The 82601-nt window shown below is 72.2% G+C and carries 71 protein-coding genes; 17 read left to right on the forward strand and 54 right to left on the reverse strand.

Annotated elements, in window-relative coordinates; translation table 11 throughout:
• Positions 1-590, reverse strand: a 590-nt coding sequence (lspA, locus tag CUC05_RS21300) for a signal peptidase II (protein WP_157965860.1), incomplete at its 3' end; no start/stop codon positions are given.
• Positions 591-650: 60 nt separating this feature from the next.
• Positions 651-1556 carry an alpha/beta fold hydrolase gene (locus CUC05_RS21305; protein WP_108668162.1) on the reverse strand — a complete coding sequence of 302 codons (906 nt, stop codon included), beginning with the start codon at positions 1554-1556 and terminating at the stop codon, positions 651-653.
• Positions 1557-1799: 243 nt separating this feature from the next.
• Here CUC05_RS21305 and ileS point away from each other — a divergent pair, with 243 nt between their 5' ends.
• The 3 genes from ileS (at position 1800) to CUC05_RS21320 (ending at position 7791) form a co-directional block, all read left to right on the forward strand.
• Complete coding sequence (gene ileS, locus CUC05_RS21310; RefSeq protein ID WP_108668163.1) at positions 1800-4967, forward strand: isoleucine--tRNA ligase; 3168 nt, start codon at positions 1800-1802, stop codon at positions 4965-4967.
• On the forward strand, positions 4964-5620 hold the full coding sequence (locus tag CUC05_RS21315) for a hypothetical protein (RefSeq protein ID WP_108668164.1): 657 nt from the start codon (positions 4964-4966) through the stop codon (positions 5618-5620). Before ileS ends, CUC05_RS21315 begins: the two co-directional genes overlap by 4 nt.
• 92 nt (positions 5621-5712) lie before the next feature.
• Positions 5713-7791: a cell wall-binding repeat-containing protein gene (locus tag CUC05_RS21320; protein WP_157965861.1), complete on the forward strand. Its 2079-nt coding sequence runs from the start codon at positions 5713-5715 to the stop codon at positions 7789-7791.
• 42 nt (positions 7792-7833) lie between these two features.
• Here the strand turns inward: CUC05_RS21320 and CUC05_RS25455 are convergent, their stop codons facing one another.
• The 7 genes from CUC05_RS25455 to ftsZ form a co-directional block, all read right to left on the reverse strand.
• Positions 7834-8373 carry a hypothetical protein gene (locus tag CUC05_RS25455; protein ID WP_108668166.1) on the reverse strand — a complete coding sequence of 180 codons (540 nt, stop codon included), beginning with the start codon at positions 8371-8373 and terminating at the stop codon, positions 7834-7836.
• Between the two features lie 108 nt (positions 8374-8481).
• A complete protein-coding gene (locus CUC05_RS21330) occupies positions 8482-10065 on the reverse strand; it encodes a DivIVA domain-containing protein (protein ID WP_108668167.1) in 1584 nt (527 codons plus the stop codon).
• Positions 10066-10111: 46 nt separating this feature from the next.
• The gene (locus CUC05_RS21335; protein ID WP_108668168.1) at positions 10112-10360 is read right to left on the reverse strand and encodes a YggT family protein; all 249 of its coding nucleotides are present in this window, start codon (positions 10358-10360) and stop codon (positions 10112-10114) included.
• 19 nt (positions 10361-10379) lie between these two features.
• Positions 10380-11009, reverse strand: a complete 630-nt coding sequence (locus CUC05_RS21340; RefSeq protein ID WP_108668169.1) for a cell division protein SepF — start codon at positions 11007-11009, stop codon at positions 10380-10382.
• Positions 11010-11115: 106 nt separating this feature from the next.
• A complete protein-coding gene (locus CUC05_RS21345) occupies positions 11116-11805 on the reverse strand; it encodes a YggS family pyridoxal phosphate-dependent enzyme (RefSeq protein WP_108668170.1) in 690 nt (229 codons plus the stop codon).
• Complete coding sequence (locus CUC05_RS21350) at positions 11802-12590, reverse strand: purine nucleoside phosphorylase YfiH/LACC1 family protein (RefSeq protein ID WP_108668171.1); 789 nt, start codon at positions 12588-12590, stop codon at positions 11802-11804. Before CUC05_RS21350 ends, CUC05_RS21345 begins: the two co-directional genes overlap by 4 nt.
• Before the next feature lie 12 nt (positions 12591-12602).
• Entirely contained in the window at positions 12603-13805 is a 1203-nt protein-coding gene (ftsZ, locus tag CUC05_RS21355; protein WP_108668172.1) for a cell division protein FtsZ, read from the reverse strand.
• Between the two features lie 346 nt (positions 13806-14151).
• Here ftsZ and CUC05_RS21360 point away from each other — a divergent pair, with 346 nt between their 5' ends.
• Positions 14152-14682, forward strand: a complete 531-nt coding sequence (locus CUC05_RS21360; protein WP_108668173.1) for a hypothetical protein — start codon at positions 14152-14154, stop codon at positions 14680-14682.
• A gap of 448 nt (positions 14683-15130) precedes the next feature.
• On the opposite strand, the gene CUC05_RS21365 is transcribed toward CUC05_RS21360, so the two are convergent.
• The 22 genes from CUC05_RS21365 to CUC05_RS21465 form a co-directional block, all read right to left on the reverse strand.
• Complete coding sequence (locus CUC05_RS21365; RefSeq protein WP_108668174.1) at positions 15131-15937, reverse strand: cell division protein FtsQ/DivIB; 807 nt, start codon at positions 15935-15937, stop codon at positions 15131-15133.
• A 461-nt stretch (positions 15938-16398) separates the two neighbouring features.
• The gene (gene murB / locus CUC05_RS21370) at positions 16399-17388 is read right to left on the reverse strand and encodes a UDP-N-acetylmuramate dehydrogenase (RefSeq protein WP_108668175.1); all 990 of its coding nucleotides are present in this window, start codon (positions 17386-17388) and stop codon (positions 16399-16401) included.
• A complete protein-coding gene (gene murC, locus CUC05_RS21375; protein ID WP_108668176.1) occupies positions 17385-18809 on the reverse strand; it encodes a UDP-N-acetylmuramate--L-alanine ligase in 1425 nt (474 codons plus the stop codon). Before murC ends, murB begins: the two co-directional genes overlap by 4 nt.
• On the reverse strand, positions 18806-19945 hold the full coding sequence (murG, locus tag CUC05_RS21380) for an undecaprenyldiphospho-muramoylpentapeptide beta-N-acetylglucosaminyltransferase (protein WP_157965863.1): 1140 nt from the start codon (positions 19943-19945) through the stop codon (positions 18806-18808). The genes murC and murG overlap by 4 nt, the downstream gene beginning before the upstream one ends.
• A complete protein-coding gene (gene ftsW, locus CUC05_RS21385; protein ID WP_108668178.1) occupies positions 19938-21242 on the reverse strand; it encodes a putative lipid II flippase FtsW in 1305 nt (434 codons plus the stop codon). Before ftsW ends, murG begins: the two co-directional genes overlap by 8 nt.
• On the reverse strand, positions 21239-22513 hold the full coding sequence (gene murD / locus CUC05_RS21390) for a UDP-N-acetylmuramoyl-L-alanine--D-glutamate ligase (RefSeq protein WP_108668179.1): 1275 nt from the start codon (positions 22511-22513) through the stop codon (positions 21239-21241). Before murD ends, ftsW begins: the two co-directional genes overlap by 4 nt.
• Positions 22510-23550, reverse strand: coding sequence for a phospho-N-acetylmuramoyl-pentapeptide-transferase (gene mraY, locus CUC05_RS21395; protein WP_108668180.1), 1041 nt, complete (start codon positions 23548-23550; stop codon positions 22510-22512). The genes murD and mraY overlap by 4 nt, the downstream gene beginning before the upstream one ends.
• Positions 23547-24926 (reverse strand): UDP-N-acetylmuramoyl-tripeptide--D-alanyl-D-alanine ligase, encoded by a 1380-nt coding sequence (locus tag CUC05_RS21400; protein WP_108668181.1) that lies wholly within the window; start codon positions 24924-24926, stop codon positions 23547-23549. The genes mraY and CUC05_RS21400 overlap by 4 nt, the downstream gene beginning before the upstream one ends.
• Positions 24927-26408 carry a UDP-N-acetylmuramoyl-L-alanyl-D-glutamate--2,6-diaminopimelate ligase gene (locus tag CUC05_RS21405; RefSeq protein ID WP_205712477.1) on the reverse strand — a complete coding sequence of 494 codons (1482 nt, stop codon included), beginning with the start codon at positions 26406-26408 and terminating at the stop codon, positions 24927-24929.
• Positions 26409-26544: 136 nt separating this feature from the next.
• Positions 26545-28620: a peptidoglycan D,D-transpeptidase FtsI family protein gene (locus CUC05_RS21410; RefSeq protein WP_108668182.1), complete on the reverse strand. Its 2076-nt coding sequence runs from the start codon at positions 28618-28620 to the stop codon at positions 26545-26547.
• A 4-nt stretch (positions 28621-28624) separates the two neighbouring features.
• Positions 28625-29152 (reverse strand): hypothetical protein, encoded by a 528-nt coding sequence (locus tag CUC05_RS21415; RefSeq protein ID WP_108668183.1) that lies wholly within the window; start codon positions 29150-29152, stop codon positions 28625-28627.
• Positions 29153-29158: 6 nt separating this feature from the next.
• Positions 29159-30223: a 16S rRNA (cytosine(1402)-N(4))-methyltransferase RsmH gene (rsmH, locus tag CUC05_RS21420; protein ID WP_108668184.1), complete on the reverse strand. Its 1065-nt coding sequence runs from the start codon at positions 30221-30223 to the stop codon at positions 29159-29161.
• Positions 30224-30282: 59 nt separating this feature from the next.
• Complete coding sequence (locus CUC05_RS24960; protein ID WP_157965864.1) at positions 30283-30420, reverse strand: hypothetical protein; 138 nt, start codon at positions 30418-30420, stop codon at positions 30283-30285.
• An 8-nt stretch (positions 30421-30428) separates the two neighbouring features.
• On the reverse strand, positions 30429-30884 hold the full coding sequence (mraZ, locus tag CUC05_RS21425; protein WP_108668185.1) for a division/cell wall cluster transcriptional repressor MraZ: 456 nt from the start codon (positions 30882-30884) through the stop codon (positions 30429-30431).
• Positions 30885-31627: 743 nt separating this feature from the next.
• Positions 31628-33061, reverse strand: coding sequence for a M14 family zinc carboxypeptidase (locus CUC05_RS21430; protein ID WP_108668186.1), 1434 nt, complete (start codon positions 33059-33061; stop codon positions 31628-31630).
• A gap of 88 nt (positions 33062-33149) precedes the next feature.
• Positions 33150-34265: a phosphoserine transaminase gene (serC, locus tag CUC05_RS21435; RefSeq protein ID WP_108668187.1), complete on the reverse strand. Its 1116-nt coding sequence runs from the start codon at positions 34263-34265 to the stop codon at positions 33150-33152.
• 112 nt (positions 34266-34377) lie between these two features.
• Positions 34378-35094 (reverse strand): lysophospholipid acyltransferase family protein, encoded by a 717-nt coding sequence (locus CUC05_RS21440; protein ID WP_108668188.1) that lies wholly within the window; start codon positions 35092-35094, stop codon positions 34378-34380.
• Positions 35091-35828 carry a 3-oxoacyl-ACP reductase FabG gene (fabG, locus tag CUC05_RS21445; protein WP_108668189.1) on the reverse strand — a complete coding sequence of 246 codons (738 nt, stop codon included), beginning with the start codon at positions 35826-35828 and terminating at the stop codon, positions 35091-35093. Before fabG ends, CUC05_RS21440 begins: the two co-directional genes overlap by 4 nt.
• Positions 35829-35832: 4 nt before the next feature.
• The gene (locus CUC05_RS21450) at positions 35833-36726 is read right to left on the reverse strand and encodes an ACP S-malonyltransferase (RefSeq protein WP_108668190.1); all 894 of its coding nucleotides are present in this window, start codon (positions 36724-36726) and stop codon (positions 35833-35835) included.
• Positions 36723-36980: an acyl carrier protein gene (locus tag CUC05_RS21455; protein WP_108668191.1), complete on the reverse strand. Its 258-nt coding sequence runs from the start codon at positions 36978-36980 to the stop codon at positions 36723-36725. Before CUC05_RS21455 ends, CUC05_RS21450 begins: the two co-directional genes overlap by 4 nt.
• A gap of 14 nt (positions 36981-36994) precedes the next feature.
• Positions 36995-38551 carry a class I adenylate-forming enzyme family protein gene (locus CUC05_RS21460; RefSeq protein ID WP_108668192.1) on the reverse strand — a complete coding sequence of 519 codons (1557 nt, stop codon included), beginning with the start codon at positions 38549-38551 and terminating at the stop codon, positions 36995-36997.
• Complete coding sequence (locus tag CUC05_RS21465) at positions 38552-39838, reverse strand: beta-ketoacyl-[acyl-carrier-protein] synthase family protein (RefSeq protein ID WP_108668193.1); 1287 nt, start codon at positions 39836-39838, stop codon at positions 38552-38554.
• Positions 39839-39895: 57 nt separating this feature from the next.
• On the opposite strand from CUC05_RS21465, the gene CUC05_RS21470 reads away from it, so the two are divergent.
• Positions 39896-40918 (forward strand): ABC transporter ATP-binding protein, encoded by a 1023-nt coding sequence (locus tag CUC05_RS21470; protein ID WP_108668194.1) that lies wholly within the window; start codon positions 39896-39898, stop codon positions 40916-40918.
• Positions 40915-41652, forward strand: a complete 738-nt coding sequence (locus tag CUC05_RS21475; protein WP_108668195.1) for an ABC transporter permease — start codon at positions 40915-40917, stop codon at positions 41650-41652. Before CUC05_RS21470 ends, CUC05_RS21475 begins: the two co-directional genes overlap by 4 nt.
• Before the next feature lie 566 nt (positions 41653-42218).
• Here CUC05_RS21475 and CUC05_RS21480 read toward each other — a convergent pair.
• Positions 42219-43142, reverse strand: coding sequence for a heme o synthase (locus CUC05_RS21480; RefSeq protein ID WP_108668196.1), 924 nt, complete (start codon positions 43140-43142; stop codon positions 42219-42221).
• Positions 43139-44137 carry a COX15/CtaA family protein gene (locus CUC05_RS21485; RefSeq protein WP_157965865.1) on the reverse strand — a complete coding sequence of 333 codons (999 nt, stop codon included), beginning with the start codon at positions 44135-44137 and terminating at the stop codon, positions 43139-43141. The genes CUC05_RS21480 and CUC05_RS21485 overlap by 4 nt, the downstream gene beginning before the upstream one ends.
• 199 nt (positions 44138-44336) lie before the next feature.
• On the opposite strand from CUC05_RS21485, the gene tkt reads away from it, so the two are divergent.
• Both tkt and tal read left to right on the forward strand, forming a co-directional pair.
• Entirely contained in the window at positions 44337-46328 is a 1992-nt protein-coding gene (gene tkt, locus CUC05_RS21490; protein ID WP_240606306.1) for a transketolase, read from the forward strand.
• The gene (tal, locus tag CUC05_RS21495; RefSeq protein WP_108668199.1) at positions 46325-47416 is read left to right on the forward strand and encodes a transaldolase; all 1092 of its coding nucleotides are present in this window, start codon (positions 46325-46327) and stop codon (positions 47414-47416) included. Before tkt ends, tal begins: the two co-directional genes overlap by 4 nt.
• Positions 47417-47441: 25 nt before the next feature.
• Here the strand turns inward: tal and CUC05_RS21500 are convergent, their stop codons facing one another.
• From CUC05_RS21500 to CUC05_RS21570, 15 genes are all read right to left on the reverse strand, one after another.
• Positions 47442-48620 (reverse strand): hypothetical protein, encoded by a 1179-nt coding sequence (locus CUC05_RS21500; RefSeq protein ID WP_108668200.1) that lies wholly within the window; start codon positions 48618-48620, stop codon positions 47442-47444.
• A 65-nt stretch (positions 48621-48685) separates the two neighbouring features.
• Positions 48686-49234, reverse strand: a complete 549-nt coding sequence (locus CUC05_RS21505) for a hypothetical protein (protein WP_157965866.1) — start codon at positions 49232-49234, stop codon at positions 48686-48688.
• A 95-nt stretch (positions 49235-49329) separates the two neighbouring features.
• On the reverse strand, positions 49330-50616 hold the full coding sequence (locus CUC05_RS21510) for a hypothetical protein (protein WP_108668202.1): 1287 nt from the start codon (positions 50614-50616) through the stop codon (positions 49330-49332).
• 101 nt (positions 50617-50717) lie between these two features.
• On the reverse strand, positions 50718-51242 hold the full coding sequence (locus tag CUC05_RS21515) for a hypothetical protein (RefSeq protein ID WP_108668203.1): 525 nt from the start codon (positions 51240-51242) through the stop codon (positions 50718-50720).
• A 104-nt stretch (positions 51243-51346) separates the two neighbouring features.
• Positions 51347-51928, reverse strand: a complete 582-nt coding sequence (locus CUC05_RS21520; protein WP_108668204.1) for a nitroreductase family protein — start codon at positions 51926-51928, stop codon at positions 51347-51349.
• Between the two features lie 27 nt (positions 51929-51955).
• Positions 51956-55591: a DNA gyrase subunit A gene (locus CUC05_RS21525; protein WP_205712479.1), complete on the reverse strand. Its 3636-nt coding sequence runs from the start codon at positions 55589-55591 to the stop codon at positions 51956-51958.
• A 110-nt stretch (positions 55592-55701) separates the two neighbouring features.
• Complete coding sequence (locus tag CUC05_RS21530; RefSeq protein WP_108668206.1) at positions 55702-56286, reverse strand: Maf family protein; 585 nt, start codon at positions 56284-56286, stop codon at positions 55702-55704.
• The gene (locus CUC05_RS21535) at positions 56283-57515 is read right to left on the reverse strand and encodes a tRNA dihydrouridine synthase (RefSeq protein WP_240606307.1); all 1233 of its coding nucleotides are present in this window, start codon (positions 57513-57515) and stop codon (positions 56283-56285) included. The genes CUC05_RS21530 and CUC05_RS21535 overlap by 4 nt, the downstream gene beginning before the upstream one ends.
• Before the next feature lie 79 nt (positions 57516-57594).
• Positions 57595-58008, reverse strand: coding sequence for an ACT domain-containing protein (locus tag CUC05_RS21540; protein ID WP_108668207.1), 414 nt, complete (start codon positions 58006-58008; stop codon positions 57595-57597).
• Positions 58009-58075: 67 nt separating this feature from the next.
• Positions 58076-60040 (reverse strand): DNA gyrase/topoisomerase IV subunit B, encoded by a 1965-nt coding sequence (locus tag CUC05_RS21545; protein ID WP_108668208.1) that lies wholly within the window; start codon positions 60038-60040, stop codon positions 58076-58078.
• A 78-nt stretch (positions 60041-60118) separates the two neighbouring features.
• Positions 60119-61231 (reverse strand): succinyl-diaminopimelate desuccinylase, encoded by a 1113-nt coding sequence (gene dapE / locus CUC05_RS21550; protein WP_108668209.1) that lies wholly within the window; start codon positions 61229-61231, stop codon positions 60119-60121.
• Positions 61232-61262: 31 nt separating this feature from the next.
• The gene (locus tag CUC05_RS21555; protein ID WP_108668210.1) at positions 61263-61769 is read right to left on the reverse strand and encodes a hypothetical protein; all 507 of its coding nucleotides are present in this window, start codon (positions 61767-61769) and stop codon (positions 61263-61265) included.
• Between the two features lie 3 nt (positions 61770-61772).
• On the reverse strand, positions 61773-62894 hold the full coding sequence (locus tag CUC05_RS21560) for a DapH/DapD/GlmU-related protein (RefSeq protein WP_108668211.1): 1122 nt from the start codon (positions 62892-62894) through the stop codon (positions 61773-61775).
• A gap of 59 nt (positions 62895-62953) precedes the next feature.
• A complete protein-coding gene (gene dapC, locus CUC05_RS21565) occupies positions 62954-64126 on the reverse strand; it encodes a succinyldiaminopimelate transaminase (RefSeq protein ID WP_108668212.1) in 1173 nt (390 codons plus the stop codon).
• Between the two features lie 52 nt (positions 64127-64178).
• The gene (locus CUC05_RS21570; RefSeq protein ID WP_108668213.1) at positions 64179-64988 is read right to left on the reverse strand and encodes an alpha/beta fold hydrolase; all 810 of its coding nucleotides are present in this window, start codon (positions 64986-64988) and stop codon (positions 64179-64181) included.
• 187 nt (positions 64989-65175) lie between these two features.
• Here CUC05_RS21570 and CUC05_RS21575 point away from each other — a divergent pair, with 187 nt between their 5' ends.
• The 3 genes from CUC05_RS21575 to CUC05_RS21585 all read left to right on the forward strand — a co-directional run bounded on the left by CUC05_RS21575 (position 65176) and on the right by CUC05_RS21585 (position 68349).
• Positions 65176-66126: a helix-turn-helix domain-containing protein gene (locus tag CUC05_RS21575; RefSeq protein WP_108668214.1), complete on the forward strand. Its 951-nt coding sequence runs from the start codon at positions 65176-65178 to the stop codon at positions 66124-66126.
• A gap of 255 nt (positions 66127-66381) precedes the next feature.
• A complete protein-coding gene (locus CUC05_RS21580) occupies positions 66382-67296 on the forward strand; it encodes a sigma-70 family RNA polymerase sigma factor (RefSeq protein WP_170128082.1) in 915 nt (304 codons plus the stop codon).
• A gap of 114 nt (positions 67297-67410) precedes the next feature.
• The gene (locus CUC05_RS21585) at positions 67411-68349 is read left to right on the forward strand and encodes a DNA-3-methyladenine glycosylase family protein (protein WP_108668216.1); all 939 of its coding nucleotides are present in this window, start codon (positions 67411-67413) and stop codon (positions 68347-68349) included.
• Here the strand turns inward: CUC05_RS21585 and CUC05_RS21590 are convergent.
• Positions 68252-69835 (reverse strand): SDR family oxidoreductase, encoded by a 1584-nt coding sequence (locus tag CUC05_RS21590; RefSeq protein ID WP_108668217.1) that lies wholly within the window; start codon positions 69833-69835, stop codon positions 68252-68254. The genes CUC05_RS21585 and CUC05_RS21590 overlap by 98 nt on opposite strands.
• Positions 69836-69875: 40 nt before the next feature.
• On the opposite strand from CUC05_RS21590, the gene CUC05_RS21595 reads away from it, so the two are divergent.
• A complete protein-coding gene (locus CUC05_RS21595) occupies positions 69876-70337 on the forward strand; it encodes a J domain-containing protein (RefSeq protein ID WP_157965867.1) in 462 nt (153 codons plus the stop codon).
• A gap of 37 nt (positions 70338-70374) precedes the next feature.
• On the opposite strand, the gene CUC05_RS21600 is transcribed toward CUC05_RS21595, so the two are convergent.
• Genes CUC05_RS21600 through CUC05_RS21610 form a run of 3 tightly spaced genes read right to left on the reverse strand, consistent with a single transcriptional unit; the run spans position 70375 to position 72250 of the window.
• Positions 70375-70842, reverse strand: coding sequence for a hypothetical protein (locus CUC05_RS21600; RefSeq protein WP_108668219.1), 468 nt, complete (start codon positions 70840-70842; stop codon positions 70375-70377).
• The gene (locus tag CUC05_RS21605) at positions 70839-71396 is read right to left on the reverse strand and encodes a hypothetical protein (RefSeq protein ID WP_108668220.1); all 558 of its coding nucleotides are present in this window, start codon (positions 71394-71396) and stop codon (positions 70839-70841) included. Before CUC05_RS21605 ends, CUC05_RS21600 begins: the two co-directional genes overlap by 4 nt.
• Positions 71393-72250 (reverse strand): 5'-3' exonuclease, encoded by an 858-nt coding sequence (locus CUC05_RS21610; protein ID WP_108668221.1) that lies wholly within the window; start codon positions 72248-72250, stop codon positions 71393-71395. The genes CUC05_RS21605 and CUC05_RS21610 overlap by 4 nt, the downstream gene beginning before the upstream one ends.
• A 66-nt stretch (positions 72251-72316) precedes the next feature.
• Between CUC05_RS21610 and CUC05_RS21615 the strand changes: the two genes are divergently transcribed.
• Genes CUC05_RS21615 through CUC05_RS21625 form a run of 3 tightly spaced genes read left to right on the forward strand, consistent with a single transcriptional unit; the run spans position 72317 to position 75371 of the window.
• On the forward strand, positions 72317-73066 hold the full coding sequence (locus CUC05_RS21615) for an SDR family NAD(P)-dependent oxidoreductase (RefSeq protein WP_108668222.1): 750 nt from the start codon (positions 72317-72319) through the stop codon (positions 73064-73066).
• Positions 73063-73851: an alpha/beta fold hydrolase gene (locus CUC05_RS21620; RefSeq protein WP_157965868.1), complete on the forward strand. Its 789-nt coding sequence runs from the start codon at positions 73063-73065 to the stop codon at positions 73849-73851. Before CUC05_RS21615 ends, CUC05_RS21620 begins: the two co-directional genes overlap by 4 nt.
• Complete coding sequence (locus tag CUC05_RS21625) at positions 73848-75371, forward strand: adenylate/guanylate cyclase domain-containing protein (RefSeq protein ID WP_108668224.1); 1524 nt, start codon at positions 73848-73850, stop codon at positions 75369-75371. The genes CUC05_RS21620 and CUC05_RS21625 overlap by 4 nt, the downstream gene beginning before the upstream one ends.
• Positions 75372-75434: 63 nt before the next feature.
• Here CUC05_RS21625 and CUC05_RS21630 read toward each other — a convergent pair whose 3' ends face one another.
• Both CUC05_RS21630 and CUC05_RS21635 read right to left on the reverse strand, forming a co-directional pair.
• Positions 75435-77519 carry a PQQ-dependent sugar dehydrogenase gene (locus CUC05_RS21630; protein ID WP_108668225.1) on the reverse strand — a complete coding sequence of 695 codons (2085 nt, stop codon included), beginning with the start codon at positions 77517-77519 and terminating at the stop codon, positions 75435-75437.
• Entirely contained in the window at positions 77516-78847 is a 1332-nt protein-coding gene (locus tag CUC05_RS21635; protein ID WP_108668226.1) for a PQQ-dependent sugar dehydrogenase, read from the reverse strand. The genes CUC05_RS21630 and CUC05_RS21635 overlap by 4 nt, the downstream gene beginning before the upstream one ends.
• 262 nt (positions 78848-79109) lie before the next feature.
• Here CUC05_RS21635 and thrS point away from each other — a divergent pair, with 262 nt between their 5' ends.
• Positions 79110-80393: a threonine--tRNA ligase gene (thrS, locus tag CUC05_RS21640; RefSeq protein WP_205712480.1), complete on the forward strand. Its 1284-nt coding sequence runs from the start codon at positions 79110-79112 to the stop codon at positions 80391-80393.
• 450 nt (positions 80394-80843) lie between these two features.
• On the forward strand, positions 80844-82319 hold the full coding sequence (locus CUC05_RS21645) for an HNH endonuclease signature motif containing protein (protein ID WP_108668227.1): 1476 nt from the start codon (positions 80844-80846) through the stop codon (positions 82317-82319).
• Positions 82320-82601 lie beyond the last annotated feature (282 nt).

Below are 82601 nucleotides of genomic sequence, written 5' to 3' on the forward strand. Positions count from 1 at the left end.
TCGGTGCGGGCCTGCTCGGTGCGGGCCTGCTCGGTGGCGTCCGGCTCGGGGTCCGCGTGCACGGCGCCGTCGCCCCGATCCAGGGGTTCGAGCACCGCGGGTTCCTCCCTGGCCAGTCGTCGGTCCTCCAGCACCATCAGCACCGCGACGAGCAGGGCCCCGACCGTGATGCCGATGTCGGCGACGTTGAACACCGGGAAGTTCTGCAGCGGCGCGAAGTCGAGGTCGAGCATGTCGACCACGGCCCCGTCCCGGAAGATGCGGTCGGCACCGTTGCCGATGGCCCCGCCGACGACCAGCCCGTAGGCGGTCGCCAGGCCCAGCGACCTGGTCTGGGGCAGCGCCCTGATGACCAGCACGGTGACCACGACGGCGACCAGGACGAAGACCCACGGCAGGCGCAGCGGCAGCGAGAAGGCGCCGCCGGTGTTGCGGATCACCCGCAGCACGAGCGGGCCGAGGTCGTTGGGCACCTGCCCCTCGAGGCTGCGGACCGCAGCGATCTTGGTGGCCTGGTCGAGGACGATCCAGACGACGGCCACCACGAGGGTGGTGGCGTACACGAGCTTCGAGCGATCTTGTTCAGGCATGGGTGACTGCCGAGTGTGCCATGTTGGTGGGTCGCGGCTCGGGTGGCCCGCGCGTACCCGTCAGGTGGCGGCCCGATCGCCCGCCGAATCGTCGAACCAGTCACGGATGGCCCGGCACGCCGCGTCCGGTGCGTCGTCCTGCCAGTAGTGGTTGGCCCCCTCCAGCAGGACGGTGCGGTGGTCGGCGAAGGTCGCCTCCATCCGGCGCAGCACCGGCGTGCCGAACGCGGGATCCCTGGTGGCCCACAGCAGCAGGGCCGGCAGGTCGGTCAGGCCGGTGGCCATCGTGTCGTAGCGCGTCTGGGCGAGGAACGGCCGCGCCCCGGTGATCCGCTCCGGGAAGACGTGGGTGGGCTCTCGTGATGCCGGAGTGGGGTAGGGACCCCGCCACATGGCCATCTCGGCCTCCCCGGGACGACGGAGGCTGTGCGCCCGGGGGATGACCTGCTCCACGAAGGCGTTCAGGCGCTTGTGGGCGAACGTGCCGATCGGCCCGCCCATCAGCCACGAGAAGGCGGAGAACTGCACGTCGTCGACCGGCCAGCACCACGTGTTGCCGATCACGAACCGGCTGTAGCGGTCGGGATCGGCGGCCGCGGCCGCCAGGCCGATCGGGCCTCCCCAGTCCTGCAGGACCATGGTCACGTCGGTGAGGTCGAGGCCGCGGACGAGGCCGGCGACGATCCGGGCGTGCTCCTCGGGCCCGAAGGCGTATCCCCGGCGAGCGCTCGACAACCCCATGCCCGGGTAGTCGGGGGCGACGCACCGGTAGTCGCTGGACAGGTCGGCGATCATGTCGCGGTACAGGAACGACCAGGTCGGGTTGCCGTGCAGCATCAGCAGCGTCGGCCCCTCGCCCTCGTCGAGGTAGTGCACCGAGCAGTCGTCGACGTCGAGGAAGTGGCTCTCGAAGGGGTACAGCGTGTCGTCGACCCAGCTGGGCCGCTCACCGGGGGTCGGGTTCATCGGCGCATCGTCCCACGCCACCGGCCCGTCCGGCCACCCCTCCCGGGCCCACGCGTGTCGGGCGATCACGACCGGCGGCCCGATACCCGACACGCGCCCGAGCGGTGACGGGCGGCGGTTCGGGGGACGGGTGATCACGGCCGGCGGCCCGGTCGGGTGCGTCGGCCGGTCACCTCGTCGGACGGTCCATCGCGGCTACGCTCTGCTCCCGCACGACGCACGTCCCCGCGAGAAAGCCGAGCAGTGTTCTCCCCCGTCGACCAGCAGCCCGACTTCCCGGGCATGGAAACCGCAGTCCTGCAGCGGTGGAAGGACCACCGGACGTTCCGGGCGTCGCTCGACGCACGCGCCGACGGTCCGCTGTTCTCCTTCAACGAGGGTCCGCCGACCGCCAACGGTCGGCCGGGGGTCCACCACGTCGAGGCACGGGTCTTCAAGGACATCTTCCCCCGCTACCGCACGATGAAGGGGTACCGGGTCCCGCGGAAGGCCGGCTGGGACTGCCACGGGATCCCGGTGGAGCTCGAGGTCGAGAAGACGCTCGGCTTCACCCACAAGCAGGAGATCGAGGACTACGGCGTCGAGGCGTTCAACCGCCTGTGCCGCGAGTCGGTGGAGACCTACGTCGACGAATGGACGCGCCTGACCGAGCGCATCGCGTTCTGGGTCGACACCGACGACGCCTACTGGACGATGGACGCCTCCTACGTGGAGAGCGTCTGGTGGAGCCTCAAGCAGCTGTGGGACGCCGGGCTGCTGTACGAGGGGCACAAGGTCCTCCCCTACTGCGGCCGCTGCGGGACGTCGCTGTCGGACCACGAGGTCGCCCAGGGCTACGACCAGGCCGAGGATCCCTCGGTGTACGTCCGTTTCCCGCTCACCGAGGGTCCGCTGGCCGAGGCCGGTGCATCGCTGGCCGTGTGGACGACCACCCCATGGACGCTGATCTCCAACACCCTCGTCGCCGTCGGCGAGGACCTGCAGTACGTGCTGGCCCAGGCCAACGACGACGCCTTCCCCGTGGTCGTCGCCCGCGACCTGGTCCAGGCGGTCCTGGGCGAGGGAGCAACCGTCCACCGTGACGTCGCCGTGGAGGAGCTCCTCGGGCAGCCGTACCGGGCGCCGTTCGACTTCGTCGTCCCCGAGGGCCGCGCCCACTACGTGACGACCGCCGACTTCGTCACCACCAGCGACGGCACCGGGCTGGTGCACATGGCCCCGGCGTTCGGCGCCGACGACTACGCCATCGGCCAGCGCGAAGGGGTCGAGGTCGTCAACCCCGTCGACCTCGAGGGCCGCTTCACCGACCGGGTCACGCCCTGGGCGGGCCTGTTCGTCAAGGACGCCGACGCGGGGATCATCGAGGCGCTCGGCGAGGCCGGGCTGCTGATCAGGGCCGAGACCTACACCCACACCTATCCGTTCTGCTGGCGGTGCAAGAACCCGCTGCTGTACTACGCCAAGCCGTCCTGGTACGTGGCCACGTCGCAGTACAAGGACAAGCTGCTGGCCGTCAACGCCGAGGTCGACTGGCACCCCGAGCACATCCGCGACGGCCGCTACGGCGACTGGCTGTCCAACAACATCGACTGGGCGCTGTCCCGATCCCGCTACTGGGGCACGCCGCTGCCGGTGTGGCGCTGCGACGGGTGCGACGACGCGGTGTGCGTGGGATCGCGTGCCGAGCTCGGGGACCTGACCGGCAACGACCTGTCCGGCCTCGACCCGCACCGTCCCTACATCGACGACATCACCTTCGAGTGCCGACGCGACACCGACCACGGCCCCTGCGGCGGAACCATGATCCGCGTGCCCGACGTCATCGACGCGTGGTACGACTCCGGCGCCATGCCGTTCGCCCAGTTCGGCTACCCCTGGGTCGAGGGGTCGGAGCAGACGTTCAGCGAACGGTTCCCCGCCGACTACATCTGCGAGGCCATCGACCAGACGCGCGGATGGTTCTACTCGCTGATGGCCGAGTCCACCCTGCTGTTCGAGCAGAACAGCTACCGGACGGTCCTGTGCCTGGGACACATCGTCGACGCCGACGGCAAGAAGATGTCCAAGTCGTTGGGCAACATCATCTCGCCGTGGGAGATCGTGGATCGGCACGGCGCGGATCCGCTGCGGTGGCTGCTGCTGACCGACGGATCGCCGTGGGTCAACCGCCGCGTCGGCCACGGACCCGTCGAGGACGTCGTCCGTCGGTTCTTCCTGACGCTGTGGAACAGCTACTACTTCTTCGTGACCTACGCCCGCATCGACGGGTGGACCCCGGACGTCCGACCGGCCCCGCCGGTCGCCGACCGGCCGGTGATGGACCGCTGGATCCTGTCGGAGCTGGCGCAGCTGATCACCACCGTCGACGAGGGGCTGGAGGCGTTCGACGCCACCACCGCCGGTCGTGCGCTGGAGGACTTCGTCGACGGGCTGTCCAACTGGTACATCCGCCGGACCCGATCCCGGTTCTGGGCCGAGGGCACCTCGGCGGACAAGGACGCGGCCTTCGCCACCCTGCACGAGTGCCTGGTCACGCTGTCGGCACTGCTGGCCCCGTTCACGCCCTTCGTGGCCGAGTCGCTGTACGACAACCTCGTCTGCACCGTCGACGCCGAGGCGCCCGACAGCGTGCACCTGCTGGACTTCCCCGTGCCCGACGCGGCTGCCGACGACGCTGGCCTCCGGCGCGCGATGGCCGCTGCGCGCGAGGTCGTCACCCTCGGCCTGCGCGCCCGCAACGAGGCACAGATCGGCGTGCGCCAGCCGTTGCCACGCGCGCTGGTCACGCTGCCCGACACCGACGGCTGGGACCGCGTGGCCGGGGTCGTCGCCGACGAGCTGAACCTGAAGGCCATCGAGCTGAGCGAGGGCGGCGACACCGTCAGCTACCAGCTGAAGGCCAGCTTCCGCGACCTCGGCCGGGTGTTCGGCAAGCAGACCCCCGACGTCGCCGCGGCGATCACGTCCGCCGACCCCGATCCGATCGTGGCGGCCGTGCGTGCCGAGCAGTCCGTGGACCTCGTGCTGTCCGACGGCACGTCGGTCACCGTCGACCCCACGATGGTCCAGGTCGTCGAGGAGTCCCGGGAGGGCTGGACCGTTGCCTCCGAGGGGGGCGTGTCGGTTGCGCTGGACCTGACCGTCGACGACGTGCTGCGGCGCGAGGGCCTGGCCCGCGAGCTGATCCGCACCATCAACGACCAGCGCAAGCAGCTGGACCTGCAGCTGTCCGACCGTATCCGCCTGGAGCTGGCCATCGACGGCCAGCTGAAGGAGGCGGTGGCCGACCACCGCGAGGCCATCAGCCGCGAGACGCTCGCAACCGACATCACCGACGGGGCAGCCTCCGGCGGTGCGTTCGTGGAAGTCGGCGGACACGCCGCCCGTATCCGTATCGAGGTCAACCGATGACTGCCCGCAGCCTGCTCCGCCGAGCGCTCCTCCTCGCCGGCCTCGTCGGCCTCGTCGCCGGGGTCGTGTGGAGCCGCAAGGAGCTCAACGAACCCACCGACCGGACCGGCTCGGCGATCCCGCTGCCGCGGGTACCCCGCGGGACCGACCGGATCGCCGACGCGCGCCTCGTCGCACGCCCCGGCGAGCCCGAATGGATCGTGGACCTGGCCGGCTGGGTACCGAAGCCCATCACGAGCCGCCCGCTGCAGCTCCTGGCGATCGTGTGGGCCCTCCCCTCGACGGTGGTCGGCCTGCTCCTCGGCCTGCTGAGCGGCGCGACGCCGACGCTGCGCGACGGCGTGATCGTCTTCTCCCCCGTTCGCGGACCGGTCTGCTTCGCCCTCCACCGGGGTGGATTCGCCGCCACGACCCTGGGACACGTGGTCCTTGCCCGGCACGAGCCGTCGGCAGCCCTGATGGCCCACGAGCTCGTGCACACCCGGCAGGCGGAGCGGCTCGGCCCGCTCATGGGCCCCACCTACTGGTACCTGCTGGCCCGCTACGGCTACGCACGCCACCCCATGGAGCGTGCCGCGCGCATCGCCGGCCGCGAGGCGAAGCACGTGGGCGGTGGGCACACCCGTCCCACCAAACCTCCCGTCCACACCTAGGCTCCGCCTCGATGGGCCCGCGGCACAGTCACCGATCGGGTCGCCTCGCCTCGGGCGGGGCGATCGCCGTGCGTCCGCGTGCCCGTTCCGTGGTGCCAGGAGTGCTGCTGGGCTGCATGCTGCTGGCCGGCATCGGCGTGCCCGCGGTCGTCCTGCCGGTCGTCGCACCCACGAGTCCCCTCCTGTCGTCGGCGGTGGCGGACCCGATGCCGGCCGCGACCGACGACGACGCCGCAGCGCTGGCCGGGGGCTGGCTGGCCCGGCAGGTCACCGCCAGCGGATCGCCACGGGGAACCAGCACCGCGGAGGACCTGCGACCGGCCGGCTGGGCAGTGCTCGGCATGCTGGCGAGCGGTGTCGGCGAGACGGCAGCAGCCCGCGCGAGCGCGGCGATCGCCTCCGCGGTCGTCGACCGTCCCACCGACGAGCTCGCGACCGGCGAGCTGGGGATGGCCATCCTCGTCCGCGTCGCCCGGACGTCCACTCTCGTGCTCGGGCCGGACGACCTCGACCTCGTCGCGGAGCTGCAGTCCCGGACGCAGTCCAACGGGGTGGACGCCGGGCTGATCGGGTCGTCGTCGCTGCTGCAGGAGCCCGTGACGACCCACAGCCTCGGGCTCCTGGCCCTGGTGGCCGCCGGTGTGCAGCCGAGCGACGCCCAGCTGCGCTGGCTGGCCCAGCAGCAGTGCCCGTCGGGCGGGTGGCCGCTGTACCGCGACGCTGCGGCCCGGTCGACGGGGACGTGCGAGCTGCTCGTGCCCGACATGGCCATCACCGCCGTGGCCGCGCAGGCCTCGGCGGCCGCCGGCATCGAGGTGCCCTTCGACGTCGAACGGTTCCTCCGCGCGTCGCTCAACCCAACCGGCGGATTCGCGCCGGCGCCGGGCCTGTCCCCAACCCCGGCGGCGACGGCCCATGGGATACAGACCCACCGCGCGCTGCTCGGGGGCGACCCCGACGAGACGTGGTCGGGGACGGCCGGGACACCCCAGCAGGTCCTGCTGGCCGAGCAGCTCGGGTGCGGCTGGCACGGCGAGGACCGGGGCGCGGTCCCCGAACGGATGCTCGACACCACGCCGGACGTCGCACAACCCTCCGCTGAGGGGCCGGGGGTGGCCGCCGCCGTCGAGGACGTCGCTGCGGCGACGCTGGTGTGGGCCGACGTGCAGCTCCCGATCGTCACGAGCGTCCCCAGAGTGGGCGACCCGTTCCCCGACTGTCCGGTGACGACGTCACGAGCAGCCGGCGCCGATCGGGTCGCCACGGCCGTCGCGCTGTCCGGCGAGGCGTTCCCCGACGGCGCCCCCGCAGCGGTCCTGGCAACCGCGTCCGGCTACGCCGACGCGTTGGCCGCCACGGCCTTGGCGGGTCGCCTCGAGGGGCCGGTGCTGCTGACCCCGCCGGCGGACCTGCCCGACATCGTCCTCGACGAGCTGGCCAGGCTCGGCGTGGAGGAGGTCGTGCTGATGGGTGGTCCCGCGGCCCTGAGCCGACGCGCCGAGTCGACCGCGGCGTCGGTGGACACCGTGGAGACGGTGCGACGCATCGCCGGTGACACACGGTTCGAGACCGCCGCCGCAGCGGCGGAGGAGGTCGGCGGCAACCGTGCGTTCCTCGCCAGGGGCGCCGGGCCGACCGATCAGGCACCGTGGGCCGACGCCCTGGCCGTGGGCGCATGGGCCGCGACGCAGGGCATCCCGGTGCTGCTGACGGAGGCCGATGTCCTGCCGGAGGAGACGGCCGCTGCGCTTGACGGGCGAGCCGAGGTCATCGTCGTGGGTGGGACGGCCGCGGTCTCCGAGGACGTCGCGCAGGCGGTGACGGCGCACGCCGATGCCGTCAGGCGGATCGGCGGCGGCAGTCGCCTGGCCACCTCCGCGTTGGCCTTCGCTGCCGCCCGCGCCGACGGGATCGACGTGGCCCGGGTCGCGCTGGCCACGAGCGCCGACTACCCCGACGCGCTGGCGGCGGGACCGGCGATCGCCGCGCTCGGCGGCAGCCTGCTGCTGGTCGATCCGTCCGCTGGGGTGGCCAACCCCGACAGCGGCAACGCCCTCCTCGACGTCGACTACGTCGTGGACCACCTGATGGCCGTCGGCGGCGTCGCCGGCCTGCCCGCACAGGTGCTGGCGGACGCCGCGGCCCTCGTCCGCGAGGGCGTCGACGGCTGACGGGCCGTCATCGGCTCCGGTCGACGTCGACCGGACCGGACGTCAGGCCGGGGGTGGCGGAGGCGGCGGCGGGGTCGCCGCTGGACGGCTGGTCCCCGACGAGGACGCCGGCCGAGGGCTGGCGCCCGGAGGGGCCCAGCCGCCACCGCTCGGGGGGGCCGGCGCGCCCTTGGGCGGCGGTGCCGGTGCGGGCGGCGGTGCCGGAGCCGGCGGCGGCGTGGCGACGGGTGCCGCTGGTGGCGTGGGCGGGGCGTCCTGCACCGCGGGCGGGTCCTCCGTGGTTGCGTTCAGGTCCGTGGTCACGTCCTCGTCACGGGACAGGGCGTCCTGGCCGTTCCCGCTCCAGCCCGCGCCCTTCCACGTGGCCGCAGGGGCCGCGTCACCGGACGTGGTCGTCGGGGCGGCTGCCCGAACGGGCTTGGGTCGCCGGTTGCCGCGGAGCACGCCGACCAGCAGGAACACCCCCGCGGCAAGCGCGGCCGCGATGGAGACGTAGATGAGGTCGAGCTCCTCGGAGAACAGACCGCCGATCAGCAGGCTGACGGCTGAGACGAGGACGAGGATGAGGCTGATGAGGATCACGCGTTGGCCTTCGGCCGCGAACGAACGGATGCGGAACGAGCCCGAGCGTACTGCCTCGATCGCCGACGCCCGGACAGGTACGGGGTCCGGTCGTCCGAGGACTCGGGCTCAGTCCCGGTGGGGTGCATGCAGCAGGTGGACCAGGTCGATCTGGCTGCTCGAGGCCGAGCTGCCGCGTCGGCTGCCGGTGCTGCCCATGTCGTCGCCGACGACACGCAGGCGGGGGTGGTCGTCGGCGGCCGTCGAGCGGTCGTCCGACCCGTCGTCCAGCCCGTCGAGCGCGAGGAGGGGCTCCGCGGGGGGTGGACCGGATCGGTCCGCTTCCTCGGACTCCTCGGCCTCCGGCGTGTCGGCCTCGGGCGTGTCGGCCTCGCGCGTGTCGGCCTCGGACTCCTCGCGCTCCGACCGGGGCTCGTCGGCCTCCGAGGCCGCCGCGTCGTGCTCGGCGGGCTCGGCCCCGGACGGCTCGCCGTCCTGCTGCGCCGTATCCTCCGGCGAGCGGTCCTTCGCTGAGCGCTCCTCCGGCGAGGTGTCCTCCGGCGACGTGTCCTCCCCGTCGGACCCGTCGGACGCGTCGGTCGCGGGGGCCACGGCCGCGGTGACGTCCTGCTCGCCGGACGAGCCGGGGTCCTCGACCGCGGCGGTGTCCACGGTGTCGGTCGTCCGCAGCCGGTCGATGGTCGCCTGCATCTCCGCCGGGACGGCGGGCAGGGCACCGAGCCGTTCGATCTCCGCCATCTGGCTCGACATCGCCTCGGTGATGACTCGGGCGTAGGCGGTGCGCTGCTCGGCCAGGCGTGCGGCCGTGCGGAGGGCGTCGTCGAGGACCGCCGTCGCCTCGTCGCGCGCCTCGCCCACCCGACGCGAGGCGTCGGCCAGGAGCTCGGAGGCTCGGGCCTCGGTACGGGCGGTCATCGCGGCGGCGGAGGACTCGGCGTCGGAGATCGTGGCACGCGCCCGGGCATCGGCCTCGGCGATCAGCCGATCGGCCTCGGTCCGGGCGTCGGCCCGGGTGCGCTCGGCCTCGGCGCGGGCGTCGGCGACGGCCTGCTCGGCCACCCCTCGGGCTTCCTCGGTGGTCTGGTTGGCCTCGGCCCGTGCGGTCTCGACCAGGCGCTGGGCCTCGGCCTCGGCCTCGCTGCGCACGCGGTCCGCCTCGCGGTTGGCCTCGGCACGCTCGGCCGCCGCGGCCGCTCGCGCATCGTGCAGCAGGCGCTCGGCCTCCTCGCGGGTGCGGGTGCGCAGGCCCTCGGCCTCGCTGCGGGCCGCGGCCAGCGTCGCGGCTGCTTCTTCCTTCGCGGCGCCAACCGTGCGTTCGGCCTGTGCCTGAGCCTCGTGGACCGTCGCATCGGCGGTGCGCTGGGCGGTGATGAGCGTCCGCTTGAGCATCTTCTCGGCTTCCAGCGCGTCGCTGGCTGCGGACTCGACCTGGGCCACCCGGGCGTTCGCGGCGGACTCGGCCTGCTGCACCCGTTCCGCGGCGGCGGCGACACGTTCGTCGGCCTGCGCACGGGCGTCGGCGGCGTGGCGCTCGGCGTCGTTCAGGCGCGCCAGCAGCCCCTCGCGTTCGCGGCGCAGCTCCTCGAGGGTGTCGGCCACCCGGTCCAGGAAGGTGTCGACGTCCTCGCGGTCGTAGCCGCGGAACTCGGTGGCGAATACCTGACGTTCGATGTCGTCGGGTGACAAGCTCATGGCAGCTCCGTTGGCGTCCTCGCGATCACTCGCGCCCCAGGGCCGGTCAGCAGAGGATGGCCTGGAGGATGTTCACCCCAAAGAAAAGCACGAGGATGCTCAGATCCAGCGCAACCGCTCCCATCCGCATGGGCGGGATGGCGTTGCGAAGGGGGGCTACAGCCCAGTCCGTTGCCCTGACCGCCACGTCGTTGACGACCAGGAGCGGGTCCGGAGGACGGGGGATCCACGAGAAGATCACCCGGACGATGAGCAGGACCCAGAACGCGGTGAGCGCCCAGCAGATGATCAGCATGACTCCACCGTAGGTGGCGTCACGACGTCAGGCCACGATCCTGCAACCGCGACAGCTCGCCGGCGGAGATCTCCACGTCGGCCGGGGTCAGCAGGAAGATGCGATCGCCCTTGCGCTCGATGCGGCCGTCCAGCCCGTAGATCAGGCCGGAGGCGAAGTCCAGCAACCGCTTGGCGACGGTCTCGCTGGCCCCCTGCAGGTTCATCAGCACCGGGACCCGGTCGCGGAAGTTCTCCCCGACCTCCTCGACGTCGTTGAACGTCGTCGGGCTGGTGATGTGCACGTGGTCGGCCACACGGGGGCCGCTCGGCGCCGGCGGGTCCTCCGTCCGGGGGCCTCCGAGGACGTTGACCGTGCCGGTCGGTGCCACCGGTGCCGGTGACGAGGCCGGGCCCGAACCCGACGAGCCCATTCCCGACGAACCCATGCCCGACGAACCCATGCCCGCGGGGGCCATGTCGTCGTCCATGGACCCGGCGGTGGGGATCCTGCGCACGTTCGACGGCTCCGACCGCGGCGCCGCCGGCGGTTCGGCGCTCAGTGGCGGCGCACCCATCGGCTCGGCCGTGGGCATGTCGTTGTAGTCGTCGTCGTACTCCTCGACCAGGCCGAGGAAGTGCATCGCACGCTTCCATCCGTTGGACGCCATCTGTTGCTCCCTTCCATGCCCCCCGGGGGGCGGTCGTGGCCGGTTGGTGGCCACGGTAGTTCGGTTGTGCTCGTGGACCGGCGAGGTGTCCCGCCCGTCCGGGCGGTCAGCCGTCGCGCGGACCGAAGATCGCGGTGCCGAGGCGGACGAGGGTTGCCCCCTCCTCCACCGCCAGCTCGTAGTCCCCGCTCATGCCCATGGACAGGTGCACGATTTCGGGGAAGGACTCGCGCAGCTCGTCGCGCAGGGTGCGCAGCCGCACGAACGCCGGACGGGGATCGACCCCGAGCGCGGGGATCGTCATGACCCCCTGGACGGAGATGCCGGGGATCTCCCGGATCCGGGCGATCGCCGTGGGGGCATCGTCGATGGAGAAGCCCGCCTTGTCGGGGTCCTCCCCGGCGTTGACCTGCACCAGGACGCGCTGCACGCGCTGGTGGTCCCGAGCCTCCGCGGCGATGGCCTCGGCCAGCCGCATGGAGTCCACCGAGTGGATCAGCGTCGCGGCTCCCACGACCAGGCCGACCTTGTTGCGCTGCAGCCGGCCGACGAAGTGCCAGCGGACACCCAGCGGAGGGTCGGCCTCGTGGCGAGCCGCGAGCGCCTTGGCCCGGCTCTCGCCGAAGTCGACCTGCCCGGCATCGCGCGCCGCACGGACCGCGTCGTCGTCGAAGGTCTTGGAGACCGCGACGACGGTGATCCCGCTGGTGGACCGGCCCGCACGCCCAGCGGCCTCGGCGATCGTGCGCCGGACGTCGTCGAGGCGCTCGCCGATGCTCGTCGCCATGTCGGTCATGGTTCCTCCCGCACGATCACGCCGATCTGTCGTCCCGGTGGGAACGCGTCGGCGTCGGCAGTCGATGCCCGGTGGCTGAACCACACCTCGGCGTCACAGCGCGTGCAGCCGCCGACCCGATGGGTCCGGGTGACGCCACGGGCCGCCAGCTGGAGGGCGACGGCACCGGGAAGGTCGAGGGAGTCGGTCCCCCACGACGTCCGAGCCCGCGCCCCGGGAAGTCCGGTCGTCGACACGACCTCCTCGGCCATCTCGGTGGGGACCTCGTAGCAGCACGGCCCGATCGCGGGGCCGATGACGGCCGTGGCCGACTCGGCCGGGACGCCGCTGCTGGCCAGCAGCGCATCGACGGCCTCGCCGACGATGTCGAGCGCCACCCCTCCCCTGCCGGCATGCACCGCGCCGATGGCGTCGCCTGCCGACAGCAGGACGGGCACGCAGTCGGCGACGAAGACGCCGAGCGGCGTGTCGGGTCGCGTGGTGAGCAACCCGTCCGCCTCGGGTGGTGGGCCCCCATCGACCCCCTCGACGGTCGCGACGGCACGTCCGTGGACCTGGCGCATCAGCGCGACCGGTGCATCCGGCTGCCCCATCTCGGCCAGGAGGGCGCGCCGCGCCGCCATCGCGTCACCATCACCGACGGTGTCGGAGGCGGTGCCGTGCGCCCGGGTCGAGAACCCGTAGCGCACGTCGGACCGCCCGGGCACGAGCCCGGTTCGGGGGACGGTGGGCGGCGCCACGGCGCTCGCCGGGACCGCGCCCGTCGCGGTTCGAGGGGCGTTCACGTCGTCGTCGGGTCAGCGGCGCAGGAACGACGGGATGTCGAGGTCGTCGTCACCGTCGTCGTCGGCCACACGGTCCGACGCCGCTGGCGAGCGGAACACGTCCTCGTCGTCATCGTCGTCCTCGAGGATCGAGGGCAGCGGCGGCGGGCTGTCCACCCGCACGGTCCGACCGAAGTCGGGGCGGGAGGGCTCGCGCGTCGGGCGCAGCGGGGTGACGTTGGCGGCCTGGGCCGACATCTGCGTCGGCGCCTTCTCCTGCGCGGAGGTCGGCGAGTCGTTGAACCCGGCTGCGATGACGGTGACCTTGACCTCGTCGCCGAGGGAGTCGTCGATCACCGTACCGAAGATGATGTTGCCCTCGGGGTCGGCGTGGTCCTGGACGGCCGCAGCGGCCTCGTTGACCTCGTGCAGGCCCAGGTCGGAGCCACCGGCGATGGTCAGCAGCACGCCGCGCGCACCGTCCATGGAGGCCTCGAGCAGCGGCGAGGAGATCGCCATCTCGGCGGCCTGCCGTGCACGACCCTCACCGCGCGCCTTGCCCACGCCCATGGTGGCCGACCCGGCGTCGCGCATGACGGTGGAGACGTCGGCGAAGTCGGTGTTGATCAGGCCGGGTGTGGTGATCAGGTCGGTGATGCCCTGCACGCCGTGCAACAGCACGTCGTCGGCGAGGCGGAAGGCCTCCAGCATGGAGGTCTCGGTGTCGGAGATCTCCAGCAGCCGGTCGTTGGGGATGACGATGAGGGTGTCGACCGCAGCGGCCAGACGGTCCACACCGTGCTCGGCCTGCATCGCACGCCGGCGGCCCTCGAAGGCGAACGGCCGGGTGACCACACCGATGGTGAGGGCGCCGAGCGACTTGGCGATGTCGGCGACGATCGGGGCGCCACCGGTACCGGTGCCACCACCCTCGCCGGCGGTCACGAAGACCATGTCGGCCCCCTTGAGGACCTCCTCGATCTCGTCGCGGTGCTCCTCGGCGGCCTTCTCGCCCACCTCGGGGTCCGAGCCTGCGCCGAGTCCACGGGTCAGCTCACGACCGACGTCGAGCTTGACGTCGGCGTCCGACATCAGCAGGGCCTGGGCGTCGGTGTTCACCGCGATGAACTCCACGCCCTTCAGGCCGGCTTCGATCATGCGGTTGACGGCGTTGACTCCGCCACCTCCGATCCCGACCACCTTGATGACGGCCAGGTAGTTCTGTGGTGCGGCCACGAACGTGTCTCCTTGTCATTTCCCTGCGCTCTGCCGGCGCAGCTGTTCACTTCAACATGGGGGAAGACCCCTCACGAGCCGCTCCCCGAGGGGGTGATCCGTGGTGGGCATGGTGGGCGTGACCGTGTCGATCGAACCCTAACCCTCAAGTAGAGGGTTATACTTATGTAAACCTCTTGACTGGTCAGACCTTACGCACTGCCTTCGCATGCGTCAACCTGACCACCCTGCCGGTGCCCCGGAGCAGTCCTCGTGAAACGGTGACGGCGGGTGGACGGTGGGGTCGGCGCGGCGGACAATCGCCCGTGTCCGCGCCGTGCACGAGGGTTGCACGGCGGTCCGTTCGATGAGGGGAACCACCACCATGCAGGTCAACGCGCAGTCAGCCAGGTCCGTCGTCCGTTCCTCGATGCGCGCCGCGCTGCTGGCGCTGATGCTGCTGGCCACGGGCTGCAGCGCCCAGGACGTCGCGGAGAACATCGCCAACCAGGCGCTGGAGGAGGAGGGCATCTCCATCGACCTCGACGGCGACCAGATCACCGTGGACGGCCCCGACGGGCAGGTCAGCGTGGGACAGGGCCTGCCCGCCGACTTCCCGGCGGACTTCCCCCTCCCCCCGGGGGCCGAGGCACAGGGTGGTGCGGCGGGGGCGGGCCGTGACGTCGTGGCCGCCTTCCAGGCCGACGGGTCGGTGCAGGAGGTGTCGGACTTCTTCGCCAGCGAGCTGCCGGCCGCGGGCTACGAGATCACCCAGACGGCCGGTGACGGCTCCACCGGACAGGTCTACAGCGTCTCCGGCAACGGCTGGACGGGCGAGGTCGCCGTCGGACAGGGCGTCGGCACCAGCTTCACCGTCACCCTCGACCGCCTGGAGTAGGTCGCCGACGTCGGCCCTGCGACGGCCGGCGCTGGCGTCCGGGTCCGGTGCTCGACCCGCCGCCGAACCCGAGATCGGTACCGGGCGACGATTGTCGGCAGGGGTGCATCGGTGCACCCGTCACCACAATCGTCGCCGGTTGCCGATCTCACGAAATCGGTATCGGGCGCCAATTGTCGACATGGGTGCACCGGTGCACCCGTCACCACAATCGTGGCCGAACGCCAATCGGCGCCTCAGCCGGTGTGGGAAGGCAGCCTCGTGCCAGCACGATCCCTCCCAGGGGGCTCCGCCCCCTTCGACCCCCGGTGCTGGCGTTGCGGTCCAGTACTGCTTCGGTGTGGAAATCCAGCCTCACGCCAGCACGATTCGTCCCAGGGGGCTCCGCCCCTTCGACCCCCGGTGCTGGCGTTGCGGTCCAGTACTGCTCTGGTGTGGAAATCCAGCCTCACGCCAGCACGATGGGCCGGTCGGGGATGCGGACGTCCAGCGCGCGGGGGTTCATGCCGTTGCCGACCGTCTCCTCCACCAGCGAGGCGATCGTGGCGGCCTTGACGTCGACCTGGACGGGACGGCCGAGGTGGGCCACCAACTCCACCGGGCCGGACTCGGTCGGCACACGCAGCAGCGCGTCGACCTCGTCGTCACCAGCGGTGCTGTAGGACACCAGCCAGCGCTCCATGCCGGGGGGCATGCGGGCGGCGATCTCGGCTGCGGCCAGCACCGACGGCGACGTGACGACCGCACCGACGGGTGGCGCTGCGGTCAGGGCCATGGTCGTCACGCCCTCGGGGGCCTCGTCGACGGCCTCGATGACCAGCCCCTCGGCGTCCACCAGGTAGGTGTTGTCCCCGAACGTGCCTGCCAGCACCGGGGTGCGGGCCGACACACGGATCTCGATGGTGGAGGGCAGCCGACGGCGCACGGTGGCGCGCTCGACCCAGGGCAGCTCGGTGACCTGGGCCTCGACGGCCTCGAGGTCCACGTCGAGCACGTTCTGGCCAGCATGGACCGACGCGACGTCCAGGACCTCCGTCGACACCTCACCGGGCACGCCGACGACGCGGACGTCCTCCACGGCAAGCAGGGGTGAACGGAGGGTTCCCCAGCCGAGCAGCACGGTGGCCAGCAACGCCAGCAGGGAGGCCGTGACGACACGCTCGCGCCGGCGTCGGCGCTGCACCCCCTCGAGGATGCGCTCGCGCATGCGTGGGTGACCGGTGACGTGGATCGGCCGCTCGGCGAGTCCGAGCACGACGAGCGGCGTCAGCCGTCGGCGGGGCCGTTGGGCCTCCGCTGCCCGGCGGGTCCGTGACCGCTTCCCCTGACGGGCCGGCGCCGGTCGGGACGGGGCCGTTCGGGCCTGTGCCTGCCGGGACGACGCCGCCTGCCGGGGTGATCCCGTCTGCCGCGTCCCGGAACGACGGCGGCGGCTTGTCGCGCGAGCCGAACGTGGCACCGACGGTCGCGTCGCGGTCGACCGGCCCGTCGTGCGGACGTCGGTGGCCACGGCGCCGTGACGTGACCCTTCACGCGACGCGCTACCCCCTCCCCCGCCACCGAACACCAGTTCGGCGTCGACGACCGCACGTCGTGAGCCGTCCGACGAGGACTGGGTGGCCGCGCGGACACGGACGTGGGACGGCGCGGGCCGGGGCTGCGGCGGCCGGGGTGCCGCGGCCAGGCCGAGGTAGCGGAGGGCGGGACGCAGCGCGCTCACGCGGCCTCCCCTCCCCCGCTGCCGAGCGGGTCCGCGAATCCCTCGATGACGACCTCTGGCTGCAGCACGACCCCGTGGACGCGCTCGACCTCGGCGCGCACGTGGCGGATGACCTCGTGGACGTCGCGGGCGGTCGCGCCGGGGCTGACGGTGATGAAGTTGGCGTGCTTCGGGCTGACGCGCGCCCCACCGACGGCGTGGTCCTTCAACCCGGCGGCGTCGATCAGCCGACCCGCGGAGTCACCCGGGGGGTTGCGGAACACGCTGCCGCACGACGGCTGGTTGATCGGCTGGTGATCACGCCGCCACTGCTTCATCTCGGCCATGTCGGCGGCCAGCGTGTCGGCGTCCTCGCGCTGCAGGCGCAGGCACGCACGTGTCACGACGGCGTCGCGGGGCAGGGCGGTGTGACGATAGGACATCTGCAGGTCAGCAGCGTGCCAGCGCTCGACCGTCCCACGCGTGAGGCGCACCACCTCCGCCCACTCCAGCACGTCGGCCATCTGGCCGCCGTGGGCGCCGGCGTTCATGCGGACCGCGCCGCCCACCGCGCCCGGGATCGCCACGCCGAAGGCCATGCCCCCCAGGCCGTGGCGTTCGAGTGTTGCCGCCAGCACGGGCATGGGTTCGGCCGCCCCGGCGATGACCGTCCAGTGGTTGCCGTCGGGATGGCGCGGGTCGGTCGGCTCGACCTCCACCCCGCGGAACCCACGGCCCAGCGTGACGGCGATGCCATCCCAGCCGCGGTCGGCGATCAGCATGTTCGAGCCACGGCCGATGACCAGCCAGTCGACGGCGAACTCGTCGCACACGTGGGCGACGGCCCGCAGGTCGTCGTCGGACTCCGCGACCACCAGCGTCCGCGCGTTGCCCCCGACCTTCAGGGTCGTCCGCGGTGCGAGGGGTTCGTCGGCGGTCACTGCCCCGCCGACCCGGGCGACCAGCGCCTCGTACAGGGGGTCGCTCTGCCCCCACCCCGAGCTCATGCGCCGCGTCCCTCCAGCCGCTCCAGCAGCTGGGGGCCGACGCCCGTGATGTCGCCGGCGCCCATCGTCAGCACCATGTCGCCAGGCTGGACGAGCTCGGCCAGCAGCTTCGGCAGGTCGCCGAGGCGTGGCATGAACCGGACCTCTGCCCCTGCGTCGGCGGCGCCGTCGGCGACCAGCGCACCCGTGATGCCCGGTACGGGGGCCTCACCAGCGGCGTAGACGTCGGTGACCACCACGAGGTCCGCGGCGGCGAGCGCCCGTCCGAGGTCCACGCCGAGGGCCTCGGTGCGGCTGTAGCGGTGGGGCTGGAAGACGGCGATGACCCTGCCGTCGGGGTTGGCCTCCCGGGCACCGGCGATCGTCGCGGCCAGCTCCGTTGGGTGGTGGCCGTAGTCGTCGACGACCGACACGCCACCGACCGTCCCGAGCCGCTGGAAGCGGCGCATGGCCCCGACGAAGTCGCGCAGGCCGTCGGCCACACCCTCGGTCGACGCCCCCACGAAGCGGGCGGCCGCGATCGCTGCGGTGGCGTTCAGCACGTTGTGCCGACCGGGCACCAGGACGGAGAACTCGCCCAGATCCTCCTCGCCGTCGGCGACGCGGAACCGGCTGCCGCCCTCGGGGGTGGGGGTGACCTCGGTGGCGCGTACGTCGGCACCGTCGACCGTGCCGTAGGTGCGCACGAGGCCGGTCAGGTGGGGGGCGAGGGTGGCCGACCCCTCGTCGTCGGCGCACAGCAGCGCCAGGCCACCATCGGGTCGACGTTGGAGGAACTGCACGAACGCCTCGCGGTAGGCCTCGAGGTCGGCGTACTCGTCGTGGTGGTCCATCTCGACGTTGGTGATGATCGCCACGTCGGGGGTCAGGCGCAGGAAGGACCGGAAGGCTTCGTCGGCCTCGGCGACGAACACCTCGCCGGTGCCGTGGTGGGCCGACGTCCCACCGCCGTGCAGCGCCCCACCGATGGCGAAGGAGGGGTCCATGCCCGCCGCCTGCAGGGCCACGGTGGTCATCGACGTCGTGGTGGTCTTGCCGTGGGTACCGGAGATCAGGACGCGGGTGCTGCCCGTGAGCAGCAGCTCCAGCAGGTCGGCCCGAAGGACGACGGGGATGCCCAGCTCGTGGGCGCGCTTGCGCTCGACGTTGCCGCGCGGGACGGCGTTGGACACCACCACGACGTCGGCCCGCTCGACGTGGGCGGCGTCGTGGCCGACGTGGATCGTGGCCCCCATGGCCTCCAGGACCATGCAGGACGGGCCGCCGCGCAGGTCGCTGCCGGAGACGGGCATGTCGCGCTCGAGCAGGATCTGGGCCAGGGCGCTCATGCCCGACCCGCCGATCCCGATGAGGTGCACGCGGGTGTCGGCGGCAAGCTCCAGGCCGGCGGCGGTGGTCAGGTCGGGGTCGTCTGCGGTCATGGTGTGGCTACCTCCAGCACGAGCTCGGCCAGCCGGGCGGCGGCATGCGGGCGGCCGAACGCCGTGGCGGCGGCGACCACGCGCTCGTGGGTCGTGGGGTCGTGGAGCATCGGTTCGGCGGTGGCGACCAGCCGGTCGGCGTCCATGTCGGAATCGGGGACGACAACTGCACCGCCGGCAGCCTCGAGGGCTCGTCCGTTGGCGGTCTGGTGGTCGTCGGTGGCGTGCGGGTACGGCACGAGGATCGAGGGCAGGCCGAGCGCGGTCAGCTCGGCGATCGACGAGGCGCCCGCACGGCAGACGACCACGTCGGCGGCGGCGTAGGCCAGGTCCATGCGGGTGATGAACTCCTCCACGACCACGTGCAGGCCACCGTGGTCGACGGCGGTCCAGGCGGCGACGGTCTCGTCGTGGGTGCGGGCGCCGGTGGCGTGCAGGACCTGCAGCTCCTCGGGCCTGCTCCAGCGGCCGGCGGCGCCGGTGAGCGCCCGGTTGATCCGCTGCGCGCCCTGGCTGCCGCCGAAGACGAGGAGGGTCCGTCGGTCGGGGCGCAGCCCGAAGGCCTGCAGGGCCTCGTCGCGGAGACGCGCACGGACGGCCACGAGGTCCTCACCGGGCGCGGCGTCGGGCAGCAGGCCCGGCCGCACGGGGTTGCCGGTCAGCACCGTCCTGGTCGTGCCGAACCCGTCGGCAGCCTGCTCGAAGGTCACGGCGACCGCGGCAGCGGCACGCGCCGCGAGCCGGTTGGCACGTCCGGGGACGGCGTTCTGCTCGTGGACCACCAGCGGCGTGCCGGTCGTGCGGGCCGCCAGCGCCAGCGGGACGGAGGTGTAGCCGCCGAAGCAGACCGCGGCGATCACGTCGGACTCGCGGATCAGCCGGCGGGTGGCGGTGATCGCCCGGCCGAGGACGGCCGGCAGCTTCAGGGCCGAGAGGTCCTTGCGCAGTGCCATGGCGGGCACGGTGTGCAGCGGCCAGCCGGCCTCGGGGACCAGGCGTGCTTCGAGGCGGTCGGCGGTGCCGACGAAGGCGATCTCCAGGTCGGGACGGGCCTGGTGCAGGGCAGCTGCGGTTGCCAGACCGGGGAACACGTGACCGCCCGTGCCGCCCGCGGCGAGCAGGACGGTGTCACCCATCGAGGGATGCACCGTCCTCCACGGACCGTGCCACCGGCACCCGTCCGTGCCGGGCCTCCACATCGCGCCCGTGCCGGGCCTCCACATCGCGCCCGTGCCGGGCCTCCACATCGCGCCCGTGCCGGGCGACCGACGCCAGCAGGCCCACACCCGCCATCGTGATCACCAGCGAGGAGCCGCCGAAGGAGACCAGCGGCAGGGTCACGCCGGTCACCGGCAGCAGGCCGACGACGGAGGACATGTTGATGCTGGCCTGCAGGATCAGCCATGCGGTGACCGAGGCGGCCAGGAGGCGACCGAACACGTCGGTGGATCGGGAGGCGATGCGGATGCCGAGCCACGCGAACCCGGCGAAGGCGATCAGGACGAGCAGCGCGCCCAGCAGGCCGAGCTCCTCGCCGATGATGGCGTAGATGAAGTCGGTGTGGGCGTTGGGGATGTACAGCCACTTGCCGCGCCCCTGGCCGAGCCCCACCCCGAAGAACCCGCCGGACCCCAGGGCGATGAACCCCTGGGTGGTCTGGTAGCCGTAGGTGTCGGCGTAGGCGGTGGGGTCCAGCCACGCCGCGAGGCGACCCAGCCGGTAGGGCTTGGAGGCGACCTGGTACCAGCCGAACAGCCCGGCGAAGACCCCCATCACCCCGACGATGCGCAGCGGCAGGCCGGCCACGAACAGGGCGGTGCCACCGATGGCCATGACCAGCACGGCCGACTCCAGGTCCGGGCCCAGGGCGACCAGCGCACCGGCGACCACGATCACCGGCGCCACCGGCCACAACAGGTCGAGCACGCCGCCCCGGTCGATCGAGCGCCACCGCGACGCCAGCACGTGGGCGACCCACAGCGGCAGGGTCAGCTTGATGATCTCCGCCGGCTGGATGGAGACCGGCCCCAGCGCGAACCAGCGCTTGGCACCGTTGACCTCCTCACCGACGACCAGCACCAGCGCCATGGCCACCAGTGTCAGCACCACGGCGGGCAGGGCGACGATGCGCCACCGCCGGTAGTCCACCACCGTGGCGACGAACGCCACCGGCAGGCCGAGGAACGCCCAGAACGCCTGCCGGCCGAAGACGTCGAAGGCGTCCCCGGTGTCGGCGGTCGACTGCACGAACGACGCGCTGAAGGTCATGACGAGGCCGAGCAGGAGCAGGCCGCCGGCCAGCAGGAGCAGCCACACCGAGTCGGAGGTGGCGCGACCCGAGACCACGCGGGCGAGCATGCCCGGCCGGGGGTCCGCCGCGGCGGTCGACGGCTCGGCGACAACCCTGTCCGGTTCCGATCCAACGGTCGTCATCGCAGCGCCTCCACTTCCCGCCTGAACACGTCTCCACGCTCGGCGTAGTTGCGGAACTGATCCATGCTCGCCGCCGCCGGCGCAAGCAGGACGGTACTGCCCGGGACCGCGATTTCGGCGGCACGTCGGACGGCGGCGTCGAGCTGGCCGACCTCCTCCACCGGTACACCGACACCGCGTGCGACCGCTGCGACCTCCGGGCCGCAGGCGCCGATGGTCAGGACGGTCCGGACCCGGCCCGGAAGGTCATCGGCCAGGGTCGCGAAGTCCAGGCCCTTGTTGAGGCCACCGGCGATCCACACGATGTCGTCGAAGGATCGCAGCGCCGCGAGGGCGGCGTGGGGGTTGGTGGCCTTGGAGTCGTTGATCCAGCGAACCCCGTCGTGCTCGGCCACCAGCTCGAGGCGGTGCGGCCCCGGCTCGAAGGCCTGCAGGGCCTCGCGCACGTCCTCGACGGACGCGCCGGCCGCCAGCGCCGCCCGGGCGGCGACCGTGGCGTTGGCCAGGTTGTGGGGGCCGCCTGCGCGCAGGTCCAGGCCCTGCAGCACCTCGTCGTGGCCGACGTCGTCGACGCGGACGAGCTGTCCCGGGGGCGGGAAGGCCTCGATCGTCGCGACCGTGCCGGCGTCGGCGGTGAACGCGACGGTGACGTCCTGTGGACGCTGGGCCTGCCACATGCGGGCCTTGGCGGCCCGGTAGCCGTCGAGGCCCCCGTGCCAGTCCAGGTGGTCGTCGGCGACGTTCAGCAACGCCGCCACGTCGGGACGCAGCTCGTGGCAGAAGTGCAGCTGGAAGCTGGACAGCTCGACCACGACGATCGGTGGTGGGGTGTCGGTGGCGAGGACCTGCACCAGCGGCACGCCGATGTTGCCTGCGGCGGGTGCGCGGAGGCAGGCCGCGATCATCTCCGTGGTGGTCGTCTTGCCGTTGGTGCCGCTGACGGCGACCAGCCGTGTGCGGCCCTCGTTGAGCTGCCAGGCCAGCTCCGGCTCGGACCAGACCGGCACTCCACCGTCGACGGCGGCCGCCAGCAGCGGCTGCGTCGGCGGAACACCCGGGCTGGTGACGACGATGTCGATGTCGTCGAGCGCAGCAGGGTCGACCGTCCCCAGCCAAACCTCGACCCCGGCGGGCATCGTGGAGGTGTCGGCCTCGACACGTTCGTCGACGGCCAGCACCTGCCAGCCCCGGGACAGGGCCGCCTCGGCGACGGCCACACCCGAGGCGCCGACACCGAAGACCAGGATGCGCCTCGGGTCGGTCGCGGTCATCCCGACCCCGCTCGCGACAGGTACTCGGCGTAGAACAGGCCGATGCCGAAGGCCGTGCAGAGCCCACCGATGATCCAGAAGCGGACGATGACCTGGTTCTCGTGCCAGCCCAGCTGCTCGAAGTGGTGGTGGAAGGGCGCCATGCGGAACAACCGCCGGCCGCCCATCAGCCGGAAGACGGCCACCTGGAGGATGACCGAGACGGTCTCGGCGACGAACAGGCCACCGAGGATGATGAGCAGCAGCTCGGTCTCCGTCAGCACGCCGAGGGCCGCGAGCATGCCGCCGAGGGCCAGCGATCCGGTGTCACCCATGAAGATCTTGGCCGGATGGGCGTTCCACCACAGGAAGCCCAGCGTGGCCCCCATGACGGCTGCGGCGCCGATCGCGAGGGTGTCGGCGTGGATCCACGCCTCGTTGGTGTAGTCCAGCTGATGGCGGAAGATCCAGAACGCGATGATCGTGTACGCACCGAAGACCATCGCGCTGACGCCGCTGGCCAGGCCGTCGAGCCCGTCGGTCAGGTTCACCGCGTTGGAGGTGGCGGACAGGATCACGAAGCAGAAGATCGGGAACAGGACGGGCCCGAAGTCCAGCGACAGCGGCCCGATGAAGCTCAGGCGCGTCGAGGTCTCGGCGACGTACTGGGCGCCGAAGGCGAAGACGATCGCGACCAGCGCCTGCCCGCCGAACTTGGCGGTCTTGTTCAGCCCGAGGTTGCGCTGCTGCTTGAGCTTGATGAGGTCGTCGAGGAAGCCGACAGCGCCCATGCCGGCGAAGGTGGCCATGGCCAGCGCCCCACCGGCGGAGTCCAGCCGTCCGGCCAGCGCCGCGGAGACCGCGTAGGCGATCAGCGCGGCGATGATGATCGCCGTGCCGCCCATGGTCGGGGTGCCGCGCTTGGTGTGGTGGCTCTGCGGGCCGTCGTCGCGGATCAGCTGGCCGAGCTCGCGGGCACGGAAGAAGCGGATGACCGCGGGTGTGCCGACCAGGGACAGCACCAGCGACAGGGACGCCGAGACGAGGATGAACCTCATCGGGTGCCACCGTCCTCCAGCAGCGCCGCGGCCAGGACTTCCAGGCCGACGCTGCGGCTGCCCTTGACCAGGACGACGTCGCCCTCGGCGACCAGCCCGGTGATGGTGTCGGTGGCCTCGCCCACGTCGGCCGCAGTCAGGATGCGACCGGTGAACCCGGCCTCCCGCGCCCCGTCGGCGATGGCACCGGCACGGCCCTCCACGACGACGACGCCGTCGATCCCCGCCTCGGCGAGGTGGGCGCCGACGCTGCGGTGGCCGGGGCCGGTCTCCTCGCCGAGCTCGGCCATGAAGCCCAGGACCGCCCAGCGCGACCCGTCGGTCCGGATGCTGGCGAGGGTGTCGATGGCGGCGATCGTCGACTGGGGGTTGGCGTTGTAGGCGTCGTTGACCACGACCACCCCGGTGGGGTTGGTGGTGACCTCCATGCGCCAGCGCGAGACGCCGGCGCTGGCCAGGCCGGCCGCGGCGACGTCACGAGGGACGCCGACGACCTCGGCGGCAGCCAGGGCGGCGAGGGCGTTGCCGACGTTGTGCATGCCCGGGCGCGGCAACCGGACGGTGACGTCACCGATGGTGAGCACGGCATGGGCGGCCTCGTCGACGGTCACGTCGTGGGGGTGCAGGTCGGCGGTCGCGGCGTTGCCGAAGGTGACGACCCGGCCGGGGCTGCGCTCGGCGAGGCCCGCGACCTCGGGGACGTCGGCGTTGAGGACGGCCACGCCCTCCTCCGACAGGCCCTCCACCAGCTCGCCCTTGGCCTGCACGATGGCGTCGAGGGAGCCGAACTCGCCGATGTGGGCACCGCCGATGGTGGTCACGATGGCGACGTCGGGGCGCAGCATCGGCATGACCTCGGCGATGTGGCCGATGCCGCGGGCGCCGATCTCGCAGACCAGCACCTCGGTCTCGGCCGTCAGCAGGCACAGCGTCAGCGGCAGCCCGATCTCGTTGTTGAACGACCCGGGGTTGGCGACGGTGACCCGGGCCTCACCGATGGCGGCAGCCGTCAGGTCCTTGGTGGTGGTCTTGCCGTTGGATCCGGTGACGGCGATCACGATCGGATCGACCTCGTCGCGCACCCACGCGGCCAGGCCGGTGAGGGCGTCGAGGGGGTCGTCGACGACGATGCCGCCGGGCAGCCGTTCGGCGAGGCCCGCGTGGGCCTCGTCGCACAGGAAGCCGGTCGCGCCGGCGGCGACTGCCGCCTCGATCCAGTCGTGCCCGTCGCTGTGCTCGCCGACGAGGGGGACGAAGAGGTCGCCGGCCATCACCCGGCGGCTGTCGATCGCCACACCGGTGATGCGGTTGTCGGAGTCGGCGACCAGGTCGCCACCGACGATGTCGGCGACGGCGGCCACGGCCAGGGGAATCATCTACTGCACCTCTTGGAGGATGTTGCGGGCGACCTCGCGGTCGTCGAAGTGGATCCGGCCGTCGGCCAGCTCCTGGTACGGCTCGTGGCCCTTCCCGGCGATCACGACCACGTCACCGGGCCGGGCCTGCCGCAGGGCGTGGGTGATCGCGGCGGCGCGATCGGTGATCCGGATGGCGGCGGCCGGGTCGGCCAGGCCCGCGACCATGTCGTCCAGGATGGCCTCGGGGTCCTCGCTGCGCGGGTTGTCGCTGGTGAGGACGGCGACGTCGGCACCGGCAACGGCAGCACGCGCCATCAGCGGACGCTTGCCGGCGTCACGGTCGCCGCCGCAGCCGAGGACGACGAGGACTCGTTCGTCGGTCAGCCGGCGAGCGCTGTCCAGGACGTTGGTCACCGAGTCGGGCGTGTGGGCGTAGTCGACCAGGACGGCGAAGGGCTGGCCGGCGTCGACCCGCTCCATGCGCCCGGGGACCCCTGCGATGGCGCCCACGCCAGCCACCGCCACGTCGACGTCGACCCCCGCGAGGTGGGCCGTGGCGATGGCCCCCAGGGCGTTGGTCACGTTGTAGTCACCGGGGATGCCGATGCGGACGTCGTGCCGACTGCCCTCCACCACCGCGGTGAAGCTGGCGCCGTCGGGACCGGTGACCACGTCGGTGGCCGTCACGTCGGCGTCGCCGTGCCGTGAGACCGTCAGCACCGTCAGGCCGGCCGACCGCGCTCGCTCGGCCATGCGTTGCCCCCACTCGTCGTCGACGGTGATGGCTGCTGCCGGGACGAAGGCGGGCGTGAACAGCCGGGCCTTCGCCTCGAAGTAGTCGGCCATGTCGTGGTGGAAGTCGAGGTGGTCCTGGCTGAGGTTGGTGAACAGCGCCGCGCGCATGCGCACCCCGTTGAGGCGCCCGAGCGCGAGCCCGTGGCTGGACACCTCGATGGACGCCGCGGTGACGTCGTCGTCGCGCATGCGGGCGAACAGGCGGTGCAGGTCGGTGGCCTCGGGGGTGGTCCGCACGCCAGCGATGACCTCGCTGCCGATCCGGGTCTCCACGGTGCCGACCAGGCCGGTCCGGCGTCCGGCGGTGCGCCAGATCGCGTCCAGCAGGTAGGCGGTCGTCGTCTTGCCGTTGGTGCCGGTCACCCCGAGCACGTCCAGGCTGTCGCTGGGGTTGCCGTGTGCGGCGGCGGCCGCCCAGCCCATGGCGTCGGCGACCGAGGGGACGACCAGCTGGTCGACGGGCAGGTCGGGCAGATGGCGCTCGACCAGCAGGGCGGGGCTGCCTGCATCGACGGCCGCGGGCGCGAAGTCGTGCCCGTCAGCCCGTTCGCCGGGCCGTGCCGCGAACAGCACACCGGGGCCGGCCATGCGGCTGTCATGGGTGACGTCGGTCACGACCGATCGGCCGACACCGTGCAGGACGGCGTCGGGCAGCAGGTCGGCCAGGTCGGTCAGGGACGGGCCGGGAAGTTCGGATGGGGGCACGAGGGGGAGTCGCCGTGGTCGTCGCGCCGGCCCCGTCGGCCGGCGTCTGGGCCGGCCCGAGGATACGGCCGAGGTCCCCGAGAAGCCGGGAGGGGTCGTGGTCGACCGGACACGCGACCCCAGGTACAGCCCGCGATCAGCCGTCCGCACCGTCGTCACCGCCCGAGGATTCGGCCTCGGAGGACGTGTCGTCGGTCGCGTCGCCGGTGACGTCCTCGCTGGCTGCCTCCGTCGGGTCGGGCGCCGTCGCGAAGGTGTTGCCGAGGCGCTGGCCGACCGGCAGCGGCATCTGCGGGGTGTGCGGCGCGATGCGCTGGTCACGGAGCGCGAACTCCATGATCCGGCTGAACGTCGGCGCCGCGGACAGTCCGCCGTAGTGCGGCGTAGGTTCGTCCAGCATGACGGCGACGACCACCTGCGGGTCCTCGACGGGGGCGAAGCCGGCGAAGGTCGCGATGAAGGCGTCCTCCCGGTACCCGCGGGCACCCTCCAGCGGCTTCTGCGCCGTCCCGGTCTTGCCGCCCACGCTGTAGCCGCGGACGGCGGCCCGGCTCCCGGTGCCGACGTCGGACTCGATCACGTCGACCAGCATCGCGGCGACGGTCTCGGCGGTCTCGGGGGACACGACCTGCCGGGGTTCGGCGGTCTCGGCCGGGGTGAAGACCCCGTCGGCGTCGACGGTGCCCTGGACGAGGCTCGGCGGGACGTAGGTGCCGTCGTTGGCGATGACACCGAAGGCCTGGGCGACCTGCACGAGCGTGGCGGAGACCCCCTGGCCGATGGCGATGGTCGGCAGGCTGGAGATCGACCAGTCGTCGACCTCGGCGAGCAGGCCGTTGGACTCGCCCGGGAAGCCCAGCCCGGTCGGACGACCCAGGCCGAACTCGGTGACGTAGTGGTACAGCCGCTCCTCCCCCAGCGCCTGGGCGATCTTGATCGTCCCGACGTTGGAGGACCTGGCGATGATGTCGTTGACCGACCACCAGCTGGTCGCGTGGCCGCTGGAGTCGTTGAAGACCTCCGGGCCGATGGCGATCCGGTCAGCCACCTCGAAACTCTGGTCGGGGCCGATGACGCCGTCCTCGATGGCCCCGGCGATGGTGATGACCTTGTTGACCGAGCCCGGCTCGAACACGTCGGTCACCGCCCGGTTGCGTCGGGCGTAGGGCTCGGCGTCGGCGAAGGCGGTCGGCGCCACGGAGGGCACGCTGGCCATGGCGAGGATCTCGCCGGTCCGCGGGTCGAGCACCACCGCCGAGCCGCCGATCGCGTCGTAGGTCTCGACGGCCTCGACCAGGATCTCCTCGGTGGCGAACTGCACCTCGCGGTCGATGGTCAGCCGGATGTCGGCGCCGGCGGTGGCGGGCACGACCTCGCGCGGGGCGGCGGTGATCTCCAGCCCACCGGGGGCACGTTCGAGGCGCAGGGTGCCGGCGACACCCGCGAGGGCCTCGTCGTACTGCAGCTCGATCCCGGCGAGGCCGCTGTTGTCCACCCCGGCCCAGCCCACGACCTGGCTGGCGATCCGGTCGGCCGGGTACACCCGGTTGGGCTCCTCGAGCACGCCGATGCCGGCGAGCTCCATGGCGGTGATCTCCTCACCGACCGCACGCGGCAGCTGTCGACCGAGGAAGACGAACTCCCGGTCGGCCGTCAGGTCCTCCACCAGGTCGACGACGGTGCGCCCCAGGGGCTCCGACAGCCGGGAGGCCAGGACGTAGGGGTCGATGTCGTTCTCGGCCAGCAGCCGGGGGTTGGCGAAGATCGTGGCGGCCGACAGGCTCATGGCCAGTGGGTCGCCCTCGCGGTCGGTCAGCGCCCCCCGGGTGGCGGGCAGGTCGACCTCGCGCTGGGTCTGCCGGCGGGCGAGCTCGCTGTAGTCCTCGGCGGCGACGATCTGGACGGTGACCAGGCGCCACCCCATGAGCAGGGTGAGGAGCACGTAGATCAGCAGGAGCGCGAGCAGGCGACGGGAGCACTTCGCCCGCTGCAGGGCTCGCGCGAGCGCGTCGTGGGTGGCGATGAGCAGCCCGGCGGCCAGCGACGGCGGGGCGGGTGGTCGCGGGGCTCGCGGACGGCCGGGCGCGGCGGGTGGACGCCGCGGCGAGGACGGCGCGGTGACGGTTCGTGCGCCTTGGGTCGGGAGGGGTGACGTGGTCGGCCGGGTGGTGGTCCGCGAGCGGCGGGTGCGGGTGATGGTGCCGGACGTCACGTGGTCAGCTCCCTGTCCGCACCATGGGCTTGGGCTGCGGCGCCGGCATGTCGGCCGGGTCGATCTCGAGGAACCCCGGCACCTCGGGCTCCATCAGCCCCAGCTGGCCGAGCGCAACGTCCCGAACCCGGTTGGGGGACTCGAGCTGCGCGACCGCGGCGACGAGGTCGTCGTGGTGCAGCGTCAGGTCGGAGATCTCCTGTTCCAGCGCTCGGGCCTCGAAGGACGCCTCGGCGGCCAGGGCGTTGAGCGCCACGACCCCGAGGACGCCGAGGACCACGATGGTCACGGCGAGTGCGGCGACCAGCGGGGCGGCCAGCCGGAAGGGGTCCCTGCGGTGATCGGGGACGGCCCGGACGGCCGCCCGACGACGTTCAGCGGCGGCCCGGCGGGCGTCGGCGGCCTGCTGGCTCGTCGGACCTGCAGGGCGGCCGCTCGGGGCGGTCGCCAGGCCTGCGGCGACCAGGAACGCCTCGGTTCGGGCGCGGGCGGTGGTGCTGCCACGGCGTGGCAGCTGCGCGACGGCGGTCATCCGGCGTCACCGGGTCCCGAGCTGGTCGTCGGAGGCGTCGTCCGCGGACAGGCGCTCGACGACCCGCAGCGTCGCCGAACGGGCGCGCGGGTTGCGGGCCACCTCTTCTTCGGAGGGGCGCTCGCCCTTGCGGGTGACGTGGGAGAGAAGGGGGACGCGACCGCAGCCGCACACCGGGAGACCCGGAGGGCAGATGCAGCCATCGGCCGCGTCGGAGAAGAACCGTTTGGCAATACGGTCCTCCAGGCTGTGATAGGCGAGCGTGGCGATGCGACCGCCACGATCGTGGGTGTTGGCGGTGCGCCCGCCCCGGCCGTCGACGTCACCGTCGCGGGGGGATGTTCCGGGGGCGGGCGCCGCCAGCTCCAGTGCCTGGGGAAGGGAGGCACCGAAGCGTTCGAGCTCTGAGTTGACCGCGATCCGCAGGCCCTGGAAGGCGCGGGTGGCGGGGTGGATGCCCTTGGCGCGGTCCTTGCGACGCTGCGTGCGGGGCATGGCCTGGGCGATGAGGTCGGCGAGGCCGACCGTGGTCGTGAAGGGACGGTTGGCGACGATCGCCTGGGCGATGCGCTTGGCGTGGGACTCCTCGCCGTACTCCGAGAGGATGCGCTCCAGCTCGGTCTCGCTGGCCGCGTTGACGAACTCCGCGGCGGTGGTGGGCGAGGTGGTGTCCATGCGCATGTCGAGGGGCCCGAAGGCACGGAAGGAGAAGCCCCTCCCGGGGGTGTCGAGCTGCATGGAGGACACGCCGAGGTCGTAGAGGACGCCCATGAGGGGGCCGTGCTGGGCGACGACGGGGGCAACGTGTTCGGTGAACTCGTCGAAGGGGGCGTGCACCAGGGTGACGCGGTCGGCGAATGCGGCCAGGCGGCGGCGGGCCAGGTCCAGCGCGTCGGGGTCGCGGTCGAAGCCGACGAGGTGGGTGTTGGGCCCGCTGGCGGCGAGCAGGCGGGCGGCGTGGCCGGCCGCGCCGAGCGTGCAGTCGACGAGGACCGCGGGACGGTCGTCGGTGACGGCGAGGAGATCGACGATGCGGTCGACCATGACGGGATCGTGTGGTGCGCTGGCCATGACTCTCGGGTGGATCCTCGGTCGGTGGGCGCGACGCGGACGGTGCCAGGACGGGGCGATCAGCTGAACAGCCACAGTGCCACCCCTCCCGAGATCAGCAGCGAGCCGGCCAGGGGTGCCACGACGGCGGCACGGCGCGTGGGAACCCCGGCGTCGACGAGGCCGAGCCGATCCAACGGTCGATACAAGGTCTGCACCAGGGCTCCTAGAAGATGTTGATGTCGAACTCGGCGGACAGCTCGGCGAGGTTGGACAGGCCGCCGCCTTCGTACTCGTCCCAGCGGGCCGCGTCCCAGATCTCCACGCGGGTGACGGCACCGACGACGGCGACGTCCTTGTCCAGGCGTGCGTACTCCCGCAGGTCCTGCGGGATGGAGATGCGACCCTGCTTGTCCAGGGTCTGGGGCTCGGCGTTGCTGGCCACGAGGCGGGTGAACAGCCGCTCGCGCGGGTTGGAGGTCTTCAGCGAGCGGAGGGTGGTCAGCGTCTTCTTCCACTGCGACGGCGTCTGCAGCGTGAGGCAGTTGTCGTAGCCGATCGTCATGACCATTCCTTCCTTCAGTAGCTCGCGAAAGGTGGCGGGCAACACCAACCGACCCTTGGTGTCCATCGCGTGGTGATGGGTTCCAAGGAACTCGGCGCTGTCGTCCTGTTCCTCCACTGTTCTCCTTCTGCACCCACTGTGCCCCACCACCACCCACCGGGTCAACCACACGACCCCACTTCTCTTCACTCTTCTTAACAGTAGTTGCAAAAGCGCAGGTCAACGTGGTGGTGGATGGTGGGTGGCCACGCACCTCCGATGCCATAGGAGCGCGCTTCGCCGCCGTCCCCGGCCGTCATCCGGGCGGTTTCGCGCGTCGGAGGGGACGTGGGGGGTCGTTCGGGGGTCCTGGTGGGGGCCCGGTGGGGCGCCGTGGGGGGCGACCGGGTCCCCCGGTGGGGGACGGTGGGTCGACCGGGGCCGGAGGGCTGCACCTCCTCCCCCGCCGGTCCGCTCCGGCGGACGGAACAAATTTCTCGAAGTCCGGCAGGAAACCCGACCGCCTTTGGCGAATACTGTTCATAGCGGCGCCCTTGGCGGGAGCGCCCTCTCCTAAAGGCGGGAGCGAAGAGCCGGTCCCACGGCGGGGGCCGGCTCTTCGGCTTTTTCTGTTCGGGTGCGCCAGCTGGCGTCCTCGGGTCACCGTCGGACGCCACACCCCGGACTGTGTCGCCGAACCGGCCACCCGTCGTCGTTGGGCGACACACCCCCGGGCGGGCGCGACCCCTCGCCCACCACCGTGTCGCCGAACCGGCCACCCGTCGTGGTTGGGCGACACACCCCGGGTGCAGGAGGGACGGGTGGGGAACGGCGACGCCCCCTCCGCCGTGGTGGCGAAGGGGGCGGCGGGGTGGCTGGGGCTAGTAGCTGGGTGTCCCGTTGACCGTGCTGCGCTCGGCCCGGGAGTCCAGCAGGAGGGGGATCACGTTCTTGGACTGCTGGGCCATCGGGAACACGGCCTGGTCACCGTCGACGGTCCACTCGACCTCGTGCAGGCCCAGCACCCCGGTCAGCGTCCCGTGGACGCCCTCGTCCTGGGTCAACGCCGAGGCCGGGATGCGGTACTCCTTCGCGCCGGGGTCGTCGAACGTCCGGGGCTGCAGCGATGCCAGGTCGGTGCTGGGGTGGGCCTCGTCCTGCCCGTCGAACCAGACGGTCCCCTGGTCGGCGCCGTCCTCCGCCCGGCGGACGGGCGCGCCGGCCGTGATGGCCATGGACGCCTCGCCCTTCTCGGCGAGGTGGCGGATCGCGGCGTCCATCACGACGCGCTGGGACGCCACACGGCGGAACAGGTTGTTGGTGGCCTCCGACGGGTCGTGGGGACGAGCCGACACGGCCGACTCCACCAGGATGCCCATGGCGTTGCGCAGGCCGGTGGCGTTGCGAGCGATCCCGTCGTCCCAGTCGCCGGCCGTCTGGACACCGGTCGGGGCCCCGACGGGGGTCTGCAGCGGCCCGTAGTTCGGACCGACCTTGGCCAGCCCGTACTCGTCGGCGGTGTAGCCGGCGGCCTCGCAGTCGACCTTGACGTAGTCGAGGCAGAACTCCTTGGCGCCGGCCCGGACCTGCTCGTCGACATTGAGGTTGCGGGGCCACAGGTACAGCACGTCGTCGTCGTAGAGGACCGGCTGGCCGGGGCCGTACTCGTGGTGGTCCACGATCATGTACGGACGCCATTCGTTGCCGGCCGCCGCGTAGGCGCGGGCTTCGTTGGTCCGCAGGTTGAGGTGGTCGCGGTTGATGTCGGTGACCCCGTTCTCGCGGGCGTTGCGCTGCCGACCCCGGGGGTTGGCGGTGGGGGTGACGATGATGTTCACCTTCGACAGCAGCTCCAGCAGCGTCGCGTCCGTGGTGAAGGCGAGGTCGCGGATCAGCTCGATGCCGGCTTCACGGCCCGCAGGCTCGTTGCCGTGCTGGGAGCAGAGGATGTAGACCGTCGGCCGGGTGCCCGGCGTCGCGACGTCACCCGTCTCGTCGGTGCCGAAGGCGAACAGGTGCACCGGCAGGGTGCCCGTGCTGCCGTCGCGCCGCGTGCAGTCGTCGAGGTCGGTCTCGCCGATGACCTCCATCGTGAAGCGGTTCGGCGACCTGGTGCCGAGGATGGAGTCGAAGAAGTCCAGCTCCTCGGCGTGGGTGGTCCAGGAGGTCCTGCCCTTGGCCTCGAAGGGCGTCTTCGGGGCGGAGCCGTCCTGCGCGAACGCGGGGGCGCCGATCAGGGTGGGGAGGGAGAACGCGCCAGCGGCGGCCGCGGTGGACGCGGCGCGGCCGAGGAACATGCGTCGGGACAACGACATCGGTCGAGGACCTTTCGGAAAGCAAACGGAGGGCTTTCCGGCTGGGTTCGACGTCGGTGCCCCGAACTCCTCCCGAGCAGGAGGAGGGCTACGCGGTCAGCGCCTCGACGACGTGGTCGATGGCGGCGACGAGCTGCTCGACGTCGGCGGTGTCGACGGCGGGGAACAGCCCCAGGCGAAGCTGGTTGCGACCGAGCTTGCGGTAGGCGTCGGTGTCGAGGATGCCGTTGGCCCGCAGGACGCTGGAGACCTGCGAGGCGTCGATGGCGTCGTCGAGGTCGATGGTGCACACGACCGGCGAGCGGTCGGCCGGGTCGGTCACGAAGGGGGTCGCCCAGTCGCGCTCCTCGGCCCAGCCGTAGACGATGCCGGACTTCTCGCGGCAGTCCTTGGCGACGGCGGACAGGCCACCCTCGGCCAGCAGCCACTCCACGGAGTCGGCCAGGAGGAACAGCGAGGACACGGCCGGCGTGTTGTAGGTCTGGTCCTTCGCGGAGTTGTCCAGGACGATCGACAGGTCGAGGGACGGCGGCGTGGGCCGACCGGTCGCGCGGATGCCGCCGATGCGGGCCTGTGCCGCCGGCGACAGCAGGGCGACGCAGAGGCCACCCTCGGCGCCGAAGGCCTTCTGCGGGGAGAAGTAGTAGGCGTCGACCTCGGTGGGGTCGAACTCGATGGCGCCGGCGCCGGAGGTGGCGTCGACCAGGACCAGGCCGTTGCCGGCGGGTCGGGTCACCGGTGCCGTCACGCCGGTGGAGGTCTCGTTGTGGGTCAACGCGTAGACGTCGACGCCCTCGATGCGCTCCAACGTGGGGTGGGTGCCGACCTCGGACTCCACCGTGATCGGCGACTCCAGGTGCGGGGCGATCTCGGCGGACTTGGCGAACTTGGAGGAGAACTCGCCGAACACCGCGTGTGCGGAACGCCGCTCGATCAGGCCGTAGCAGGCGGCGTCCCAGAAGAACGTGGCGCCACCGTTGGTGATGGCGACCTCGTAGTCCTCGGGAAGGCCGAAGTACTCCTTCATCCCCGAGCGGATGCGCCCGACGATGTCCTTCACCGCAGGCTTGCGGTGGGAGGTGCCGAGGATGGTCGGGGCGGCCGCGGCGAGGCGGTCGACGGACTCCTGGCGCACCTTGGAGGGGCCGCAGCCGAAGCGGCCGTCGGCGGGAAGCAGGTCGGCGGGAATGGTGATGTCGCTCATCGCCGTCAGGGTAGACCACGGCCGCGGACCCACCCGACGCCCCAACAGTGACAACCGGGCAGTGGCTCACCGACCTGCCCGAGGGTCGGCGGGGCCACCGTCCGGCGACCCGTCAGGAGTCGGGGATCTCCGCGAACCCGTCGGCCAGCGGCTGGCCGCACAACGACGCCACCTGGTCGTGCACCGCGACGGTGGCCTGCCGGCGGGACCGGGGCGAGTCGTCGGGCAGGTGGACGGCCTCGCCGAAGTGCACCCCCACCACTCCCCTGCGCGGGCGGCGCATCGAGGGTCGCGACTGTCCGCGTGGCCAGACCGTCGCCATGCCGGTCATGCCGACCGGGACGATCGGGACCTCCGCGGCGGCGGCCATGCGGGCCATGCCCGAACGGAAGCGGTACAGCCGGCCGTCGGTGGAGCGGGTGCCCTCGGGGAAGATGCCGATCAACGCGCCCGCCCGCAGCAGCTCCACGGCGACGTCGAGGGCCCCGAGGTCGGCCGTGCCCCGCTTGACCGGGATCATGCCCATGGCGACGTTGTAGCGACCCCCGATCCCCTCGGTGAGGGATGCCTTGCCGAAGAAGCGCATCGGCCGGGGGCTGGCTGCGCCCATGGCGAAGTGGTCGAGGAAGGAACGGTGGTTGGCGGCCAGCAGGGCCCCGCCGGACGCCGGCACCTGGCCCGTTCCCGTCACCGTGGCCCGCAGCCACCACAGGACCGTCGGGCCCAGCACCGCATGGCTGACCCGCATGGGCGGGGTGGAGGGTCCGTCACCGACGACGGCCGTGCCCGGCGGGGGCGGCGTCGGGCCGTCGGCGTCGGCCGTGCTCACGCGAACAGGCCGCCGTCGACCTGCAGGACGGTCCCGTTGACGTAGGCGGCCTCGTCGCTGCAGAGGAACGCGATGGCGGCGGCGATCTCCTCGGCCTCGCCCAGGCGGCCGGCGGGGATCCGGTCCAGCATGTCGCTGGTGTCGACGTCGTCGGTCATGGCGGTGCTGATGAACCCGGGGGCGACGGCGTTGACGGTGATGTTGCGCTTGCCGACCTCGCGGGCCAGCGACTTGGTCAGCCCCACGAGGCCGGCCTTGGAGGCGGCGTAGTTGGCCTGGCCGGCGTTGCCGTGCAGGCCGACGACGCTGGTGACGTTGACGATGCGGCCGAAGCGGGCGCGGAGCATCCGGCGGAGCACGGCACGCGACAGCCGGAAGGACGCGGTCAGGTTGACGTCCAGCACCCTCGCGAACGCGTCGTCGTCCATGCCGAAGACCAGGCCGTCGGCGGTGATCCCGGCGTTGTTGACCAGGACGGCCACCCCGCCGACGTCCTCCGCGGCCTCGGCCAGGGGGTCGATGGACGTGGACAGGTCGGCCTGGACCGCGCGGGCGGTCACGCCGGCGTCCTCGCAGGCGGTCACGACGGCAGCCGCGCCATCGGCGTCGCCGCCGTAGCCGACCAGGACGTTGCGTCCCTGCCGGGCCAGTGCGACGGCGGTGGCGGCGCCGATGCCCTTGGAGGCGCCGGTGACCAGCGCCCAGGTGCGGTCGTCGGTTGGCTGGTCGGTCATCGGCCTACAGGTCCTCGGGAGTGGTGATGGCGATGCGGTCGATGCCGCGGTCGATGCGCTTGATCATGGCGGTCAGCACGGCCGTGGCGCCGAGCTCGACGACCTGCTCGATACCGGCGTCGCGCATGGTCAGCACGCTCTCGCGCCAGCGGACGGGGCTGGTGACCTGGTCACGCAGCAGGGTGGGCCACTCGGTCGCGGCGGTGTGGGGGGCGGCGTCGACGTTGGCGACGACGGGCACGGTGGCGTCGGCGAACGGGGCAGCGTCCAGCGCCTCGCCCAGCGGGCCGACCGCGGCGGCCATGTGCGGCGAGTGGTAGGCGGCGCCGACGGGGATGTCGCGCACCTTGCCCTTGCCCTCGGCCAGGATCGCCTTGACCTCCGCGAGCTGCTCGACGGTGCCGCTGACGGTGATCTGGCCGACGGCGTTGTCGTTGGCGACGTGGGCACCGGCCCGTTCGCAGGCGTCGGTCACCTCCTCCACCTCGAAGCCGAGCGCGGCGATCATCGTGCCCGGCATGTCGTCGGCCGCGTCCTGGGTGGCGCGGGCCCGGACGTCGACCAGGCGCAGCGCGCTGGCGAAGTCCAGGACGTCGGCGGCGACGAGCGCGTCGTACTCGCCCAACGAGTGCCCGGCGACGAACGCCGGGCCGGCGCCGGGGGTGGTGGCCCGCCAGGCCTCCAGCAGCACGACGTGGTGGACGAACAACGCGATCTGGCAGTTCCTCGGTTCGCGCAGCTCCTCAGCCGGGGCGTGCAGGCCCAGCCGGGACACGTCGAGCCCGAGCACGTCGTCGGCCTCGGCCCAGCGTGCGAAGGACGGGTGGTCCTGCCAGGCCTCGGCCATGCCGGGTTGCTGGCTGCCCTGTCCGGGGAACACCAGCGCCATCGTGCTCATGCGGATCGTGCCTTTCTGTCCAGTGCGTCGGAGACGGCCGCGACGAGCCTGCCATAGGTGGTGACGTCAGCGGAATCGGCCTCGTCGAAGCGGATGTCGAAGGTGTCCTCGATCGCGACCTGCAGCTCGATGACCGACAGCGAGTCCAGCTGGAGGCCGTCCTGCAGCTCGACGTCGTCGTGGAGCGCGCTGGCTGGCACGCCGAACAGGTCGTCGATGACCTGGGCGACACGGGTGTGGATGGGTGATGACATGGGGTGGTCCTCCGCTACCGCTGGGGGGCCGGGTCGTGCAGCGTCCGTCGACCCTCGAGGGCCTCGGCGCGCAGGGCGGCCTTGTCGATCTTGCCGGTGGCGTTGCGGGGCAGGGCGTCGACGGCGGTGACCCGCCGGGGGACGGCGTGTCGACCGATGCCGTCGTCGACCAGCGCACGCAGCGCCATCACGTCCAGTTCGGAGCCGGACCGCAGGACGACTGTCGCGAACACGGCTTCGTCGTGCAGGCCGTCGGGCACCCCGAAGACGGCGGCCTCGACGACATCGGGATTGCTGGCCAGCAGCTGCTCGACCTCCACGGAGAACACGTTGGCGCCGCCCCGCATGATCACGTCCTTGGCACGGTCGAGCAGCCGGACGGTGCCGTCCGGGCCGACGGTGCCGATGTCCCCCGTGCTAAGCCAGCCGTCCACGATGACCGACGCGGTGACATCGGCGTCGTCGGCGTATCCGGGGGTGACGTTGGCGCCGCGGACCAGCAGCTCGCCGGGATCGGAGTCGGTGCGGATCTCGACCCCGGGGAGCGGACGACCGACCGTCCCGGGCATCGGTGGCGCCGAGGGGTCGTAGCGCAGCGCCGTGGCCGGCCCATGGGTCTCCGACAGCCCCCAGACGTCCCACAGCCGGAGGTCGGGGAACCGGCGGGCAAGCGTCGATGCGGTCTCCGGCGGCATGGGCGCGCCGCCGTAGATCAGGGTGCGCCACGTCGGGATCGCCGTCTCGCCGGCACGCGCGAGCATCCCCAGCCAGGCCGGGACGGCGTCGACGTAGGTGATGTTGGCCCTGGCCATGGTGCGGGCGGCACGGTGGGGCGTGGTCTCGGCGGGGATGACGTTGACCCCACCGACCAGCGGCATGGTGGTGGTCTGCGCCGACAACGGGCCGATGTAGTGCAGCGGCAGGCACACGAACGACCGGTCGGTGCCGTCCAGCCCGAGGAGGTGCACGTAGCCCATCGCCGCGTGGATCAGCCCCCCGGTGGTGACCCTGCTCATCTTCGGGACCCCCGTCGTGCCCGAGGTGGCGATCAGGGCGAGGGTCTGGTCGGGATCGGCCTCCTCGAAGGCGTCGGGGTCCGCAGGACCGTCCACGGACCACCCGCGGTCTGCCTCGACCACCGTGGTGTCGGTCCCGAACGCTGCGGTCCGCGCGGCCTCGATGTGGTGCTCGTCGGCGACGACGACCGTGGGGCGAGCCCGGTCCAGCTGGTCGCGCCACGCCGACGGCGAGAGGCTCGTGTTGAGCGGCAGGACGGTCACCCCTGCCCGGCTGGCGACGAACGGCAGGAGGAACAACGGCAGGTCGTGCCCCATCGCAACGGCGATCGTGGCGCCCTCGTCGACGATGGACCGCACCGCCGTTGCCGCGCTGTCGACCGCGCCGTGCAGCTCGGCGTAGGTGAGGGTCCCAGCCGGCGCCACGACCGCCTGACGGCGTCCGAACCGTCGTGCCGCACGCCTGAGGATCGCGTCGTGGCTGGCCGGCCGGCCGACGAAGGCCTGGACCGTCGTGCCCAGGTGGGCGACCGGCTCGAGGGCTGGCGATGGCATCTAGCGGTCCCTGTCGTGGGGGTCGTGACCCGCCCTGGTGACGACCAGCACGGCGTTGTGGCCGCCGAACCCGAAGGAGGACGACATCGCTGCCCGCAGGCGGCCCTCCCGAGGATGCCCGAGGACGAGGTCGACCATACAGGCGGGATCCTGGCGGAGGGTGTTGAGGGTGGCCGGGACGATGCCGTGGCGGAGCGCCTGCACGGTCGCCACCGCCTCGATGGCCCCAGCGGCGCCCATGAGGTGGCCGAAGGAGGACTTGGGCGCCGTGACCACCGGACGGTGCTCGCCGAACACGGTCGCCATGGCGGTGGCCTCCGCCAGGTCACCGACCGGGGTGGAGGTGGCGTGGGCGTTGACGTGGTCGATGTCCCCGGGCTCGAGGCCGGCGTCGGCCAGCGCGATCCGCATGGCCCGGACGGCGCCCTCGCCGTCGGGGGCGGGGCTGCTGGGGTCCAAGGCGTCGTTGGAGGCGCCGTAGCCCGCCAGCCATGCGAGCGGCGTCACCCCCCGTGCCGCCGCGTGCTCGGCGGTCTCCAGCACCAGGATCGCCGCCCCCTCCCCCGCGACGAAGCCGTCACGGTCGACGTCGAAGGGACGGCTGGCGGTCGTGGGGTCGTCGTTGCGACGCGACATGGCCCCGGCGGCATCGAACCCGGCCATCGTCAGGGAGTTGACGGCCGCCTCCGCCCCGCCGACGACGGCCACGTCGGCGCGGCCGGCCCGCAGCAGGTCCAGGCCCGACCCGATGGCGTCAGCGGCCGACGCACACGCGGAGACGACGGCGCTGGCCGGCCCGCGGAGCCCGTGGCGCATGGCGACCTGCCCGGCGGCCATGTTGAGGGGCATGGCGATGGACAGGTAGGGCCGGACCCGTCCGGGTCCCCCGTCGATCAGCCGCTGGTGCTGGCTGGTGAGCTCGTCCATCCCGCCCGCTCCGGAGGCGATCACGACGGCCACACGGTCGGCGTCGATCCCCTCGACCGGCAGTCGTACCGCGCCCGCGTCCGGGGCGAGCAGTCCCGCGTCGGCCAGCGCCTCCTCCGCTGCCACGAGGGCGTAGCGGGCGAACGGATCGGTCTGGCGCAGCAGTCGCCTCGGCAACCTGTCGGACAGGTCTCCGGGGACCTCGCAGGCGAAGCGAACGCGATGGGCGCTGGCGTCGTAGCGGGTGATCGGTGCCGCGCAGGAGCGGCCGACGAGCAGCCCGTCCCACAGCGCGGCCACGCCGACGCCGTGCGGGCTGACGGCGCCGAGACCGGTGATCGCGACCTTGGCTGGGCTCATGGTGCAGGCGTGGGTGGGGGACGGATCGGTTCCTCCTGCCATACTGGCGGGTCGCAGATGGTAACCACCGAGCACGCAACGCCCGCGCCGGTCGATAGTGCCGCTCCCCCGGCGATCGAGGTGACGGGCCTGGTGAAGGCCTACGACGACCGGCGTGTCGTCGATCAGGTCGACCTCGCCGTGCCCGTGGGTCAGGTGGTGGCGCTGCTGGGCCCGAACGGGGCCGGCAAGACCACGACCGTGGAGTGCATCGAGGGCTTCCGCCGTCCCGACGCCGGGACCGTGAGGGTGCTGGGGCTCGACCCCGTCCGTGACCGCAACGCGCTGACGCCCAGGCTCGGGGTGATGCTGCAGGAGGGTGGGGTCTGGCAGGCCGCCACCCCACGCGAGGTGCTCAAGCTGTTCGCCCGCCTGCACCCGGACCGCTGGAACCCCGACGACCTGATCGAGCGCCTCGCGCTGGGCACGGTGGCGGGCTCGAAGTACCGGAACCTGTCCGGCGGCGAGAAGCAGCGGCTGAACCTCGCGCTGGCGCTGGTCGGCCGGCCCGAGGTGCTGATCCTCGACGAGCCGACGACCGGCATGGATCCCGAGGTCCGCCAGCAGACCTGGGAGCTGATCCGCGGGCTGCGCAACGAGGGCACGTCGGTGCTGCTCACCACCCACTTCATGCAGGAGGCCGAGGTGCTGGCCGACCAGGTCGCCATCATGGCGCGCGGCCGGATGCTGGCCGAGGACTCACCCGCCGGGCTGATCGCCACGCACGCCCCACCCGGCATCGTCGTCACCTCGCCGGACAGGATCGACGCCGAGTCGCTGTCGGATTCGCTGGACGGCGCGCTGGTACTGGCCGACACCGCCGACCGTTGGCTGGTCGACGCCGGGGACCGGGACCCGCAGTCGCTGCTGGTCGGGATCACGACCTGGTTCGCCGACAACGGCCGCCACCTGACCTCGATCGCCACCGGCGGCGAGGGGCTGGAGGCGGCGTACCTGGAGCTGACGCGCCAGGCCTTCGGCGAGCCGGCCACGTTGCCCGACGGCGCAGGCGGCGGCATGCCGCTGGAGGCCCGCCGATGATGGGCGCGGTCAGCCGGCTGTCGGCCCAGACGGTCATGGAGCTGAAGCTGATGCTCCGCAACGCCGAGAACCTCATCGTCACGTTCGGCATCCCGACGGGGATGCTCATCTTCTTCTCCATCATCCGCGTGCTGCCCACGCCGGACGACACCGAGCCGGTCGCCTTCCTGGCCCCCGGCATCCTGGCGCTGAGCGTCATCGGTGCGGCCATGGTGTCGTTGGGCATCCAGACCGGGTTCGAGCGGTTCTACCTGGTCCTCAAGCGGCTGGGGGCCACCCCGCTGCGCCGCTGGGAGCTGATCGCCAGCAAGGCGCTGGCGGTGCTGCTGACCGAGATCGCCCAGGTGGTCGTCGTGGTCGGCGTGGCGCTGGCGCTGGGCTGGCGACCCGAGGTGGACCAGCTGGCCCTCGCCGTCCCGGCGTTGCTGCTGGGCACGTCGGCGTTCGTCGGCATCGGCCTGTCGATGGCCGGCCGCCTGCGAGCCGTAGCGACCCTGGCGGCGACCAACGCGCTGTTCCTCGTCCTGCTGGTCTCCTCGGGGATCATCTTCCCCCTCGACCGGCTGCCCGAGGTCATGCAGTTCGGCGCCCGCCTGCTGCCGGCCGCCCCGCTGACCGACTGGCTGCGAGCCGCGTTCGACGGCGCCGACATCCCCGTCGCCTCGCTGATCGCCCTCCCCGCCTGGGCCGTCGGCGCCCCGATCCTGGCCTCCCGCATCTTCCGCTGGGAGTAGCGGGACCGACGCCCCCGCCCCTGTCCTCCCCCGGTGTGGGGCGCTCGGGTTCGGTCCGCTCCCCCGGGGTCCGGGTGCGATCCGCTCCCACGGGGCCCGGGTGCGATCCCTTCCCCCGGAGTCCGGGAGCGATCCCCTCCCACGGGGTCCGGGTGCGATCCGCTCCCACGGGGCCCGGGTTCGACCCCTTCCCCCGGGGGCGGTCGATCGCACACACCCCGGCGTCTCGTGTGCGATCGGCCGCGCGTCAGGGCGTGCATCTCGCACGAGCGACTGGGGCGGGTGCGATGGGCCCCGCGATGGGGCGTGCACTGCACACGCCGCCCGTCGAGACGGCCACGTCGCCGCCACCCGTCCTCGTGGCACCGAGGCGTTCCCGACCCCCGCGGCCTGGGTGTCCTCCCCTCCCCTGGGGTCAGCTGATCGCACACACCCCGGCGACTCGTGTGCGATCGGCCGCGCGTCAGGGCGTGCACCTCGCACGAGCGGCTGGGGCGCGTGCGATCAACCGCGCGGATGGGCGTGCATCGCACACGCCAGCGTCGGGGGCAACTCCCCCCAGTGGCCTAGACGAAGACGTCGGCGGCGAGGGCGAAGAACAGCAGGCCGAGGTAGGCGATGGAGAAGCGGAAGACCGCCATCGCGGGGCCGTGGACCTCGTCGTCCGCCTCGGCGCGCAGGCCGACGCGGTGCAACCGGAGGGTCAGCTGCGCGAAACGGATGCCCAGCAGCATCGCGATGACCATGTACAGCGGTCCGGCACCGGCCACGAGGCCGAGCGCCAGGGAGAAGCCGACCATGATGAACGTGTAGCCCACGATCTGACGGGTCGTCTCCAGGGTCCCGGCGACGACGGGCAGCATCGGGAACGACGCGGCGGCGTAGTCCTCCTTGTAGCGCAGCGCGAGCGCCCAGAAGTGCGGGGGCGTCCACAGGAACACGATGGCGAACATCAACCACGGCACCAGCGACAGGTCGTTGGTGACCGCCGACCAGCCGGCCAGCACGGGCACGCAGCCCGCGGCGCCGCCGATGACGATGTTCTGGACCGTCCGGGGCTTCAGGTAGGCGGTGTACACCAGCACGTAGAAGACGTTGGCGGCCAGCACCAGCAGCGCGGTCAGCAGGTTCGCCCACGCCCAGAGCATCCCGAAGGAGATGACCTGCAGGAGGGCGGAGAAGACGATGGCGGCGCGCGGTTCGATGCGGTGGTTGGGCATCGGGCGGCGGCGCGTGCGGGCCATCAGCTTGTCGGCCTCGCGCTCGATGATGGAGTTGAACGCGTTGGCGCTGCACGCCCCGAGCGTCCCGCCGACCAGCGTGACGAACACCAGCCCGGCCGAGGGCAGCCCGTCGGCCGCGACGATCATGGCCGGCAGGGTCGTGACCAGCAGCAGCTCGACGATCCTCGGCTTGGTCAGCGCGACGTAGGCGCGGACGACGTCGCCGACGCTGGTGCCGGTGACCTCGGTGGTGGTGGAGGAGCTCACGCGGGAACCTCGACGAGGGTGTCGGTGGTGACGTCGACGGCGGACTGCTCGTCGGCGCGGCACAGGCTGATCAGGACCATCACCATCGCGGCGAGGATCCACGAGGCCACGGCCAGGTGTGGGATGACGGACAGGAACGACAGCGACGACCACAGGTTGGCGACGCCGAGCAGGACCTGCAGGCCGGTCAGGGAGGCGGCGACCCGCGCCCAGGCCTGGGCCGCACCACCGATCCCCGCACGACGCATGCGACCGGCCGTCGCCATCGCCAAGCCGGCGACCACGAAGCCCAGGTACCGGTGGACGACGTTGACGGCCTCCGGCTCCATGGTGATCGGTCCGATGGAGAACAGCCCGAGCGCGGGGTCGTTGACGAAGGCCAGCCCGCCCATCACGCCGGTGAGGTGGCCGCCGACGAGGATCTGCAGCCACAGCACCCCGGTCACGACGGCGGCGAAGCGCCACATGCGCACGAGGCGCTCGGATCGGGACGGTCGGCGCAGGGGCTCCTGGGATCGCGCCGCGACGTGGACCAGCAGGGCCATGGTGGCGGTCCCGAGGCCGAGGTGGGTGGTGACCAGCTCGACCTTCACGAGGTTCCACACGACCAGGGCACCGAGGAGGGCCTGGACGTTGACGGCCACGGCGGCACCGACGACGGGCCACAGCAGCCCCGGGGTCCGGCGATGGCGGGCCAGCACCCACACCAGCAACGCGGCGACCATCAGGCCGAGGACGCCGGCGACCAGGCGGTGGCTGTGCTCCAGCCACACGTTGATCCCCGACACCGAGCGACCGAGGCCGTCCACGGCGCTCACGTCGACGGGCGGCAGGAAGTCCCCGCCGCTGAAGCATCCGGGCCACGTCGGACAGGCAAGGCCGGAGTCGGTGGCACGGGTCGCACCGCCGATGGCGATCACCACGAGGGAGGTGATCGCGGCAACGACGGCGAGGCGGCGGAAGCCGGAAGAAGGCATGGCAGGCGTGTCAGGCACGATGAGGAAGCGTCCCCGGGTCGGGATGGCGGCCGGCGGAGGGGGCACGCGGGCCACGGGGGACGTCGGAGTTTACGCCCTCCGGGCGTGTCGGCCCCAACCCGAACACGGTGGGTCGGACAACAAACCCGCGCGCGCACGCCCGGACGGGTGTCGCCCGAGGTGTCGGTCGCCCACCCGACCGGATAGCCTGCCCCATGTGACCGACAACGACTCCCTTGCCGTCAGCGCCATCCGTGCCCTGTCCATCGACGCCGTCGAGCGGGCCAACTCCGGGCATCCCGGTGCCCCGATGGGCCTTGCGCCGCTGACCCACACGCTCTTCACGAAGCACCTGGTGCACAACCCCAGCAACCCGAACTGGATCGACCGCGACCGGTTCGTGCTGTCCTGTGGCCACGCGTCCATGCTGCTGTACTCCACGTTGCACCTCACGGGCTACGACGTGTCGATGGAGGACATCAAGAACTTCCGGCAGCTGGAGTCGCGCACACCGGGTCACCCCGAGTCCTTCGCCACCCCCGGCGTGGAGACCACCACGGGGCCGCTGGGCCAGGGTGTCGCCAACGGTGTCGGGTTCGCGCTTGCCGAGAAGATGCTGGCCGCCCGGTTCAACACCGAGGACACCACGATCGTCGACCACCGCACCTGGGTGCTGGCCTCCGACGGTGACCTCATGGAGGGCGTGGCCGCCGAGGCGTGCTCGCTGGCCGGCCACCTCGGCCTGGACAAGCTGATCGTCTTCTGGGACGACAACGAGATCACCCTCGACGGCCCGGCCTCCTGGTCGTTCTCCACCGAGGACGTCGTCAAGCGCTTCGAGGCCTACGGCTGGCGCACCCTGGAGGTCGCCGACGGCAACGACCTCGGTGCGCTGGACAAGGCGATGGAGGAGGCCAAGCAGTCCGACGGCCGCCCGACCCTCGTCCGCGTTCGCACCACCATCGGCTACGGCGCCCCCACCAAGGCCGGCACCGCCAAGGCCCACGGCTCGCCGCTCGGCGCGGAGGAGGCCTCGGCCGCCAAGGCGGCCTACGGCTGGACCCACGAGCCCTTCGAGGTGCCCGACGAGGTCTACCAGGCCGCCAGCCAGGTCGAGCGCGGCAAGGTCGCCGAGGAGGCGTGGAACACCCTCTACGCCAGCTACGAGGAGGCCCACCCCGACCTCGCGGAGGAGCTTGAGCGGGCGTTCGCCGGCGAGCTCGCCGAGGACTGGGACGCCGCCCTGCCCGAGTTCGACGACGGCCACAGCGAGGCCACCCGGTCCACGAGCGGCGCGGTCATCCAGCGCCTCGCGGCCACGGTGCCCGAGCTGATCGGCGGCTCGGCGGACCTCGCCGGCTCCAACAAGACGATGATCGAGAGCTCCGGCGCGGTCACCCGTGACCTGTTCGCCGCGCGCAACATCAACTACGGCGTGCGCGAGCACGCGATGGCCGGCATGGCCAACGGCATGGTGCTGCACGGTGGCGTCCGGCCGTTCATCGGCACGTTCCTGACCTTCAGCGACTACATGCGCGGCTCGATGCGCCTCTCGGCCCTCTCCGGCCTCGGCGTGATCTACGTGTTCACCCACGACTCGATCGGCCTGGGCGAGGACGGCCCGACCCACCAGCCCATCGAGCACATCGCGTCGCTGCGCACCATCCCGAACCTGCGGGTCATCCGCCCGGCCGACGCCCGCGAGACCGTGGGTGCCTGGCTCGAGGCCGTGCAGCGCACCGACGGACCGACGGCGCTGGCCCTGTCCCGGCAGGACCTGCCGGTGCTCACCGGGTCCTCCGCCGACCAGGTCAGCATGGGTGCCTACGCCCTCAACGACGTCGCAGACCCCGACATCGTGCTCGTCGGTACCGGCAGCGAGGTCCAGCTGTGCGTCGCGGCCGCGGAGAAGCTGGCCGAGGAGGACGACCTGGCCGTCCGGGTCGTGTCCATGCCCTGCATGGAGCTGCTGGCCGACGGCGACCCCGACTACGCCGACGAGCTGCTCGGTGGCGGCGACGCCCCCGTGCTGTCGGTCGAGGCCGGCGTCAGCTTCGGCTGGGAGCGCTGGGCCGACGACCACGTCGCCATGGACGACTTCGGTGCATCGGCCCCGGCCGAGGTGCTGTTCGAGGAGTTCGGTTTCACCCCCGCTGCGGTCGCCGACGCCGCCCGGGACCTGCTCGAGGAATGGGAGGACGACGAATGAGCGACAAGAACCCGCTTCAGAAGATCCACGACGCCGGCCAGGCGATCTGGCTGGACTCGATCAAGCGGTCCTACCTGGGCGAAGGCGCCTACCTGGACACGCTGATCAGCGCCGGTGAGATCCATGGCCTGACGTCCAACCCGGCGATCTTCGCCAAGGCCGTCGCCGAGGACGACACCTACGACGCGCAGGTCGACCCGATGGTCGAGCAGGGCGCGGACGCCCGCGAGATCCTGTGGGCCGTCATGAAGGACGACATCGTGGCCGCCTGCGACCAGTTCGCAGCCGTGTACGAGTCCTCCGACGGTGCCGACGGCTACGTCTCCATCGAGGTCGACCCGGCCCACGCGTTCGACACCGAGCGCACCGTGTCGGAGGCCCTGTCGCTGTGGCAGGAGATCGACCGTCCCAACCTGATGGTCAAGGTGCCGGGCACCGAGCCGGGCCTGGCCGCCATCACCCGCCTCATCGGCGAGGGCCTGAACGTCAACGTCACGCTGCTGTTCAGCGTCGACCGCCACCGTGCGGTCATGGACGCCTACATGGCGGGCCTGGAACGTCGTCGCGACGCCGGCGGCAAGCTGGACCACATCGCCAGCGTGGCGTCGTTCTTCGTCTCCCGCGTGGACGCGAAGGTCGACGGCCTGCTGCCCGAGGGGCACGAGCTCCGCGGCAAGGTTGCGATCGCCAACGCCCGCGCGGCGTACGGCGCGTTCCTGGAGGTCACGGCATCCGAGCGCTGGCAGTCACTGGCTGCCGACGGCGCCAAGCCGCAGCGGCCGCTGTGGGCGTCGACGTCCACCAAGGACCCGTCGTTGCCCGACACCCTGTACGTCGACGAGCTCGTCGGCCCGCAGACCGTCAACACCGTGCCCGAAGCGACCATGGACGCCACGCGCGACCACGGCGCCGAGCCCACCGACAACCTGAACGGTCGGGTCGAGGAGGCGCTGGCGCTGCTGGCACGCCTGCCCGAGCTGGGCGTTGACCTCGGCCAGGTCACCAAGGAGCTGGAGACCGAGGGTGTGGAGAAGTTCGTCGACAGCTTCGAGGAGGCCGTCGCGACCGTCGCCGGCGCCGCCGACTAGGCGACCACGGCCACACGGAGCACCGTCATCGAGGCGGGTCGGGCACCAGCTCGGCCCGCCTCGTGCGTTGCCGAGGCGGTGGCGGCAGGACGGCGGTCGCAGGATCCGGCGCGGGCCAGGCCGGTCGGGCTGGGGGCGCGTCCGGCTGCGGCGCCGCGTCTCCGGACCTGCGCCGGCCCACGAGCAGGCCGAGCACGGCGAGGATCGCCAGCAGGCCGAGCCCACCGCCGACGCGGGCCGCGGTCGGGAGCCCGCTGGAGGGGGTCGTCGACTCGGCGGCCACCGCCTCGGCGACCTCGCCCGCCGAGGGGAAGGTCAGTCGTGCCGTTGCCATGCGTTCCACGAGGCCCGACCGTAGCGTCATGTCGGCCCGCCACGGCCCGTCCGGAAGCGCGGCCCCGAGTCGTGCGGTGACGGTCCCCTCCTCCCCCGGTGGCAGGGTCGTGCCGAGCGCCACGTCGAAGGGCCCTGCGGTGGTCCCCCCGGGTCCGTCGGCGAGCTGCAGCTCCCCCGACAGGTCGATCGCGCGACCGCCGGTGTTGCGGACCAGCGTGTCCAGTCCGGGCCGACCGTCGTCGTCACGGGCCGGAAGGATGGAGACGATCTCGAAGTCGATGGGTGGGGCGCCGCCCGGGCCCACGGAGAGGTAGACACGCAGCCCGACACGGGTGGCGACCTGGACCCCATCGACGTCGCCGCCGGGCAGGCGTTCGGCGAAGACGACCGCGTAGTGCTCGCCGCGTGTCGCATCGGCCGGGACGTCGATCCGCATCGCCACCTCGGCACGTTCGCCGGGCTGGAGGGTCAACGCGGACGGCTCGACGGTGATCCACGTCGCCAGCTCGTTCCGGCGCCTGCCGGCGTCGGCGACGAAGGCATCGTCGCGGATGTCGGCGGCGACAGGGTAGAGCTCGACGTCGAACGGGGTCGGCTCGCCGTTGCTGACCTCGAACCGACGCTCGATCGTCGTGGCGGGCGGCAGGTGGTCGATGACGTACACCTGGGCTCGCGGGTCGTCGACGAGGTCGGCGGGCGCTTCGAGCAGTCGCACGCCGATGCCCGGCGGGGGCAGGTCCTGCGCCGAGGAGGAACCTCCCGGCAGGAACGACGTCAGCAGCACCACGAGGACCAGCAGGGCCCCGTGCAGGGACCGTGCGGTCACCGACGCCGCGCGGGCGGGGGTGCTGGGGTTGGGGTGCGGCACGGGCCCGTTCTACCTGTCGTGTCCACGAGGGCCGAGCAGGAGCGGCGGCGCCAGCGGATCGGCGCTCAGTTGATCGAGGTCGTCAGGGTGCCGGTGTAGTCGCCGGGGCTCTTGCCCGTGATCGGCACGGTGATGGTGCCGTTGATGGTGTAGCTGCTGGCCCCGAGCCCCAGGCCCAGGCCGATGGCGACGATGGCGTTGCCGCTCAGGGCACCGCCGGCCCGGAGGATGCCGGGCGCGGCGCTGCCGCCGCCCGTGGTGGCCGAGGTCGACAACCAGATCATCCCGGCGTTGCTGATGGTGTTGGCACCGCTGGTCAGGTCCGAGGACGTCGCGGTGGCGGTGAAGACCCCCGGCAGGGCGCGGCCGTCGGTGATGACGATGCCGTTGACGGGGATCGTGGCGGTCACCCCGGACGTCGAGGTCACGTCGGTCGTCGCGCTCGCCGCAGCGGGTGCGTCGATGGACAGGGTGCCGGAGTTGGTCAGGGAGAGCGTCAGGGCAGTGGTGTCGGCGCCGACCGGCAGGACCGTACCGGCACCCACGAGCGCGGCAGCCGCGACGAACGCGACGGCGGGGCGACGGATGGCAGCACCTGGCGAGAACGTCCTCATCAGGATCTGATCGGCCGGTACGGGCCGGTCCTGAGCCGTCTCGGCGAAGGATCTCGGTTCGTGTTCGGGCCAGTGACGCCGAAGCGCCGCGGCCATCAGCCGCGATCGTCCCCGGAGGTGGGCGGCATGGAGCGGGGCGGCGTGGCGGAGGGTGACATCGGCGGCGGCGGTGCCGACGCTGCGGACCGGGCGCGACCCGGTGGTGGGGGTGGCGGCGACTCGAGGGGCGGGGCCGCGGCGGACGGTGCCCCCGGGGGCGGCGGTGGCGGCGTCCGACCGGGGCGCCCGGGGGCCTCCCAGCCAGCGGGTGCCGAATCGCTCCCGGCGGCCCGGCCGGGCCGATCCGTCGAGGGTCCGGGCGTCGGTTCGCGTCCGGACCGACGGCGCCCCAGCCACACGGCGAGCGCAACGAGCAGCAGGAGCAACAGGCCCAGCCCGACGGCCACGACGGGTACCCGTGGGCTGTCGTCGTCCTCGGGGTCGACCACGACCGCGTCCTGTGGGGCACCTTCGGCCCCGGCCTCGTCGGGGAAGTCCAGCCGGGCGGTCGCCTCGCGGACCAGCGTGCCCGAGGTCAACGTCAGGCGGACTTCCCATGGTCCGCTGGGGATGGCGTCGTCGAGCTCCACGTCGAGGTCCACCGTCGTCGACGGGGCCAGCGTCGTGCCGGGCGTCACCTGGTAGGGGCCGGCGGTCAGGCCAGCGGGCCCCTGGTCGAGGCGCAGCTCGCCGCTGAAGTCCAGCGCCCGCCCGCCGGTGTTGGTGACCTCGGCACGGACGACGCGCACGCCGTCGTCCCGGGTCGCGCCCGTCAGGGAGTCGATGCGGAAGTCGGTGGCCGGCTCCCCGCCGGGGCCGACCGACAGGTAGACCCGGATGCCGACGCGGGCGGCGACGCCGAGCTCGCCTTCCGCCACGTCGGTGGGTGGGCCGCGCTCGGCGAGCACGACGCCGTAGCGTTCGCCTTCCACGGCGTCGGGGGGGACGTCGATCCGCAGCGTGGCCGTGGCGGTGCCACGCGGGGCGACCCGTACGGTCGGCGGGTCGACGGTGATCCAGGAGGACAGCTCGTTGCCCTCGCGTCCGGCACCGGGGACGAAGGCGTCGCCGACGATCTCGGCGGCCACCGGGTACAGCTCGAGGAGCGATTCGGTGTCGTAGCCGTTGGTGACCTCGAAGTCGCGCTCGATGGTGGTGCCGGGTGCGACGTGGTCGATCACGTAGGACAGGGCCCGGGGGTCATCGACTCGGTCGGCCGGTGCCTCCAGCAGGCGGATGCCGAGGCCGTCCCTGACGTCCTGGGCAGACGCACCGGTGACGGCCAGGAGGGCGAGCAGCAGGACACCCAGCAGGCGGGGCAGCAGCATCGATCGGGTCCGCATCGGGGCTGACCATAACTGGCGCAGCCGGCCCCGGGGATGGAACCGGGGCCGGCTGCGGGCCGTCGACATGTGTGCGGCGTGTCGCTCGCTGGGCGGTGGGGCTAGGAGATCGTGGTGGTCAGGGTGCCGGTGTACTCACCGGCACGGGCGGTGACCGGGACGGGGACGGTGATCGCGCCGTCGACCGTGAAGGCGCCGGGGCTGAGGAGCGGAGCCCCCACGGCGATGACCGAGGAGACACCGAGCGACCCGCCCGCAGGCAGGCTGATGGCCGCCTGCTCATCGTGCGGGGTGATGGAGTCGGTGCCCCAGAGCAGGCTCGCGGCCAGGATCGTCTCACCGGTCTCGTCCCCACCGCCGGTGGTCAGGTCCGTTGCGCTTGCGGTTGCGGTCCAGCCGAGCAACGACCCCCGCTCGTCGGCGATGGCGACCGATGGGACGTCGACGGTCACGACGCTGTTGACCGCACCGCTCCCGGTGACGGTGTCGGGTGCGTCGATCGTCAGGTTGCCCCCGGCGATGGTGACGGTGATGGTGGTTTCGTCAGCGCCGCTCGGACCGGCCACGAAGGCCAGCATGGAGGCAGCAGCGACGGTGGCGGCGATCAGGGGGCGGCGACGGATCATGGGGGGGTTCCTCGGGTGACGTACGTGTGGTGACACCCTCTGCATCGCCGCGTTACGTAGAGGAGTTGATGGTCCATCGGAGTCATTAATCGCCCGCAGAGGAACTAGTCAGCCCATCGGATGATCTCGTCCAGGTCGTCTCGCGGCCGGTTCTGCGACCCCGGCCGGCCGTCCTCGACGGGATGTCCCAGCGTCACGAGGCCGATCGGGTCCCAAGCCCGGGGGACCCCCGCTGCGCCCCGCAGCACCTGGCTGTCGACGGCGAGGAACCCGGCGCCGAGCCCCTCCTCGACGGCCGCGAGGAGCAGCATGCCGAAGGCGGCCCCACCATCGACCCACGGGAACGGCACCGACCAGCCCTGGGGGCCGACCGATGCGGACTTGTCGGGTTCGGCGTAGCGACGGTCGTAGGCCCCGGTGTCCACGCAGGGGATCACGTGCACGGGTGCCACCGACAGCCACGGCTGGAGGCCACGCGCCACGTGCTCGGGTTCGCCGCACGCGTCGGCGATCCGCTGTCGGGGTTCCTGGTCAACGGCGACGACGAACCGCTGGGGCTGGCTGAAGCCAGCGCTCGGTCCCCGGCGTGCGGTGTCGAGGACCCGGCGCAGCACGACCGGGTCGACCGGGTCCGGTCGGTAGCGCCGCACCATCCGGCGGCGACGCACGACCTCGGTGAACTCCATGGCATGTGCTCCTGTCGTGCAGCCGGGTCAGGCGTCGTCGCCGACGTCCTCCGCCACCGGCTGGCCGCTGACGGGCGGCAGCGCCTCGACCGCCGGGCGTGCACGGGAGGTGGCGGTCAGCGTCTCGGGACGGACCGTCGTCCAGCCCTCCGCAGTCGGGACGTGCAGGGTGCGTCCCGAGCCTGCCCACACCAACGTGTCGACACCGGTCAGCACGCCCTTGCCACCGCGACCCTGCAGCGGGAAGTCCCCACCGGGGACGACCTTGGCCCGACCGTCGGCGTCGACGACGGTCACGTCCCCGTGCTCGGAGACCACCGTGGCGGACACGAGCGCGGCGTCCTTGGGGATCTTGATCCCGGCGACACCCGACGCGGATCGTCCGGTCGGGTTGACGTCGGACACCGGGAAGCGGATGGCCAGCCCCTTGCTGTGGGCCAGCAGCAGCTCGTCGTCCTCCTCGACCCCGAGGACGGCGACGATCCGGTCACCGGACTTGGTGCCCGCGGCGGTCATCGACCGGTTGCGGATCTCGTACTCGCCGCGTTCGGTCCGCTTGACCTGTCCGCCCGCGGAGACGGTCAGCACGTAGGGGTGCTCGCCGAGGACGACGGCGCCGGCGAGCGGGGCGGCCGGCCCCTCCCCCAGCACCGCGGCGACGGCGGTCCCGCGACGTGGCATCGAGACGACCGGCAGCTGCCCGATGTCGATGCGGTAACCGGTCCCCTGCTCGTCGATGAGCAGCAGCACGTCGTCGGCGGCACCACGGAGGACCGCAACGATGGGATCGTGGTCGGCGTTGTGCGGTGCGGTGAGTCGCTTGCGCGCGACCGACTTCAGGTAGCCGCCGGCGGTGACGTAGGTGGTGACGTCCTGGGCAGCCAGGACGGGAGCGACCTCACCCTCGTCATCGCCCGAGGCCGCGTCCCAGCCGTCGATCCGGCTGCGGCGCGGGGTGGTGTGGGTCTCCGCGATCGCGGCCAGCTCGCCCGACAGCATCCGGTCCAGCCGACCGGAGTCGGCGAGGATGGCCTCGAGCTCGGCGACGATCCCGACCAGCTCGTCGTGCTCGGCCTGGATCTTCCCGCGCTCCAGCTTGGCCAGCCGACGCAGCTGCATGTCCAGCACCGCCGTGGCCTGGATCTCCGACATCCGGAACTGCGCCATCAGTCCCTGACGAGCAGCTTCGGCGCTGTCGGCCGCCCGGATCAGGGCGATGACGGCGTCGAGGTTGTCCAGGGCGATGAGCAGGCCCTCGAGGATGTGCAGGCGCGCCTTGGCCTTCTCTAGGCGGTGGCTGGTGCGGCGGGTCAGGACGTCACGCTGGTGGGCCAGGTAGGCGTGCAGCGCCTGCAGCAAACCCATCGTCTCGGGCCGACCGTTGTCGAGGGCGACGAAGTTGACGTTGAAGTTCGTGCGCAGGTCGGTCAGCGAGTACAGCTTCTCGAGCATGGCGCTGGGGTCCTCGCCCCGCTTGAGCTCGATGACGATGCGCATGCCGTCCCGGGACGACTCGTCCCGCAGGTCGCGGATCCCGTCGATCTTCTTGTTCTTGACCAGGTCGGCGATCTTGGTCAGCAACGCCGCCTTGTTCACCTGGTAGGGGATCTCGGTGATGACGATGCGCGGCAGGCCGCCCGAGCGGGTCTCGGTGGCGGCGATCGCCTGCACCGTGACCGCGCCGCGCCCGGTGGCGTAGGCGTCGCGGATGCCGTCACCCGGCAGGATCCGGGCACCGGTCGGGAAGTCGGGGGCCGGCAGGACCTCCATGACCTGCTCGAGGTCCGCCGAGGGCCGCGAGATCAGCAGCTGGCAGGCGTCGATGACCTCTCCCAGGTTGTGCGGCGGGATGTTGGTCGCCATGCCGACGGCGATGCCGGTCGACCCGTTGACCAGCAGGTTCGGGAACCGGCTGGGCAGCACGACCGGTTCGGTCTCGAACCCGTCGTAGTTGGGGACGAAGTCGACGGTCTCCTCGTCGATGCCCGACAGCATCTCCATCGCCAGCGGCGACAGTCGACACTCCGTGTTGTGGCTGATGAAGCCGTCGGTCACGAACGCGTGGGCGTCGGAGTCGACTCGCAGCGAGTAGACCCGCTCCCGGCCGGCGTCGACGACCTCGTCGACCGTGGCGTAGAAGTACCCGCGCTCCACGAGGTCGGTGGCGAAGCGCTGCAGCGCAGGGTCCCGCAGCTTCTCCAGGATCGTGTCGCCGTCCCGCTCCCAGCGCTCCACGCGGTCGATGTTGTGCTTGGACAGCCACTCGCGGCCGCCCCGAGGTGCCTCGCTGCGCAGGTAGCCGGCCAGGTAGGGAATGTGGTCGGACGACATCGCCCGGCTGGTCCGTGGGACACCGGCGAGGGCGTCGGCCAGGGCGCGTCGCTTGGTGCCCCAGAACCCCACGCGTGCCGCGAACAGACGGGCATCCCGACGGTTCACGATGGTGACCTGGTGTTCACCCCGGGCCCCGTCGAGGTACCGACGGGCGATGATCCCGAACTCCAGCAGGAGGGTCTGGACGTCCTTCGCGAGCTGCTCGCTGCGGGTGGAGTAGGCGATCCGGATCGAACCGCGGGGCTGCAGCATCACCGATCCGTCGCCCTCGTACAGGGCCTGGAGGAACACGGCCTTCGACTCCGTCCCGGCATGCCAGACCAGCTCCGGAACACGCTTGTCGGCGCTCCTGAGGCCGATGAGCTCGCCGAGTCGGCTGGCGGCCAGGGCGCTGGTGTCCTGCACGTCCATCTCGTGGATGGTCCTGCCGGACGGGAGGGTGCGGCTGCCAACGAAGAGCTGCCCGCCGATGAGCTGCTCCCATGCCGTACGCACGTGGTCGAAGAAGCGCTTGTCGGTGTTGTTGAACCCGGCGCGAGCCGTCGACGCCCATCCCTCGCTGACGAGGGCGCCGGCCAGGGTCATCCAGCGGTCCTGCTCGTCGCTGGGGTCGAACGTCCCAGCGTCGTCCGCACGACGGATCGCCACTCGGGTCCCGGGCTCGATCTCGTCCAGCGTCCGCCACTGAAGGACGGGAACCCCCGCGACCGGCACGAGGCACAGCACGGGGTGGTTGCCGGTCCCCGTCAGCTCGAATCCCTCGTTCGTGCGCAACGTGCGTACGGGGTGCACGCCGGAGTCGAAGACCTTGGAGGCGACGACCGGCGTTCCGTCGTGCCCGATGACCTTCAGGTCGACGTCGACCTCATCGCATCCATCGGCGATCAGGGCCCCGATCGGCACAGTCGATCCGTCCGCGAGGGCCACCCTGGTCTGTCCGGTCACGCAGTACCTGAACGCCGCCGGAGGGTCACCGTCGATGGATCCGAAGTTGCCTCGGCCGTCCACCAGGGGGTCGCGGATGGCGAAGTCCTGTGCCATGCGCACCAGCGCGTCGTAGATGGAGGAGTCGCCGTGCGGGTGGTACTTCTTCATCACGTCGCCGATGACCGACGCGCACTTGCGGTGCTGGCGGTCGGCCCGGAGGCCAGCTTCGTTCATCGCGTGCAGGATCCGACGCTGCACGGGCTTGAGGCCGTCGCGCACGTCGGGCAGGGCTCGCCCCACGATCACGCTCATGGAGTAGTCGAGGAACGACTGCTCCATGCGTTCGGCGATGTCGACGTCGACGACGTTGCCGTCGTCCAGCAGGGATCCTTGCGCGCTCATGGGCCCCAGTGTGGCAAGCGGGTGCGACATCGCCGGGCAGGCGGTGCGTGCCCGGACCGACCACGCGACCGACCACGCGACCGGTCACCGGACCGGTGCGGACGAGCCGGTCAGCTGGCCCGGTAGTCCATGAGGTTGGCGCCGACGCTTGCGACCAGCACGGCGAGGCGTCCCAGCGGCAGGCCGATGACGCCGGTCTCGCTGCCCTCGATGTGCTCCACGAAGATGCCGCCGATTCCCTGGATGGCGTAGGCGCCGGCCTTGTCCAGCGGTTCGCCGGTGTCGACGTACCACTGGATCTCTCCGGGACCCAGCCGACGGAACCGCACCTTGGTGCGGTCCACGCCCGACGCGCCCTTGGGACCCAGCCGGACGGCCACCCCGGTCAGGACGGAGTGTTCGCGTCCGCTGAGGGCGCGCAGCATGCGTTCGGCCTCGTGGGGTGTCTCGGGCTTGCCCATGACGTCACCGTCGACGATGACCACGGTGTCGGCGGCGACGACGAGGTCCTCCATCTCGGCGTTGACGGCGCTGACCTTCCGGCGCGCCAGCCGCTGCACCATCGCCGCGGGGGCCTCACCGTGCTTGGGGGCCTCGTCGACGTCGGCAGGACGCACGTCGATGTCGAGGCCCAGCCGGTCGACCAGCAGGTCGCGACGGCGGGGTGACGCCGAGGCAAGGACGAGGCGACTCATCCGCCCGACACCACCGCGCCGGCGGCGGCCGGAAGGCGGGTGTGGGTGTCCCGGGAGTCGAGCCATCCGTCCGGAAGCCGGACGGGCTTGGGGCCATGGGTGTGTCCGCGATGCATCGAGACCGCACTCTCGGGCATCGGCGCCTCCCGGTCCACTGTCCCCAGCAGCTCGGCCATCTCCTCGAGCCGTTCCACGCGTCGCAGGGCGCCGCGCAACGACTTGCCGAGCTCGAACCCCTGCAGGTACCACCCGGTGTGCTTGCGGATGTCACGCATGGCGACTGCCTCTCCGAGATGGTCGACCAGCTTCGTGGCGTGGTCGAGCAGGGTGTCGGCCACCTGGCCGAGGTTGGGTGGTGGCGGCACGGGACTGCCGGCCAGCGCGGCTTCGAGCTCGCCGAACAGCCACGGGCGGCCCAGGCAGCCCCGGCCGACGACCACACCGGCACATCCGGTGCGTGCGATCATCTCCACGGCGTCGGCGGCCTGCCAGATGTCGCCGTTGCCGAGCACGGGGACCTCGTCGCCGATGGCCTCGACCAGCGCGGCGATGGCGTCCCAGTCGGCGTGGCCGCCGTAGGCGTCCTGTGCGGTGCGACCGTGCAGGGTGACCGCCGCGGCGCCGAGGTCCCGGGCGATGCGCCCGGCCTCGAGGAAGGTCAGGTGGTCCGCGTCGATGCCCTTGCGCATCTTGACGGTGACCGGACGACCGCCGGCGGTCGAGACGGCGGCCTCGACCAGCTCGGCGAACAGGCCGAGTCGCCACGGGAGCGCCGCGCCGCCACCCATGCGGGTGACCTTGGGCGCCGGGCAGCCGAAGTTGAGGTCGATGTGGTCGACCAGGTCGTGCTCGGCCAGCACCGCCACGCCGTCGCGCATGTGGTCGGGGTCGATGGCGTACAGCTGCAGCGACCTGACCGGCTCGTCGGGGGCGAACGCCGCTCGGAGCATCGTCCGCAACCGCCCACCCGACAGCTCGTCGGCCAGCCGGGCCTTGTCCGACTCGGCGTCGAGCGACCCGTCGTCGGTGCGGAGCAGGGCCATGGCCCCGCGCTGGTCGGCTTCGACGAGGGCGCGGGCACCGACCATCTCGCTGACGTAGAGCCCGCCGCCGAAGGCGCGGCAGACGGCACGGAAAGGCACGTTGGTGACCCCCGCCATGGGGGCGAGGACGACCGGCGGGTCGACGGTGACGGCGGTGCGGGCACCAGCCAGGGTCAAGGGGCTCACGACCGTCGATGGTGCCAGCGACCGGCCCGATCGCAGCGTGTGCCGTCGACCACCCCGACCGAATGGACCCTCGACGAGGTCAGGACTCGTGCAGCTCGGGACGGTCCCGCAGCGCCGCGATCGCGGCGATGGCGTCCTCGGCGCGGTTCGGCGGGACCAGCAGGTGGTCGTGGTGGAACCCCGCGATGATGTTGCAGGGGATGCCCACGACCGCCAGGGCCGCGCTGACCGACGCGGTCAGGCCCACGGCCTCCAGGGAGGAGTGGACGGCCAGCGTCAGCCATGCGGCGGGGAACTCCGCGTCCATGCCCGCCTCCTCGGCGTCGGACTGGCGCAGCACGATCGTGGTGCCCTCGACCTCGGTGACGACCGCCGACAGCGGCAGGTCGGGCAACGGCGCCCCAGGCGGCAGGTTCACGTAGACGTACGTGCCCTCCCGCTGGCGAACGTCGAGTGATTCCAGCAACGTCCCGAGATCCGTTTCACCAGCCATGGGGCCACAACCTAGCCCATGGGGACCGGTCGACCCGTCAGCGTTGCCGGGACGTCAGATGTCGGTCCTAGATGTCGAGGTTCTCCGCGTACTGGGCGTTGGCCTCGATCCAGCCACGCCGGTCCGCGGCGCTGTTGCCCATGAGCAGCCCGAAGATCGACTCGGCCCGGGCCGCGTCCTCGATGCCCACCCGCAGGAGCGTGCGGCGCTGCGGGTCCATGGTGGTCTCCCACAGGTGGTCGGGGTCCATCTCGCCGAGGCCCTTGAACCGGGCGACCTCGACGCCCTTGGGCTCCTTCGGGTCGGTCCGGAAGACCTTGCGGAGCAGCTGGTCGCGCTCCTTGTCGCTCATCGCGTACTCGACGGTGGTCTTCTTGCGCAGCTGGTACAGCGGCGGCTGGGCCAGGTACACGTGTCCCTTGGCGATCAGGTCGGGCATCAGCCGGTAGAAGAAGGTCAGCAGCAGGGTGGTGATGTGCCCGCCGTCGACGTCGGCGTCGGCCATCAGGATGATCTTGTGGTACCGCAGTCCGTTGATGTCGAACTCGGGCTCGACCCCGGTGCCGATCGCCTTGATGAGGTTGGCGATCTCCTCGTTGGCGAGCACACGGCGCAGCTGGGCCTTCTCGACGTTCAGGACCTTGCCGCGCAGGGGCAGGATGGCCTGCCGGTCGCGGTCACGGCCCTGCTTGGACGAACCGCCCGCCGAGTCACCCTCGACGATGTAGAGCTCGGACTCCTCGGGGTTGCGGGAGGAGCAGTCGGCCAGCTTGCCGGGCAGGCCGGCGGAGGAGGAGTCGAGGATGCCCTTGCGCCGGGTCAGGTCCCGTGCGGCCTTGGCGGCCTGGCGGGCCTTGGCGGCCAGCAAGCTCTTCTTGATGATCTTGCGGCCGTCGCCGGTGTTGGCGTCCAGCCACTCGGCGAGGGCCTCGCCGACGACCTTCTCCACGAACTTGCGCATCACCGCGCTGCCGAGCCGGCCCTTCGTCTGCCCCTCGAACTGCGGGTCGGGCATCTTGACGCTGACGACGGCGACCATGCCCTCGCGCAGGTCGTCACCGGTGACCGACTGCGGTCCCTTCTGCACGAACAGCTTGTTCTGGTCGCTGCCCCACTTGTTCAACGTGCGGGTCAGCGCCTTGCGGAAGCCCTCGTCGTGGGCGCCGCCGTCGGGCGTGTGGATGATGTTGACGTAGGAGCGGCTGCGTTCGGAGTGGCCGGTCTCCATCCAGGTGACGGCGATGTCGCAGGCCATCGGCCGGCCGTCGAACTCCTCGGCGCGGGAGATCACGATCGGCTTGGCGAGCAACGGGTCCTTGCCGTCGAGGAGGACGTTGACGAAGTCGGTCAGGCCATCGGCGAAGCGGAAGGACTCGCGGCGCCCCCCGCCCTGGCTGGCCGGCCGGTTGTCGTGGAAGTCGATCCGCAGGCCCGGGTTGAGGAGGGCCGTCTCCTTCAGGCGGGTGACGATGGTCTCGTCGTCGAAGTCGGTGGTGTCGAAGATCTCGGGGTCCGGCCAGAAGCGGACCAGGGTGCCGGTCGCCTTGCCCCCGCGGGCGGCCGTGCCGATCACCTCGAGCTTCTTGGTCCGCTTGCCCTGCTTGAACTGCATGGCGTGGACCTGCCCGTCGCGGCTGACCTCGACCTGGGTGCGGATGGCGAGGGCGTTGACGACCGACACGCCCACGCCGTGGAGGCCACCGGAGACGGCGTAGGCCTGCTGGTCGAACTTGCCGCCCGCGTGCAGCTTGGTCATCACGACCTCGAGGGCCGGGACCTTCAGCTTGTGGTGCTCCTCGACGGGGATGCCACGGCCGTCGTCGGCGACCTCGACCCCGCCGTCCTTGAGGATCTTGACGGTGATCTTCCTGCAGTGGCCCGCGAGGTGCTCGTCGACGGCGTTGTCGACGACCTCCCAGACGAGGTGGTGCAGCCCGCGCACGTCGGTGGACCCGATGTACATGCCGGGACGCTTGCGGACCGCCTCGAGGCCCTCGAGGACGGAGATTGACTTGGCGGAGTACTCGACCATGGTTGGGTCCAATGATGCCAAGGGGGTGTGACGTCCCCTCGCAGGCGCCCCGCCGGGGACCGGTTCAGCCCGCCGTCATCACCCGGCCAGGAACCGGCCCAGCGCCCGGCGTGCCGGTGCGAGGTTGGCGATCGGCACGTGCTCGCCCTGCTGGTGGGCCTGTGCGCCGAGCCCGGGGCTGTAGTTGAGGGCGGGGACGCCGATCTGGGCGAACCGGGCGACGTCGGTCCAGGCCTGCTTCGGGGTGACCGCACCGTCGACGGCGTCGACGAACGCCTGGACGGCCGGGGCGTGGCGGTTGGGCGGGCAGGCGGGGGCGCGGTCGATGATCGCAACCTCGCCCACGTCGCCGATGCGCTCCCGCAGGACGGCCTCGGCGTCCGCAAGGTCCTTGTCGGGGGCGAAGCGGTAGTTGACGTTGACCGTGAACGCCCCGGGGATGACGTTGCGGGCGTTGTCGGTCCACGCCCGGGTGGGGTTGGTGACCTCGCGATAGATCATCCCGTCGACCTCGACGTCGACCGGGGCGTCCTCGCGCCAGCCGGCCAGCCACTCCCCGGCCTTGGTGAGGGCGTTGTCGCCCTGCCACGGGCGCGCGGAGTGCGCCGCCTGTCCGTGGAACGTGACCTCGGCGTGCAGGCCGCCCATGCAGCCGAGCTGGACCTCCATGTCGGTGGGTTCCAGGACGATCGCCAGCGCGGCGTCGGCCAGGCCGGGCATCGCCTCGAGCACGTCGGTCAGCTCGTTGCCCTCCTCCGGGCCCTCCTCCCCCGCGTAGGCCACGAGGGCCATGCGGTAGGGCCCCTTCGTCCGCAGCCGCTCGTCCTCGAAGGCATCCATCGCGATGGCAAGGCCGGCCTTCATGTCGCTGGTGCCACGACCGACGACCAGGTCGCCGTCGATCCGGGGCACGAGGTCGTCGGGGGTCGGCGGGACGACGTCGAGGTGGCCGACGAGCAGCACCAACGGACGGTCGTCCCCCTCGTCCTCGGGGACGCCCGCAACGACGGAGTTGCCCACCCGGACGACGACGTCACCGCGGCTGCCGTACCGGTCGGCCATCCAGTCCGCGATGGGCCCCTCCTCACCCGTGACGCACGGCATCCCGCAGAGCTCGAGGAGCAGGTCGGTCAGGCGCCCGGTCAACGCATCGGTGGGGGCGGTCGGGGTCTCGGATGCCTCGGTCGTCATGCCGGCGAGCCTATCCCCGCCGTCGCCGCGGTCAGCCCTCGACGACCTGCTCGATCGTCACCAGGTCCGGATGCCGTTCGGCGAGGGTGGGGGCGATCCGCACGGTCCAGCGGCGGACCGACGACAGGGTGGCGTGCCGCTCGTACATCACCTCGAGGACGGCGGATGCCATCTCCGGTCCCATGCCGTTGAGCCGGGCCAGCCGGGCACGGGCCCTGGCCCCGCGGCCACGGGACTCCGCGAGCCCGTAGTGGGTGACCTCGTCGCAGGGTCGGCACTGCATCCGCAGGGCGGCGAGGGTGGCGATGCCCTGCCCGTCGACGATGCGGTGGTCCCAGACCTCGTGGCAGATCAGGCCCTTCGCCTGTGACCGACCGCACACCTCGCATGCGCCGCCGGCCCGGTCGACCTCCTGGGCTCGGATGGCTCGCCAGGTCGCGGTGGGCAGCAGCCGGAACCCCGAGACACCCCAGACGGGCGAGGGGATCATCTCCGGGACGTGGACGAGCTTCGGCAGCCCCGAACCGTCGGGGTCCACGGCCTAGTTGGCGTGCAGCTCGGCGTTCAGGCCGCTCCACGAGCCGCCGTCGCGTACGAGCGCCTCGACCGCCCCGGTCTCGGAGTTCCGACGGAACAGCAGGCCGTCGGCGCCGGACAGGTCGCGGGCCTTGACCACCGACCCGTCGGGCATCGCCACGCGGGTACCGCCCGTCAGGTACAGGCCGGCCTCGACCACGCAGTCGTCGCCGAGGGAGATGCCGAGGCCCGAGTTGGCGCCGAGCAGGCAGCGCTCGCCCAGCCGGATCGTCTCCGTCCCACCGCCGGACAGGGTCCCCATGATGGAGGCGCCACCACCGATGTCGGAGCCGTCGCCGACCACCACACCCGCGGAGATCCGCCCCTCCACCATGGACGCACCGAGCGTCCCGGCGTTGAAGTTGCAGAAGCCCTCGTGCATCACCGTGGTGCCAGCCGCCAGGTGGGCGCCCAGCCGGACGCGGTTGCCGTCGGCCACCCGGACCCCCGAGGGGACGACGTAGTCGAGCATCGGCGGGAACTTGTCGACCAGACGGACCTCGACGTGGCGCCCCTCGACCCTCGCGGCCAGGCGAGCGGCCTCGAACCCCTCGACCTCGAACGGGCCGTGGTTGGTCCACACGCAGTTGGTGAGCAGCCCGAAGACACCGTCCAGCGCGACGCCGTGGGGGGCGACCAGCCGGTGGCTCAGCAGGTGGAGGCGCAGCCAGGCGTCGACGGCGTCGACGGGCGCGTCGGCCAGGTCACCGACGAACGCCACGACGAGCTGCCGGGTCCCGCCGGCCGCGGGCACGTCGACCAGCGAGAGGAGCTGTCGCCAGGCGCCCAGGTTCGGGTGCGGCACGTCGACGGACTCGGCCGGGGCGACGACGGTGATCGCCGCGTCGAGCTGGCCGGGGGTCAGCCGGTGGGTGGCGGTGCCGGCCGCGTGGCCGACCTGCTGTGCGACGGCGACGGCCGACAGGGACGGCGTGTCGAGGTTGACCACCGGGAAGATGACGTCGAGGACCGAGCCGGACGGGCCGATGGTGGCCACGCCGACCGCCCATGCAGCGGGCTGGGCCCAGCCGTCGATGGTGGCCTCGAGGGCCGTGCGTGCCGTGGCGATGTCGTCGAGGGTGCGCATGGCACAGAGCGTGCCCGTTCGTGTCCCGGCTCGCCAAGCCGTCGACCCGGGGCGGGCGCTCAGGTGGGCAGGACGCCGTCCGTGATCGCCTGTCGCCATGCGGCCGCCGCCTCGCGGCAGCCCTCCACCGAGGGGACGAGGGCCAGGCGCAGCCAGCCGGCACCGGCTGGCCCGAACGCCGAGCCGGGCGAGGCGATGATCCGGCGGGCCAGCAACGCCTCGGCGTAGGCCCGGTCGTCCCCTCCCGGCGTGCGCAGCCACAGGTAGAACGTCGCCTCCGAACCGCTGACCTCCAGCCCGACCTCGTCGCAGAAGGCCTGCATGACCTGTCGCTTGGCCTCGAAGACCTCGCGACGCTCGGCAACGTGCTCGTCGTCGGCCCAGGCGGCCGCGGCGGCGTGCTGGACGAACTCGGGGCTGGCCGACCCGATGTTGGGCCGCATCGTCCGCTGGGCGGCGATCAGGTCGGGGTCGCCGACGAGGGCGCCGCAGCGGTAGCCGGTCATGCCGCTTCGCTTGGACAACGAGAAGGCCACGAGCACCCCGGTCAGGTCGCCGTCGGCCACCTCCAGCATGGACGTCGGTGGGGTGTCGTCCGGTCGGTGGATCTCGACGTAGCACTCGTCGGAGCCCATCACGACCCCGTGCTCCCGGGCCGTGGCCAGCTGGGCACGCAGCCAGTCGGGCTGGGCGACCGCGCCGGTGGGGTTGTGCGGGTAGTTCAGCCAGGCGACGAACGCGCGGTCAAGGCGGTCGGCAGGCATTCGGTCGAGGTGCAGCAACCAGCCCTCGTCGGGGGACAGGTCGACCCGGTCGGACTCGCCGCCGGCGAACAGGGTCCCGCGTTCGTAGGGCTGGTAGCCGGGTGACCCCCAGATGCAGTGCCGCTTGGACGACCCGGCGTCGAGCAGCCCGAGCGGCGCGTGGAAGATGCCCTCCTTGGATCCCGCGGTGGGCAGGACGTGGCGGTCCGGATCGACCTCGACGCCGAACCGGCGCTGTACCCAGCCGGCGACCGCCTGTCGCAGCTCGGGGATGCCGGCGGCCGTGGGGTACTGGCTGACCTCGGGGACGGCGTCGATCAGCGCCTGCCGGATGAAGGGCGGGGTCGGTTCGACGGGGTCGCCGATGGAGAAGTCGAAGCACGGCTCGTCCTCGGCACGCATCTGCCGGGCGAGGTCCTGGAAGGCGGCCAGCGGGTACCCGCCCAGCCGCGCGAGCACGGGGTTCATGCCCGCAGCTTCGCATGCCGGACGGGCGACCGCTTGTCACGCCCTCGGGGCGTCAGGAACCCTCGACCGACGCCATGTGCCGCGAGAGGTGGTCGGCGACCGCAACCGGATCCTCCAGCGCCACCGAGTGGCCCACCTGCGCAACCGTCACGTGCGATCCGTTGCCCGCGGCCTCGGCGAGCTGGCTGGACGACAGCGGCGGCGGATAGGCGTGGTCCTCCGCACCGGCGATCGCGAGGATCGGCACCTCGGTACGGGCCATCTCGGCACGGATGTCGGTGCGATGGATGACCTGGTGTGCTGCGTCGCCGATGGAGGGACCGAGCGCAAGCATCGAGGCCCGCCACTCCTTCCGGATCTGCGCACGGGAATCGTCGGCCAGCGTGAAGTCGCCGAACATGATGTGCATCAAGGTGTCGATGACCTCCGCGGTGCCGTGCTCCTGCATGTGGGCGACGAGCGGGGCGAACTCCGCGAGGGAGTGCTCCTCCTCCGCCGAGGAACCCATGGCGACGGCGGAGCGGACGAGGTCGGGCCGCCGGGCAGCCAGCCGCAGCGAGATGAAGCCGCCCATGGAGTTGCCGGCCGCGTGGCAGCCCTGGAGGCCCAGGTGTTCGATCAGCGCCGCGGCGTCCTCGGCCAGGGTGTCCATGTCGAGCTGCTCCAGCGGCGCCGGGGCGCTCTCCCCCTGTCCGCGGTGGTCGTAGGTCACGACGCGGTGGGTGCTGGAGAACCGTTCGACGAGGTCAGCGAACATCGACCGGTTGAAGAACAGCGAGTGGCTGAGCAGCAGCCCTGTGCCGTCGCTCGGTCCGTACTCGTCGTAGGCGATCGTGGTCCCGTTGACGGATGCGGTGGGCAAGGTGTCCTCCTCGACTCGGAAGCGGCCGTCGCGGTGACGACCGGCACGATCCTGTCCACGTCGATGTCGTCGCCGCCCCCCGGGATGCGCACGACATCCGACGCCACGCGCACGGCCCCGTGGTCCTCGGTCGAGACCGGTGCACTCCCGCCCGAGGACGTGGATAGGATCCCCGACGAGCCGCCTGATGACCGTTGCGAACTACACCGTCGTCCGGGCCACCACCGACGGGGTGGCCACCGACGAACGCGCCGACTTCTGGACCGAGCACGTCCGCGGCTACCACTGCCGGATGGACATCAGAGGCGTGGACAGCCGGGGGAACGCCACCTTCGCCGCAGGCACGATCCGCCAGGCCACCGCGACCTTCCAGATGGTGGAGTTCTGGTCCGACCGGGTGGCCTACGTCAGGACGCCGGGGCAGGTTCGACGGTTCCCCGACGCCAACTACCGGTTCCTGCTGCCGCTGTCCGGCGGCATGGCCGTGCGGGCAGGCGAGACCGAGACCCCGTTGGAGGAGGGGGTCGGCAGCCTCCTGCCCGGCCACCAGCCCTTCCAGCTGCGCCAGGGGGCGTCGGCTCGGGGTGTCGTCCTGACCATCCCCGAGGCGATCCTCGACGGTCCCCGGCGCCGGTCCGGCCCACCGCTCGGGGCGCTGAACCTGCGGTCGGGCCTCGGCAGGGTCGTCGGCGACATGGTCCGCGACCTTGCTGCGGAGCGGGACCACCTGACGGCTCGCCAGTTCGACGCGGTGTGCGACCGAGTGGCCGAGCTGCTGTGCATCCTGGCCGAGGACGCGCCACCGCATCCGTTGGAGGAGGTCGAGGCCGTCGCACGGCGGTTCGTGCGACGCCACGCCGCCGACCCCGACCTGACGGTCGCCTCGCTGGCACGTTCCCTCGGGTGGTCGGTGCGGCAGCTCCAGCTGGCGATGCAGCAGGCAGACACGACTCCCAGCGAGCTGATCCGGGAGGAGCGGCTTCGCCGTGCCCGCGAGATGCTGCGTGCGCCGGGCGGGCGCGCCAACACCTTGGACGTGATCGCCCACGACAGCGGGTTCGCGTCCGCCGATGCGATGCGCCTGGCGTTCAAGCGCCGGTTCGGCGTGTCGCCGAGCGAGGTCCGCGACCCGCGCTGATCCTCAACCGACGTGGCGGATGTTGTCGCTGGATGACGAACGGGGCCAGCCGGAACGTCGTCGGTGACGAACCGGTTGGGAACCAGCGTCGAGCGCGATGACCACCCGAGGAGCGGCAGTGCTTTACCGACACTTTGCCAAGGCAGTGGAAACCCATGGGGCCACTCCACCGTCTACTGGAACAACACCGCCCACGAGGCGGGGCCAGCCGGCTCCGCTGGACCTGATGGGGCGGAAAGGAAGGTGCGGAGACCGTTGAAGCTTCACAGCTCGGTTCCCGAGGACTTGCTCGACCTCTACTTCGGTGAGCTCGGAAAGGTCGCGCTGCTGACCGCGGCAGACGAGGTGCGCTTGGCCAAGGCGATCGAGGCCGGCGTCGAGGCGCGGGCACGCCTGGCGGACGAGGAGGAGACGCTGACCCCGGAGGAGCGGCTGCAGCTGCAGATCGTCTCCGATGCGGGCGAGGCGGCGTTCGACCACTTCGTCAACGCCAACCTCCGCCTCGTGGTGTCGGTGGCGTCGAAGTTCTCCAAGCGGTCCCAGCTGGGTCTCGACGAGCTGATCCAGGAGGGCAACCTCGGCCTGATCAGGGCCGTGGAGAAGTTCGACTGGCGCCGCGGGTTCAAGTTCTCCACCTACGCGACCTGGTGGATCCGCCAGGCGATCCAGCGTGGTGTCGCGGCGAGCGAGCGGACGATCCGCCTGCCCGTCGCCCTGCACGACGCGCTGGTGAAGGTCCGCGCGGCCCGTGCACGGCTGGAGGCCGTCAACGGTGACGAACCGTCGATCGCCGAGCTCGCCGAGGCCACCCGCCTGAGCGAGCACCGGGTGCGCCGGGCGCTGGACGCCGACAAGACCGTCACGTCCCTGGACCGCAAGGTCGGTCACGACAGCGATGCCAGCGAGATGGCCGACTTCGTCGCCATCGCGGAGGACGCCCCGGCGGACGAGGTCGTCGAAGCGGAGTTCAACCGCCACATGCTGTCGGTCGCCGAGCACCGCCTGGACGAGCGCTCCTGGTACGTCATCACCCGCCGCTACGGCCTGGACGGCCGCATGATCCTGACCCTCGACGCCCTCGGCAAGGAGCTCGGCCTCTCGCGCGAGAGCGTCCGCAAGATCGAGACCCAGGCCCTGAACCGGCTGCAGAAGGAGCTCCGCGCGGCCTGAGGACCCGAGCGTCAGCGAGGCCCGAAGGCGCGCGGGCACGCGCCAGCGTGCACCAGCCAACACCGCGCCGCGTAGGAACGGAGCGAAGCGAGGTCCCCGCCTACCCTGTCGGGGATGACGAGCAGCGTGCTGGCCGAGGACGTGGTGCCGCGTCGGCCGCTGGCGTCGACCATGTGGTTCGGCAGCGGCCGGTCGCGGGGGCGGACCGTCGCCAAGCTGCCCGGCGGGGGCTGGCGGCGGGCGGAGCAGGGCCCCGTGGGGCCGCTCGTGCTGGAGGTTCGTCCTGCCAACGACCGCATCGTGCTGCAGGTCTGGGGACCGGCCACCACTCCCCCGGCGGCCGTCGAGCGGGCGCTCGAGGATGCCCGTGCGTGGGCGGGGTTCCGTGACGACCTGACCGGGTTCGCCGAGCTCGTCGCCCCGCATCCCCTCCTCCGCCACGCGCTCAAGGTGGTCGGACCGCCGATCCTGGGCGCGCTGCCCAGGGCGTCGGAGTCCTTCGGCAGGGCCGTGCTCGGGCAGCTGGTGCAGGGGCTGGAGGCCGCTCGCAGCGCCCACCAGCTGGTCGCGATGCTCGGTACCCCCACCCCGCAGGAAGTGACGGCCTGGCCCACACGCGAGGCGCTGGGGGCTGCACCGGCGCATCAGCTGCGACGCTGCGGGATCGCGTTGCGTTCCGCCTCGGCGCTCCATGCCTTCGCGATGCACGAGACCAGGTTCGAGCGCGAGGCGTCAGCGCGGGCCTGGCACGCGATGGACGCCAGCCTGACCTCGATCCGCGGGGTGGGCGGCTGGACGTCCGCAGAGACCCGCCTGTGGCTCGGCGACCCCGACGCGGTCAGCGTGGGCGACTACCACATCCCGGCCACCATCGGCTGGGCCCTGGGCGACCGGTCCGAGGACGACGCGACGATGCTGGAGCTGCTGGCGCCCTACGCCGGGCACCGGGGACGCGTCATCCGGCTCGTCGAGCGGGCGGCAGGTCGCGGGCTGGTGGAGACCAAGCCTCGTCGTGGTCCTCGTCAGGCCCTGTCGGCGCATCGGTACTGGTAGCCGGCGACGTCGCCTGGATCTCCTCCGCGTCACGGGCCAGCGAACGCACCATCGAGGTGAAGATCGGCCCGTGGAAGGGCACGAGCACCCACCAGTAGAGCCGGCCGATCAGCCCGCGCGGGGCGAACAGGGCCCGCTGGTGCAGCACGGTGCGTTCCGGGCCGTCCGGCTCCAGGCGGAACTCGAGCCACGCGTCACCCGGCAGCCGCATCTCTGCCCGGAGGCGGACCAACCGGTCCCGTGCGAGCGCCTCGACCCGCCAGAAGTCCACCGCATCGCCCGGCCGCAGTTCGACGGGGTCGCGACGACCGCGGCGCAGCCCGACCCCACCGACGAGGCGGTCGAGCCACCCACGCATCGTCCAGGCCCACATGTGGGTCGGCCAGCCGCGGTCCCCGCCGATCCGGGACACGGCGTCGTACACCGCTGCCGCCGACGCGTTCGCGGTCTCCGAGCGGACGTCGCGCAGCAGGACCCCGCCGGACCACTCGGGGTCGCCGGGGTACGGCTCGGCGGGGCTGCGACCGGCCAGGCCCGCCTCGCGCCAGGACGTCTCCACCTCGCGGTCGGCGACCCGCTGGAGCGCCAGCCGCACCGCGGTCTCGTAGGGCAGGCAGGGTTCGGGGTCGAGGTCCTGGCCCGTCTCGCGACCGTCACGGACCACGACGTCGACCGACAGGCTCTGCACCAGCGGCTTGGCCAGCCCGAACGGCACCGGGGTGACGACGTTGACCCAGTAGCTGGACAGGGTCGGTGTCAGGGCAGGCACGGTCAGGATGGCCCGCTTGCGGAGGCCGGCGACGGCGGCGTAGCGCTGCATCATGTCGCGGTAGGTCAGGACGTCGGGTCCACCGATGTCGTAGTCGTGCCCCGCGGTGTCCTCGGTGTCCATGGCCGCGATCAGGTAGCGCAGCACGTCGCGGATGGCGATCGGCTGGACCCGCGTGTCGACCCAGCGGGGGCAGACCATGAACGGCAGCTTCTCCGTCAGGTGGCGGAGCATCTCGAACGAGGCGCTGCCCGACCCGATGATCACCGCAGCACGAAGCACCGTGGTGGGAACCGTCCCCTCCTTGAGGACGTCGGCGACCTCGCCCCGGCTGGCCAGGTGGGCTGAGGAGTCCTCGTCGACCTCACCGAGGCCGCCGAGGTAGACGATCCGCTTGACCCCTGCCGCCTCGGCGCAGGCCGCCACGTGGTCGGCGGCGCGACGGTCCGCCGAGGCGAAGTCGTCGGCCGTGCCCATCTGGTGGATGAGGTGGTACACGCCCTCGCAGCCCTCGACGGCCGCAGCGACGTCCTCGGCAACGGTTGCGTCACCGGCCACCACGTCGACCCTGTCGTGCCAGCCGTGCTGGGCCAGCTTCTCCGGCGATCGGACGAGGCAGCGGACCCGGTAGCCGGCCTCCAGCAGCCGCGGCACGAGCCGGCCCCCCACGTACCCGGTTGCTCCGAGCACGCAGACGGTCTTCTGAGGGGAGTTCATGGTGAGGTTGTACCCCGCGGTGCGTATCCTCTCCCCTGCTGTGACGATCCCCGCGACCGACGACGACCACTACGCCGTGCTGGGGGTGCCCAACGTGGCCCCGCACCTGGTCATCCGTGACGCGCACCGGCGGATCATCCGCGAATCCCATCCCGACCTGGTCGGTGATGCCGTCGCGACGGAGCGGACGGTCCGGGCGAACGCGGCGTGGGCGGTCCTGAAGGACCCGGTCCGCCGTGCCGAGTACGACCGTCGTCGGGCGTCCCGCGAGGCCGGCCCGTCCAGCGCAACGGATCAGGACGACGGCCGGGTGCCCAGCTGGGGGCCGGGGGGCGTCAGGCCCGTGAGCGTCGCCCAGCTGCGCGAAGCCGCGGCGCGCGAGTCGGCCTACTCCGTGATCGGCCGGGCACAGCGGGCGGCGTTCTCCGCCGCCAGCCGTCGCGTCGGTGCGGGCATCGTGCTCGTCGGCACGCTCGTACTGCTGCTCGTCGCCCTGCGCTGACGCAGCGCCCCGCCGGACGTCGGTCCCGAGGGGACGGTCAGGAGCTGGTGATGATCGGAAGGCCGCCGGCGGCCGGATCGTCGGGCGCCTCGGCCATGTCCGCGGCGTGCTGCAGCGGCTGGACGAAGGGCATGGCGGTCTGCTCCAGCGGTTCGGACGGGGTGAACTCCGTCAGGAGCCCGTCCTCGTCGAACATCGCCGCGATCACGTGGCTGCCTCGACGACGGGCCCCGTAGACGACCACCAGCAGGTCCTCCCCCGCCGGGCCGGTGGCCTCGGCGAGCAGGCCGAAGCATGCGGCGTTCGCCGGGACCATGTGCTGGGCGGCGAACACCGACAGGGCCTCCTTGCGCTCGGCGTCGTCGTCGGGGAACCCGTCGAGTGCAGTCACCCGCGTCGAGCCCTCGAGCGGCAGGACCACGGTGACGGGCAGCGGCCGGTCGTGCCGGTCGACGACGTTGGCGGCAGCCTCCTCCATCAGGACCCTCAGCTGGTCGATGGTCATTCGTCGTCCTCCTGGGCCTCGACCTCGTCAGCAGACGGGTTATCAGACGGGTCGTCGGGGTCGGTCGTGTCCGACAGCGCCACGAACAGCTCGTCGGCTGCGACGTCGAAGATCTCCACCCAGGCGTTGTCGGCGATCAGCGGCGGCCAGATGACCTCGCTGATCTCCTCTCGGGTGCCCCGGCCGAGCTCGAAGTCGTCCAGCGGGGCCAGCCCCACGCAGCGTTCGCCGTCGGCGTCGTCGAAGTCGCCCGGTTCGGCGACGGCGACGATGGCGACATCGGCCTTCCAGGCCTGCACGAACTCGCGGCCGGCGCGGAACGCCTCGCCGCAGTTGGCCCCTTCGACGGTGTAGGTGAGGGCCACGATGTCGACCCCGGCCTCGGCGTGCTCGACGAGGGCCGTCTCCAGGGCGTCGCGGTCGAGGATGCCGGCGTCGTCGAGGACATGGCGGCCGTCCCGTGCCGGGATGTCGAAGGCGATGGGCGGCTCGCCGCAGGCCGACACGACCAGCGCGAGGGCAACGGTGAGGAGCAGGACGGGCAGGCGGGTCACTGGCGGGCCTCGGTGTAGCGCTGGACTGGCGACTCGATGGCGTGAGCCGCGGCGAGCTCGGCAACGGCAGCGGGGTCGGCGTCGACGGGCAGGTCGTGCAGCTCGACATCGGTCCGGACGGGCACGACGTCGAGCATCGCGTCGATGTAGTCGGCGCTGTCGCGCAGGGTGGCTGCCAGCTTGGGGGTCTGCTGGTCGGCGGCGGCGACGACGGACGCCAGGTCGGCATGGTCCTGGAGGAGGCGAATGGCGGTCTTGGGACCGACGCCCTTCACCCCCGGCAGCCCGTCGGAGGGGTCGCCGCGAAGGATGGCGAAGTCGACGTAGCGCCGCGGCGCGATGCCGTACTTGTCGTGCACACCGGCTTCGTCGTACAGCGCGACCTTCTTGGTCCCCGAGAGGGTGTAGCGGACGCGGACGACGGGGTCGCGGACCAGCTGGATGAGGTCACGGTCGCCGGTGAGCACCTCGACCCGGTCCCCGGGCCCTGCCTGCGCGGCGAGCGTCCCGATGACGTCGTCGGCCTCCCACCCCGGGGCCTCGACCATCCGCTCCCCCATCGCCGGCAGCAGGCGTCGCAGCAGCCCGAACTGCCAGACGATCTCCTCGGGCGGCGCGGCACGGTCGGCCTTGTAGGCCGGGAAGGCGGCCAGCCGCCCCTCGGGCACCTCGGTGTGGTCGAGGCAGTGCACGACCTCGTCGGGCTGCAGCTCGGCGATCACGGTGGCCACCATGTCGAGGTAGCCACGGACGGCGTTCACCGCGTGCCCGTCGGCGTCGGTGATGGATGTGGGCAGCGCGAAGAACGCCCGGTAGGTCAGGCTCGACGTGTCCACCAGCAGGCTCGAAGTCATCGCTCGGGGAGGCTACCCGCCTGCTTCCACGGGTGGCTGGACCACCCGGGTAGGCTTCCCGCCGACATGGCCACTTCTGCACTCGTCTGGATCTCCGGCGCGTCGGGCGGTATCGGGGCGGCGCTCGCCGCTTCCGTGCCGTTCGAGGACGCCCACACCTTCGACCTGTCCCGCTCCGGCGGGGCCCCCGGCACCGAACACGTGCCGGCCGACCTGTCCGACCCGGCGTCGTGGGCGGCGGTTGCCGCACACTTCGACGCCGTGCTCGGCGGCACCGACGCCGAGACGGCTGTCTTCGTGCACAACGCCGGGACGCTGGACCCGATGGGCTTCGCCGGCCGCGTCGACCAGGCCGCCTACACCCGCAACGTGCTGCTGAACAGCGCCGCCCCGCAGGTGCTCGGCAACGCGTTCCTGACTGCGGTCCGTCGCGCCTCGTCGGTGACCCGTGCGGCCCTGGTGTTCCTGTCCTCCGGGGCGGCCTCGAAGCCGTACGAGGGCTGGTCGTCCTACTGCGGCGCCAAGGCCGGTGTGGACCACTGGGTCCGCACGGTCGGCGCCGAGCAGGCGTCGACCGACACCCCGGTCAAGGTCGTCGCCGTGGCACCCGGGGTCGTCGGCACCGGCATGCAGGAGTTCATCCGCGCCCAGGACGAGGCTGACTTCCCCGCCAAGGAGAAGTTCGTCGGCCTGTACGAGCGGGGCGAGCTGGTCGACCCGGCCGACGCAGCAGCGGGCATCTGGTCGGTCGTCCAGCGCGACGACATCGAGACCGGTGCCGTCATCGACCTGCGGACGCTGTCGCCGGCCTCGTGAGCGACACCGCCGAGCCGCTCGGCCTGGTCGAGGTCGGCGAGGGCCCGCCGCTCGTCGCCGTGCACGGCGCGTTCTCCGGCGGTCGGCTGACCTTCGAGGGTGTGGCCCGCCGCTGGGGCAGGCGGTCACGGGTGCTGGTCGTGGACCGACCCGGGTTCGAGCGGTCCCCCGGCCCCGAGGCACCCATCGGGGAACAGGCCGCGCGCCTGCTGGCCACGATCGACCAGCACGCCGACGGTGGGCCGGTCGATGCGCTCGGCACCTCCTTCGGGGGACTGGTGGTCCTCAGGGCCGTCCAGGAACGACCGGCGGCGTTCCGGTCCCTCATCATCGTGGAGACGGCGGCCATCGACCTGACCCCGTCCGACATGGTCGAGCCGAGCCGGCTGCTGCGAGCCGCTCGTGCGGCACACGAGCGCGCCGGATCCGAGCTGGAGGCCGCGTTCGACGAGCTGTTCGAGGTCGTCGATCCGGCCCTGATGGCCGCCCTCGCCCCGCTGTACCGACGGGGCGATCCGGGCTTGGCGATGCTGCCGGGTGACCTCGCGATCTGGTTGGCGAGGCTGGACCGTGCCGCCCTGGCCGACGCAGTGTCCGACGACCCGCCCATCCCCGTGACCACCGTGTCGGGGTCGACCAGCCACCCGGCGTTCCGTACCTTCGGGGCCTGCACCGCCGCGGCCTTGTTCGGCCAGCACCACGTGATCGACGGGGCGGGGCACGCCGCACACCTGCACCCCCGGTTCCCCGACGTGCTGAACGCCCACCTGGACGCGTTGGAGTGACCCGTCCCGGCGGCCCACCACGCGACGGACGTCGATCCAGCGGCCGACGGGTCGCACGACGCACGGTGGTGCTGGGCTCGCTGTCGTTGTCGGTGGCCAACCTCGCCGGGGCCGTCGTCGTCTTCGTCCTCCTGGCGTTCGTGCTGCCGGTCCCCGACGGCATCGAGCAGGACCGGACCCGGGTCCTCAACCTGGTCCTGGCCGGCGTCTACGTCGGCACGGCCGCAGCCGCCGGGGTGGCCTTCGGTGCCCGTGATGCAGGCCGGCGGCTGCGCTGGCTGGTCGAGGACCGATCGCCCACCGGCACCGAACGTCGTCAGGCCGTCCGCATCCCCCTGGCCTCGGGGGTCAGGCAGACCGCGATCTGGGGCCTGGCGGCCGTGCTCTTCGCCGTCGTCAACGGCCTGCAGGACGTGCTGCTGGGGGTCGAGGTCGGCTTGACCGTCCTCATCGGCGGGCTGACCACGTCGGCGACGACCTACCTCCTCCTCGCGCACATCAACCGCGGCGTGGTCGCGCGGGCCTACGCCGGTCGGTCGCTGCACCGTCCTCCGGGCGCCGGTGTGGCCTGGCGGGCCGTGCTGACCTGGACGCTGGGTACGGGGCTGCCGCTGACCGGTCTGACCCTGCTCAGCGGCCTGGCCATCGGCCTCGACGTGGACCGCAGGGAGCTTGCCGTCGCGGTCTTCGTCCTCGGCCTGACCGCGCTCGCCACCGGACTGCTGACCGTGGTCCAGTTCGCGCGTGGCATGGCCGATCCACTGCGGTCGCTGCGCAGGTCGTTGGAGCGCATCGAGCGGGGCGACCTCGACGTGGACGTCCCCATCACCGAGACCACCGAGATCGGCGTGCTCCAGGCGGGCGTGACCCGCATGGTGGAGGGGCTGCGCGAGCGCGAGCGGGTGCGCGACCTGTTCGGACGTCATGTGGGCGAGGACGTCGCCCGGACGGCCATCGCCGACGGGGTTGCCCTGGGCGGTGAGGAACGGTTCGCGGCGGCGTTGTTCGTCGACGTCGTCGACTCCACCGGGTTGGCCGAGCACAGCTCGCCCCACGCGGTCCTCGACCTGCTCAACAGCTTCTTCGCCGTGGTCGTCGAGGTCGTGGATGCCCACGGTGGGGTGGTCAACAAGTTCATGGGCGACGCGGTGCTGGCGGTGTGGGGTGCCCCGCTGGCCCACGACGACCCGGCAGGTGCGGCGCTGGCCGCCGCACGGGTGCTCAGCGAGCGGTTGCCCGTGGAGGTGACGGAACTCCGCGCAGGGACGGGCGTGGCGGCCGGGCAGGTCGTCGCCGGCAACCTCGGCGCGTCCACACGACTGGAGTACACCGTCATCGGGGATCCGGTGAACGTCGCGTCACGCCTGTCGGGGTTGGCCAAGGACCACGACCCAGCCGTGCTGGCCGACCGGGCTGCGCTGGTGGCCGCTGCGCCGTCGGAGGCGGCGTGCTGGCGCGACGCGGGTGAGGTCACGCTACGGGGCCGGTCGACGCCGACCCCGCTGGCGACGCCGTCCTGAGGACGGCCCGGCCTCGACGTGGCGAGCGGGGAGGGTCAGGCGGGGCGGGTCAGGCGGGGCGGGTCAGGCGGGAACGACCTTCCTGACCGAACCGCCGATGCCCAGGACGTAGACCTCACCGCTGTGGTCCACCCCGAACCCGACGGGGCTGTCGACGTCGATGCCGAGGTCCGCGGCCTGGGTGACCTGGCCGTCCTGGACCAGGATGGCGCGCACGTCACCGCGGCAGAAGTCGGCGAACACGTAGGCGCCGGCGAGCTCGGGGATCGCCGTACCGCGGTACACCACTCCTCCGGTCACCGAGCAGTTGCCACCGCTGCGGGGATACTCGAAGACCGGTGGGACGTGGCCGGGGGCCGAGCCGCCACCCGGGCCGGGCTGCGTGCCCTCGAACACGGGCCAGCCGAAGTTGCTGCCCGCGCCGGTGCCGGCGGCGAGCCAGTCGATCTCCTCCACCGCGCCCTGTCCGACGTCACCGATGTAGAGGTCACCGGTGGCGTCGTCGAAGGAGAACCGGTAGGGGTTGCGCAGGCCGTAGGCCCACACCTCGGGGGCGCCGCCCTGTCCGTCGACGAAGGGGTTGTCCGGCGGGATGTCGTAGCCGTCGGCGGTGGGCGCGATGCGCACGAGGGTGCCCAGCAGGGTGAAGGGGTCCTGGCCGTTGTCGAAGTCGTCGTTGCTGCCGCCGCCGTCACCGAGGGACCACCACAAGTAGCCGTCGGGACCGAGGTGAAGGTCACCACCGTTGTGGTTCGACGCGGGCTGGTCGACACGGATCAGCTCGCGCCGGCTGGCCTCGTCGACGGAATCGCCGGTGATGGCGAAGGCGTCGATCACCGAGTCACCGGCGCGGTTGGTGGAGGAGACGTACAGCGTCTGGCCGTCGGCGGAGAAGTCGAACCCGAGCAGGCCGCCCTCGCCGCCGGTCCCGACGGTGCTGCGGATGTCGAGGACGGTCCGTGGTTGGGCGGTCCCGACGGTCCGGATGACCCCCGCGCGCTCGCCCACCCAGAGCTCCCCGGTGTCGGGACGGGGCCGCAGGCTCAGCGGGGCGGCGAAGGATCCCACGGTCTCCAGCGCGACGTCGGCGGCGGCCAGGTCCGGTCCGGGCAGCGGTTCCGGGGCGGGTCCCGGCGGTGTGTCGGGTGGCACCGCTGGCCCGATGGCCAGGACCGTGGCGCGTGCACCCTGGATCCACGACGCCGACGCCGCCGTCGGGCCGGTGTCGTCGGCGTACAGGATCGGCCGTGCCCCCTGGCTCGCCAGCGGGGCGGCGGCGAAGAGGTAGGCCCAGCTCGTGCCGGCGTACCCGTTGCCGACCGCGACCCCGTCACCCGCGTCGTCGCCCCACACCTCCTCGGCGATCGCCACGGCGGTCGCGTCCCGGGCCGGACCGGCGATCCGCCGCACCGGGGCGATCTCGGCCGCCGCCTGCTCGACGGCGACGGAGAGCGCCGCCTCGCCTCCGAGCAGGAGGATCTCCGCCGGGGCATAGCGGCGCAGCGCCTCGGCGGTCCGGTCGTCCAGGGCGTCGGTAGGCGTGACCAGGGTGCGGCTGTTCGTCAGCGCGCTCCACGACCCGATCGCCGCGGAGTCCGCCCAGTCGTCGTCGCGCACGAGGACCACGGTGTCGGAGACATCGGCGACGGCATCGGCGACCGCGACCGCGGTGTCGATGCGGGTCGCCCCGTCGAGACGGCGCACGCAGTACCCGAGCTCGACCACGGCCTGCTCGACCGCTGCGCTGACGGCGGCGTCGCCACCCGCCAGGTAGACCTGCGCGGGCCCGCCGACCTCGCACCGGCCGGGGCCGAGTGCCCGGCCGAGCTCGTCGAGCATCTCCTGCCGGGGCTGCGCGTCCGCACCGCCGGTGGTCAGCAGCAACGTGCCGAACCGGCCGACGAGCGCCGTGGCGGCGAGGTTGTCGACGAAGACGTCGTCGCGACCGATGACGGCGTGGGAGGCCATGCCGTCGTCATGGGCGGCCATGCTGAGCTGGACGGCGCCGATGACCGGGTCGGGATCGTCGCCGATCCGGCCGTCCTCCTGGGCGTCCGCGCGGCTGCCGACCAGCGGCAGGAGCAGCGTCAGGGCCAGCAGCGCGATACCGAGGGTGGTGCGCGAGGACATCGAGTGGGCAGGGCTCATCGTGGGGTCACCTCGTGGACTGGACCGTCAAGGGAGAGAACGTACAGGGCACCGTCGGCGCCCTCGCCGAACGCGACGGGGGACTGGACCGACAGGCCGGTGTCGACGTCGTCGACGACCGTGCCGTTGCGGTCGACGGCCAGCGCGAAGATGCGACCGTCGCAGAAGTCGGCGTAGAGGTAGGCGCCCTGCAACGCCGGGGCGTCGGGGCCGCGATACACCCGGCCGCCGGTGATCGAGCAGCCACGGCCGTGGGTGTAGGTGTGGATCGGTTCGACCGTCGGACCGTCCGCCTGTCCACCGTCGAAGGGCTGGTCGCCCTCACGGTGGGGCCATCCGTAGTTCAGGCCGGCCTGGCCGATGGGGACACGGTCGACCTCCTCGACGCTGTTCTGCCCCACGTCGGCGATCCACAGCGTGCCGGTCGGGACGTCGAAGGCGAACCGCCACGGGTTGCGCAGACCGTAGGCCCACACCTCCGGGGCACCCTCGCCACCGTCGGCCCACGGGTTGTCGGCGGGGATGCCGTAGGGATCGCCCCCGTCGGGGTCGATCCGCAGCATCGCGCCCAGCAGCGTGTTGGGACGCTGGCCGTTGCCGAACCGGTCATCGGCCGCCCCGCCGTCGCCGAGCGCCCACCAGAGGTTGCCGTCCGGTCCGAGCTGGAGGTCGCCGCCGTTGTGGTTGGACGCGGGCTGGGGGACGGTCAGGATGGTCCGCCGTTCGTCGGCGCGCAGGACGCCGTCGACGACGGGGGCAGCGGCCAGCACGTTGGCGCCGTCGGTGTCGGTGTAGGACAGGTAGAGGGTGTCGCCGTCGGCGGACCAGGCAAGGCCGAGGAGTCCGCGTTCCGAGCCGGTGGTGGTGTCGGAGGAGATGTCGATGATCGCGTCCCCGACGGTGCCGTCTGGCTGGAGGGGCACGACCCGCCCGGCCCGTTCGGCGACCCACAACGTGTCGTCGCCGGGCCGGATGGCCATGGCGATGGGTGCCGACAGCCGTGCGATCTCGACGAGGGCCAGGTCGACGCTGGCCGGGTCGGCGCCCGCCATGTCCTCGTCGGTGCCTGCCGGCGTTGGGTCCGGGCTGGCGGGGTCGGACGGGGTGGGGTCCGTGCCGACGGGGTCGGACGGGGTGGGGTCGGACGGCGTTGACTCGGACGCGGTCGGTTCGGTCCCTGGCGGGTCGGGGTTCGCGGTCGCTGCTGTGCTCGCCGGAGTCCGGGACGATGCGTCCACCGTGGGATCGACGGTCACGTCCGAGTCCTGGTCCGCGGTGCAGCCGGTCAGCAGCAGGAGGACGACGGCGGAGGCGAGGAGGCGCAGCACGGCGCTGAGCCTATGGGGGCTGGCGGGCGTCGGCAGTCGGGACCGTGACGACCTGCGAAACCCCGGTTGCCGTCACCGTGGGCTGGGCGTAGCGTTGTGCTCGTGGCCCACCTCGTGCACGTACCGACGACGACGCCGGAGCGATCCGGCGTGCACGTGTAGGCCACCAACCGACACACCACACCCCGGGTCACTGCCCGGGGTGTCGTCGTTCTGGCGATCCTCTCCCGGGTGGGACCGGGCCCACACAGAGGACGCCACCGTGAGCGCACACCCTGCCAGCCCACCCGCCCCCGTCAGCCGTTCCGCACCCGGGGGTGCGGCCGAGCTGCCCGACCATCGCCGCATCGGCCGCCAGCTCGGCGTGTTCGCCACCGAGGAGTCCGTCGGCGCGGGGCTGCCGCTGTGGCTTCCCGCCGGCGCCGCGATCCGGTCAGCGCTCGAGGCGTTCGTGATCGAGCTGGAGCGGCGCCATGGCTATCGGCACGTCCACACCCCGGTCCTCGGCAAGCGCGAGCTGTACGAGCGCTCCGGCCACTGGGCGCACTACCGCGACGACATGTACCCACCGATGGGGGTCGGCGAGGAGCAGGTCGTCCTGCGCCCGATGACCTGTCCCCATCACGTGCTGGTGTTCCAGGCCGAGCGGCCGGCCCTTGACGAGCTGCCCTACCGCCTCGCCGAGCTCGCCCCGATGTTCCGGTACGAGCGCTCGGGCGTGGTGGGAGGGCTGTCCCGCACCCGGCAGATGACCCTGTCCGACGGCCACGTCTTCTGCACCCCCGAACAGATCCACGACGAGATCAGCGACATGCTGGCCATGGTGGGCGACGCCTATGACACCCTCCGCATACCGCGGCCACGGTTCCGGTTGTCGCTGCGCGACGACGGACCGAAGTTCGTGGACGACGACGAGCTCTGGGCTCGCAGCGAGGACGCCCTGCGAAGCGTCCTGCGAGCCCACGACGTGGACGTCGTCGAGGCGCCGGGCGAGGCGGCGTTCTACGGGCCGAAGATCGACCTGCAGGTCACCGACCCCCGGGGACGCGATGAGACCCTTTCCACCATCCAGGTCGACTTCCACCTCCCGGAGCGGTTCGACCTCGTGGCCCGGCGCGGCCCCGAACGCGTCCGACCCGTGATGATCCACCGGAGCATCGCCTCGACCATGGAGCGCATGGTCGCCCACCTGCTGGAGGTGCACGACGGCGCGCTTCCGCCGTGGCTGGCCCCGGTGCAGGTCCGAGTGCTGCCGATCCAACCGCTGCCCGAGGGCCACCTTGCCGCGGTCCGGGACGCGTTCTTCCGTCGAGGGCTGCGGGTGGACGTCGACGGGCGCGACGCGACCCTCGGTGCACGGATCCGCCAGGCCAGGCTGGACCGGGTGCCGTGGACCGCGGTGATCGGTCCCCGCGAGGCGGCTGGAGGGACCGTCGCGTTGCGCTTGCGGTCGGGTGAGCAACGCCCACCTGCGGCGTTGGCGTCCGTCGCCGATGCCCTCGGCGCACTCGTCGACCAGCGCTCCCCCGACCTGTGGCCGGGTTGAACGGCCCGGCTGGTCGAGTTGGGGGGCCCTGTGCCTCGCCAGTGGCAACGGGCGTGCCCGTCGAGGCACCCAAGCACGATCCCGGGAATGGTCACAGGCGCTCTGGACCGGGTGCCGAGCAACCTGGCCGGACACGCCACAGGTGTCGGTCGCACCTTGCAGCGACAGCTGGACGGCACCACGGTCGGTTCCGGGCGGACTGCCGGTCGTCATGCCTCGAGGGACTGTCCACAGGTCGCCGGGTCGGAATCGACCGTCGCGCGTGTCGGGTTGTTGCCCACTCCAGACCGCCGTGGATGACAGTGTCCATCAGCAGCCACGAAGCGGAGACGATCACCACTGACGAACCGTCAGAAATGCGGTTGAGCTGGGGAAACACCAGTTCCGAGACCGTCGAGGCGGTATACTCGAACACACGATCGAGACATGGTGAGAGGTGGGGTTCGGGGTATGGGGTCAGGGGTGGTGGAGGCGGGTGAGGTGACCGAGCTGGTCACCCACCTGCATGTCCTTGCCTCCCGGTTCGACCCCGATGCCATCCCCGCCCGTGACGTCGCCGGGCTTGTTGCCGACCTGGGTCGTGCCGGCCGGATCGTTGACGGGATGCTCACCCGGGCTGCCCGCCGGACCACCGAGGCCGACGCCCACGAGGCGGCTGGGGTGAGGGATGCGGTGACGTTGATCGCCACCGCCACCGGCACCACCCCCGCGGCGGCCAGGAAGATGCTGCGCACCTCCGCACAGCTGGTCGACCAGCCGGAGGTGGACCGGGCCGTGACCGACGGGACCCTGTCGACCGATCAGGCGGTGGTGGTGTCCGAAACCGTCGCTGATGCACCCGATCGTGCGGGTGAGCTGATCGTGGACGCCGCCTCGCAGTCGTTGCCGGAGCTGCGGAAGAGGGCGCGTGACATCCGTACCGCTGCTGATCCGGATCGGGAGGCGACCCGACGTCGGCATCTGGCGCGGCGGGCGTTTCGGTCGTGGACGGAGACCGATGGCGAGTGGAAGGCGTTCCTGCAGGCCCCCGGTGACCTGGGTGCCCGGATCGAGGCGGCGTTGCGGGGTGAGCACGATGCGGTGTTTCGTGCCGCCCACGCCGCCGGCCGGCGGGAGGACGATGCCTGCTACCGCTTCGACGCCCTCCTCAACCTGCTCGACCACCCCACCACCGGCTCGACCACCATGGCCCCGCCGTCTGATTCGTCGGAGGGCGGCCCGACTGGCGACAGCCGAACGGCCGCCACGAACGCGCCGATCCAGTCGACGCTCGTCGGGACCACCGACGACGGTGACACCGACACACGAACCCCCGGCAGCACGAACCCGAACGGCGACCCCGCCGGCACAACGAGACCGGACAGCGACGACTCGGACAGTCATGACGGCTCGGCCCCGACCACGAGCGATCCCGACGCCGGACCGCTCGGCCATCCGCCACAGCGACATCGACCCTCCGGCAGGCAGACCAAGGTGATCATCCGCGTCGACGGCTCCGCCCTCGTCCGCGGCGAGCTCGTCGACGGCGAGATCTGCGAGATCGCCGGCATCGGCCCCGTCGCACTCTCCGCAGTCCGCGAGCAGATGCTCGATGCCCACATCGCCTACGTCATCACCAACGCCACCGACGTCACCGTCGCCCACCTCGGCCGACAGGTCACCGCCAAACAACGCACCGCACTCCACGCACGCGGCTACCAATGCGAGGTACCCGGCTGCACCGCCGACCACCTCCTTGAGATCGACCACGTCACCGGATGGGCCATCACCCGAACCACCAAGCTGTCAGACCTCGCCTGGCTCTGCGCGACCCATCATCGGGACAAGACCAGACGCAACCACCAGCTCCACGGCCCACCCGGACAACGCATCTGGACCACCGACACTGGCGTGGAGATCAGCCGCGACCCACCCCTCGCCGCCTGACGAGGCGGGCCCCATCGCAAGCGACTGAACCCGTCCGTCACAACGCGACCACAGAGATCGCCGTCCAGCAGTCAGCGCCCGGATCACGACAGGCCCGACCCACCCTGTTGTCGCTGCGAGGTGCGACCAACGGAACCCGGTCGAGCCCCCCCCTGCCGCGTGCCCCGGCTGGGCGCGCTCCACACCGCTGTCGCTGCGAGGTGCGACCCACGGCACCCGGTCGAGCACCCACCCCCCCTGCCGCGTGCCCCGGCTGGGCGCGCTCCACACCGCTGTCGCTGC

This window comes from Euzebya rosea (assembly GCF_003073135.1).
Taxonomy (GTDB): domain Bacteria; phylum Actinomycetota; class Nitriliruptoria; order Euzebyales; family Euzebyaceae; genus Euzebya; species Euzebya rosea.

Coding starts and splice junctions, on each gene's coding strand:
- CUC05_RS21305 (WP_108668162.1), bottom strand. CDS start 1,556: ATGAACCCGACCCCCGGTGAGCGGCCCAGCTGGGTCGACGACACGCTG.
- CUC05_RS21315 (WP_108668164.1), top strand. CDS start 4,964: ATGACTGCCCGCAGCCTGCTCCGCCGAGCGCTCCTCCTCGCCGGCCTC.
- CUC05_RS21330 (WP_108668167.1), bottom strand. CDS start 10,065: ATGAGCTTGTCACCCGACGACATCGAACGTCAGGTATTCGCCACCGAG.
- CUC05_RS21335 (WP_108668168.1), bottom strand. CDS start 10,360: ATGCTGATCATCTGCTGGGCGCTCACCGCGTTCTGGGTCCTGCTCATC.
- CUC05_RS21340 (WP_108668169.1), bottom strand. CDS start 11,009: ATGGCGTCCAACGGATGGAAGCGTGCGATGCACTTCCTCGGCCTGGTC.
- CUC05_RS21345 (WP_108668170.1), bottom strand. CDS start 11,805: ATGACCGACATGGCGACGAGCATCGGCGAGCGCCTCGACGACGTCCGG.
- CUC05_RS21360 (WP_108668173.1), top strand. CDS start 14,152: ATGAGGGGAACCACCACCATGCAGGTCAACGCGCAGTCAGCCAGGTCC.
- murB (WP_108668175.1), bottom strand. CDS start 17,388: ATGAGCTCGGGGTGGGGGCAGAGCGACCCCCTGTACGAGGCGCTGGTC.
- murC (WP_108668176.1), bottom strand. CDS start 18,809: ATGACCGCAGACGACCCCGACCTGACCACCGCCGCCGGCCTGGAGCTT.
- murG (WP_157965863.1), bottom strand. CDS start 19,945: ATGGGTGACACCGTCCTGCTCGCCGCGGGCGGCACGGGCGGTCACGTG.
- ftsW (WP_108668178.1), bottom strand. CDS start 21,242: ATGACGACCGTTGGATCGGAACCGGACAGGGTTGTCGCCGAGCCGTCG.
- murD (WP_108668179.1), bottom strand. CDS start 22,513: ATGACCGCGACCGACCCGAGGCGCATCCTGGTCTTCGGTGTCGGCGCC.
- mraY (WP_108668180.1), bottom strand. CDS start 23,550: ATGAGGTTCATCCTCGTCTCGGCGTCCCTGTCGCTGGTGCTGTCCCTG.
- CUC05_RS21400 (WP_108668181.1), bottom strand. CDS start 24,926: ATGATTCCCCTGGCCGTGGCCGCCGTCGCCGACATCGTCGGTGGCGAC.
- CUC05_RS21415 (WP_108668183.1), bottom strand. CDS start 29,152: ATGACCGCCGTCGCGCAGCTGCCACGCCGTGGCAGCACCACCGCCCGC.
- rsmH (WP_108668184.1), bottom strand. CDS start 30,223: ATGGCCAGCGCACCACACGATCCCGTCATGGTCGACCGCATCGTCGAT.
- CUC05_RS21430 (WP_108668186.1), bottom strand. CDS start 33,061: ATGTCGTTGTCCCGACGCATGTTCCTCGGCCGCGCCGCGTCCACCGCG.
- serC (WP_108668187.1), bottom strand. CDS start 34,265: ATGAGCGACATCACCATTCCCGCCGACCTGCTTCCCGCCGACGGCCGC.
- fabG (WP_108668189.1), bottom strand. CDS start 35,828: ATGACCGACCAGCCAACCGACGACCGCACCTGGGCGCTGGTCACCGGC.
- CUC05_RS21450 (WP_108668190.1), bottom strand. CDS start 36,726: ATGAGCACGATGGCGCTGGTGTTCCCCGGACAGGGCAGCCAGCAACCC.
- CUC05_RS21455 (WP_108668191.1), bottom strand. CDS start 36,980: ATGTCATCACCCATCCACACCCGTGTCGCCCAGGTCATCGACGACCTG.
- CUC05_RS21460 (WP_108668192.1), bottom strand. CDS start 38,551: ATGCCATCGCCAGCCCTCGAGCCGGTCGCCCACCTGGGCACGACGGTC.
- CUC05_RS21465 (WP_108668193.1), bottom strand. CDS start 39,838: ATGAGCCCAGCCAAGGTCGCGATCACCGGTCTCGGCGCCGTCAGCCCG.
- CUC05_RS21470 (WP_108668194.1), top strand. CDS start 39,896: ATGGTAACCACCGAGCACGCAACGCCCGCGCCGGTCGATAGTGCCGCT.
- CUC05_RS21475 (WP_108668195.1), top strand. CDS start 40,915: ATGATGGGCGCGGTCAGCCGGCTGTCGGCCCAGACGGTCATGGAGCTG.
- tal (WP_108668199.1), top strand. CDS start 46,325: ATGAGCGACAAGAACCCGCTTCAGAAGATCCACGACGCCGGCCAGGCG.
- CUC05_RS21505 (WP_157965866.1), bottom strand. CDS start 49,234: ATGAGGACGTTCTCGCCAGGTGCTGCCATCCGTCGCCCCGCCGTCGCG.
- CUC05_RS21510 (WP_108668202.1), bottom strand. CDS start 50,616: ATGCGGACCCGATCGATGCTGCTGCCCCGCCTGCTGGGTGTCCTGCTG.
- CUC05_RS21515 (WP_108668203.1), bottom strand. CDS start 51,242: ATGATCCGTCGCCGCCCCCTGATCGCCGCCACCGTCGCTGCTGCCTCC.
- CUC05_RS21520 (WP_108668204.1), bottom strand. CDS start 51,928: ATGGAGTTCACCGAGGTCGTGCGTCGCCGCCGGATGGTGCGGCGCTAC.
- CUC05_RS21525 (WP_205712479.1), bottom strand. CDS start 55,591: ATGAGCGCGCAAGGATCCCTGCTGGACGACGGCAACGTCGTCGACGTC.
- CUC05_RS21530 (WP_108668206.1), bottom strand. CDS start 56,286: ATGAGTCGCCTCGTCCTTGCCTCGGCGTCACCCCGCCGTCGCGACCTG.
- CUC05_RS21540 (WP_108668207.1), bottom strand. CDS start 58,008: ATGGCTGGTGAAACGGATCTCGGGACGTTGCTGGAATCACTCGACGTT.
- CUC05_RS21545 (WP_108668208.1), bottom strand. CDS start 60,040: ATGGTCGAGTACTCCGCCAAGTCAATCTCCGTCCTCGAGGGCCTCGAG.
- dapE (WP_108668209.1), bottom strand. CDS start 61,231: ATGACGACCGAGGCATCCGAGACCCCGACCGCCCCCACCGATGCGTTG.
- CUC05_RS21560 (WP_108668211.1), bottom strand. CDS start 62,894: ATGCGCACCCTCGACGACATCGCCACGGCACGCACGGCCCTCGAGGCC.
- dapC (WP_108668212.1), bottom strand. CDS start 64,126: ATGAACCCCGTGCTCGCGCGGCTGGGCGGGTACCCGCTGGCCGCCTTC.
- CUC05_RS21575 (WP_108668214.1), top strand. CDS start 65,176: ATGACCGTTGCGAACTACACCGTCGTCCGGGCCACCACCGACGGGGTG.
- CUC05_RS21585 (WP_108668216.1), top strand. CDS start 67,411: ATGACGAGCAGCGTGCTGGCCGAGGACGTGGTGCCGCGTCGGCCGCTG.
- CUC05_RS21590 (WP_108668217.1), bottom strand. CDS start 69,835: ATGAACTCCCCTCAGAAGACCGTCTGCGTGCTCGGAGCAACCGGGTAC.
- CUC05_RS21600 (WP_108668219.1), bottom strand. CDS start 70,842: ATGACCATCGACCAGCTGAGGGTCCTGATGGAGGAGGCTGCCGCCAAC.
- CUC05_RS21610 (WP_108668221.1), bottom strand. CDS start 72,250: ATGACTTCGAGCCTGCTGGTGGACACGTCGAGCCTGACCTACCGGGCG.
- CUC05_RS21615 (WP_108668222.1), top strand. CDS start 72,317: ATGGCCACTTCTGCACTCGTCTGGATCTCCGGCGCGTCGGGCGGTATC.
- CUC05_RS21630 (WP_108668225.1), bottom strand. CDS start 77,519: ATGAGCCCTGCCCACTCGATGTCCTCGCGCACCACCCTCGGTATCGCG.
- CUC05_RS21645 (WP_108668227.1), top strand. CDS start 80,844: ATGGGGTCAGGGGTGGTGGAGGCGGGTGAGGTGACCGAGCTGGTCACC.